Annotated in this window: 97 protein-coding genes and 3 tRNA genes (1 of these 100 running past the window's edge); 68 read left to right on the top strand and 32 right to left on the bottom strand. The window is 68.3% G+C overall.

The features are described from left to right. From C9J49_RS01455 to C9J49_RS01445, 6 genes are all read left to right on the top strand, one after another. Positions 1–598 carry the 3' portion of an NAD(P)H-flavin reductase gene (locus C9J49_RS01455; RefSeq protein ID WP_046078354.1) on the top strand. 188 nt of this gene lie to the left of the window's left edge, so the window shows 598 of its 786 coding nt (coding positions 189–786); its start codon lies off the left edge, out of view; its stop codon occupies positions 596–598. Then, positions 595–1,308: a dihydromonapterin reductase gene (gene folM / locus C9J49_RS01450; protein ID WP_107181091.1), complete on the top strand. Its 714-nt coding sequence runs from the start codon at positions 595–597 to the stop codon at positions 1,306–1,308. The genes C9J49_RS01455 and folM overlap by 4 nt, the downstream gene beginning before the upstream one ends. A gap of 71 nt (positions 1,309–1,379) precedes the next feature. Continuing rightward, the gene (locus C9J49_RS17270; protein ID WP_258393721.1) at positions 1,380–1,508 is read left to right on the top strand and encodes a hypothetical protein; all 129 of its coding nucleotides are present in this window, start codon (positions 1,380–1,382) and stop codon (positions 1,506–1,508) included. 89 nt (positions 1,509–1,597) lie between these two features. Further along, positions 1,598–1,744, top strand: a complete 147-nt coding sequence (locus C9J49_RS17110; RefSeq protein WP_160174895.1) for a hypothetical protein — start codon at positions 1,598–1,600, stop codon at positions 1,742–1,744. A 122-nt stretch (positions 1,745–1,866) separates the two neighbouring features. Then, a complete protein-coding gene (locus tag C9J49_RS17105; RefSeq protein ID WP_173835022.1) occupies positions 1,867–2,031 on the top strand; it encodes a hypothetical protein in 165 nt (54 codons plus the stop codon). A 6-nt stretch (positions 2,032–2,037) separates the two neighbouring features. Next, positions 2,038–3,108 (top strand): 3-deoxy-7-phosphoheptulonate synthase, encoded by a 1,071-nt coding sequence (locus C9J49_RS01445; protein WP_107181090.1) that lies wholly within the window; start codon positions 2,038–2,040, stop codon positions 3,106–3,108. Between the two features lie 73 nt (positions 3,109–3,181). Here C9J49_RS01445 and ppk1 read toward each other — a convergent pair whose 3' ends face one another. Continuing rightward, a complete protein-coding gene (gene ppk1, locus C9J49_RS01440) occupies positions 3,182–5,314 on the bottom strand; it encodes a polyphosphate kinase 1 (protein ID WP_375700482.1) in 2,133 nt (710 codons plus the stop codon). 411 nt (positions 5,315–5,725) lie between these two features. On the opposite strand from ppk1, the gene elbB reads away from it, so the two are divergent. Further along, on the top strand, positions 5,726–6,385 hold the full coding sequence (gene elbB / locus C9J49_RS01435) for an isoprenoid biosynthesis glyoxalase ElbB (RefSeq protein ID WP_035592673.1): 660 nt from the start codon (positions 5,726–5,728) through the stop codon (positions 6,383–6,385). A 111-nt stretch (positions 6,386–6,496) separates the two neighbouring features. On the opposite strand, the gene tatC is transcribed toward elbB, so the two are convergent. The 13 genes from tatC to C9J49_RS01370 form a co-directional block, all read right to left on the bottom strand. Next, positions 6,497–7,273 (bottom strand): twin-arginine translocase subunit TatC, encoded by a 777-nt coding sequence (gene tatC, locus C9J49_RS01430; RefSeq protein WP_107181089.1) that lies wholly within the window; start codon positions 7,271–7,273, stop codon positions 6,497–6,499. After that, positions 7,270–7,683: a Sec-independent protein translocase protein TatB gene (tatB, locus tag C9J49_RS01425; RefSeq protein ID WP_107181088.1), complete on the bottom strand. Its 414-nt coding sequence runs from the start codon at positions 7,681–7,683 to the stop codon at positions 7,270–7,272. Before tatB ends, tatC begins: the two co-directional genes overlap by 4 nt. A gap of 6 nt (positions 7,684–7,689) precedes the next feature. Beyond that, complete coding sequence (tatA, locus tag C9J49_RS01420; RefSeq protein WP_046078348.1) at positions 7,690–7,944, bottom strand: Sec-independent protein translocase subunit TatA; 255 nt, start codon at positions 7,942–7,944, stop codon at positions 7,690–7,692. Between the two features lie 187 nt (positions 7,945–8,131). Beyond that, positions 8,132–8,467: a phosphoribosyl-ATP diphosphatase gene (locus C9J49_RS01415; protein WP_035592664.1), complete on the bottom strand. Its 336-nt coding sequence runs from the start codon at positions 8,465–8,467 to the stop codon at positions 8,132–8,134. 28 nt (positions 8,468–8,495) lie between these two features. Then, positions 8,496–10,118 (bottom strand): ubiquinone biosynthesis regulatory protein kinase UbiB, encoded by a 1,623-nt coding sequence (gene ubiB, locus C9J49_RS01410; protein ID WP_107181087.1) that lies wholly within the window; start codon positions 10,116–10,118, stop codon positions 8,496–8,498. Then, the gene (locus tag C9J49_RS01405) at positions 10,115–10,756 is read right to left on the bottom strand and encodes an SCP2 domain-containing protein (protein ID WP_046078346.1); all 642 of its coding nucleotides are present in this window, start codon (positions 10,754–10,756) and stop codon (positions 10,115–10,117) included. The genes ubiB and C9J49_RS01405 overlap by 4 nt, the downstream gene beginning before the upstream one ends. Positions 10,757–10,763: 7 nt before the next feature. Next, positions 10,764–11,519 carry a bifunctional demethylmenaquinone methyltransferase/2-methoxy-6-polyprenyl-1,4-benzoquinol methylase UbiE gene (ubiE, locus tag C9J49_RS01400; protein WP_111382292.1) on the bottom strand — a complete coding sequence of 252 codons (756 nt, stop codon included), beginning with the start codon at positions 11,517–11,519 and terminating at the stop codon, positions 10,764–10,766. Between the two features lie 113 nt (positions 11,520–11,632). Continuing rightward, positions 11,633–12,016: a gamma-butyrobetaine hydroxylase-like domain-containing protein gene (locus tag C9J49_RS01395; protein WP_111382293.1), complete on the bottom strand. Its 384-nt coding sequence runs from the start codon at positions 12,014–12,016 to the stop codon at positions 11,633–11,635. Between the two features lie 144 nt (positions 12,017–12,160). Continuing rightward, positions 12,161–13,483, bottom strand: a complete 1,323-nt coding sequence (hslU, locus tag C9J49_RS01390; protein WP_035592656.1) for an ATP-dependent protease ATPase subunit HslU — start codon at positions 13,481–13,483, stop codon at positions 12,161–12,163. A 2-nt stretch (positions 13,484–13,485) separates the two neighbouring features. After that, on the bottom strand, positions 13,486–14,004 hold the full coding sequence (gene hslV / locus C9J49_RS01385; protein ID WP_016853485.1) for an ATP-dependent protease subunit HslV: 519 nt from the start codon (positions 14,002–14,004) through the stop codon (positions 13,486–13,488). Between the two features lie 193 nt (positions 14,005–14,197). Continuing rightward, entirely contained in the window at positions 14,198–14,923 is a 726-nt protein-coding gene (locus C9J49_RS01380; RefSeq protein ID WP_107180779.1) for an SPOR domain-containing protein, read from the bottom strand. 3 nt (positions 14,924–14,926) lie between these two features. Further along, entirely contained in the window at positions 14,927–16,612 is a 1,686-nt protein-coding gene (gene argS / locus C9J49_RS01375; protein ID WP_107180780.1) for an arginine--tRNA ligase, read from the bottom strand. A gap of 199 nt (positions 16,613–16,811) precedes the next feature. Then, on the bottom strand, positions 16,812–19,040 hold the full coding sequence (locus tag C9J49_RS01370) for a primosomal protein N' (RefSeq protein WP_258393720.1): 2,229 nt from the start codon (positions 19,038–19,040) through the stop codon (positions 16,812–16,814). A gap of 144 nt (positions 19,041–19,184) precedes the next feature. Between C9J49_RS01370 and rpmE the strand changes: the two genes are divergently transcribed. Next, complete coding sequence (rpmE, locus tag C9J49_RS01365; protein ID WP_035592649.1) at positions 19,185–19,397, top strand: 50S ribosomal protein L31; 213 nt, start codon at positions 19,185–19,187, stop codon at positions 19,395–19,397. A gap of 259 nt (positions 19,398–19,656) precedes the next feature. Then, positions 19,657–20,928, top strand: coding sequence for a malic enzyme-like NAD(P)-binding protein (locus C9J49_RS01360; RefSeq protein WP_046078341.1), 1,272 nt, complete (start codon positions 19,657–19,659; stop codon positions 20,926–20,928). An 89-nt stretch (positions 20,929–21,017) separates the two neighbouring features. Here the strand turns inward: C9J49_RS01360 and C9J49_RS01355 are convergent, their stop codons facing one another. After that, positions 21,018–21,764 (bottom strand): YdiY family protein, encoded by a 747-nt coding sequence (locus C9J49_RS01355; protein WP_052719301.1) that lies wholly within the window; start codon positions 21,762–21,764, stop codon positions 21,018–21,020. A gap of 82 nt (positions 21,765–21,846) precedes the next feature. Continuing rightward, positions 21,847–24,372 carry a penicillin-binding protein 1A gene (locus tag C9J49_RS01350; protein WP_046078340.1) on the bottom strand — a complete coding sequence of 842 codons (2,526 nt, stop codon included), beginning with the start codon at positions 24,370–24,372 and terminating at the stop codon, positions 21,847–21,849. Between the two features lie 263 nt (positions 24,373–24,635). Between C9J49_RS01350 and pilM the strand changes: the two genes are divergently transcribed. From pilM to eno, 12 genes are all read left to right on the top strand, one after another. Next, complete coding sequence (pilM, locus tag C9J49_RS01345) at positions 24,636–25,697, top strand: type IV pilus assembly protein PilM (RefSeq protein WP_046078339.1); 1,062 nt, start codon at positions 24,636–24,638, stop codon at positions 25,695–25,697. Beyond that, on the top strand, positions 25,694–26,266 hold the full coding sequence (locus tag C9J49_RS01340; RefSeq protein ID WP_046078338.1) for a PilN domain-containing protein: 573 nt from the start codon (positions 25,694–25,696) through the stop codon (positions 26,264–26,266). The genes pilM and C9J49_RS01340 overlap by 4 nt, the downstream gene beginning before the upstream one ends. Further along, positions 26,263–26,898: a type 4a pilus biogenesis protein PilO gene (locus tag C9J49_RS01335; protein ID WP_046078337.1), complete on the top strand. Its 636-nt coding sequence runs from the start codon at positions 26,263–26,265 to the stop codon at positions 26,896–26,898. The genes C9J49_RS01340 and C9J49_RS01335 overlap by 4 nt, the downstream gene beginning before the upstream one ends. Next, entirely contained in the window at positions 26,895–27,419 is a 525-nt protein-coding gene (locus tag C9J49_RS01330; protein WP_107180781.1) for a pilus assembly protein PilP, read from the top strand. The genes C9J49_RS01335 and C9J49_RS01330 overlap by 4 nt, the downstream gene beginning before the upstream one ends. Positions 27,420–27,482: 63 nt before the next feature. Next, positions 27,483–29,600 carry a type IV pilus secretin PilQ gene (pilQ, locus tag C9J49_RS01325; RefSeq protein WP_375700481.1) on the top strand — a complete coding sequence of 706 codons (2,118 nt, stop codon included), beginning with the start codon at positions 27,483–27,485 and terminating at the stop codon, positions 29,598–29,600. Beyond that, entirely contained in the window at positions 29,600–30,142 is a 543-nt protein-coding gene (gene aroK, locus C9J49_RS01320; protein ID WP_035592631.1) for a shikimate kinase AroK, read from the top strand. Before pilQ ends, aroK begins: the two co-directional genes overlap by 1 nt. Before the next feature lie 2 nt (positions 30,143–30,144). Continuing rightward, complete coding sequence (gene aroB, locus C9J49_RS01315; RefSeq protein WP_035592804.1) at positions 30,145–31,251, top strand: 3-dehydroquinate synthase; 1,107 nt, start codon at positions 30,145–30,147, stop codon at positions 31,249–31,251. A 443-nt stretch (positions 31,252–31,694) separates the two neighbouring features. Beyond that, on the top strand, positions 31,695–36,143 hold the full coding sequence (gltB, locus tag C9J49_RS01310; RefSeq protein WP_107180783.1) for a glutamate synthase large subunit: 4,449 nt from the start codon (positions 31,695–31,697) through the stop codon (positions 36,141–36,143). Between the two features lie 23 nt (positions 36,144–36,166). Then, the gene (locus tag C9J49_RS01305; RefSeq protein WP_035592624.1) at positions 36,167–37,585 is read left to right on the top strand and encodes an FAD-dependent oxidoreductase; all 1,419 of its coding nucleotides are present in this window, start codon (positions 36,167–36,169) and stop codon (positions 37,583–37,585) included. A 227-nt stretch (positions 37,586–37,812) separates the two neighbouring features. Next, positions 37,813–39,468, top strand: a complete 1,656-nt coding sequence (locus C9J49_RS01300) for a CTP synthase (protein ID WP_111382291.1) — start codon at positions 37,813–37,815, stop codon at positions 39,466–39,468. Between the two features lie 5 nt (positions 39,469–39,473). Next, positions 39,474–40,325 carry a 3-deoxy-8-phosphooctulonate synthase gene (kdsA, locus tag C9J49_RS01295; protein ID WP_046078331.1) on the top strand — a complete coding sequence of 284 codons (852 nt, stop codon included), beginning with the start codon at positions 39,474–39,476 and terminating at the stop codon, positions 40,323–40,325. A gap of 35 nt (positions 40,326–40,360) precedes the next feature. Next, entirely contained in the window at positions 40,361–41,653 is a 1,293-nt protein-coding gene (gene eno / locus C9J49_RS01290; RefSeq protein WP_035592616.1) for a phosphopyruvate hydratase, read from the top strand. A 487-nt stretch (positions 41,654–42,140) separates the two neighbouring features. Here eno and fdxA read toward each other — a convergent pair whose 3' ends face one another. Together fdxA and mutS are read right to left on the bottom strand one after the other, a co-directional pair. Further along, on the bottom strand, positions 42,141–42,464 hold the full coding sequence (fdxA, locus tag C9J49_RS01285; protein ID WP_035592614.1) for a ferredoxin FdxA: 324 nt from the start codon (positions 42,462–42,464) through the stop codon (positions 42,141–42,143). Between the two features lie 216 nt (positions 42,465–42,680). Then, positions 42,681–45,266, bottom strand: a complete 2,586-nt coding sequence (gene mutS, locus C9J49_RS01280) for a DNA mismatch repair protein MutS (RefSeq protein WP_107181187.1) — start codon at positions 45,264–45,266, stop codon at positions 42,681–42,683. Positions 45,267–45,655: 389 nt separating this feature from the next. On the opposite strand from mutS, the gene C9J49_RS01275 reads away from it, so the two are divergent. The 9 genes from C9J49_RS01275 to C9J49_RS01235 all read left to right on the top strand — a co-directional run bounded on the left by C9J49_RS01275 (position 45,656) and on the right by C9J49_RS01235 (position 52,747). After that, the gene (locus tag C9J49_RS01275) at positions 45,656–46,150 is read left to right on the top strand and encodes a CinA family protein (protein WP_107181186.1); all 495 of its coding nucleotides are present in this window, start codon (positions 45,656–45,658) and stop codon (positions 46,148–46,150) included. Positions 46,151–46,309: 159 nt separating this feature from the next. After that, on the top strand, positions 46,310–47,368 hold the full coding sequence (recA, locus tag C9J49_RS01270; RefSeq protein WP_035592609.1) for a recombinase RecA: 1,059 nt from the start codon (positions 46,310–46,312) through the stop codon (positions 47,366–47,368). Positions 47,369–47,371: 3 nt separating this feature from the next. Then, positions 47,372–47,845, top strand: coding sequence for a regulatory protein RecX (locus tag C9J49_RS01265; RefSeq protein ID WP_107181185.1), 474 nt, complete (start codon positions 47,372–47,374; stop codon positions 47,843–47,845). Positions 47,846–47,974: 129 nt separating this feature from the next. Beyond that, on the top strand, positions 47,975–50,581 hold the full coding sequence (gene alaS, locus C9J49_RS01260; protein WP_107181184.1) for an alanine--tRNA ligase: 2,607 nt from the start codon (positions 47,975–47,977) through the stop codon (positions 50,579–50,581). A 103-nt stretch (positions 50,582–50,684) separates the two neighbouring features. After that, a complete protein-coding gene (locus C9J49_RS01255; protein ID WP_035592606.1) occupies positions 50,685–51,935 on the top strand; it encodes an aspartate kinase in 1,251 nt (416 codons plus the stop codon). A gap of 189 nt (positions 51,936–52,124) precedes the next feature. Further along, positions 52,125–52,325 (top strand): carbon storage regulator CsrA, encoded by a 201-nt coding sequence (gene csrA, locus C9J49_RS01250; protein WP_035592604.1) that lies wholly within the window; start codon positions 52,125–52,127, stop codon positions 52,323–52,325. A 100-nt stretch (positions 52,326–52,425) separates the two neighbouring features. Next, positions 52,426–52,518, top strand: a tRNA-Ser gene (locus C9J49_RS01245). A gap of 21 nt (positions 52,519–52,539) precedes the next feature. After that, positions 52,540–52,616, top strand: a tRNA-Arg gene (locus C9J49_RS01240). Positions 52,617–52,670: 54 nt separating this feature from the next. Beyond that, positions 52,671–52,747, top strand: a tRNA-Arg gene (locus C9J49_RS01235). A gap of 212 nt (positions 52,748–52,959) precedes the next feature. Here C9J49_RS01235 and C9J49_RS01230 read toward each other — a convergent pair. Continuing rightward, entirely contained in the window at positions 52,960–53,928 is a 969-nt protein-coding gene (locus C9J49_RS01230) for a tRNA-dihydrouridine synthase (protein ID WP_046078324.1), read from the bottom strand. A 165-nt stretch (positions 53,929–54,093) separates the two neighbouring features. On the opposite strand from C9J49_RS01230, the gene C9J49_RS01225 reads away from it, so the two are divergent. From C9J49_RS01225 to C9J49_RS01210, 4 genes are all read left to right on the top strand, one after another. Further along, positions 54,094–54,345, top strand: coding sequence for an OadG family protein (locus C9J49_RS01225; protein ID WP_107181183.1), 252 nt, complete (start codon positions 54,094–54,096; stop codon positions 54,343–54,345). Positions 54,346–54,392: 47 nt separating this feature from the next. Further along, the gene (gene oadA, locus C9J49_RS01220) at positions 54,393–56,201 is read left to right on the top strand and encodes a sodium-extruding oxaloacetate decarboxylase subunit alpha (RefSeq protein ID WP_046078322.1); all 1,809 of its coding nucleotides are present in this window, start codon (positions 54,393–54,395) and stop codon (positions 56,199–56,201) included. Between the two features lie 14 nt (positions 56,202–56,215). Next, a complete protein-coding gene (locus tag C9J49_RS01215; RefSeq protein ID WP_107181190.1) occupies positions 56,216–57,538 on the top strand; it encodes a sodium ion-translocating decarboxylase subunit beta in 1,323 nt (440 codons plus the stop codon). Between the two features lie 171 nt (positions 57,539–57,709). Next, complete coding sequence (locus C9J49_RS01210) at positions 57,710–59,518, top strand: lysophospholipid acyltransferase family protein (protein WP_107181182.1); 1,809 nt, start codon at positions 57,710–57,712, stop codon at positions 59,516–59,518. Here C9J49_RS01210 and C9J49_RS01205 read toward each other — a convergent pair. Both C9J49_RS01205 and lexA read right to left on the bottom strand, forming a co-directional pair. Further along, positions 59,459–60,085 (bottom strand): YigZ family protein, encoded by a 627-nt coding sequence (locus tag C9J49_RS01205; RefSeq protein WP_046078320.1) that lies wholly within the window; start codon positions 60,083–60,085, stop codon positions 59,459–59,461. The two genes, C9J49_RS01210 and C9J49_RS01205, sit on opposite strands and share 60 nt — an antisense overlap. Continuing rightward, positions 60,085–60,552: a transcriptional repressor LexA gene (gene lexA, locus C9J49_RS01200; protein ID WP_035592588.1), complete on the bottom strand. Its 468-nt coding sequence runs from the start codon at positions 60,550–60,552 to the stop codon at positions 60,085–60,087. The genes C9J49_RS01205 and lexA overlap by 1 nt, the downstream gene beginning before the upstream one ends. Before the next feature lie 205 nt (positions 60,553–60,757). Here lexA and ccmA point away from each other — a divergent pair, with 205 nt between their 5' ends. From ccmA to C9J49_RS01135, 13 genes are all read left to right on the top strand, one after another. Beyond that, positions 60,758–61,402: a cytochrome c biogenesis heme-transporting ATPase CcmA gene (ccmA, locus tag C9J49_RS01195; protein ID WP_107181181.1), complete on the top strand. Its 645-nt coding sequence runs from the start codon at positions 60,758–60,760 to the stop codon at positions 61,400–61,402. Beyond that, positions 61,389–62,120, top strand: a complete 732-nt coding sequence (gene ccmB, locus C9J49_RS01190) for a heme exporter protein CcmB (protein ID WP_046078317.1) — start codon at positions 61,389–61,391, stop codon at positions 62,118–62,120. Before ccmA ends, ccmB begins: the two co-directional genes overlap by 14 nt. Positions 62,121–62,133: 13 nt before the next feature. Further along, complete coding sequence (locus C9J49_RS01185; protein WP_035592577.1) at positions 62,134–62,874, top strand: heme ABC transporter permease; 741 nt, start codon at positions 62,134–62,136, stop codon at positions 62,872–62,874. Continuing rightward, complete coding sequence (ccmD, locus tag C9J49_RS01180) at positions 62,874–63,092, top strand: heme exporter protein CcmD (protein ID WP_107181180.1); 219 nt, start codon at positions 62,874–62,876, stop codon at positions 63,090–63,092. Before C9J49_RS01185 ends, ccmD begins: the two co-directional genes overlap by 1 nt. Then, positions 63,089–63,577 carry a cytochrome c maturation protein CcmE gene (ccmE, locus tag C9J49_RS01175; protein ID WP_107181179.1) on the top strand — a complete coding sequence of 163 codons (489 nt, stop codon included), beginning with the start codon at positions 63,089–63,091 and terminating at the stop codon, positions 63,575–63,577. The genes ccmD and ccmE overlap by 4 nt, the downstream gene beginning before the upstream one ends. A gap of 12 nt (positions 63,578–63,589) precedes the next feature. Next, positions 63,590–65,581, top strand: coding sequence for a heme lyase CcmF/NrfE family subunit (locus tag C9J49_RS01170; protein WP_107181178.1), 1,992 nt, complete (start codon positions 63,590–63,592; stop codon positions 65,579–65,581). Continuing rightward, the gene (locus tag C9J49_RS01165) at positions 65,578–66,108 is read left to right on the top strand and encodes a DsbE family thiol:disulfide interchange protein (RefSeq protein ID WP_107181177.1); all 531 of its coding nucleotides are present in this window, start codon (positions 65,578–65,580) and stop codon (positions 66,106–66,108) included. The genes C9J49_RS01170 and C9J49_RS01165 overlap by 4 nt, the downstream gene beginning before the upstream one ends. Beyond that, positions 66,096–66,563, top strand: coding sequence for a cytochrome c-type biogenesis protein (locus C9J49_RS01160; protein WP_107181176.1), 468 nt, complete (start codon positions 66,096–66,098; stop codon positions 66,561–66,563). Before C9J49_RS01165 ends, C9J49_RS01160 begins: the two co-directional genes overlap by 13 nt. Further along, the gene (ccmI, locus tag C9J49_RS01155) at positions 66,560–67,789 is read left to right on the top strand and encodes a c-type cytochrome biogenesis protein CcmI (protein WP_107181175.1); all 1,230 of its coding nucleotides are present in this window, start codon (positions 66,560–66,562) and stop codon (positions 67,787–67,789) included. Before C9J49_RS01160 ends, ccmI begins: the two co-directional genes overlap by 4 nt. Before the next feature lie 3 nt (positions 67,790–67,792). Further along, positions 67,793–71,287: a chromosome segregation protein SMC gene (gene smc / locus C9J49_RS01150; protein WP_107181174.1), complete on the top strand. Its 3,495-nt coding sequence runs from the start codon at positions 67,793–67,795 to the stop codon at positions 71,285–71,287. A gap of 226 nt (positions 71,288–71,513) precedes the next feature. After that, positions 71,514–72,926 carry a cell division protein ZipA gene (gene zipA / locus C9J49_RS01145; RefSeq protein ID WP_107181173.1) on the top strand — a complete coding sequence of 471 codons (1,413 nt, stop codon included), beginning with the start codon at positions 71,514–71,516 and terminating at the stop codon, positions 72,924–72,926. Between the two features lie 130 nt (positions 72,927–73,056). Further along, positions 73,057–75,123, top strand: a complete 2,067-nt coding sequence (ligA, locus tag C9J49_RS01140; protein WP_107181172.1) for an NAD-dependent DNA ligase LigA — start codon at positions 73,057–73,059, stop codon at positions 75,121–75,123. Then, entirely contained in the window at positions 75,120–75,392 is a 273-nt protein-coding gene (locus C9J49_RS01135; protein ID WP_016853531.1) for a YheU family protein, read from the top strand. The genes ligA and C9J49_RS01135 overlap by 4 nt, the downstream gene beginning before the upstream one ends. A 72-nt stretch (positions 75,393–75,464) precedes the next feature. Here the strand turns inward: C9J49_RS01135 and C9J49_RS01130 are convergent, their stop codons facing one another. After that, positions 75,465–76,778 carry a 2-hydroxycarboxylate transporter family protein gene (locus C9J49_RS01130; protein WP_107181171.1) on the bottom strand — a complete coding sequence of 438 codons (1,314 nt, stop codon included), beginning with the start codon at positions 76,776–76,778 and terminating at the stop codon, positions 75,465–75,467. A gap of 270 nt (positions 76,779–77,048) precedes the next feature. Between C9J49_RS01130 and C9J49_RS01125 the strand changes: the two genes are divergently transcribed. Genes C9J49_RS01125 through C9J49_RS01120 form a run of 3 tightly spaced genes read left to right on the top strand, consistent with a single transcriptional unit; the run spans position 77,049 to position 79,437 of the window. Then, the gene (locus tag C9J49_RS01125) at positions 77,049–78,158 is read left to right on the top strand and encodes a PAS domain-containing protein (protein WP_258393719.1); all 1,110 of its coding nucleotides are present in this window, start codon (positions 77,049–77,051) and stop codon (positions 78,156–78,158) included. Beyond that, positions 78,142–78,687 (top strand): sensor histidine kinase, encoded by a 546-nt coding sequence (locus tag C9J49_RS17265; RefSeq protein WP_258393718.1) that lies wholly within the window; start codon positions 78,142–78,144, stop codon positions 78,685–78,687. The genes C9J49_RS01125 and C9J49_RS17265 overlap by 17 nt, the downstream gene beginning before the upstream one ends. A 30-nt stretch (positions 78,688–78,717) precedes the next feature. Continuing rightward, positions 78,718–79,437, top strand: coding sequence for a response regulator (locus C9J49_RS01120; RefSeq protein WP_046078302.1), 720 nt, complete (start codon positions 78,718–78,720; stop codon positions 79,435–79,437). A gap of 4 nt (positions 79,438–79,441) precedes the next feature. Here the strand turns inward: C9J49_RS01120 and C9J49_RS01115 are convergent, their stop codons facing one another. Next, positions 79,442–80,080, bottom strand: coding sequence for a TetR/AcrR family transcriptional regulator (locus C9J49_RS01115; RefSeq protein WP_107181170.1), 639 nt, complete (start codon positions 80,078–80,080; stop codon positions 79,442–79,444). Positions 80,081–80,205: 125 nt separating this feature from the next. Here C9J49_RS01115 and C9J49_RS01110 point away from each other — a divergent pair, with 125 nt between their 5' ends. After that, on the top strand, positions 80,206–81,396 hold the full coding sequence (locus tag C9J49_RS01110) for an HlyD family secretion protein (RefSeq protein WP_107181169.1): 1,191 nt from the start codon (positions 80,206–80,208) through the stop codon (positions 81,394–81,396). Beyond that, positions 81,393–82,943, top strand: a complete 1,551-nt coding sequence (locus C9J49_RS01105) for a DHA2 family efflux MFS transporter permease subunit (RefSeq protein ID WP_220084840.1) — start codon at positions 81,393–81,395, stop codon at positions 82,941–82,943. The genes C9J49_RS01110 and C9J49_RS01105 overlap by 4 nt, the downstream gene beginning before the upstream one ends. A gap of 27 nt (positions 82,944–82,970) precedes the next feature. Here C9J49_RS01105 and mnmC read toward each other — a convergent pair whose 3' ends face one another. Together mnmC and C9J49_RS01095 are read right to left on the bottom strand one after the other, a co-directional pair. Beyond that, positions 82,971–85,031, bottom strand: a complete 2,061-nt coding sequence (gene mnmC / locus C9J49_RS01100; RefSeq protein WP_107181168.1) for a bifunctional tRNA (5-methylaminomethyl-2-thiouridine)(34)-methyltransferase MnmD/FAD-dependent 5-carboxymethylaminomethyl-2-thiouridine(34) oxidoreductase MnmC — start codon at positions 85,029–85,031, stop codon at positions 82,971–82,973. Between the two features lie 226 nt (positions 85,032–85,257). Next, positions 85,258–85,557, bottom strand: a complete 300-nt coding sequence (locus tag C9J49_RS01095) for a YciI family protein (RefSeq protein ID WP_035598333.1) — start codon at positions 85,555–85,557, stop codon at positions 85,258–85,260. 115 nt (positions 85,558–85,672) lie between these two features. Here C9J49_RS01095 and C9J49_RS01090 point away from each other — a divergent pair, with 115 nt between their 5' ends. From C9J49_RS01090 to C9J49_RS01080, 3 genes are all read left to right on the top strand, one after another. Next, positions 85,673–86,584 (top strand): PHP domain-containing protein, encoded by a 912-nt coding sequence (locus C9J49_RS01090; protein ID WP_046078300.1) that lies wholly within the window; start codon positions 85,673–85,675, stop codon positions 86,582–86,584. Between the two features lie 45 nt (positions 86,585–86,629). Beyond that, positions 86,630–87,253 (top strand): L-threonylcarbamoyladenylate synthase, encoded by a 624-nt coding sequence (locus C9J49_RS01085; protein WP_035598338.1) that lies wholly within the window; start codon positions 86,630–86,632, stop codon positions 87,251–87,253. A gap of 233 nt (positions 87,254–87,486) precedes the next feature. Continuing rightward, positions 87,487–88,263: a 5'-nucleotidase, lipoprotein e(P4) family gene (locus C9J49_RS01080; RefSeq protein ID WP_046078299.1), complete on the top strand. Its 777-nt coding sequence runs from the start codon at positions 87,487–87,489 to the stop codon at positions 88,261–88,263. A gap of 40 nt (positions 88,264–88,303) precedes the next feature. Here the strand turns inward: C9J49_RS01080 and C9J49_RS01075 are convergent, their stop codons facing one another. After that, complete coding sequence (locus tag C9J49_RS01075) at positions 88,304–89,233, bottom strand: ion transporter (protein WP_107181167.1); 930 nt, start codon at positions 89,231–89,233, stop codon at positions 88,304–88,306. A 52-nt stretch (positions 89,234–89,285) separates the two neighbouring features. Continuing rightward, positions 89,286–90,152: a CYTH domain-containing protein gene (locus C9J49_RS01070; RefSeq protein ID WP_046078297.1), complete on the bottom strand. Its 867-nt coding sequence runs from the start codon at positions 90,150–90,152 to the stop codon at positions 89,286–89,288. Between the two features lie 110 nt (positions 90,153–90,262). Between C9J49_RS01070 and C9J49_RS01065 the strand changes: the two genes are divergently transcribed. The 6 genes from C9J49_RS01065 to glrR all read left to right on the top strand — a co-directional run bounded on the left by C9J49_RS01065 (position 90,263) and on the right by glrR (position 98,026). Beyond that, positions 90,263–90,943, top strand: coding sequence for a TIGR00153 family protein (locus tag C9J49_RS01065; protein ID WP_035598343.1), 681 nt, complete (start codon positions 90,263–90,265; stop codon positions 90,941–90,943). Positions 90,944–91,002: 59 nt separating this feature from the next. Then, positions 91,003–92,268, top strand: coding sequence for an inorganic phosphate transporter (locus C9J49_RS01060; RefSeq protein ID WP_046078296.1), 1,266 nt, complete (start codon positions 91,003–91,005; stop codon positions 92,266–92,268). 223 nt (positions 92,269–92,491) lie between these two features. Further along, entirely contained in the window at positions 92,492–93,805 is a 1,314-nt protein-coding gene (argA, locus tag C9J49_RS01055; RefSeq protein ID WP_046078295.1) for an amino-acid N-acetyltransferase, read from the top strand. A gap of 787 nt (positions 93,806–94,592) precedes the next feature. Then, on the top strand, positions 94,593–96,077 hold the full coding sequence (locus C9J49_RS01050; RefSeq protein WP_046078294.1) for an ATP-binding protein: 1,485 nt from the start codon (positions 94,593–94,595) through the stop codon (positions 96,075–96,077). After that, on the top strand, positions 96,074–96,616 hold the full coding sequence (locus tag C9J49_RS01045) for a hypothetical protein (RefSeq protein WP_046078293.1): 543 nt from the start codon (positions 96,074–96,076) through the stop codon (positions 96,614–96,616). Before C9J49_RS01050 ends, C9J49_RS01045 begins: the two co-directional genes overlap by 4 nt. Before the next feature lie 15 nt (positions 96,617–96,631). Further along, entirely contained in the window at positions 96,632–98,026 is a 1,395-nt protein-coding gene (glrR, locus tag C9J49_RS01040; RefSeq protein WP_107181166.1) for a two-component system response regulator GlrR, read from the top strand. A gap of 22 nt (positions 98,027–98,048) precedes the next feature. Here the strand turns inward: glrR and xseA are convergent, their stop codons facing one another. The 5 genes from xseA to C9J49_RS01015 form a co-directional block, all read right to left on the bottom strand. Beyond that, a complete protein-coding gene (gene xseA / locus C9J49_RS01035) occupies positions 98,049–99,398 on the bottom strand; it encodes an exodeoxyribonuclease VII large subunit (protein ID WP_107181165.1) in 1,350 nt (449 codons plus the stop codon). Between the two features lie 74 nt (positions 99,399–99,472). Continuing rightward, positions 99,473–100,540: an AbrB family transcriptional regulator gene (locus C9J49_RS01030; RefSeq protein WP_181454225.1), complete on the bottom strand. Its 1,068-nt coding sequence runs from the start codon at positions 100,538–100,540 to the stop codon at positions 99,473–99,475. Positions 100,541–100,598: 58 nt separating this feature from the next. Continuing rightward, on the bottom strand, positions 100,599–102,107 hold the full coding sequence (locus C9J49_RS01025) for a tripartite tricarboxylate transporter permease (protein WP_107181163.1): 1,509 nt from the start codon (positions 102,105–102,107) through the stop codon (positions 100,599–100,601). 12 nt (positions 102,108–102,119) lie between these two features. Further along, complete coding sequence (locus C9J49_RS01020) at positions 102,120–102,569, bottom strand: tripartite tricarboxylate transporter TctB family protein (RefSeq protein WP_107181162.1); 450 nt, start codon at positions 102,567–102,569, stop codon at positions 102,120–102,122. After that, positions 102,566–103,546 (bottom strand): tripartite tricarboxylate transporter substrate binding protein, encoded by a 981-nt coding sequence (locus tag C9J49_RS01015; RefSeq protein WP_107181161.1) that lies wholly within the window; start codon positions 103,544–103,546, stop codon positions 102,566–102,568. The genes C9J49_RS01020 and C9J49_RS01015 overlap by 4 nt, the downstream gene beginning before the upstream one ends. 137 nt (positions 103,547–103,683) lie before the next feature. On the opposite strand from C9J49_RS01015, the gene C9J49_RS01010 reads away from it, so the two are divergent. From C9J49_RS01010 to C9J49_RS00985, 7 genes are all read left to right on the top strand, one after another. Continuing rightward, a complete protein-coding gene (locus C9J49_RS01010) occupies positions 103,684–104,352 on the top strand; it encodes a response regulator (protein ID WP_107181160.1) in 669 nt (222 codons plus the stop codon). Then, positions 104,349–105,761, top strand: a complete 1,413-nt coding sequence (locus C9J49_RS01005; RefSeq protein WP_107181159.1) for a sensor histidine kinase — start codon at positions 104,349–104,351, stop codon at positions 105,759–105,761. The genes C9J49_RS01010 and C9J49_RS01005 overlap by 4 nt, the downstream gene beginning before the upstream one ends. After that, positions 105,758–106,810: an ABC transporter substrate-binding protein gene (locus tag C9J49_RS01000; RefSeq protein ID WP_107181158.1), complete on the top strand. Its 1,053-nt coding sequence runs from the start codon at positions 105,758–105,760 to the stop codon at positions 106,808–106,810. The genes C9J49_RS01005 and C9J49_RS01000 overlap by 4 nt, the downstream gene beginning before the upstream one ends. Positions 106,811–106,916: 106 nt before the next feature. Further along, positions 106,917–108,386, top strand: coding sequence for an IMP dehydrogenase (gene guaB / locus C9J49_RS00995; RefSeq protein ID WP_107181157.1), 1,470 nt, complete (start codon positions 106,917–106,919; stop codon positions 108,384–108,386). A gap of 120 nt (positions 108,387–108,506) precedes the next feature. Beyond that, the gene (gene guaA, locus C9J49_RS00990; protein ID WP_107181156.1) at positions 108,507–110,084 is read left to right on the top strand and encodes a glutamine-hydrolyzing GMP synthase; all 1,578 of its coding nucleotides are present in this window, start codon (positions 108,507–108,509) and stop codon (positions 110,082–110,084) included. Positions 110,085–110,379: 295 nt separating this feature from the next. Further along, a complete protein-coding gene (locus C9J49_RS16885; protein ID WP_146612961.1) occupies positions 110,380–111,192 on the top strand; it encodes a hypothetical protein in 813 nt (270 codons plus the stop codon). After that, positions 111,158–113,434, top strand: coding sequence for a UvrD-helicase domain-containing protein (locus tag C9J49_RS00985; RefSeq protein ID WP_181454224.1), 2,277 nt, complete (start codon positions 111,158–111,160; stop codon positions 113,432–113,434). The genes C9J49_RS16885 and C9J49_RS00985 overlap by 35 nt, the downstream gene beginning before the upstream one ends. Positions 113,435–113,801 lie beyond the last annotated feature (367 nt).

Genomic DNA, 113,801 nt, shown 5'->3' with positions numbered 1-113,801 from the left:
GCTGGAGCTGCACATCCAGCACTGGCCGGAGCGCTCCAACTCGGCGCGGCTGCGCGAGCTGCTGGTGGAGGCGCAGCACCTGACCCTGCGGCTGCCGAGCGGCGACTGCGTGCTCGATCCGGACAGCACCCGCCCGCTGCTGCTGGTGGCCGCCGGCACCGGCTTCGCGCAGATGAAGGCGATCGTCGAGGCGGCGCTGCACGCCGATCCGGCGCGCGAGATCGCGCTGTGGTGGGCGGCCAAGGAACGTCGCGAGTTCTACCTCGAGAGCCTGGCCCGGGAGTGGGCGTCCCAGCATCCGAACCTGACCTTCCACGGCGTCAGCGAGCAGGGCATGGGCGACGACTTCGCCGACGAGCGCGTCCAGGGCCATGCCGGGCGCATCGACGCGGCGCTGGGCGAGGCGCTCGACGACGTCGACGTCTCCGGCCATGACGTCTATCTCTCCGGCTCGCCGGGCATGGTCTATGCCTGCGTCGACGTGCTGGCCTCGCTGGGGCTCGAGCCGTCGCGGGTGTTCTCCGACGTCTTCGCCTATGCGCCGCGCGACCCGCTGGTGCCTACCGTGGGCAGCCTGGTGAGGGCAGGCCGGGCATGAGCGCCTCGCCGATCCTGATCACCGGCGGCGCCCAGCGCCTGGGGCGCCACTGCGCCGAGCGGCTGATCGACGAGGGCCATCCGGTGATCGTCAGCTACCGTCGCGAGCGCGAGGCGCTCGAGGCGCTGCGGCGCCGTGGCGTCGTCACCCTGCAGGCCGACTTCGACAGCCAGGCCGGCATCGAGGACTTCCTCGAGCGGCTCAAGGCCGAGACGTCCTCGCTGCGTGCCATCGTCCACAACGCCAGCGACTGGGCGCCCGATGTGGCCGGGCCCGAGGCCGGGGACAACTTCGAACGGCTGTTCCGGGTGCACATGCTGGCGCCGTACCTGATCAACCTCGGCGCCCGCGAGCTGCTCGAGGCTTGCAGCGAGCCGATGCGCGACATCGTTCACATGACCGACTTCGTCGCCAGCAAGGGCTCGCGCAAGCACGCCGCCTATGCCGCCTCCAAGGCCGGGCTCGAGAACCTGACGCTGTCGTTCGCTGCCATGTACGCGCCGTCGATCCAGGTCAACGCCATCGCCCCGGCGATGATCATGCTGGGCGAGGACGACGACGAGGCCTACGCCGAGAAGGCTCGGGCCAAGTCGGCGATGGGGCTGATCCCGGGGCCGGGCGTGATCCATCAGAGCCTGCGTTACCTGCTGGATAACCGCTACGTGACGGGCATCACCCTGCCGGTCGACGGCGGACGGCATCTTCGCTAGTGGGTCGGCTCGCCGATCCGGTGCGCAGCGCCTAGACTGGCGATAGCCGCCGACGATGCGAGGAGGGGCCCATGGCGCAGCATGACGATGACGTCAAGGACGACAGCGGGCTGCTGTCCGTCTTCCTGGGGCTGGTGGTGCTGATCGGCATGAGCGGCCTGCCGGGTACCATCGCCTGGATCCGGCTCGCCACCGGCTGAGCCTTGCCATCCGGCCCGGGAGCGGGCAGGATGGAGTCTGATATTCAGGATCACCCTCACGCGAACCGTTGCGAAACATCGAGAGTCCCATGACACCGAGCCTGTCCCTGATCCCGCGCCGCCCGATGACCGCCTTCCCGGCGGCGATGGCCCGTGGTCACGAGACCGTCGTCGGTGACGCCTATTATTGGCAGGGCTATTGGTTTAGCGCCGGCGTGCCGGCGGCCGTGTCCTGATCGTACAGGACGACGCCGCGAGGCACGCCCGCCCAGGGTTGCCTCCGAGACTCAGAACCCCCGGACGGCAGCCCCGCCCGGGGGTTCTGCGTTTCTGGTATTCAACACTCGAGGAGAGTTTCATGACCGCATTCGATCGCCACCACGCCGAGTTCCGCATCCTGGGCCGGGACTATTACGGCTATGGCTGGCGATTTATCGACGAGCGGTCGGCTCAGTGCGCCACCTCCGACCGTGGGCTTGCCGGTGGCATGACCTTGTCCCGACCTTCACGCTCACGGAGTTGATGCCCCATGAATGCCCCCGTTTCCCTCGCCACCACCGCTGAATCCGCCCCGGTCCGCCGCACCGCCAACCCGCTGCCCACGCCGGCGGAGCTCCACCACGCCCTGCCGCTCGAGCCGGCCCTGGCCCGGCGCATCGAGGGTCAGCGCCAGGCCATCCGCGATATCCTGGCCGGGCGTGACGACCGCCTGCTGGTGGTCGTCGGGCCCTGTTCGATCCACGATCCCGAGTCTGCCCTCGAGTACGCCCGCCGCCTGGTCGAGCTGGCGCCGCGGGTCGAGGATCGCCTGCTGCCGGTGATGCGGGTCTACGTCGAAAAGCCGCGCACCACCGTCGGCTGGAAGGGGCTGGCCTACGACCCGGACCTGGACGGCAGCGGCGACTTGGCTCGCGGCCTCGAGCTCTCCCGCTCGCTGATGCGCGAGATCGCCGGGCTCGGCCTGCCGGTGGCCACCGAGCTGCTGCAGCCGATGCTGGCGCCCTACCTTGACGACTTGTTGAGCTGGGTGGCGATCGGCGCCCGCACCACCGAGTCCCAGCTGCATCGTGAGCTGGCCAGCGGCCTGGAGGCGGTGGTCGGCTTCAAGAACGCCACCAGCGGCGACCTGCAGGTGGCGGTCGACGCCATGCGCGCCGCCGCCCATCCCCACCAGCACTTCGCCATGGGGCCCGACGGTCGCCCCGAGGTGTGTGAGACCCCCGGGAACCCGCATACCCATGCGGTACTGCGTGGCGGTCACGGCGAGCCCAACTTCCGCGAGCCCCAGGTGGCGGCGGCGCGACGGACCCTGGAGGACGCCGGCCAGCCCCCGCGGCTGATGGTCGACTGCAGCCATGCCAACGCGCGCAAGGATCATCGCCGGCAGAGCGAGGTGATGCTCGACGTGCTCAACCAGCGGCTGGCGGGCGACGGCTCGCTGATGGGGCTGATGCTGGAGAGCCACCTCCACGAGGGCAAGCAGCCGCTGGTGCCGGGCGCGCTGCGCCACGGGGTCTCGGTCACGGACGCCTGCATCGGCTGGGAGACCACCGAGCATCTGCTGACCACGGCCGCGGAGAAGCTGCGCGAGACCGCCTGACCGGCATGGCCGTCGCGGAAACGAAGACGCCCCGCCATTGGCGGGGCGTCTTGCGTCGGGCGGCCTCCAGCCGTCAGGCGTGGGCGGCGTAGGCGTAGAGCAGCGTCTCCTGGGCGCTGATCGGTGCGGCGTCGCCGGGCGCCTGCTTGACGTAGGTGCCGTCGGGCTGCAGCAGCCAGCTCTGGCAGTTGTCGACCAGGTAGGTCTCCAGGTCCTTGCGCACCTGGGCCGCGAGTTTCTTGTCAAGCAGCGGGAAGCAGGTCTCGACCCGGTGGAACATGTTGCGGGCCATGAAGTCCGCGCTGGAGCCCCAGGTCTCGGGCTTGCCGTCGTTGTGGAAGTGGAACACACGGGTGTGCTCCAGGAAGCGGCCGATGATCGAGCGCACCCGGATGGTCTCGGAGATGCCGGGCAGGCCGGGGCGCAGGCAGCACATGCCGCGGATGATCAGGTCGCACTCCACGCCGGCCTGGGAGGCCCGGTAGAGGGCCTGGATCAGCTTGGGCTCGGTGAGCGAGTTGCACTTGATGATCAGATGGGCGCGCTTTCCCTTGCGGGCAAATTCCGCCTCGCGGTCGATCATTGCCACGATGCGCTCGTGAAGGGTGAAGGGCGCATGCAGCAGCTTCTCGATCTGGCGCGCCCGGCCCATGCCCGAGAGCTGCTGGAAGACCTTGTGCACGTCCGCGCACAGCACCGGGTTGGCGGTCAGCAGGCTGTAGTCGGTGTAGAGCTTGGCGGTCTTGGAGTGGTAGTTGCCGGTGCCCAGGTGGGCATAGTGGCGCAGCTGGCCCTTCTCGCGCCGCACGATGTGCATCATCTTGGCGTGGGTCTTATAGGCCATCACGCCGTAGATGACGATGGCGCCGGCCTCCTGCAGGCGCGAGGCCAGGGCCAGGTTGTCGGCCTCGTCGAAACGCGCCCGCAGCTCGATCACCACCGTGACTTCCTTGCCGTTGCCGGCGGCCTCCACCAGGGCGTTGACAATGGGGGAGTCGGCGCCGGTGCGGTAAAGGGTCTGCTTGATGGCCAGCACCTCGGGGTCTCGGGCGGCCTCGCGCAGCATTTCCTCCACCGGGGAGAAGGAGTGGAAGGGATGGTGCAGCAGGATGTCCTGCTCGGCCATGGCCTGCAGCACGCTGTCGCGCTTGCGCAGCGCCTTGGGCAGGCCGGGCGTGAAGGCGCGATAGCACAGTTCCGGGCGCTCCACCTCGCCCAGCACCGACATCATGCGGGTCAGGTTCACCGGGCCGTTGACCCGGTAGAGATCGGCCTCCTCGAGCTTGAACAGCTTGAGCAGGAACTCGGTCAGCTCGTCGGGACAGTTGTTGGCGACCTCGAGACGCACGCCGCTGCCGTAGCGGCGCGAGAGCAGCTCGCCGCGCAGCGCCGAGGCCAGGTCGGAGACGTCCTCGGGGTCCACCGAGAGGTCGGCGTTGCGGGTCAGACGGAACTGGTAGCAGCCGTTCACCTTCATGCCGGGGAACACTTCCTCGGCGTGGGCGTGAATCATCGACGACAGGAAGACGTATTCGGTGAAGCCTTCCTCGCAGAGCTCGTCGGGCAGGGCGATCACCCGGGGCAGCGAGCGCGGGGCGGGCAGGATGGCCAGGCCGCCCTCGCGGCCGAAGGCGTCCTTGCCCTCGAGCTCGACGATGAAGTTGAGGCTCTTGTTGACCAGGCGCGGGAAGGGGTGCGAGGGATCGAGGCCGATGGGGCTGATCACCGGCATGATCTCGCTTTCGAAGTAGTCCTTGACCCAGGCGCGCTGGGCCTCGTTCCAGTCGCCGCGGCGGCGGAAGCGCAGGCCCTGGCCCTCGAGGGCGGGCAGCAGGGTGTCGTTGAGGATGCGGTACTGGCGATCGACCTGTTCGTGGGCGATCTGCGAGATCTCGCTCAGTATCGAGCGCGGCGAGCGACCGTCGGCGCCGGAGGAGGCGTCGCCGACCATGATCTGGTTCTTCAGGCCGGCTACGCGAATCTCGAAGAATTCGTCCATGTTCGAGGAGAAGATCAGCAGGAACATCAACCGGTTGAGCAGCGGATGCGCCTCGTCCAGGGCCTGCTCCAGCACCCGCACGTTGAACTGCAGGTGGGAGAGCTCGCGGTTGAAGTAGAGGCCGGGATCGGCGAGGTCGGCCTCGGGGTCCGGCAACGCCTTGGGCTTGATCCCTGTGCGGGTCTGGTTGATGCGCGGTGTGGGCATCTCGCTCTGGAGCTCGCCTGTCGCGGCGGGCTCGGAGGTGACCGAGGTGTCGGGGTTACGTGAATCGTCCATGGAAGTACCCTGTCGTCGGCCCGCGGGCGGCCGCGTCGCTCGTCGGGCGTTATCGTTCATGATGCCGTCCTGCCCGTGGCGCCGGGAGGCGTCGCGCATCGTCTGTTGCCGGAGACGATCAGGGGCAGGCGGGGCCGGGCTCGGCCGCCGTGGCAAGTCTGGTGTCAATAAATGACAAAATGATGACAGTCGTCCGGTAGCAGGACTCTCTCGAGTATATCAGCGCGCCCCGGCGCCGAAAGACGCGTCTTGTCGCGCTACCGGCGACTCTCTAAAGTGGTGACTTCATGTTCATCGGCCCCGTCGACGACCGGCGGGGGGCGCACAAGGAGACGCATAATGAGCAAGCAGGTGGCGGTCATTCTGTCGGGATGCGGTGTTCAGGATGGCTCGGAGATCTACGAGACCACCCTGACCCTGTTGCGTCTGGACCAGCTGGGCATCGGCTATCGCTGCTTCGCCCCCGACATCGACCAGAGCGACGTGATCGACCATCGCAGTGGCGAGGCGGTCGAGGAGCGGCGCAGCGTGCTGGTCGAGTCGGCGCGCCTGGCGCGCGGCGAGATCTCTCCGCTGGCCGAGCTGGAGGCCGACGAGTTCGACGCCGTCATCCTGCCAGGCGGCTTCGGCGCGGCCAAGAATCTCTCCAACTTCGCCGAGGCGGGCGCCGACATGGTGATCCATGAGGGGCTGGTGGACGTGCTGGGCGAGTTCCACGAGGACCGCAAGCCGATCGGCCTGATGTGCATCGCGCCGGTGATGGTGCCGCGGCTGCTGGGGCCGGGCATTGCCGTCACCATCGGCCACGATCCGGGCGTGGCGGGCGCCATCAGCAGCATGGGCGGCCTGCATCGCAGCTGTGGCGTGGAGGACATCGTGGTCGACTTCGAACATCGCGTGGTGACCACGCCGGCCTACATGATCGCCACCCGCCTGGGCGAGGCGGCCACCGGTATCTTCAAGCTGGTGGATCGCATCGACGAGCTGATGGACCTGTGACCCGGCTGCGCCGGAAGCGGTAAGCCGTGAGCTTCAAGCGGGAAGAAAAACACCCCCGGGCCGAGGCCTGGGGGTGTTGCGTCTCTGCATGGCTAAACAGCATCCAGCGGCTTATGCGTCATCCTCGCCTTCGGCTTGCCGCTCGCGCTTGCGACGCACCAGCCGGCCGAACAGCAGGCCGACCTCGTAGAGCAGATACATCGGCACCGCCAGCAGGCTCTGGGAGACCACGTCCGGCGGGGTCATCAGCATGCCGATCACGAAGCAACCCAGTACCACGTAGGGGCGCTTCTTCGACAGGCTCTCCACCGTGGTCGCCCCGCTCAGGATCAGCAGGAAGGTGGCGATCGGGATCTCGAAGGCCACGCCGAAGGCGAAGAACAGCTTGAGCACGAAGTTGAGGTACTGGTTGATGTCGGTCATCACCGCCACGTCCTCCGGCCCGGTCTGGGTGAAGAACTGGAACAGCAGCGGGAAGACCACGTAGTAGGCGAAGGCGGCCCCGGCATAGAACAGCGCCACGCTGGAGGCCAGCAGCGGCAGCGCCAGGGCCTTCTCGTTGTCGTACAGCCCCGGGGCGATGAAGGCCCAGGCCTGGTGCAGCACGAAGGGCACGGCGATGAACACCGCCACCACCAGGGTCAGCTTGAAGGGCGCCAGGAACGGCGAGGCCACCTCGGTGGCGATCATCCGCGAGCCTTCCGGCAGCAGCGCCATCAACGGCTGGGCGACGAAGGCGTAGATGTCGTTGGCGAAGGCGTAGAGGCCGAGGAAGATCACGAGTATCGCGATCACCGCGCGCAGCAGCCGCGAGCGCAGCTCGATCAGGTGCTCGATCAGCGGGGCCTGCGCCTGTCCGGGGCCCTGGGAATCGTCGGTTTGGCTCATCGGGAAGAGGCGTCCTCGTGGGCGTCGGAGTCGGCGTCATCGGCCTGCCGGCGAACGCGCCCCAGGGCGTCGTCGAGGCGACGCTCGGGCGAGGCCTCGGCGTGTTCCTCGGGGGTGGCGCCGGCGCGGCGATCGCCCTGATCGGCGGGCGTTTCCACCGAGCGTTCGACGTCGCGCTTGACCCGGTTGATGCCCTCGTCGAGCTTCTTCTGCTGCTCGTTGAGCTTCTGGCGCAGCTCCTCCGCCTCGAGCTGGGCGTTGATCTCGCGCTGCATGCCGGAGACCGTGCGCTTGATGCGGCCGATCCACAGCCCGGTGGTGCGGGCGGCCTTGGGCAGGCGCTCGGGACCCAGCACCAGCAGCCCCACCACGCCGATGAACAGGAGTTCGAGAAAGCCGATGTCGAACATGGCGGCTTACTTGCGCTCTTCCGATTCCTCGGCCTTGCGCTCGGCGTGGACGTCGTAGGTCCGGCCCTCGTCGTCGTGGCGCACCTGGGCCTGGGACTTGTCGCTATCGTCGCTCTTCTCTTCCTCGCCCATGGCCTTCTTGAAGCCCTTGACCGCGCCGCCCAGATCGCCGCCGACGTTGCGCAGCTTCTTGGTGCCGAAGATCAGGATGATGATGCCGAGGACGATCAGGAGTTGCCAGATACTGATGCCGCCTAACATAGGGAATACCTCAGGTTGGGGCGCCGGGAGCCCGGCGTCGGTGTCTAGGTTCTGTACGAAAACTGTCTGCGCTCGTCCATACGGTGTTAAAAATCGGCTCTAAGTACTCATTTACACCGCGTAAACTCCGTCTTCTCGTCGATTTTTGCCTTGTCTGGCCATCGCTCGCCGACTTTTCGTCCAAAACCTAACGTGGCCGCGCGGCCTTCTCGTCGTGGCCGGACAGGCCGAAGCGGCGAGACAGCTCGTCGAGGACCTCGCGATGGCTCAGCCCCATGTGCGACAGCATCACCAGGCTGTGGAACCACAGGTCGGTCGTCTCGGCGACCAGCGCCTGACGGGCCGCCTCGTCGCCTCGCTCGGCGTCCTTGGCCGCGAGCAGCGTCTCGGTGGCTTCCTCGCCGACTTTCTCGAGTATCTTGTTCAGGCCCTTGTGATGCAAGCTGGCCACGTAAGAGTCGTCGGGCGCGGCCTGGCGACGGCTGGTCAGGACCTCGTCGAGGCGGTCGAGAATATCGCTCATATGAGACGTTTCCGTTGCAGTAGGTGGATCAGTTCCAGGCCAGCAGCAGGGCGCCGATGGCCGCCGCGCCGAGCACCGGCCAGGGCTGGCCGTCTGCCCATTGGACCAGCGGCTGCCAGGCGAGTGCCGCGGCCGCGATCAGCAGCCCCAGGCGCAGGCGGCGCTGGCGGCGGGCCTGGCTTTCCAGGCCACGCTGGATGGCGCCAAGGGCCTCGCCCTGTCGCTGGCGCTGCTGGTGGCCATGCTCGGCTCGGGCCAGCGCCTGGTGGGCGAGCACCGGCAGCTCGGGGAGCTGGCGCGAGAGCTCGGGCGCCTGGCGCTTCATGGATTCCCACAGCCCGCGGGCGCCGGCGCGCTCCTTCATCCAGTCTTCCAGGTAGGGCTTGGCGGTGGCCCACAGGTCGAGGTCCGGATACAGCTGGCGGCCCAGGCCCTCGATGTTGAGCAGGGTCTTCTGCAGCAGCACCAGCTGCGGCTGGACCTCCATGTTGAAGCGCCGGGCGGTCTGGAACAGGCCCAGCAGCACCTGGCCGAAGGAGATGTCCTTGAGCGGCTTCTCGAGGATCGGTTCGCACACGGTGCGCACCGCGGCGGCGAACTCGTTGGCCCGGGTGTCCTCGCTGACCCAGCCCGACTCGATATGCAGCGCCGCTACCTCGTAGTAGTCCTGGTGGAAGAAGGCCAGCAGGTTGCGCGCCAGGTAGTCCTGATCCTCGCGGGTCAGGCTGCCGACGATGCCGCAGTCGATGGCGATGTACTGGGGGTTCCACGGTGTCTCGCGGGACACGAAGATGTTGCCCGGGTGCATGTCGGCGTGGAAGAAGTTGTCGCGGAACACCTGGGTGAAGAAGATCTCCACGCCGCGCTCGGCCAGCCGGCGCAGGTCGGTGCCCTGGGCCTCGAGGGCCGCGAGGTCGGCCACCGGGATGCCGTGGATACGTTCCTGGACCATCACCCGGCGGCGGGTCAGCGCCCAGTGGATCGTCGGCACGAACAGCAGCGGCGAGCCCTTGAAGTTGCGCTTGAGCTGGGAGGTGTTGGCCGCTTCCTTGGTCAGGTCCAGCTCGTCGAACAGGGTCGACTCGTAGTCGCGGACCACCTCCACCGGGCGCAGCCGGCGCGCCTCGGGAATGCGTGCCAGGCCGGCGGCCAGCCGGTACATCAGCGCCATGTCCTGGCGCATCACGCGCTCGATGCCGGGGCGGATGATCTTGACCACCACTTCCTCGCCGTCGGGCAGCTGGGCGGCATGCACCTGGGCCACCGAGGCCGAGGCCAGCGGCTCGGACGAGAACTCGGCGAAGGCCTGTTCCAGCGGCATGCCGAGCTCCTCCTCGACCAGCCCGCGAGCGAGGTGGCCGGGGAAGGGCGGCACCTGGTCCTGCAGGCGGCGCAGCTCGTCGCCGATGTCGTCGGGGAACAGGTCGCGGCGGGTCGACAGCACCTGGCCGAACTTGACGTAGATCGGCCCCAGGGTCTCCAGCGCCAGGCGCAGCCGCTCGCCCCGGGGGCGCTGGCCCACGGGGATCAGCCGCAGCGGCGACAGGGTCAGCAGGCCGCGCAGCCACCAGGGCAGCCGTTCCTTGGGAATCAGGGTGTCCAGGCGATAGCGGGTGACCACCCAGGCGATGCGCGCGAGCCGCCGGATCATGCGCCGTCTCCCTCCGCGGTGAGGCGTCGGCGCAGGCGCTCCAGGCGTGCCTCGAGTCGGTCGGTGGCGACCTCCAGCTCGGTGAGGTGGTCGCGCAGTCCCTCGAACTGGTGACGGCCGGGCAGCAGCCGGGCCTCCTCGAAGACGTACTCGGAGACGTCGGCGCACAGCTCCTGGCGGGTGCGCAGGCCCCAGCGGCCGAGGCTGCGCATGCCCTCGGCCAGGCTGTGGGCCGGCACGTCGCCGAGCCAGCGGGCCAGCTCGCCCTCCCAGTCCAGGTCGAGGTCGAGCAGCAGGTCGCGGGTCGCCTCGAGCAGCGGGATATGCCCGCGCACCACGAGCTTGCCCTGGAACATCAGCCGTTCCACCGAGGCGCCACCGAGCAGCTCGCCCAGGGTTTCCGGGTCGAGCTCGACGACGGCGTCGAAGGCGTTCTCGGGCTCGTCATCCGGGCGCAACAGGTCCACGCCCTGGGCGTGGTAGGCCATGGCCACGGCCAGCGAGGAGGCCTCGAGGCGCACCAGCAGGCGCTGTCCGGCGAGGCGTTCCAGGCGGGCGGGGGCGGCGGGGTCGCGGGCGAGCAGGGCGTTGAGGCTGCGCTCGAGGCCGCCCAGCAGCAGGGTCGGTGTCAGCGCCATCTCGTCCTCACAGCTTGATGCCGCGGTGCAGGGCGACGATGCCGCCGGTGAGATTGGTGTACTCGACCCGCTCCAGGCCGGCGTCTTCCATCATGCCCTTCAGGGTCTCCTGGTCGGGGTGCATGCGGATCGACTCGGCGAGGTAGCGGTAGCTCTCGGCATCGCCGGCCACCAGCTCGCCCATGCGCGGCAGCAGGCGGAAGGAGTACTGGTCGTAGGCCTGGCTCAGCAGCGGGTTGTCGGGCTTGGAGAACTCCAGCACCAGCAGCCGGCCGCCGGGCTTGAGCACCCGCGCCATGGAGCGCAGGGCGGCGTCCTTGTCGGTGACGTTGCGCAGGCCGAAGGCGATGGTGATGCAGTCGAAGGTGTTGTCCGGGAAGGGCAGGGTCTCGGCGTTGGCCTGGACGTACTCGACGTTGCCGCCGACGCCCCGATCGAGCAGCTTGTCGCGCCCGACCCGCAGCATCGACTCGTTGATGTCGGCCAGCACCACGCGCCCCCGGGGACCGACCAGCCGCGAGAACTTCAGCGTCAGGTCGCCGGTGCCGCCGGCGATGTCGAGCACGCTGTGTCCCGGGCGGACGCCGGCGCGCTCGATGGTCAGGCGCTTCCACACCCGGTGGATGCCGAACGACATCAGGTCGTTCATCACGTCGTAGCGGGCGGCGACGGAGTGGAAGACGTCGGCCACGCGTGAGGCCTTCTCGTCGACCAGAACTTCCTGGTAACCGAAGTGGGTGGTGCGCTTGTCGCTGGGGGTCATGCGAGGGAGGCTCCCGGGTCAGCTGCACTATGGGGGCGAGGCCGACGGCCCCGCGTGTTGGGCCGCATTGTAGCGCCCCCCGGGGGGGCTTGTCTTGACGACGGGGCTTTCCCCTACAGCTGCTTGATCTCGATGCCGAGCGCTTCCCGCGAGGCCCCGGCGTCTTCGAGGCGCTGCAGGTAGTCGGCCCAGTTGGCCTCCTGGTGCTCGATCAGCTCGTGCAGGTAGTCCCAGCTGTAGAGGCCGCTGTCGTGGCCGTCGTCGAAGTGCAGCTTGAGCGCGTAGCGGCCGGCCTGGGTGATGTTGGCCAGGCCGACGTGCTTCTTGCCGACCTGCAGGGTCTCCTGACCCTGGCCGTGGCCGCGCACCTCGGCGGAGGGGGAGAATACACGCAGGTACTCCACCGACAGCCGGTGGCTCTCGCCGCCTTCATAGGTCAGCTCCAGCTCGCGGGCCTGTTTGTGGTAGTGCACTCGGGTGGGGATCTGGGCCGTCATGATGAGACTCCTGGCTTCGAGCTTCGAGCTTCGAGCTTCGAGCTTCGAGCTTCGAGCTTCGAGCTTCGAGCTTCGAGCTTCGAGCTTCGAGCTTCGAGCTTCGAGCTTCGAGCCGCTCGGGGCCCGAAGCCCGTCGCTCATGGCTTAGAGGATATACCGCGACAGATCCTCGTCCATCGCCAGCTCGCCGAGCTGGGAATCGACGTAGGCGGCGTCGATGGTCAGCGGGCTGCCCAGGTCGCCGCCCTGGTAGGAGGCCTCCTCGAGCAGGCGTTCCATGACCGTGTGCAGGCGGCGGGCGCCGATGTTCTCGGTGCCTTCGTTGACCTTCCAGGCGATCTCGGCGATGCGCGCGATGCCATCGTCGGTGAAGGTCACGTCCAGGCCCTCGGTGGCCATCAGCGCCTGGTACTGGCGCGTCAGCGCCGCGGACGGCTCGGTGAGGATGCGCTTGAAGTCGTCCGGCGTCAGGGCGTCGAGCTCGACGCGGATCGGCAGGCGGCCCTGCAGTTCGGGGATCAGGTCCGACGGGCGCGACAGGTGGAAGGCACCGGAGGCGATGAACAGCACGTGATCGGTCTTCACCATGCCGTACTTGGTGGACACGGTGGAGCCCTCGATCAGTGGCAGCAGGTCGCGCTGCACGCCCTCGCGGGAGACCTCGCCGCCGCTGGAGTTGGCGCTGCCCTTGGCGACCTTGTCGAGCTCGTCGAGGAAGACGATGCCGTGCTGTTCGACGGCCTCGATGGCACGCTGCTTGATGTCGTCCTCGTTGACCAGCTTGGCGGCCTCCTCGTCGCGCAGCAGCGCGAAGGCGTCCTTGACCGCCACCCGACGGGTCTCGGTCTGTTGCTTGCCCATGCTGGAGAACAGGTTCTGCAGCTGGCTGGTCATCTCCTCCATGCCCGGCGGGGTGTTGATGTCCATGCCCTGGGCCTGTGGCGTCACCTGGATGTCGATTTCCTTGTCGTCGAGCTGACCCTCGCGCAGCTTCTTGCGGAACGACTGGCGGGTGGCGTTCTCGGTGCGCGGCTCGTTCTCCTGGCCGCGGGGCGGCGGCAGCAGGGCGTCGAGGATGCGGTCCTCGGCGGCGTCCTCGGCGCGATGGCCGACCTCTTCCTTGGCCTGCTCGCGGACCAGCTTGATGGCGGCCTCGGTGAGATCGCGGATGATCGACTCGACGTCGCGGCCGACGTAGCCCACCTCGGTGAACTTGGTGGCCTCGACCTTGATGAAGGGCGCGCGGGCCAGCTTGGCCAGGCGGCGGGCGATCTCGGTCTTGCCCACGCCGGTGGGGCCGATCATCAGGATGTTCTTGGGCGTGACCTCCTGGCGCAGCTCGTCGTCGAGCTGCATGCGGCGCCAGCGGTTGCGCAGCGCCACGGCCACGGCGCGCTTGGCGTCTTGCTGGCCGATGATGTACTGGTCCAGGGCGTGGACGATCTCGCGCGGGGTCATCTGGGTCATGATCAGAGCTCTTCCAGCGTGACGTTGTGGTTGGTGAACACGCAGATGTCGCCGGCGATCTCCAGCGATTTCTCGGTGATCTCGCGGGGCGACAGCTCGGTATTCTCGAGCAGGGCGCGGGCCGCGGACAGGGCGAAGTTGCCGCCGGAGCCGATGGCGATGATGCCGCGCTCGGGCTCCACCACGTCGCCGTTGCCGGTGATGATCAGCGAGGCGTTCTTGTCGGCCACGGCCAGCAGCGCCTCGAGGCGGCGCAGGGCGCGGTCGGTGCGCCATTCCTTGGCCAGCTCCACGGCGGCCTTGGTCAGGTGGCCCTGGTATTTCTCGAGCTGGGCCTCGAAGCGCTCGAAGAGGGTGAAGGCGTCGGCGGTGCCGCCGGCGAAGCCGGCCAGTACCTGGCCGCGGTACAGGCGACGCACCTTGCTGGCGTTGCCCTTCATCACGGTGTTGCCCAGCGACACCTGGCCGTCGCCGGCCAGCGCCACCTGGTCGCCGCGACGCACGGAAACGATCGTGGTCATGGAGGGGACTCTCCTTGAGGGAGCGTTCGGCTCCCGATGACTTGGGAATGGCGGAACACGGGGCGCGGGCGAGGCATGTCGCGCCGCTCGCCGGTGCGTGCCGGCGATTCCCCTGCGGCGCCGCGAGGGGCGGCGCCGTGCATGAGCTACTGGGGAGGTGTGGGCGCCGGGCCCGGAATTCAAGCGCGGCGCGTCACTGCAGCTGGATGAGCAGCGGCTCGATGCCCTGGGTGGACATCAGGTCGCGGGCCCGGGACAGCTCCCGGCGGTCCCGGTAGGGGCCGACCTGGACCCGATGCCAGGTTGCGCCGTCGCCGGTCTGGACCTCGCTGATGTTGGCCAGCAGGCCGAAGTCCTTGAGGCGGCCGGCCAGCTGCCGGGCGTCGCCGGACTGACGGAACGAGGCCGCCTGCAGCACGTAGCGCTTGCCGTCCTCGGCGCTGCGGGTCGTATCCTCGGCTGGCGCGCTGTTGGCGGCGATCACCTGGGCGATCGGGTCGTCGGCCGAGACGGACCCGGCGCTCGAGCCCTCGTCCTCGTTGCTGGCAGGGCGCGGCGGTGGCGTGGCCGTGGAAGAGGCCGTCTGCTCGCCCGGGGCGATGACCTCGGACTCCGGCAGCAGGGTATAGAACTCGAAGGTCGGCATCGGCGGCTCGTCGTCCGCCGGCGCCGCGTCGCCGGGACGGGCGGACGGGGGTGGGGCCTCGCCGGTGGCGATGGGCGTCGGCGAGGCCGGGCCGTCCTGCCAGGGGGCGGTGCCGTGCTGGTGCTGCGAGATCAGGAAGCCGGCCACCAGACCGGTCAGTCCCCATAGCCAGCCGGGCACGCCGCGCCGCGGGGCGGATGCCTTGGCGGGGGCCTTCCGGGAGCTGGTGGCGCCTCGCTTGCGGCTGTTGGCGGCGGGCTTGCGGCTGGCCATGGCTTACATCTCCTCGGGGGCGCCGACGCCCATCAGGTCCAGGCCGTTGCGCAGCACCTGGCGGGCGGCGAGGAACAGCGCCATGCGGGCGTTGCGCAGGGCGTCGTCCTCGACCATCACCTTCACCGCGTTGTAGCAGGTGTGGAACTCGGCGGCGAGGTCGAGCAGGTACTGGGCGATCTGCTGCGGCTCGCGGCTGGCGGCGGCGTGGGCGACCACTTCCGGGTAGCGGGCCAGGCGGTTCATCAGCGCCTTCTCCTGCTCGGCCTCCAGGCGCGCCAGGTGGTCCATGGCCTGGGCGTGGTCGAACGGCTGCGCGAGCGACTCGGCCTTGCGCAGCATGCTGCACACGCGGGCGTGGGCGTACTGCACGTAGTAGACCGGGTTGTCGTTGGACTGCGAGCGGGCCAGGTCGATGTCGAAGGTCAGCTGGGAGTCGGCGCGGCGCGCGGCGAGGAAGAAGCGCGTGGCATCGCGGCCGACCTCGTCGATCAGGTCGCGCACGGTGACGTAGCTGCCGGCGCGCTTGGAGAGCTTCACCTCCACGCCGGAGCGGGTGACCATCACCATCTGGTGCAGCACGTAGTCGGGCCAGCCCTGGGGAATGCCGGCCTCCAGCGCCTGCAGGCCGGCGCGCACGCGGGTCACGGTGGAGTGGTGGTCGGCGCCCTGCTCGTTGATCACGGTGGTGAAGCCGCGCTGCCACTTGTCGAGGTGGTAGGCGACGTCGGGCAGGAAGTAGGTGTAGTGGCCGTCCTGCTTGCGCATCACCCGGTCCTTGTCGTCACCGAAGTCGGTGGTGCGCAGCCAGGTGGCGCCGTCCTGCTCGTAGGTGTGGCCCTTCTCGGCGAGGCGCTCGGCGGTGGCCGCCACCTTGCCGTCGCGGTACAGCGAGGACTCGAGGAAGTAGACGTCGAACTCGACGCCGAAGGCGCGCAGGTCGAGGTCCTGCTCGCGGCGCAGGTAGGCCACGGCGAACTCGCGGATGGCGTCCAGGTCGTCCGGGTCGGCGGTGCCGGTGACGTGGCGGTCGTCGGCGTGGATGGTGTCGCCGGCCAGGTAGCTGTTGGCCACGTCGATGATGTAGCCGCCGCGATAGCCGTCGGCCGGCCAGCCGTCGTCCTCGGGGTCGATGCCCTTGACGCGGGCCTGCACCGAGAGCGCCAGGTTGGAGATCTGGGCGCCGGCGTCGTTGTAGTAGAACTCGCGGGTGACGTCATAGCCTACCGCCTCGAGCAGGCGGCAGATGCTGTCGCCGATGGCCGCGCCGCGGCCGTGGCCGACGTGCAGCGGACCGGTGGGGTTGGCGGAGACGAACTCCACCTGCACCTTCTGGCCCTGGCCGCTGAGGCTGCGGCCGAAGGTGTCGCCTTCGTCCAGCACCTGACGGATGACCTGGGCCGCGGCGTCGGTGGCGGCGAAGAAGTTGACGAAGCCGGGGCCGGCGATCTCGACCTTCGACACGGCGTCGCTTGCCGGCAGCGCCTCGACCAGCGCCTCGGCCAGCTCACGGGGCTTCCTGCCGGCGGGCTTGGCCAGCATCAGCGCCAGGTTGGTGGCGTAGTCGCCGTGGGCCTTGTCCTTGGTCGGATCGACCTTGATGGTCGGGGCGAGCTCGGAGGGCAGGACGTCCTGGCGCTTGAGTTCGTCCAGGGCGCCCTCCAGCAGGGAGATGATGGTGTCTTTCATGGGGAGTCTGATGTCCTGTGGCGCGGGCGTGTCGGTCGCCCGTCGGCGGGCATTTGGCCGCACATTATCGACAATTGCGCGCGGGCTTTAAACCCTAGCCGTGGCTTCGGGCTTCGGGCTTCGGGCTTCGGGCTTCGGGCTTCGGGCTTCGGGCTTCGGGCTTCGGGCTTCGGGGTAAGCTGGTGTCTCCGCCTCCGCCTCACGCCAGCGTCTGCGGATCGATATCCAGCGACCAGCGCACCCGCCGCGCCGCCGGTTCGGCTTCCAGCCAGGCGGCCAGCCAGGCGCCGGCCTCGTGGAGCCGGCTGCGTTTCCCGGCGCCGAGCATCAGCTGCAGATGGTAGCGGTTCTGGCGGCGCTCCATGGGGGCCGGTACCGGGCCCAGGCAGTCCACGTCCAGCTCGCGTACCCTCAGGTGCTCGCGCAGCGCCTCGGCGGCGCGGCCGCCGAGCTCGGTGACCGCCGCCTCCTGGGCGCCCTCCAGGCGCAGCAGCGCCAGGAAGCGAAACGGCGGCAGGGCGGCGACGCGGCGTTCCTCCAGCAGCTGCTCGGCCAGGGCGTCGTAGCCGCGGGCCGAGAGCAGGCGCAGGTGCGGGTCGTCGGCGTGCATGGTCTGCACCAGCACCCGGCCCGGGTGAGCGGCGCGGCCGGCGCGGCCGGCCACCTGCTCGAGCAGCTGGGCGCTGTGCTCCAGGGCGCGGAAGTCGCTGGCATAGAGGCCGGCGTCGGCGTTGACCACCACCACCAGGGTGACGTGGGGCAGGTGATGGCCCTTGGCCAGCATCTGGGTGCCCACCAGCAGGCAGGGTTCGCCGCGGCGCACCTCGGTGAGGGTCTGCTCCAGGGCGTCGCGGCGTCGGGTGCTGTCGCGGTCGATGCGGTGTACGGGAATGTCGGGGAAGCGCTCGGCCAGCGTTTCCTCGGTGCGCTCGGTGCCGCTGCCCAGCGGGCGCAGGTCGGCGCTGCCGCAGTCGGGGCAGGCGTCGGGCAGGGCGCGGCGCTGGTCGCAGTGGTGGCAGGCCAGCAGCGGCGGCTGGCGATGCAGGGTCAGGCGGGCGTCGCAGTGGTCGCACTCGGCGAGCCAGCCGCAGGCGTGGCAGCTGAGCGTCGGGGCGAAGCCGCGGCGGTTGATGAACACCAGCACCTGATGGCCGGCGGCCAGGGTCTCCTCGACGGCCTCGAGCACCGGCGGAATCAGCCCGCCCCGGCGGGTGCGGCCGCGCAGGTCGACCAGCTCCAGGCGTGCCGGGGCGTGGCGGCTGGCGCGCTGGGTCAGGCGCAGGTGGCGGTAGTCGCCGCTCTGGGCCCGGTGCAGGGTCTCCAGCGACGGCGTGGCGCTGCCCAGCACCAGCGGAATGCCGTGATGATGGGCGCGGGCCACGGCCAGGTCACGGGCGTGGTAGCGCAACCCCTCCTGTTGCTTGAAGGAACCGTCGTGCTCCTCGTCGACGATGATCGCGCCGGGCGCGGCCAGGGGCGTGAAGATCGCCGAGCGGGTGCCGATGACGATCGGCGCCCGGCCGCTGGCCGCCGCTTCCCAGGCGTCGAGCCGCTCGTGATCGGTGAGCCCCGAGTGCAGCGCCACCACCGGCACCCGGAAGCGGCGCTTGAAGCGTGCTAGGGTCTGCGGTGTCAGGCCGATCTCGGGCACCAGCACCAGGGCCTGGCGGCCACGGCCGACCACCGCCTCGATCAGCTGCAGGTAGACTTCGGTCTTGCCGCTGCCGGTGACGCCGTGCAGCAGGCAGGGGTGATAGGCGTCGAGGCCCTCGTGAAGCGCGGCCAGGGCGGTGGCCTGTTCGCGATTGAGCGGCAGCACCGGCTCGGCCAGCAGCGGGCCGCTGGCGTCGGCGGGACCGGTGCGCGGCTCCTCGCGCCGGGCGACCAGTCCCTTTTTCTCCAGCGCCTGAAGCTGGGGGCGGGTGAACGACTGAGCGAGAATGGCCTGGGCAAGCATGCCGTGGGGATGCTGGCGCAGCATGGTCAGCAGCTCGGCCTGGCGCGGCGCCCGCCCGAGGCTCTCCGGCATCTCGCCGGCGCCGGCCTCGGTGACCCGCCAGCGCTCCCGGGTGCGTGCCTCCAGGGCGCGGCCCTGTCGCAGCAGCGCGGGCAGCGCCTGGTGCAGGGTGTCGCCCGGGGCGTGCTGGTAGTAGCGGGCGGTGAAGCGGCACAGCCACAGCCAGTCCGCCGGCAGCGGGGCGTCGTCGAGGCGATCCTCGATCGGCTTGAGCCTGGCCAGCGGCAGGTCGCTGTCGTCGCGGCACTCCACGACCACGCCGACCACCCGGCGAGGGCCGAAAGGCACCCGCACGCGCAGTCCCGGCTGCCAGCCGCCCTCCGGCGGCGCGCCGGCGGGGCGGTAGTCGAACAGGCGGCGAAGCGGTGACGGTACGGCGATGCCCAGCACGGCGGGCGAGGAAACGGACAATTGGCCTCCGGGGGCGGCTCTGCTAGAATGCTCGGCCGCCGCGTCACCCTGTGTGGGGCGGCGCCCGGTTTGAACGTTCAGACAATCCGTATGCGGTGCCTGGCATGGGATCAGGTGGCGGCATACAGCGTAGCGAGGCTCAAGATGAAACAAGGTATCCACCCGAATTACAAGACGGTCAACGCGACCTGCTCCTGCGGCGCCACCTTCGAGGTCGGCACCACCAACGATCAGGACCTGTCCCTTGACGTCTGCTCTCAGTGCCACCCCTTCTACACCGGCAAGCAGAAGCAGGCGACCACCGGTGGCCGCGTCGAGCGCTTCAACAAGCGCTTCGGTGCCGCCGTCAAGCGTTGATGCGTCGCCGGCGCCCTGCGCCGGCGTTGGCAGCAGCCGAAAGAACCCGCCCTGGTGGCGGGTTTTTTTACGTCCAACGATCGGGCGTCGCTTCGATAAGGAATCCTTTATGACAGAGCGGTGAAATATAAGTTACGGCAAATGGTGTCGAACGTCTGCGAAAGCGGTTGCTAGATTGTGTAACTTTACTAAGTTGAGAAGTGGAAGTTTTTTTTATAATCTCGCTGGCCCTCAATACCATTCGAACCGGATCCTGAGCATGACAGACGCGAAGAGACAGGCGGCACTGGACTATCACGCGAAGCCCATTCCCGGGAAGCTGTCGGTGGAGCTGACCAAGCCCACCGCGACCTCCCGGGATCTGGCCCTGGCCTACAGCCCGGGCGTGGCCGAGCCGGTGCGCGAGATCGCTCAGGATCCGGAGAACGCCTATCTCTATACCGGCAAGGGCAACCTGGTGGCGGTGATCTCCGACGGCAGCGCCATCCTGGGGCTCGGCAACCTGGGCGCGCTGGCCAGCAAGCCGGTCATGGAGGGCAAGGGCGTGCTGTTCAAGCGCTTCGCCGGCATCAACTCCACCGACCTGGAGGTCAACGCCGAAAGCCCGCAGGCCTTCATCGACACCGTGGCCCGCATCGCCGATACCTGGGGCGGCATCAACCTCGAGGACATCAAGGCGCCGGAGTGCTTCGAGATCGAGCGCGCGCTGGTCGAGCAGTGCAGCATCCCGGTGTTCCATGACGACCAGCACGGCACCGCCATCGTCACCGCGGCGGGCATGCTCAACGCCCTGGACATCGCCGGCAAGTCCCTCGAGGAGGCGAAAATCGTCTGCCTCGGTGCCGGGGCGGCGGCGATCGCCTGCATGAAGCTGCTGGTGTCCTGTGGCGCCCGCGCCGAGAACCTGGTGATGCTGGACCGCAAGGGCGTGATCCACAGCGGTCGCGAGGACCTCAATCAGTACAAGGCGATGTTCGCGGTCGACACCGACAAGCGCACCCTGGACGACGCCATCGACGGGGCCGACGTCTTCATCGGCCTGTCCGGCCCCGGCCTGATGAGCGCCGACCACATCCGCAAGATGGCCGACCATCCGGTGGTGTTCGCCTGTACCAACCCGGATCCGGAGATCCATCCGGACCTGGCTCGCGAGACGCGCCCCGACGTGATCATGGCCACCGGCCGCTCCGACTACCCGAACCAGGTCAACAACGTGCTGGGCTTCCCGTTCATCTTCCGCGGCGCCCTGGACGTGCGGGCGACGCGCATCAACGAGGAGATGAAGGTCGCCGCGGTGCATGCGCTCAAGGACCTGGCCCGCGAGCCGGTACCCCAGGCGGTGCTGGAGGCCTACGAGGCCGAGAGCATGAGCTTCGGTCGCGACTATATCCTGCCTACCCCGGTGGACGTGCGGCTGCTCGAGCGCGTTTCCTCGGCGGTGGCCCAGGCGGCGGTGGATTCCGGCGTGGCGCGCAAGCCGTATCCCGCGCACTATCCGCTCAAGACCGTGGACGACGTCTACGGCGGTTGATCGCCAAGGTGGTGCGTGAATGACGACGCCGGCCCTCGGGCCGGCGTCGTTGCGTCTGGAGGGCGCGTCAGGACAGTGCCTCGAGGCGCTTACCAGTCGTAGAGCAGCGAGACGTTGGTGATGCGATCGGTGCGTGCCGTGGCGCCGTCGGGTGGCCGGGTGTTGTGCTTGAGCTCGTAGGAGAGCTTGAGCGCCAGGTGCTCGTTGAGGCGTGACGTCAGGCTGGAGAGCGAGCGGGCGGTCAGGTTGCGATCGGTGCCCTCCAGCGACAGTTCCTGAGCGAAGGAAGCGGTGTCTGAGAGGTGCCAGCGGTAGTCCATGGCGCCGTAGGCCACGCCGAGTCGCCGGGTCGGCTCATCGGTCACGCTATCGACCCGGTAGCCGGGCCCGGCCTCCAGCGACAGCACGTGGCGCTCGTTATCCAGCACCTGACGGCCGTAGCCGCCGATCACCGTGGCCTGATAGTCGTAGCCGCTGAAGCGGTCGTCTTCCCAGCGGGCGAAGCCGAACAGGTAGTGCGGGCCCTCGATGTCGTAGCGTTCGCGGGCGGCCAGCAGGTACTGCTCGGCGCTGGTCTCCTCGTCCTGGGTGACGTGGCGGGCCTCGCCGCGCAGGCTGTGGGTGAAAGCGCCATCCAGCCACACCAGGCGGCCCTTGGCGATCAGGGTCTGGCTGTTGGTATTGCCCTGCAGATGCGTGAAGCCGAGCTCGGCCTCGCCGGTCAGGGGCGGGGAGTCCTCCTTCGGCACCGGGGGCGCATAGAAGGGGGAGGCCAGGGTGTCGCCGGCCAGCATCAGCAGGCCAAGCCCGCAGGTGGCTATCACCTTGGAGCGCATGGGATGTCTCGCGGTCGGTTCGGGGAAGAGCGAAGCAGAGGGCCGGTGCGGCGGCGGGCCACCGCACCGGCGAGACGACGATCTAGAAGATGGCTTCGTAGGCGCCGGTGCCCTGGGAGCCGCTTTCCTGTTCCACGGCGCGGTCGACGCGGCGCGGCTGGTAGCTGGGCAGGTGGTCGGCGCGGAAGAGCTCCTCGATGCCGCCGGACTGGTCGTCGTGCAGCAGGCGGCCGGTGTCGGGGTCGACCCGGCGCGTCACCACGCCGTCCGGGCGCTCGGGCCAGTGTTCCGGGGTGCCGGCCAGGGCGCTGCCCATGAAATCGACCCAGATCGGCAGCGCCGCCTGGGAGCCGTATTCCGCGGTCGAACTGTTGTCGTCCTTGCCGACCCAGACGGTGGCGGCGAGCTCGGTGTTGAAGCCGGCGAACCAGGCATCGCGCTGGTCGTTGGTGGTGCCGGTCTTGCCCACGATGTCGCCGCGCTCGAGGGCCAGGGCGCGGCGGGCGGTGCCCCGCTCGACCACGTCGCGCAGCATGTCGCGGAGCAGGAAGGCCGCCGCCGGATCGACCACACGCGGCGCGACCCGGTAGGTCTTGCCATCACGCTCGACGGTCTCCTGGTCGGCAGCGCACTCGCGGCAGGCCACCAGCGGATCGGCTTCCTGCACCACGGTCTGGGCCTCGCCGCGGGTGATCTCCTGGATCAGCCAGGGTTCGATGGCGAAGCCGCCGTTGGACAGCACCGCATAGCCGCGGGTCATCTCCAGCGGGGTCAGGCTGGTGGTGCCGAGCGCCAGCGACAGGCCGTGGGGCAGGCGCTCGGGGTGGAAACCGAAGTTCTCGAGGAAGCCGATGGTGCGCTCGAGCCCCAGGGTCTGCAGCAGACGGATGGTGACCAGGTTGCGCGAGCGGGCGAGGCCGACGCGCAGGCGGGTCGGGCCGAGGAAGTCGCCGCTGGAGTTGTTGGGGCGCCACAGCTCGCTGCTGCCGTCCTCCATCACCACCGGGGCGTCGTTGATGATGGTGGCGGGATTCACCTCGCCGCTGTTCAGGCCGGCCAGGTAGATGAACGGCTTGAAGATCGAGCCCGCCTGGCGGCGCGCCTGGAGCGCGCGATTGAACTTGCTGGCGTCATAGTCGAAGCCGCCCTGCAGGGCCAGGATGGCGCCGGTGTCGGGGTCCAGCACCACCAGTGAGCCCTGGGCATCGGGCTGCTGGGACAGGCGCCAGCTGCCGTCCTCGCGCTGCAGGATGCGCACGAGGTCGCCGGGACTGGCGATATCGGCGGCGGAGTTCGGTGCCGCGCCGCGATAGCGGGCGTTGCGGTAAGGCTGGGCCCAGTCGAGGCCGTCCCAGTCGAGGGTACGGACCTCGCCGCCGCGGGCCAGCACGCGCATCTCGCGACCCTCGGTGGAGACCACGATGGCCGGTTCCAGCGGGCCCAGCACCGGGGTGCGATCCAGCACCTGCAGCCAGTTACTGACGTCGCCGTCGATGCCGTCGACCTCGGTCTGGCTGCGCTCGGCGGCCTGGCGGGCGGTGCTCATCACCTCTGGGGATTCGGCCAGCTCTTCCTCGAGGCCCTCCGGGTCGGTGTTCTCCTGGGCTTCCGCCAGGCTGCGCGGGATATCGGACTGCTCGGCGCCGCGCCAGCCGTGGCGGGTGTCGTAGGCGATCAGGCCGTTGGCCAGCGCCTGGCGAGCCTGGGGCTGCAGTTCGCTGTCCAGGGTCGTGGTGATGCGATACCCCCCGGTGTAGGCGTCGTCGAAGCGGTCGACGGCGTACTGTCGGGCCATCTCGGCCACGTAGTCGGCGGTGACCTCGGCCTTGGTCTGATGGCGGCGGGCGGTGATCGGCGCCTGGACGGCCTCGTCGTAGGCGGCCTGGTCGATATAGCCCAGGTCGCGCATGCGGAACAGGATCCAGTTGCGGCGGATCAGGGCGCGTTCGGCGTTGGCCAGCGGGTTGAAGGCGGACGGTGCCTTGGGCAGGCCGGCGATCATGGCCTGCTGGGCCAGGGTCAGGTCGCCGAGCGGTTTGTCGTAATAGACCTCGGCCGCGGCGGCGATGCCGTAGGCACGGTGGCCGAGGAAGATCTTGTTGACGTAGAGCTCGAAGATCTCTTCCTTGCTGAGGATCTGCTCCATCTGCAGCGCCAGCAGGATCTCGCGGATCTTGCGGGTGAAGGTCTGGTCCAGCGTCAGCAGGTAGTTGCGCGCCACCTGCATGGTGATCGTGGACCCCCCGGACCGGATGTCGCCGCCGCTGGCGGCCAGCTGGACGGCGGCGCGGGCCAGACCCTTGGGGTCGACGCCGTGATGGTCGAAGTAGGACGCGTCCTCGGCGGCCATCAGGGCGTCGACCATGGTCGGCGGAATCTCGTCGTAGTTCACCGGCTGGCGGCGTTCCTCGCCGTACTCGCCGATCAGCTTGCCGTCACGGGTGAAGATGCGCAGCGGGGTCTGCAGCTCGAAATCCTGAAGCTGCCGGACGTCGGGAAGGCCGGGGGCGAAGTAGAGGGCGGCCCCGGCCACGGCCAGCACCGAAGCGGTGGACAGCGAAACCAGCAGCCAGAATGCCGAGAAGGCCAGGGTTCTGAAGAACTTCATGAAAAAACGGTATCCATGCGGTGAACGAGTGCGAAGCGGCGGGGGCGAACGAGGGTGCAGATGCGCCGGCCATTATAGGAAGCCGTCAGCGCGACCACCAGCGTTGACGTCTGGCGACACCCGTTCGTGTGAGATCAGGCGATTTCATGTAGCCTCCGCTGACAGAAGAATTGGCATGACGCTTATCCTGTCTTCAGTATTTGGTCGGTGCCGTATTATAACGAGTGGTTTTACGCAGGCATTCAGTCGGGAGCATGACCTAGATGCGAATCGGTGCAGCTGGCAAGGGGCTCATCGGGGTCGATATCACCTCGGCCACCGTCAAGCTGATCGAGCTCAAGTGGGGCGGCGGGGGCTATCGCGTCGAGAGCTATGCCGTGCGGCCGCTGCGCGAGGGCGCGGTGGTGGAGCGACGCATCCGCGACATGGGCGAGGTCGTCGATGCGCTCAAGCGCGCCGTGGATCATGCCAAGCCGACCAGCCGGCGTGTCTCGGTGGCGGTGCCGGCCAGCGCGGCGATCACCAAGACGCTGACGCTGCCGGCGACCCTGTCGGACGACGAGATCGAGACCCGCATCCAGCTCGAATCGGACAAGCACGTTCCCTTTCCGTTCAGTGAAGTGGCCTTCGATTTTCAGCGGCTCGGGCTCAACGAGCGCTACGGCGATCAGCAGGACGTGCTGCTGGTCGCCTGCCGCCAGCAGGACGTCGGCCAGCTGACCGAGGCGGTACATCAGGCGGGGCTGGCGCCGGCCGTGGTGGACGTCGAGACCTTCGCCATGGAGCGTGCCTACACCGAGCTCGCGACCCAGCTGCCGGCCACCGTCGCCCAGGACGGTGGCGTCGCCCTGGTGGATATCGGGGCTCACATGAACGCCTTCCACGTGCTGCGCGAGGGTCGCATCACCTACAGCCGGGACACCGTGTTCGGCGGCCGGGCGCTCACCGAGGAGATCCGCAACCGCTACGGGCTGAGCCTCGAGGAGGCCGGCCTGGCCAAGAAGCGTGGCGGCCTGCCGGACGACTACCAGCGCAGCGTGCTGGATCCCTTCATCGAGACCCTGGTGCAGCAGGTCGGGCGTTCACTGCAGCTGTATTACACGGCCGGCCGCAAGCAGGAGGTGCGGCGCATGATCCTGGCCGGCGGCACCGGGGTGCTGCCCGGCCTGGCGGACCGCCTGGCGGCGGAAACGGGGATGGAGGTGGTGATCGCCAACCCCTTCCGGCGCATGAAGGTGAGCTCGCGGGTCGATGTCGAGACCCTGGCCGGCGACGCCCCGGCCATGCTGACGGCCTGCGGGCTGGCGATGAGGGTGCGTGGATGACCATCGAGATCAACCTTCTGCCCTGGCGCGAGGCGCAGCGCCAGCGGCGCAGCAAGCGCTTCCATCTGGCCCTGGCGCTGGCCGCCCTGATCGGGCTGGGCGGTGGCTATGCCGTGACCTGGTACCACGAGCAGCAGCTGATGGCCCAGCAGCAGCGCCATGCGCTGATCCGCCAGCGCACCGCGGAGCTGGATCATGACATCCGCACCGTCAGCGAATACGAGTCACGGCTCGAGACGCTCGACCGTCGCATCGAGGTGCTGCAGGAGCTGCAGGCCGAGCGTCCCCAGACCGTGCACGTCTTCAATGCCCTGGCCGCCAGCCTCGAGGAAGGGGTGTACTACGTCGACCTCCAGCGTCAGGGGGATCGCCTGCACCTGACCGGCCTGGCGCCGGACAATCGTCGCGTTTCCGACCAGCTGCGGGCCCTCGAGGCCTCGCCGGTGCTCGACGTGCCGGTGCTGTCCGAGGTGGAGGCCGAGGGAGGCGAGCGCCGCTTCGATCTCAGCGTCGGCCAGCACATGCCGGGGGCCGCGAACGACACCGCCAGGCAGGAGGTGACGCCATGAACCTCGCCGCCGAATGGCGTCGCCTGACGGACGTGGAACTGAGCGAGCTGGACATCAAGGAGGCCGGCGGCTGGCCCGTCCTGCTGCAGCTGATCTGCTGTCTGCTGATGGTCGGGCTGACCTTCGCCGGGGTCTACTGGTACCTGGCGGCGCCCAAGGCCCAGGCGCTGGAAAGCGCTCGGCAGGAAGAGGCGCGCCTGCTGCGGGACTACCGCAGCAAGGCGGCTCAGGCGGCCCATCTGCCGGGGATGCGCGAGCAGGTGGAGGCGCTGGACGGTCGTCTGGAGGTGCTGGTGGGCATGTTGCCGAGCGGCCCCGAGATCCCGTCGCTGATCGACGACATCAGCGAGGCGGCGGTCGACAGCCAGCTGACCATCGACGCCATTCGCCTGCGCAGCCCCGTCGAGCGGGAGTTCTACGTGGAGCGGCCGTTCGATATCCGGGTGAGCGGCGACTACCATCGCATCGGCTCCTTCCTTGCCGCCGTCGCCGATCTGCCACGCATCGTCACCCAGCATGACTTCACCCTCGCGCCGTCCGACGACGGGCGGCTCGAGCTGTCGATGCTGGCGCGGACCTACAGCTATCGGCCGCCGCAAGAAGCGCCCTCCGGCGAGGAGGAGGCGCCATGAGGGTCTGGGGGCGTGGCCTGGCGCTGCTGGGCCTGATGCTGTCGCTCGGCGCCTGCCGCGACGCGGCCAGCGGTGATCTCGATCGGGAACTGGCCGCGCTGCGGGCCGCCCCCGGCGAGCTGACGCTCGAGCCGCTGCCGCCGATGCCGGTCTATCACGCCGTGGACTACCGCTTCGCCGACCGGCGCAGCCCCTTCCAGGCGCGGCTGCCGGAGAGCCGCGCCCTGCCGGAGGGCGATGCGGAGCTGGCGCCTGACCGGTCGCGATCGCGGGAGCCGCTGGAGGCCTATGAGCTCGGCCAGCTGGAGCTGGTGGGCACGCTGACCGTGGGCGGCACGCCCTCGGCGCTGATCCGGGCGCCGGGCGGCAAGGTGCACCGGCTGCGCGTCGGCGATCACATGGGCTCGGACTTCGGGCGCATCGTCGGTATCACGTCCGCCTCGGTGCAGCTGGTGGAGATCGTGCCCACCGGAGGCGGCGGCTGGATCGAGCGCAGCACCCAGCTGTCGCTGGACGGCTAGACCAGAAGCGTGACACGGCCCGTCGGGAGCGGCGGGACCTGCAAAGAGGGGACCATGACATTGATGAAAAGAATGCTCGCGGCGCTGGCCATGCTGGTGGTCTCCACCTCTGTCATGGCGGCCTCGACGCTGACCGGCCTCGACTATCGTCAGGCAGCCGGGGGTGCCCTGGAGGTCGATCTGTCCTTCGACGGTGGCGTGCCCGAGGTGCGCGGCTATCGTCTCGACGATCCGGCGCGGCTGACCATCGACCTGATGGCGACACGCAGCGCCCTGGAGCATCGTCGTCAGGCGCTGGGGGTCGGTGGCGTCGAGCGGGTCACCGCCCTGGAGGCGGGCAGCCGTACGCGGCTGGTGTTCGACCTGGAGGGCCCGCTGCCCTACGACACCGCTCGGCAGGGCGACCGCCTGCGGCTGTCGATCGGCGGCGGTGTCGCGCCCCCGGCGGCCACCCGCTCCGCCGCCTCGCCTGTCGGCAGCGCGCCAGCGGCCGGACCGGGCATCACCGACATCGATTTCCGCCGCGGTGACGACGGCGCCGGCCGCCTGGTGGTGTCCTTCGACCGCAGCGGCGTGGATGCCCGGGTCAGCGAGAGCGGCAGCTCGGACATCGTCGCGCGGCTCCCCGGCGTTCGCCTGCCGGCCTCGCTGGATCAGGTCTATGACGTCACCGATTTCGACACACCGCTGCGCCGCATCACGCCACGGGTCGATCGGGATGGCGTCACGCTCGATATCCAGGGCAGCGGCGATTTCGCCATGCTCTCCACCCAGAGCGGCCGTCAGCTGACCATTACGGCCCAGCCGGCCACGCCCCAGGAGCGGGAGCGCCAGGCGCGCGATCAGTTCTCCTATACCGGCGAGCGGATCACCCTGAATTTCCAGGACATCGAGGTGCGTTCGGTGCTGGCGATCATCGCCGACTTCACCGGGATGAACCTGGTGGCCAGCGACAGCGTCACCGGCCGTGTCACGCTCAACCTGCAGGACGTACCCTGGGATCAGGCGCTGGACCTGGTGCTCAAGAGCCAAGGGTTGGCCAGCCGTCAGGAGGGCAACGTCATCGTGGTGGCGCCGGCGGAGGAGCTGGCGGCCCGGGAGCAGCTGGAGCTGCAGGCCCGCGAGCAGCTGGAGACGCTGGCGCCGCTGGAGACCGAGTACATCCAGGTCAAGTACGCCAAGGCCGAGGATCTGGCGCGACTGCTGCGAGGCGAGAGCACCGGCGGCGGGGCGAGCGGCTTCGGCCTGCTGACCGAGCGCGGCCGGGTCGCCGTGGACCCGCGCACCAACACCCTGCTGGTGCAGGACACCGCCGAGCAGATCGGCAGCATCATGGAGACCCTGGAGCGGCTCGACGTGGCGGTGCGTCAGGTGCAGATCGAGGCGCGGATCGTGATCGCCCGGGACAGCGCCACCCAGGAGCTGGGCGTCAACTGGGGGCTGTCATCGCCTCGAGGCGACGGTCGGCTCGATCTGGGTGGGGCGTCTTCCGGTCAGCCGGTGGCGACCTACGGGGATGACTTCAGTGGCCAGCGCGAGTCCAGGGGGCAATTCACCGGGGCGTACGGTGATCCAGATGGGCAGCTGTTTCAGCGTGGTGGGCTGGCGGTAGACCTGGGGGGAGCCAATCCCATGACCAGCTTCGGTTTTGGTTATCTATCAGGGGATGTGTTGCTCGACCTGGAGCTGCGGGCGCTGGAGAGCGAGGGCAAGAGCCAGACCATCTCCCAGCCGCGGGTGATCACCGCCGACCAGAGCACCGCGGTGATCAAGCAGGGCACCGAGATTCCCTATCAGGAATCGACCTCCAGCGGGGCGACCGATACCGAGTTCAAGGAGGCGGTGCTGTCGCTGGAGGTGACGCCGCAGATCACGCCGGACAACCGCATCATCATGGACCTGGCGGTCAACAACGATACCGTGGGTGAGCTGTTCAACGGGGTGCCGTCCATCGACACCAACGAGATCACCACCCAGGTGCTGGTGGACAACGGCGAGACCGTGGTGCTCGGCGGTATCCTGACCACCGAGCAGGTGCGCAGCCTGTTCAAGACGCCCTTCCTGGGTGACATTCCGGTGCTCGGAAACCTCTTCCGCTATACCGAGGACTCCAGCGATAAGGTAGAGTTGCTGGTATTCATCACGCCCCGAATACTGGATGACAACCTGGCGATTCGCTGATGCCGGCACTACCCAATCTGATATTGATCGGCCCCATGGGGGCCGGAAAGAGCACCATCGGCCGCCTTCTGGCGGCCGAGCTGTCCCGAGACTTCTACGACAGCGATCATGAAATTCAGGATCGCTGTGGCGCCGACATCCCGTGGATCTTCGACGTCGAGGGCGAGGCGGGCTTCCGCGAGCGCGAGACGCAGATGATCGACGAGCTGTCGGCGCTGGAAGGTGTGGTCATCGCCACCGGCGGCGGCGCGGTGCTGCGCGAGGAGAATCGGCGCATGCTGCGTGACAGCGGTACGGTGATCTATCTCTACACCACCGTCGAGCAGCAGCTGCGGCGTACCGCCAAGGACCGCAACCGGCCGCTGCTGCAGCGCGATGACAAGGCCGAGGTGCTGGAGCAGATGTTCCAGCAGCGCGACCCGCTGTACCGGGCCACCGCCGACATCGTGGTGCGCACCGATCGTCGCGGTCCGCGGGCCGTGGTCAACGAGATCGTGCGCCGCGTGGAGCGGCTGATCGATCCCCTGCATTGCAAGGCATGAACATGACGCGATCCATCGATGCCCGGCGCACCCTGACGGTGGCCCTGGGCGAGCGCAGCTACCCCATTCATATCGGCCCCGGGCTGCTGGGCGATCCGCAGTGGCTGCGGCCGCACCTCGCCGGCCGCCAGGTGATGATCGTCACCAACGAGACGGTGGCGCCGCTCTATCTGGAGCGGCTCAAGGCCGGCCTGGGCGATGACCTGACGGTGCGCGAGGTGGTGCTGCCGGACGGCGAGGCGACCAAGACGCTCGCCAGCGTCGAGCGCATCTGGGATGCCCTGCTCGAGGCCGGCTTCAACCGCCGCTGTACCCTGGTGGCCCTGGGCGGCGGTGTGATCGGCGACATGACCGGCTATGCGGCGGCCAGCTATCAGCGCGGCGTGGCCTTCGTGCAGGTGCCGACCACGCTGCTGTCCCAGGTGGACTCCTCGGTGGGTGGCAAGACCGGTGTCAATCACCCGCGCGGCAAGAACATGATCGGCGCCTTCTGGCAGCCTCGGGCGGTGCTGATCGATACCGATACCCTGTCGACCCTGCCGCGGCGCGAGCTGTCGGCCGGCCTGGCCGAGGTCATCAAGTACGGCCTGATCCGCGACGTCGGCTTCCTGACCTGGCTGGAGGACAACATGGCGGCGCTGCGAGGCCTCGATGCCGCGGCCCTGGCCTGGGCCATCGAGCGCAGCTGCAGCCTCAAGGCGGAGATCGTCGCCGAGGACGAGACCGAGCAGGGCGTGAGGGCGCTGCTCAACCTGGGGCACACCTTCGGCCATGCCATCGAGACGCATCAGGGCTACGGTCGCTGGCTGCATGGCGAGGCGGTCGGCACCGGCATGCTGCTGGCCGCCGAGCTGTCGCGGCGGCTCGGCTGGCTGTCGGACGACGAGGTGGCGCGCACGCGTGAGGTGCTGGCGGCGGCCGACCTGCCCCTGGCCGCGCCGGCCGACATGAGCGTGGACGACTTCCTGTCGATCATGCGCCTCGACAAGAAGAACCTCGACGACCGGCTGCGGCTGATCCTGCTGCGCGGCCTCGGCGACGCCTGCATCCATGACCAGACCCCGCCCGAGACCCTGGCGACCCTGCTGGAGGACTTTCCCCGGCAGTGATCGCTCGCTTCTCTATCGTGCGCGCCTCGACGCCCGCTGCTTCGGCAGCGGGCGTCGTCGTTTCGGGCGGTGTCGGGGAACGTGTCCGGCGCGGAAATGCGTGAATCTGTATGCCATATGCAGCATCGGTATGGGGTTAGGGTGTCATTTGCGACTAAAGTCTAATGAGGGTGTCGTGCCGGGAATGTTCCACGTCGTTGGCGTGCAACTCGTTGAGTTAGCGTGATTTTTTTATTGTTCGCTTAGACAAGTTGCGGATTTGTCGAAGGTTTTTGGCGTGGCGGCGGCGTGGCGGCATTGCGCGAGCGAGGGGGCGTGGCTATTCTGTGGAGCCTTTTGCCGCGCAGTTTTGATGCCGCAATAGAGGCGCCAAATAAAAAGAAAAACCTTTAAATATATCATAAGAAACTGCGAAGTACACCTTTTCAACCTGAGGCACGCCCATGAACAGAGGTCTTCATCAACCCGGCGAGTTTCGTGACAACTGCGGGTTCGGTCTGATCGCCCACATGGAGGGCCAGGCCAGCCACGATCTGCTGCAGACCGCCATCGAATCGCTGACCTGCATGACCCACCGCGGCGGCATCGCCGCCGACGGCAAGACCGGCGACGGCTGCGGCCTGCTGCTGAAGATGCCCGAGGCCTTCATGCGCGAGGTGGCCCGAGAGGCCCTGGGCGTGGAGCTGGGTAGCCGCTTCGCGGTGGGCGCGATCTTCCTGCCCGACGACGACGCCCGCGAGGCCGCTGCCCGCGAGACTCTCGAACGTGAACTCGAGGCCCGTGGCCTGATCGTGCAGGGCTGGCGCGACGTGCCGGTCGACCCGAGCGTCTGCGGTCCCATGGCGCTGGACTGCCTGCCGCGCATCCGCCAGCTGTTCGTCGAGCCCGGCGAGACCGCCGCGGACACCTTCGACGTCGAGCTCTTCATGGCCCGTCGTCGTGCCGAGCAGGCGCTGCGCGACGACGAGAACTTCTACGTCAGCTCGCTGTCCTCCGAAGTCGTTTCCTACAAGGGTCTGGTGATGCCGGTCGACCTGCCGGCCTTCTATCGCGACCTGGGTGACGAGCGCCTGGAGACCGCCATCTGCGTCTTCCACCAGCGCTTCTCCACCAACACCGCGCCGCGCTGGCCGCTGGCCCAGCCGTTCCGCCTGATGGCTCACAATGGCGAGATCAACACCATCGAGGCCAACCGCGGCTGGGCGAACTCCCGCAAGGAGAACTTCGTCAGCGAGCGCCTGCCCGACATCGCCGAGCTCGACGAGATCGTCAACACCACCGGCTCCGACTCCTCGAGCATGGACAACATGCTGGAAGTGCTGCTGACCGGCGGCATGGAGCTGCATCGCGCGGTGCGCATGATGGTGCCGCCGGCCTGGCAGAACGTCGAGATCATGGACGGCGACCTGCGTGCCTTCTACGAATACAACTCCATGCACATGGAGCCGTGGGACGGTCCGGCCGGCGTGGTCATGACCGACGGCCGCCAGGCGGTCTGCATGCTCGACCGCAACGGCCTGCGCCCGGCGCGCTGGGTGATCACCAAGAACGGCTACATCACCCTGGCCTCCGAGATCGGCACCTACGACTACAAGCCCGAGGACGTGGTGGCCAAGGGTCGCGTCGGCCCCGGCCAGATCCTGGCCGTGGACACCCAGACCGGCGAGGTCCTGCACACCCAGGACATCGACTCGCGTCTCAAGTCCGCCTATCCCTACAAGCGCTGGCTGAAGCAGGAAGCCAACTACCTCGAGTCCGCGCTCACCGAGCTGGCCCGCTTCCAGAACATGGATGCCGAGACCCTGGCGGTGCGTCAGAAGATGTTCCAGGTCAGCTTCGAGGAGCGTGACCAGGTGCTGCGCCCGCTGGCCGAGAGCGGTCAGGAAGCGGTGGGCTCCATGGGCGACGACACGCCCATGGCGGTGCTGTCCGGCAAGAAGCGGCTGCTGACCGACTACTTCCGCCAGAAGTTCGCCCAGGTCACCAACCCGGCCATCGATCCGCTGCGCGAGTCGATCGTGATGTCGCTGGAGAGCTGCATCGGCGCCGAGCGCAACGTCTTCGCGGCGACGCCCGATCATGCCCATCGCCTGGTGCTGACCACGCCGGTGCTGTCGCCGCGCAAGTTCACCGCCCTGGTGACCCACGAGGATCCGGCCTTCAACAGCCATACCCTGTCGCTGGCCTACGACCCCGAGACCACCGGGCTCAAGGCCGCACTGCAGGCGCTGTGCGACGAGGCCGCCCAGGCCGCCCGCGATGGCAAGGTGCTGCTGGTGCTGTCCGACGCCGAGGTGGCGAAGGGTCAGCTGCCGATTCATGCCGCCCTGGCGGTCGGTGCCGTGCACCATCATCTCGGCCGGCTGGCGCTGCGCCCGCGGGTCAACCTGATCGTCGAGACCGGCTACGCCCGCGACGCCCACCAGATGGCGGTGCTGTTCGGCGTGGGCGCCACCGCGGTCTATCCGTGGCTGGCCTACCAGGTCATGGCCGACATGCATCGCACCGGCGAGCTGGTCGGCAACCCGGCCGACGCCCGCGAGAACTATCGCAAGGGGCTGCAGAAGGGCCTGTTCAAGATCCTGTCCAAGATGGGCATCTCGACCCTGGCCTCCTATCGTGGCTCCCAGCTGTTCGAGGCGGTGGGCCTGGCCTCCGAGGTCATGGGCCTGTGCTTCACCGGCATGGCCTCGCGCATCGAGGGCACCGGCTTCGCCGAGCTGCAGCTGCAGCAGGAGCTGCTGGCCAAGGACGCCTGGTCGCCGCGCAAGAGCATCTCCCACGGCGGCCTGATGAAGTACGTCCACGGCCACGAGTACCACGCCTACAATCCGGACGTGGTCAAGGCCCTGCAGGAAGCGGTGCAGGAGGGCGATTACGCCAAGTGGAAGACGTTCGCGGGCCTGGTCAACGACCGTGAGCCGGCCACCATCCGCGACCTGCTGCGCCTCAAGCCGGCCGAGACGGCGCTGCCGCTGGACGAGATCGAGCCGGTCGAGGACCTGCTGCCGCGCTTCGACAGCGCCGGCATGTCGCTGGGCGCGCTGTCGCCGGAGGCCCACGAGGCCCTGGCCCAGGCCATGAACGAGGCCGGCGGTCGCTCCAACTCCGGCGAGGGCGGCGAGGATCCGGCGCGCTACGGCACCGTCCGCAGCTCCAAGATCAAGCAGATCGCCTCCGGCCGCTTCGGCGTCACCCCGGCCTATCTGGCCAACGCCGAGGTGCTGCAGATCAAGGTGGCCCAGGGCGCCAAGCCCGGCGAGGGCGGCCAGCTGCCCGGCGGCAAGGTCAACGGCCTGATCGCCCGGCTGCGCTACGCGGTGCCCGGCGTGACCCTGATCTCGCCGCCGCCGCACCACGACATCTACTCCATCGAGGACCTGGCGCAGCTGATCTTCGACCTCAAGCAGGTCAATCCCAGCGCCCAGGTGTCGGTGAAGCTGGTCTCCGAGCCCGGCATCGGCACCATCGCCACCGGCGTGGCCAAGGCCTATGCCGACCTGATCACCGTGTCCGGCTATGACGGCGGCACCGCGGCCAGCCCGCTGACCTCGATCAAGCACGCCGGCAGCCCCTGGGAGCTCGGCCTGCCCGAGGTCCACCAGGCGCTGCGCATCAACGGCCTGCGCGACAAGATCCGCCTGCAGACCGACGGCGGCCTGAAGACCGGCCTCGACGTGATCAAGGCGGCGATCCTCGGCGCCGAGAGCTTCGGCTTCGGCACCGCACCGATGGTCGCCCTGGGCTGCAAGTACCTGCGCATCTGCCACCTCAACAACTGCGCGACCGGCGTCGCCACCCAGCATCAGGCCCTGCGCGACGAGCACTTCCGTGGCACCGTCGACATGGTCAAGCACTACTTCCGCTTCATCGCCGAGGAAGTGCGCGAGCTGATGGCCCTGCTGGGCGTGCGTCAGCTCACCGACCTGATCGGCCGCACCGACCTGCTCGAAGCGATCGAGGGCGTGACGGATTCACAGCGCCGCCTGGACCTGTCGCCGCTGATGACCAACGACTTCGTGCCCGCCGAGGCGCCGCAGTTCTGCGAGGTCAGCCGCAACGAGCCCCACGACCCGGGGGCCAAGAACCAGGAGATGCTCGAGGCGCTCAAGGCCGCCATCGAGGCCAGGTCCGGCGGTGAGTTCGACTTCACGATCACCAACTGCGACCGCTCCGTCGGTGCGCTGGTCTCCGGCGCCATCGCCAAGCGTTACGGCGAAGCGGGGCTCGAGGACGCGCCGCTGACCGCGCGCTTCACCGGCGTGGCCGGTCAGAGCTTCGGCGTGTGGAACGCCCGTGGCCTCAACCTCTACCTCGAGGGCGACGCCAACGACTACGTCGGCAAGGGCATGAACGGCGGTCAGGTGACCATCGTGCCGCCCCGCGGCAGCGGCTTCGAGAGCCACAAGACGGCGATCATCGGCAACACCTGCCTCTACGGCGCCACCGGCGGCACGCTGTACGCCGCGGGTACCGCCGGCGAGCGTTTCGGGGTGCGCAACTCCGGCGCCCAGGCGGTGATCGAGGGGGCCGGCGACCACTGCTGCGAGTACATGACCGGTGGCCTGATCACCGTGCTCGGCGAGGTCGGCGTCAACTTCGGTGCCGGCATGACCGGCGGCTTCGCCTACGTGCTGGACGAGGACCGCAGCTTCGTCGACAAGTACAACCATGAACTGGTGGAGATCCACCGCGTCAACACCGAGGCCATGGAGGCCCATCGGCGACACCTGAGGGAAATCATCGAGGAATACGTTGCGCAGACCGGCTCCCAGCGCGGTCGCGACATCCTCGAGGACTTCAGCGACTTCATCCGTCATTTCTGGCTGGTGAAGCCCAAGGCGGCGAGCCTCGCCAGCCTGCTGGATGAATCCCGTCGGCGTCCCGAGTAAGCCTGGAGAGAGGAGCGAGTAACATGGCCAACCGTTTGAACAACGACTTCCAGTTCATCGACGTGGGTCGCCAGGACCCCGAGAAGAAGGCGGCGTCGACGCGGGCGAAGCAGTTCGCCGAGATCTACGAGCCGTTCCAGCCGCAGGATGCCGCGAGCCAGGCACACCGCTGTCTGTCCTGCGGCAACCCTTACTGCGAATGGAAGTGCCCGGTTCACAACTACATTCCCAACTGGCTGAAGCTGGTCAGCGAGGGCAACATCCTGGAGGCCGCCGAGCTCTCCCACCGCACCAACTCGCTGCCCGAGGTGTGCGGCCGGGTATGCCCGCAGGATCGCCTGTGCGAGGGCGACTGCACCCTCAACGACGGCTTCGGTGCGGTGACCATCGGGTCGGTGGAGAAGTACATCACCGACACCGCCTTCGCCATGGGCTGGCGCCCGGACATGTCCCGGGTGACCTGGACCGACAAGAAGGTGGCGATCATCGGCGCCGGCCCGGCGGGCCTCGGCTGTGCCGACATCCTGGTGCGCAACGGCGTCAAGCCGGTGGTGTTCGACAAGAATCCCGAGATCGGCGGCCTGCTGACCTTCGGCATTCCCGAGTTCAAGCTCGAGAAGACCGTGATGGAGCGTCGTCGCGCCGTCTTCGAGGAGATGGGCGTCGAGTTCTGCCTGGGGGTCGAGATCGGCACCGACATGCCGTTCGACAGGCTGCTCGAGGAGTACGACGCGGTGTTCCTCGGCATGGGCACCTACAAGTACATGGAAGGCGGCTTCCCGGGCGAGGACCTGCCGGGCGTGCACAAGGCGCTCGACTACCTGATCGCCAACGTGAACCACTGCCTGGGCTTCGAGAAGGATCCGGCGGACTACGTCTCGCTGGAAGGCCAGAAGGTCGTGGTCCTCGGCGGCGGCGACACCGCCATGGACTGCAACCGCACCGCCATTCGCCAGGGGGCCGAGGCCGTGACCTGCGCCTACCGCCGCGACGAGGACAACATGCCCGGCTCGCGCAAGGAGGTGGCCAACGCCCGCGAGGAGGGCGTGGAGTTCCTGTTCAATCGCCAGCCGGTGGCGGTGGTCGGCGAGGACAGGGTCGAGGGCGTGAAGGTCGTGCGCACTCGCCTCGGTGAGCCCGACGAGAACGGTCGCCAGCGTCCCGAGGTGGTGCCGGGCTCCGAGGAAGTGGTGCCCGCCGACGCCGTGGTCATCGCCTTCGGCTTCCAGCCGAGCCCGGCGCCCTGGTTCGAGACCGTGGGTATCCAGGTCGACGAGAAGGGCCGGGTCAAGGCGCCGGAGCAGGGCGCCTACGCCTTCCAGACCACCAACGAGAAGATCTTCGCCGGTGGTGACATGGTGCGTGGCTCCGACCTGGTGGTCACCGCCGTGTACGAGGGCCGCCAGGCCGGCGAGGGCATCCTCGACTACCTGGACGTCTAGGCGCCGAGCTACAAGCGCCGAGCTACAAGAAACCCCGAAGGTCAGGCCTTCGGGGTTTTCTTTGGCTCTGGGCGATCACACGCTGCTGACTTGCAGCTTGCAGCTTGCAGCTTGCAGCTTGCAGCTTGCAGCCCAAATTGAGCCGGGGACCGCACTCTGCTATTCTGTCGTCCCATCCTGGCGCGGCTTCCTGCCGGGCCTACCGATCACGTTTCGACAGGTTCTCCATGACACGATATATCTTCGTGACCGGCGGCGTTGTGTCCTCTCTCGGCAAGGGCATCGCGTCGGCTTCGCTGGCGGCGATTCTCGAGGCACGGGGCCTCAAGGTCACCATGCTCAAGCTCGATCCCTACATCAATGTGGATCCGGGCACCATGAGTCCCTTCCAGCATGGCGAGGTGTTCGTCACCGAGGATGGGGCGGAAACCGACCTGGACCTCGGTCACTACGAGCGCTTCATCCGCACGAAGATGAGCCAGGCCAACAACTTCACCACCGGGCGCGTCTACGAGCACGTGCTGCGCAAGGAGCGCCGCGGCGACTACCTGGGCGGCACCGTGCAGGTGATTCCGCACATCACCGACGAGATCAAGCATCGCGTCTATGAAGGCGGCAAGGGCGCCGACGTCGCGCTGGTCGAGATCGGCGGCACCGTGGGCGACATCGAGTCGCTGCCCTTCCTCGAATCGATCCGTCAGATTCGCAGCGAGCTGGGCGCGAGCCGGGCGATCTTCATGCACCTGACCCTGGTGCCCTACATCCAGACCGCCGGCGAGACCAAGACCAAGCCGACCCAGCACAGCGTCAAGGAGCTGCGCTCGATCGGTATCCAGCCGGATATCCTGATCTGCCGCAGCGAGGTCGAGCTCGAGGAGACCGAGCGCCGCAAGATCGCGCTGTTCACCAACGTCGAGGAGCGGGCGGTCATTCCGCTGCAGGACGCCGATACCATCTATCGCATTCCGCTGATGCTGCACGAGCATGGCCTCGACGAGTTCGTCTGCGACAAGCTGCGCCTGGAGGCCAGCGAGGCCGACCTGTCCGAGTGGATCCGCGTGCTCGACGCCAAGCTCAATCCGCTCAAGTCGATCAACATCGCCATGGTCGGCAAGTACATGGAGCTGCTCGACGCCTACAAGTCGCTCAACGAGGCGCTGGTCCATGCCGGCATCCAGACCCGGGTCAAGGTCAACATCGACTACATCGATTCCGAGGACATCGAGCGTCACGGTCCGGAACGCCTGGCCGGCAAGGACGCCATCCTGGTGCCCGGTGGCTTCGGCGAGCGCGGCGTGGAAGGCAAGATCGCCACCGCCCGCTTCGCCCGCGAGAACGGCATCCCGTATCTCGGCATCTGCCTCGGCATGCAGGTGGCGGTGATCGAATTCGCCCGTCACGTGGCCGGCTGGGACGACGCCAATTCCACCGAGTTCACCCACGATACCCAGCACCCGGTGGTGGGCCTGATCACCGAGTGGCTGAGCCCGGAAGGCAAGATCGAGCTGCGCGACGAGGCCTCCGACCTGGGCGGCACCATGCGTCTGGGCGGCCAGGTCTGCCACCTGGCGACCGGCTCCAGGGCTCGCGAGGCCTACGGCAACGAGGAGATCGTCGAGCGCCACCGTCACCGCTACGAGGTCAACGACCAGTTCGTCGCCGACCTCGAACAGGCCGGCCTGGTGGTCTCCGGCCGCAGCGTCGACAACTCCCTGGTGGAGATGGTCGAGCTGCCCGATCATCCCTGGTTCGTGGCCTGCCAGTTCCACCCGGAGTTCACCTCCACGCCGCGTGACGGTCACCCGCTGTTCACCGGTTTCGTGAACGCGGCGCTGGAGCACAAGGCGGCGCGCACCCGCGCCCAGAGCACCCCACAGGAGTGAGCGTCATGCCCGTCCCGGAACGCCCGATCGACATTGCCGGCCTCCGGGTCGGCAATGACCAGCCGCTGACGCTGTTCGGCGGCATGAACGTGCTGGAATCCCGCGAGCTGGCCCTCGAGGTGGCCGAGGCCTACGTCGAGGTCACCGGCCGGCTCGGCATGCCGTACGTGTTCAAGGCCAGCTTCGACAAGGCCAACCGCAGCTCCATCCACTCGTTCCGCGGCCCCGGTCTCGACCGGGGTCTGGCGATCCTCGCCGAGGTGAAGGAACGCTTCGGCGTGCCGATCATCACCGACGTGCACGAACCCTGGCAGGCGGCACCCGCCGCCGAAGTGGCGGATGTCATCCAGCTGCCGGCCTTCCTCGCCCGCCAGACCGACCTCGTCGTGGCGATGGCCGAGACCGAGGCGGCCATCAACATCAAGAAGCCCCAGTTCCTGGCGCCTCACGAGATGCGCCATATCCTGCGCAAGTGCGAGGAGGCCGGCAACGACCGGCTGATCCTGTGCGAGCGCGGCACCAGTTTCGGCTACAACAACCTGGTGGTCGATATGCTGGGCTTCGGTGAGATGAAAGAGACCGGCTACCCGCTGCTGTTCGACGTCACCCACGCCTTGCAGCGGCCCGGCGGTCGCTCGGACAGCGCCGACGGGCGCCGTGCCCAGGTCGCCGAGCTGGCTCGCGCCGGCGTGGCCGTCGGGCTCGCCGGGGTGTTCCTGGAGTCCCACCCGGACCCGGACAACGCCAAGTGCGACGGCCCCTGCGCTCTGCCGCTCGATCGTCTCGAGCCCTTCCTGGCCCAGCTCAAGGCGCTCGACGAGTTGGTCAAGGGCTTCGCGCCGCTCGAGATTTCCTGATTTCCCCAACGCTGACTCACTAAGGACGAGACAACATGACCAAGATCGTCGACGTTCGCGCCCTCGAGGTGCTCGATTCCCGCGGCAACCCCACCGTTCAGGCCGAGGTGCGTCTGGAGAGCGGTGCCGTGGGCACGGCCTGTGCCCCCAGCGGAGCCTCCACCGGCTCCCGCGAGGCCCTTGAGCTGCGCGATGGCGACAAGGCCCGTTACCTGGGCAAGGGCGTGTTGAAGGCCGTGGAGGCCGCCAACGGCGTCATCCGTGAGCGTCTGGTCGGCATGGACGCGCGTGACCAGCGTGCCCTGGACGAGGCCATGCTCGAGCTCGACGGCACCGACAACAAGGCCACCCTGGGCGCCAACGCCATCCTCGCCGTGTCGCTGGCCGCCGCCAAGGCTGCCGCCAACGCCAAGGGCGCGCCGCTCTATGCCCACATCGCCGAGCTCTACGGCCAGCCGAGCCGGTTCCGCATGCCGGTGCCGATGATGAACATCCTCAACGGCGGCGAGCATGCCGACAACAACGTCGACATCCAGGAGTTCATGATCCAGCCGGTGGGCGCGCCGAGCTTCCGCGAAGGCCTGCGCATGGGCGCCGAAATCTTCCACGCCCTGAAGAAGGTGCTCGCCGGTCGTGGCTTGTCCACCTCGGTGGGCGACGAGGGCGGCTTCGCGCCGAACCTGGCGTCCAACGCCGAGGCCCTGGCGGTGATCAAGCAGGCGGTGTCCGACGCCGGTTACGAGCTCGGCCGCGACATCACCCTGGCCCTCGATTGCGCCTCCTCCGAGTTCTACAAGGATGGCGTCTACGATCTCGCCGGCGAGGGGAAGCAGTACGACGCCGCCGGCTTCGCCGACTACCTGGCCGAGCTCTGCGACCAGTATCCGATCGTCTCCATCGAGGACGGCATGGACGAGTCCGACTGGGACGGCTGGAAGGCGCTGACCGACAAGGTTGGCGACAAGGTGCAGCTGGTCGGCGACGATCTCTTCGTCACCAACACGCGCATCCTCAAGCGTGGCATCGACGAGCAGATCGGCAACTCCATCCTGATCAAGTTCAACCAGATCGGCTCGCTGTCCGAGACCCTGGACGCGATCAGGATGGCCCAGGACGCCGGCTTCACCGCGGTGATCTCCCACCGCAGCGGCGAGACCGAGGACACCACCATCGCCGACCTGGCCGTGGGCACCGCCGCCGGCCAGATCAAGACCGGCTCGCTGTGCCGCTCCGACCGCGTCGCCAAGTACAACCGCCTGCTGGTGATCGAGCAGGAGCTGGGTGAGCGCGTGGACTACCCGGGCCGCAGTGCCATCAAGGGGCAGTAAGCGGCGCCGATCGGCGGTCCTCGTGTAGGAAATCGCCTACACGGCCCCGGCGACATTCGTGACATCTCGCCCGACAATACCGGCGCCTTCCAGGCGCCGGTATTTTTTATCCCGTTGTTTTTAAATGTTTTTTCTGAATGTGGTGAGGGTGGCGTCGTGTCGGGCGCGAGAAGGCCCGGTTGAGAAGTCGCGCAAGACTGCCAGAATGGTCAGCGGGACAAGGGAGAGCGGAGTCTCTCCCGGCAGGACGCCACGGGATGCAGTCTCAAGCCGAGCCCGGTGTCGCAGGACGCGGCTTCCGGGCAGGGAAGGCTAGGAGTTCGAGCGGAAGGAACCGCTCAAGGATGGCTGGGAGCGGGCGACCTTCGGGTCGCCTTCCTTTTGCCTGGGTGTTCTCCTTCATCGCAGTGCGAAACGACGACGCCGAATGTCGAGAGACATTCGGCGTCGTCGTGTCTGGGCTTCGCTCGAGCGTCTTGCCCGGGGCTCAGCGCTCCAGCTGGTCCGCCTTGCCGGGCTTGCCGTCCCATTCCTCGGCGTCGGGCAGCGGGTCCTTCTTCTCGGTGATGTTCGGCCACGTCTCCGCCAGCTCGGCGTTGATCTCGATGAACTGTTCCTGGCCTTCCGGTAGCTCGTCCTCGGAGAAGATCGCCTCGGCCGGGCACTCGGGCTCGCACAGCGCGCAGTCGATGCACTCGTCGGGGTGGATCACCAGGAAGTTGGGTCCTTCATAGAAGCAGTCCACCGGGCAGACCTCGACACAGTCGGTGTACTTGCACTTGATGCAGTTTTCGGTGACGACGAATGTCATGCCAGTCTCCCTTCCTCGGCCGGGGCGCGCCGCGGCCAGTCGGTCTTGAATGTCGAATTGAGTTATAAAAACTTCTGCTTTTATAATAAGTAGAACTTGATCGAACCATTTTAGTCGGCCCGCCATGCTGCCCGCAAGCCGTGGCGCGTCGAGTCGATGGCATCGCCGCCGCCCGAGGGCGGCGGCGATGACCGGCGCTTGTATCGGTCTTCCGTCCTACAGGCTCTCCTGCCACCGGTACAGCCATTCCAGTGCCTGGCGTGGGCTCAGCTCGTCCAGCGCCAGCCCCGAGAGGCTCTCCACCATCGGATGCGGGGCGCTGGCGAACAGATCCGCCTGCTGCGGTGACGCCTCTTCGCCTTCGCGGGGTTCCACCGGCGCGCGCTGGCCCTGGTCGACCTCCTGCTGCTCCAGCGTCGCGAGCTTCTCCCGGGCCCGGGCGATCACGCCCTGGGGCACGCCGGCCAGCTGGGCGACCTGCAGGCCGTAACTCTGGCTGGCCGGGCCGTCCTCCACTCGGTGCATGAAGACGATGCCGTCGCGGTGCTCCGCCGCCGTCAGATGCACGTTGGCCACGCTCTCGGCCTGTTCGGCCAGCGCGGTCATCTCGAAGTAGTGAGTGGCGAACAGCGTGAAGGCGCGGGTGCGGGTCAGGTGTTCGGCGCTGGCCCAGGCCAGCGACAGGCCGTCGAAGGTGCTGGTACCGCGGCCGATCTCGTCCATCAGCACCAGGCTGTGGTCGGTGGCGTTGTGCAGGATGTTGGCGGTCTCGGTCATCTCCACCATGAAGGTCGAGCGGCCGCCGGCCAGGTCGTCGGAGGAGCCGATGCGGGTGAAGATGCGATCCACCGGGCCGATGCTCGCGCTGTCGGCCGGCACGAAGCTGCCGGTGTGGGCGAGCAGGGTGATCAGCGCCGCCTGGCGCATGTAGGTGGACTTGCCGCCCATGTTGGGGCCGGTGATCACCAGCATGCGCCGCGCGTCGTCCATCACCATGTCGTTGGGCACGAAGGGCGCCTCGCTGACCCGCTCGACCACCGGGTGGCGGCCGCCGCGGATGTCGAGGCCCGGCGCCTCCGGCAGCGCCGGGCGAGCCAGGTCCAGCGAACGCGCGCGCTCGGCCAGCGCGGCCAGCACGTCCAGGGCGGCCAGGGAGCGGCCGGTGGCCTGCAGCGGGGCCAGTTCGGCGTTGAGGTCGTCGAGCAGGCCGTCGTAGAGCAGCTTCTCCCGGGCCAGGGCGCGGGACTTGGCCGACAGCGCCTTGTCCTCGAACTCCTTGAGCTCGGGGATGATGAAGCGCTCGGCGTTCTTCAGTGTCTGGCGGCGGATGTAGTCCACCGGCGCCTCGCGGGCCTGGGCGCGGGGAATCTCGATGTAGTAGCCATGGACCCGGTTGTAGCCGACCTTGAGGCCGGTCAGCCCGGTGCGCTCGCGTTCGCGGGTTTCCAGCTGCACCAGGTAGTCGCCGGCGTGCTCGGCCAGGCCGCGATGCTCGTCGAGCTCGGCGTCGAAGCCCTCGGCGATCACGCCGCCGTCGCGGATCACCACCGGCGGGTTCTCGACCAGCGCGCGGCCCAGGGTGTCGGCGAGCGCGGGATAGGGGCGGATATGGCGCTTGAGCTCGTCCAGCGCGGTGCCGTCCTCGTACTCGGCGAGCTCGGCCTCGAGTTCGGGCAGCGCCGCCAGGGCGTCGCGCAGCCGGGCGAGATCCCGGGGGCGGGCGCTGTACAGCGCCACCCGGGCCAGGATGCGCTCCACGTCGCCGATCGCCTTGAGCGTCTCGCCCAGCGGCAGGTAACCGTCACGGTCGAGCAGGGCGGCCACGGCGGCCTGGCGGGCGCCGACCTGATCGCGGTCGCGCAGCGGGCGGTTGAGCCAGCGCTTGAGCAGCCGCGAGCCCATGGCGGTGGCGGTGGTGTCGAGCACGCTGGCCAGAGTGTTGTCGCTGCCGCCGCCCAGGTTGACGTCGATCTCCAGGTTGCGGCGGCTGGCGGCGTCGATCACCACGGCGTCGTCGCGGCTCTCGACGCCGATGGCGGTGACATGGGGCAGCTGCGAGCGCTGGGTGTCGCGGGCGTAGTCGATCAGCACCCCGGCGGCGGTGAGTGCGGCCTCCAGATGGGCGCAGCCGAAGCCGCGCAGGTCCTGCACGGCGAACTGGTCGCACAGGGTGCGGGTGGCCGATTCCAGGTCGAACAGCCAGTCGCTCTGGCGGCGCAGGCCGCGACGCTCCTCGAGCGACGGCGGCAGGCTCAGGCTGTCGGCCACCAGCAGCTCCGCCGGATCGAGGCGGGTCAGCTCGGCCAGCATCTCGGCCTCGCCCTCCACCTCGAGCACGCTGAAGCGCCCGCTGGAGAGTTCCAGCCAGGCAAGCCCCCAGCGCTCGCCGGTCGGATGGATCGCCACCACCAGGTTGTCGCGGCGGGCGTCGAGCAGCGCCTCGTCGTAGAGGGTGCCGGGGGTGACGATGCGCACCACCTTGCGCTCCACCGGGCCCTTGGCGGCGGCCGGGTCGCCCATCTGCTCGCAGATGGCCACCGACTCGCCGGCGGCGACCAGGCGCGCCAGGTAGCCCTCGGCGCTGTGGTAGGGCACGCCGGCCATGGGAATCGGCTGGCCGGCCGACTGGCCGCGCTGGGTCAGGGTGATGTCCAGCAGCGCCGCGGCGCGCTTGGCGTCGTCGAAGAAGAGTTCGTAGAAGTCGCCCATGCGGTAGAAGAGCAGCACCTGGGGATGCTCGCGCTTGATCTTCAGATACTGGGTCATCATGGGCGTGTGCGGCTTGGCGCTGGCCTGTGACATGGGCTTCCTTGGCTGGCGGTGGAGACGGTGAGAAACGCGAATATCGGGATGGCGTGAGGTGCCATGCATCTCGCGGACAAAGCCAGTATTCTACGCCCAAGGATGGCCTTCGTCAGGGGCGTTTGGGTCATGCTCGAAGCGTTGCCGACAGCGAGGAGCGCCGGGGGACAGGTCGTAGCGGGGGTTTTTGCCATGGGTTAGGCGAATTCGCCTAACGGGCCGGCCAGGGATGGCCGGGACCGGTCCTGCAAGCGGAGCAGGATGCGAGAGCGAAGCAGGGCAAAAGTAGCGCTCAGGGATGGGTTCACAGCGCCCCGCGCAGGCCTGTCGCCGGAACAGCTCCGAGCGTTCGGTGGGGAGCGCCTAAGGGTCAACAGGGAGAGGATTCCATGTCCGTATCGCCCGAGACGCGCCGTCTCGCCGAACGCCTTGGCGCGCTGTGCCGCGAGCGCGGCGCGAGCGTCGCCACCGCCGAGTCCTGCACCGGCGGCGGGGTGGCGAATGCCATCACCGAGATCGCCGGCAGCTCGGACTACTTCGAGACCGGCTACGTGACCTATTCCAACGCCGCCAAGACGCGCCTGCTGGGCGTGCCCGAGGCGCTGCTCGAGCGCGTCGGGGCGGTCAGTCACGAGGTGGTCGAGGCCATGGTGGCCGGCGCCTGCGCCGAGAGCGGCGCCGATCTGGCCGTGGCCATCAGCGGCGTCGCCGGCCCCGGCGGCGGCAGCGCCGAGAAGCCGGTGGGCACGGTGTGGCTGGCCTGGGGCGCTCCGGGCCGGGTGCGCACCGAGCGTCACCACTTCGCCGGCGAGCGTGACGGGGTGCGCGATCAGGCCGTGAACGCCGCCCTCGAGGGGCTGATCGTCGAGCTGGAAAACGGCTAGTTCGGCCTCGGCCGATGCGGTCGGTTCGGGGTGGCCGAGCGGCCGCTTTTTCGTCATACTACTGTGCAGTCATACAGTGCTTTTCGGCGGCCGTCGCGCCGTCATTCCGCCAATGTTTCGTCATCGCCGTGCGTCACGGCGATCGCTTAGGAGACCCTCATGGCTCAGGACGACAATCGTTCCAAGGCGCTCAACGCCGCGCTTTCCCAGATCGAGCGCCAGTTCGGCAAGGGCACCGTGATGCGCCTGGGCGATACCCCGCGCGTGGTGATGCCGTCGGTATCCACCGGTTCCCTGGGGCTGGACATCGCCCTGGGCATCGGCGGCCTGCCCTTCGGCCGCGTGGTCGAGATCTTCGGCCCGGAATCCTCGGGCAAGACCACCCTGACCCTGTCGGTGATCGCCCAGGCCCAGAAGCAGGGCAAGACCTGCGCCTTCATCGACGCCGAGCACGCCCTCGACCCGAGCTACGCCGAGAAGCTCGGCGTCAACCTCGATGACCTGCTGGTCTCTCAGCCGGATACCGGCGAGCAGGCCCTCGAGATCTGCGACATGCTGGTGCGCTCCGGTGGTGTCGACGTGATCATCATCGACTCGGTGGCGGCGCTGACCCCGCGCGCCGAGATCGAAGGCGAGATGGGCGACTCCCACGTCGGCCTGCAGGCGCGGCTGATGTCCCAGGCGCTGCGCAAGATCACCGGCAACATCAAGAACGCCAACTGCATGGTGGTGTTCATCAACCAGATCCGCATGAAGATCGGCGTGATGTTCGGCAGCCCCGAGACCACCACCGGCGGCAATGCGCTCAAGTTCTACTCCAGCGTGCGCCTCGACATCCGCCGCACCGGCTCGGTCAAGCAGGGCGACGAGGTCACCGGCAACGAGACCCGGGTCAAGGTGGTCAAGAACAAGGTCTCGCCGCCGTTCCGCCAGGCCGAGTTCCAGATCCTCTACGGCAAGGGCATCTACCACGCCGGCGAGGTGGTCGACCTGGGCGTGCAGTGCGGCCTGGTCGACAAGGCCGGCGCCTGGTACAGCTACCAGGGCAGCAAGATCGGCCAGGGCAAGGCCAACGCCGCCCAGTTCCTCGAGGACAACCCGGCGATCATGGAAGAGATCGAGAGCCAGATCCGCGCCCAGCTGCTGTCCACGCCGGAGCCCAAGGAAGAGAGCGCCGAGGCCGAGGCGGACACCGACGCGGGCGGCGAGTCGTCCTGATCCATGGCGGGCCCTGTGCGATCGGAGGATACCACGCCCCGCGACGATGCCATCCGCCTGCTGGCCCGGCGCGAGTATGCCCGGGCCGAGCTGCGCGACCGCCTGGCTGCCAAGGGCCACGCGCCCGAGGCGGTCGAGGCATGCCTCGACGCGCTGGTCGAGCAGGGGCTGCAGTCCGACGTGCGCTTCGCCGAGAGTTTCCTGCGCTCCCGGGTCGCTCGCGGCCAGGGGCCGGTGCGCATCCGCGCCGAGCTCTCCCGCCGCGGCGTCGATGACGCCACCGCTCGTGGCGCCTTCGACGAGGCCGGCGGCGAGGTCGACTGGTTCGAGCTCGCCGCCACGACCCTGGCCCGGCGTTTCTCCGGCCCCGGCCAGGAACCCCGCGAGCGTGCCCGTCGCGAACGCTTCCTGGCCGGCCGCGGCTTCGATTTCGACCAGCTCCGGCATGCCATGAACCATGCCTGGGACGACGCCTGAACGCCCCGCCCTTTAGTCGCTTGACGACTGCGCTATAATGGGTCCCTTTGCGAACGCCCCGGGTGGCAGTCCGATGATGGCTGCCGTGCCCGTCCTGCGGGCCACCACGCCTATCGCCACGGATACCCCATGAAAAGCGCAGACATCAGACAGGCCTTTCTGAGTTACTTCGAGGAGCAGGGCCACACCATCGTGCCGTCCAGCTCCCTGGTGCCGAGCAACGACCCGACCCTGCTGTTCACTAACGCCGGGATGGTGCCGTTCAAGGACGTTTTCCTCGGCCGCGACCCGCGTCCCTACGTCCGTGCCACCTCGGCCCAGCGCTGCGTGCGCGCCGGCGGCAAGCACAACGACCTCGACAACGTCGGCTACACCGCCCGCCACCACACCTTCTTCGAGATGCTGGGCAACTTCAGCTTCGGCGACTACTTCAAGCGCGACGCCATCCGCTTCGCCTGGACCTTCCTCACCGAGGTGCTGGGGCTGCCGAAAGAGAAGCTGTGGGTCACCGTGCACGTCAGCGACGACGAGGCCGAGCGCATCTGGAAGGACGAGATCGGCGTCGATCCGGAGCGCTTCTCCAAGCTCGACGAGGACAACTTCTGGCAGATGGGCGACGCCGGCCCCTGCGGCCCCAGCTCCGAGATCTTCTTCGATCACGGCGCCGAGGTCTGGGGCGGCCCTCCCGGCAGCCCCGAGGAGGACGGCGACCGCTACATCGAGATCTGGAACCTGGTGTTCATGCAGTTCGATCGCGACGCGGCCGGCGAGATGCATCCGCTGCCCAAGCCGTCCATCGACACCGGCATGGGCCTGGAGCGCATCGCCGCGGTGATGCAGGGCGTGCACTCGAACTACGAGATCGACCTGTTCCAGAACCTGCTCGAGGCGGCGGCCCGGGCCACCGGTCATGACGACACGTCCACGCCCTCGCTGCGCGTGATCGCCGACCACATCCGCTCCTGCGCCTTCCTGATCACCGACGGCGTGCTGCCCTCCAACGAGGGGCGCGGCTATGTGCTGCGTCGGATCATCCGCCGCGCGGTGCGTCACGGACACAAGCTGGGTGCCCAGGGTCGCTTCTTCCACAAGCTGGTGGGCGCGCTGGACGCCGAGATGGGCGAGGCCTACCCGGAGCTGCGCGAGGCGCGCCACCAGATCGAGCGCGTGCTGCTGAAGGAAGAGGAGCAGTTCGCCCGCACCCTGGATCACGGCATGGGCCTGCTCGAGGAGGCGCTGGCCGGTCTCGAGGGCGACACCCTGCCGGGCGAGACGGTGTTCAAGCTCTATGACACCTATGGCTTCCCCTACGACCTGACCGCCGACGTCTGCCGCGAGCGCGGCGTGACCCTCGACGAGGCCGGCTTCGAGCGCGAACTGGAGGCCCAGCGCGAACGCGCCCGGGCGGCCAGCCAGTTCGGTGCGGCCTACGAGGCCTCGCTCGATCTGGAAGGCGAGACCGACTTCACCGGCTACGAGCGTCTCGAGGACCAGGCCGCGGTCACCGCCATCGTCGACCGCGAGGGCAATCCGCTGGACGGCCTCGAGGTCGAGCAGCGCGGCATGGTGGTGCTGGATCGCACGCCCTTCTACGCCGAATCCGGCGGCCAGGTGGGTGACACCGGTTACCTCGAGTTCGACGGCGGCCGCTTCCTGGTCACCGATACCCAGAAGCAGAGCGGTCACCATCTGCATCACGGCGTGCTGCTCGAGGGCGCGCTGGCGGTGGGCGACGGGGTGACGCCGCGGGTCGATGCCAGCCTGCGCGCGGCCAGCGTGCGTAATCACTCGGCGACTCACCTGATGCACGAGGCGCTGCGCATCGTGCTCGGCGAGCACGTCGAGCAGAAGGGCTCGCTGGTGACGCCCGAGCGCCTGCGCTTCGATTTCAGCCACTTCGAGCCGGTGACCGCCGAGCAGCTGGCCGAGATCGAGCGACTGGTCAACGAGCAGGTGCTGGCCAACGCCGACACCCGCATCGAGCACATGACCCTGGACGAAGCCAAGGCGAAGGGCGCCGCGGCGCTGTTCGAAGCCAAGTACGCCGACAGCGTGCGGGTGCTGACCATCGGCGCCGACGACTTCTCGATCGAGCTGTGCGGTGGCACCCACGTGCGTCGCAGCGGCGACATCGGCTGCTTCCATATCGTCAGCGAGGCCGGCGTGGCCTCCGGCGTGCGCCGCATCGAGGCCATCACCGGCGAGGCCGCGCTGGCCTACTTCCGCGAGCAGGAAGCGCGGGTGTCACGCATCGGCGAGCGTCTCAAGGCCAAGCCCGAGCAGGTCGAGGAGCGCGTCGAATCGCTGGTCGAGCGCAATCGCGGCCTGGAGAAGGAGCTCGAGCGGCTCAAGGCCAAGCTGGCCAGCGCCGCCGGCAACGACCTGCTCGACGAGGCCCGCGAGGTCAAGGGCGTCAAGGTCCTGGCCAAGCGCCTGGAAGGCGTCTCGGGCAAGGAGCTGCGCGGCATGCTCGACCAGCTCAAGAACAAGCTGGGCTCCGGCATCGTGGTGCTCGGCGTGGCCGACGAGGCCGCCGGCAAGGTCAGCCTGATCGCCGGCGTCACCGACGACCTCACCGCCAGGGTCAAGGCCGGTGCGCTGGTCAACCACGTGGCCGGCCAGGTCGGCGGCAAGGGCGGCGGCCGACCCGACATGGCCCAGGCCGGCGGCAGCGATGCCGCGGCCCTGCCGGCGGCGCTGGAGAGCGTCCCGGCCTGGGTCGAGGAGGCGCTCTAGGCGTCACGGGGCCGAAGACGGCAGCGTCTTCGGCCCCTCGTGTATCCGGCCTCGCTTACCTTTCATCCATTCCAACGCTAAATCGACAGAGGGACAACGACGCATGGCACTATACGTACAGAAGTTCGGCGGTACCTCGGTGGGCTCCGTGGAGCGCATCAAGGCCGTGGCCGAGAAGGTCAAGGGCTTCCGTGACGCCGGCCATCAGGTCGTGGTCGTGGTGTCCGCCATGAGTGGCGAGACCAACCGCCTGATCGGCCTGGCCAACGACATCAACGACGAGCCGACCCCGCGCGAGCTCGACATGCTGGTCTCCACCGGCGAGCAGGTGACGATCTCGCTGCTGACCATGGCGCTGCACAAGCTCGGCGTGCCGGCCACCTCCTACACCGGCTCCCAGGTCGGCATCATGACCGACAGCGCCCACACCAAGGCGCGCATCCAGCGCATCGAGACCGAGGACATGCGCCAGGACCTGGATGACGGTCAGGTGGCCGTGGTCGCCGGCTTCCAGGGCGTCGACGAAGAGGGCAACATCACCACCCTTGGTCGCGGCGGCTCCGACACCACCGGCGTGGCCCTGGCCGCGGCGCTGAACGCCGACGAGTGCCAGATCTACACCGACGTCGACGGCGTCTATACCACCGACCCGCGTGTCTGCTCCCAGGCCCAGCGCCTGGACACCATCACCGTGGAGGAGATGCTGGAGCTGGCCAGCCTCGGCTCCAAGGTACTGCAGATTCGCGCCGTCGAATTCGCCGGCAAGTACAACGTGCCGCTGCGCGTGCTGTCCAGTTTCCAGGACGGCCCCGGCACCCTGATCGTTGCAGACTCCGACAAAGACGAGGACTCCATGGAAGAACCGCTGATTTCCGGTATCGCCTTCACCGCCAACGAGGCCAAGCTGACCCTGCTCAACACCCCGGACGTGCCGGGCGTGGCCTCGAAGATTCTCGGCCCGATCGCCGATGCCAACATCGAGATCGACATGATCGTGCAGAACGTGGCGCCGGCCGGCGACTACACCGACTTCACCTTCACCGTCGCCAAGGGCGACTACAAGCAGACCCTGAAGATCCTCGAGGAACAGGTGCTGCCGGCGCTGGGCGAAGGCGAAGTGAAGGGCGACGACAAGATCGCCAAGGTCTCGCTGGTCGGTGTCGGCATGCGTTCCCACGCCGGCGTGGCCTCCAAGATGTTCCGCGTGCTGTCCGAGGAGAACATCAACATCCGCATGGTTTCCACGTCCGAGATCAAGATCTCGGTGGTGGTCGACGAGAAGCAGATGGAGCTGGCGGTGCGTGCCCTGCATCAGGCCTTCGGCCTGGACAAGAACGACATCGAGAGCGAATAAGGCGTCGCAGCCTGCCGTCAGCTTCTACGCTTGTAGGGAAGTCCATGGCAGCGCCTGCGACAGAGCTTTCATTCAACGAAGCTTCTGGGGTGTCATGGGCGATGTCTGCGATCGGAGGGGCGGGCACGAGCCGGCCCCTCTGCCGTGACAGCGCATCCCGCAGTCAGAAGTCTGAGAAGGAGATCAGTCATGCTCATTCTGACCCGCCGTGTCGGAGAAACCCTGATGATCGGTGATGACATCACCGTGACCGTGCTGGGCGTCAAGGGAAACCAGGTCCGTATCGGCGTCAACGCCCCCAAGGACGTCGCCGTGCATCGTGAGGAGATCTACCAGCGCATCCAGCGCGAGAGAACCGACGACGATGACGACGGCGAGGGGAGGGGGTAACGCGCCTGCGATCCGTCGGTGAGTCCGGGAGGCGAGAAAAATTGCCACCCCCTATGGACAAACCCCAATCGGATCGGTAGGATACGCACCTGTCGATGAGGGAGAGGTGGCCGAGTGGCTGAAGGCGCTCCCCTGCTAAGGGAGTAAGGGGTTTATAGCCTCTTCGAGGGTTCGAATCCCTCCCTCTCCGCCATCATCGATAGATGGAAGACAAGCGCCCGTAGCTCAGCTGGATAGAGTACCTGACTACGAATCAGGTGGTCGGAGGTTCGAATCCTCCCGGGCGCGCCATCTTCCTCCGGATGATGTTTCATCATCCCGCGATGAGCCTGCTCATTGCCGAAAGCGCCCGTAGCTCAGCTGGATAGAGTACCTGACTACGAATCAGGTGGTCGGAGGTTCGAATCCTCCCGGGCGCGCCAGATTCCGGACCCGCTCTCCTCGCGAGGGCGGGTCTTCTGTCTTTTGTACCCCGCTTTTTGCTAGCCGGACACCGTGCCCAATGAGGGGTCGGTGCCCGTGATCGTTCAGGCGCCGTCGCATCGCGACGTGCGCCTTTTTTTTATTCGCCTGGCGGCGACTGTCTCTTCCCGGTCTCTCTTCCTGTTCCTTCTCTTCTCTCTTCCTGGCGCCCTCAGGCGCTGGTGACGTCGAGCCTGCCGGTCGGCACGGCGCTCCCCGCCGCGAGGCCGGCGAGGAAATCGTCCAGGTCGGTGACTCGGCGCAGTGCCTGAAAGCGTCGTGCGGCTTCGGCGTCGCGACTTCGCATGTGGTTCAACCATTGTTTGAGTAGCGAGACCACGATCTTGCTGGGTAACATGATTCGCTGCGACGCAGCATAGTCGCGCAGGACGCGGGCGCGCTCGGTCCAGGTCGTCGCCGGCAGGCGCTCGCCGGTGGTCTGCCAGTGGCGGATGCGCGGTGCCAGCCCGGGATCGGCCAGGGCGCCGCGGCCGAGCATCACGTCTCGGCAGCCGGACAGGGTGCGCGCCTTCCAGTAGTCCTCCAGCGTCCAGATGTCGCCGTTGGCGATCACCGGGATCGTCAGCCGGGCGCGGATGCGGCCGATCCATTCCCAGTGGGCCGGCGGCTTGTAGCCTTCACGGCGGGTGCGGGCGTGCACCGCCAGCTGGCGAGCGCCGGCGTCCTCGGCGGCCAGGCCGCAGGCCAGCGCCAGGCGGCGGTCGTCGAAGCCGAGCCGGATCTTGGCGGTCACCGGGATGGCATCGCCCACCGCGTCGTGTACGGCGGCCACGGCGGCGTGTACCCGGCGCGGGTCGCGCAGCAGCGAGGCGCCGCCGTCGTGGCGGTTCACCAGCTTGGCCGGGCAGCCGAAGTTCAGGTCCAGGCTGCTGACGCCGAGCTTCAGCGCCTGACGGGCGTTGGCGGCCAGCGCCGTCGGGTCCGAGCCCAGCAGCTGCAGGTGCACCGGCACACCGGTCGGCGTGGCCGGGCGGCCATCGGCCAGCTCCGGGCAGTGGCGATGGAAGACCCGCGGCGGCAGCCGCGTGTCCACCACGCGCACGAATTCGGTGACCGTCCAGTCGAATCCCGGCGCTCGCGTCAGCATCTCGCGAGTGACGGCATCGATCACGCCCTCCATGGGGGCTAGGCCGATGCGGCCGGGATGTAGTAATTTAACAACGTCAGCTTCCACCATGGTGCCATCGCGATCCTTTGGGAGTGTGGCAGCTTATACGCTCAGCGTTCATGCGCAACTCGCGCGCCCCCTCGCCGGGGTGCGGCGGGGCGCTCGAGGAGGTCATCCATGCAGGATCCGCAGCTATTGAACGAGGGCCTGGCCCTGATGGGCCTCGGCATGGGGTTCGTGTTCGTCTTCCTGACCGTGCTGGTCATCGTCACCACCCTGATGTCGAGGGTGATCGGGCGCTTCTTCCCCGAACCCGCGGCCGAGGCCGCCCCGGCGCCCGCCAGTCGTGGGTCGGCCGTGCCGGACGAGGACCTGACGGCGGCGATCAGCGCCGCGATCCACCGCTATCGCCGTGAGCATCGCCGTTAGATCACGACACCCTCTCACTCCATCAACGACAACGACAAGGAACTCCCATGACGGAGAACGCTCGCCCGCTGGGCATCACCGACGTGGTCCTGCGTGACGCCCACCAGTCCCTGTTCGCCACCCGGCTGCGTCTCGACGACATGCTGCCGATCGCCGAGAAGCTCGACCGGATCGGTTTCTGGTCACTGGAATCCTGGGGCGGGGCGACCTTCGACGCCTGCATCCGCTACCTGGGCGAAGACCCCTGGGAGCGGATTCGCGCGCTGAAGGCCGCCATGCCCAACACCCGCCAGCAGATGCTGCTGCGGGCCCAGAACCTGCTCGGCTATCGGCACTATGCCGACGACGTGGTCGACCGCTTCGTCGAGCGCGCCCGCACCAACGGCGTTGACGTGTTCCGCGTCTTCGACGCCATGAACGACCCGCGCAACCTGGAGCGCGCCATCCAGGCGGTGCGGGCCAACGAGGGCCATGCCCAGGGCACCCTGTCCTACACCCTGAGCCCGGTGCACACCCTCGATGGCTGGGTCGAGCTCGGCGAGCGCATCGCCGCCATGGGAGCGGACTCCCTGGCGATCAAGGACATGGCCGGCCTGCTCAAGCCCTACGACGCCTATGAGCTGGTCTCGCGCCTGAAAAAGGCCGTGGACATCCCGATCCACATGCAGTGCCACGCCACCACCGGGCTCTCCACCGCCACCGCGCTGAAGGCCGTGGAGGCCGGCATCGACAACGTCGACACCGCCATCTCCTCGATGTCGATGACCTACGGCCACAGCCCCACCGAATCGCTGGTGGCGATGCTGCAGGGCACCGAGCGCGATACCGGCCTCGATCTCGAGGCGCTGGAGGACATCGCCGCCTACTTCCGCGAGGTGCGCAAGAAATACGCCGCCTTCGAGGGCTCGCTCAAGGGCATCGACTCGCGCATCCTGGTGGCTCAGGTGCCGGGCGGCATGCTCACCAACATGGAGAACCAGCTCAAGGAGCAGGGCGCCGGCGACCGCCTCGACGACGTGCTGCAGGAGATCCCGCGGGTGCGCGAGGACCTCGGCTACATTCCGCTGGTCACGCCGACCTCGCAGATCGTCGGCACCCAGGCGGTGATGAACGTGATGATGGGCGAACGCTACAAGTCGATCTCCAAGGAGGTCCAGGCGCTGCTCAAGGGCGAGTACGGCGCCGCCCCCGCCGCCTACAACGCCGAGCTTCAGGCCCGCGTGCTGGAAGGCGGCGAGCCGATCACCTGCCGCCCGGCCGATCGTCTCTCCCCGGAAATGGACCGGCTCGCCGCCGAGCTCAAGGAGAAGGCCAGGGCCGAGGGCATCCGGCTGGCCGAGGGCGAGCGCGAGATCGACGACGTGCTGACCTATGCGCTGTTCCCGCAGATCGGTCTCAAGTTCCTCAAGCATCGCGACGACCCCGACGCCTTCGAGCCGGTGCCCTCTGCTCCCGCGCCCCAGGCCGCCGGACAGGCGCCTGCCCCGGCCGGCGGGCCGGAGACCTACACCGTCACCGTCAACGGCAAGTCCTACGTGGTCGAGGTCGCCGAGGGCGGCGAGATCGAGCGCATCCAGGAGCAGGGCGGCGGTGCGGTTTCGACCGCCTCCGCGGCGCCGGCGGCCTCCTCGGGCGAAGCGTCGCCCGGCGAGACCATCAGTGCGCCGCTCGCCGGCAACATCTTCAAGGTCAACGTCAAGCCGGGTGATGTGGTCGCCGAGGGCGACGTGGTGATCATCCTCGAGGCCATGAAGATGGAAACCGAAGTGCGCGCCGCCAGCGCCGGCACCGTCTCGGCGGTGAAGGTCGGCGAAGGCGACAGCGTCACCGTGGGCGACGCCCTGGTCGTGCTCTAAAGGACGAACCCATGATCGACAAGTTACTGACCCTGTGGACCGGCTCCGGCCTCTACAACCTGAGCTTCGGCCAGGCGGCGATGATCGCCGTGTGCCTGCTGCTGCTGTGGCTGGCCATGGCCAAGAAGTTCGAACCGCTGCTGCTGGTGCCGATCGGCTTCGGCGGCATCCTGGCCAACATTCCCGAGGCGGGGCTGGCGCTGTCGGCCGCCGAGCAGGCCGCGCACATGGCGGGCCCCGACCTGCTTCAGCAGCTGGCGGCCTCCCTGCAGCTGAACCTGGTCCCGGGCGGAGACGTCGAGGCCTGGCGGCATGCCGTCGGTGAGTTGCTGCATGGCGACACCGCCCCGGAACTGATCCGTGCCGCCAACGACGTGGCCCTGGGCGCCGGCTTCGCCCACGGCATGCTCTACCAGTTCTACAGCGTGGCCATCGCCTCCGGCATCGCGCCGCTGGTGATCTTCATGGGCGTCGGCGCCATGACCGACTTCGGGCCGTTGCTGGCCAACCCGCGTACGCTGTTCCTGGGCGCTGCGGCGCAGTTCGGCATCTTCGCGACCCTGATCGGCGCGGTGGGGCTGACCGCCATGGGCGTGATGGACTTCTCGCTCAACCAGGCCGCCGCCATCGGCATCATCGGCGGCGCCGATGGCCCCACCTCGATCTACGTCTCGAGCATCCTGGCGCCGGAGCTGCTGGGGGCCATCGCCGTGGCGTCCTACTCCTACATGGCGCTGGTGCCGCTGATCCAGCCGCCGATCATGCGCGCCCTGACGTCCAAGGGCGAGCGCGAGATCGCCATGACACAGCTGCGGCCGGTGTCAAAGCGCGAGAAGATCGTCTTCCCGCTCAGCCTGCTGATCCTGGTGGTGCTGTTCCTGCCGGATGCCGCGCCGCTGCTGGGGATGTTCTGCTTCGGCAACCTGATGCGCGAGTGCGGCGTGGTGGAGCGGCTCTCCGACACCGCTCAGCACGCCCTGATCAATACCGTGACCATCTTCCTCGGCCTCTCGGTGGGCTCCAAGCTGATGGCCGACCGCTTCCTGGCCGTGGAGACCCTCGGTATCCTCGGGCTCGGCATGGTGGCCTTCGCCATCGGCACCGCCTGCGGCATCCTGATGGCCAAGCTGCTCAACGCGGTCAGCAAGACGCCGATCAACCCGCTGATCGGCTCCGCCGGCGTCTCCGCGGTGCCCATGGCGGCCCGGGTGTCGAACAAGGTGGGGCTGGAGTCCAACCCCCACAACTTCCTGCTGATGCACGCCATGGGGCCCAACGTGGCCGGCGTCATCGGCTCGGCGGTGGCCGCGGGCGTGATGATCAAGTACCTCGGCTGATGCGCCCCGGGCTTGCCCCGGCCGCATCGCTCGCCGCCGTCTTGGGCGGGACTCGGCACGGCGCCCCTCGGGGCGCCGTGCGTCGTTCCGGACCGCCATCGTCCTGTCACCTGCCGCGCCTAGCCTGACGACATCGGCGTCGAACGGCGCGTCAGGCGATGAGGAAGCGGCATGATCGATATCGAAGGGGCCCTGCGCGACAAGGCGCCGGGGCTGGCGGCGCGGCCGCCCTGGCTGTTCGGGCCGCTGGTGGCGGGGCTGCGTCGGCTGGTGCACGAACGCGAGATCAACGATTTCCTGGCCCGCCACGGCGAGCTTGGCTGGTGCGAGTTCATCGACCGGGTGTTCGAGCATCTCGACGTCGGCTACACGCTGTCGACCAGGGATCGCGAGCAGATTCCCGAGACCGGCCGGGTGGTGGTGGTCGCCAATCACCCGCTCGGTGCCCTGGACGGCTTGGCGTTGCTGCGCATGGTGGCCGAGGTACGCCCCGACGTCAGCATCCTGGCCAACGACCTGCTGCTGCAGCTGGCGCCGCTGTCGGACGTGATCGTGCCGGTGGACAACCTCTCGCGGCGCGGGCTGCGCCGTAGCCTCACGCGCCTGACCGAGACCCTGGAGGCGGAGCGGGCGGTGATCGTCTTTCCCGCCGGGGAGGTCTCCCGGGCCGGGCCCCGCGGCGTGCGCGACGGCAAGTGGCATTCGGGCTTCCTGCACGCCGCGCGTCGCACCAACGCGCCGCTGCTGCCGGTCCATGTGCGCGGGCGCAACTCCTCGCGCTTCTATGCCCTGACGTCGCTGCGCAGCGATCTGGGCACGCTGCTGCTGCCCGACGAGATGTTCCGCCAGCGCGGTCGCCATATCGCCCTGCGGGTGGGCGGGCCGATTCCGCTGGCGCAGTTCGATCGCGATGACCTGACCACGCCGGTCAAGCTCAAGTTGCTGCGCAAGCATGTCTATCGTCTGGGGCGCGGCAAGCGCGGCGTGTTCGTCGGCGAGACTGGTATCGCCCGCCCCGAGCCGCGCCAGCGCCTGCGCGAAGAGCTGCGCGACGCCGAGACGCTCGGCGAGACCGCCGACGGCAAGCGCATCCTGCTGGTCGACAGCCGGCCGGATTCGTCGGTCATGCGCGAGATCGGTCGCCTGCGCGAGGTGGCCTTTCGTCGGGTAGGGGAGGGCACCGGCCGCAAGCGCGACCTGGACGCGTTCGACGACTACTACCGTCATCTGGTGCTGTGGGACGATCGCGACCTGGAGATCGCCGGCGCCTATCGACTCGGCGAGGTAGGGCGGATCCTCGATCGTCATGGCATCGAGGGGCTCTACGGCGCGACCATCTTTCATCTGGAGCAGGCGCCCTGGGCGCAGTGGCGCCACGGCCTGGAACTGGGGCGCAGCTTCGTTCAGCCGCGCTACTGGGGGCGGCGCAGCCTGGACTACCTGTGGGTCGGCCTTGGGGCCTACCTGCGTCGCCATCCCGAGGTGCGCTGGCTGTTCGGACCGGTGACCCTGCCCAATCACCTGCCGACCCTGGCCAAGGAGCTGCTGGTCAGCTACTACCGCCACTACTACGGCGATGGCGATAGCCAGGTGCGGCCGCGCGCCCCCTGGCGCCTCTCCCGGGCCGGGGAGCAGGAGGCGGAGCGGCTGTTTCGCGGCGACGATGCGAAGGCGGACTTCCAGCGCCTGCGTCACGGGCTGCAGGCGCTGGGGGCCAGCGTGCCGGCCCTCTACAAGCAGTACGCGGAGGTCACCGAACCCGGCGGCACGCGTTTCCTGGCCTTCGGCGTGGATACGGCCTTCGGTTACTGCACCGACGGCCTGGTGGCGGTGGACCTGGCGCGCCTCAAGCCGGAGAAGCGGGCGCGCTATATCGGCGCGGCGGACGAGAGCGCGCGGGCCGTCTCCGGCGAGGCGGCCTCAGGCCGCGTCGGGGTCCAGGGTTTCGAGTCGTCCCTTGAGGCGGGACGTGAGGGCTGAGAGGTCGCGTTCGGTGTCCCGGGGCCAGCCCAGCGTCAGCACCACGCCGTCGGCAGCGTAGTCGGCGGCGTCCACGGGGATGTCGCGCTCGGCGCACCAGGCCCGGGCCTGGGCCTCGCCGGCAAAGTCGATCTTCAGGCGCAGCGGGTCGCGCTCGGTGACCTCGCGGGTCGGCAGGGTCTCCAGCGCCTCGCTCACGGCCTGGCCGTAGGCGCGTGCCAGGCCGCCGGTGCCGAGCTTGGTGCCGCCGAAGTAGCGGGTCACCACGCAGCCGGCCTGGCCGATGCCGGCGCCTTCCAGCACCTGATACATCGGCCGCCCGGCGGTGCCGCCGGGCTCGCCGTCGTCGGAGAAGCCGATGGCGTTCTGCTCGCCGGGCGGGCCGGCGATGAAGGCGCTGCAGTGGTGGCTGGCATTGGGATGCGTGCGCCGAGCCTCGGCCAGCAGTGCCTCGAAGGCGGCGGCCTCCGGGGCATGGCAGACCCAGGCGATGAAGCGGCTCTTCTCGACCTCGAGTTCGGTCTCGCGCCACTCGCCGGCAGGCAGGTCGGGAACGGGATAGCGCATCAGGCGGCCAGGTCCGTCTGGCGCACCACGCCCATCACCAGTCCCAGCACCTGGATGTCGCTGTTCTTGAGGTAGATGGGCGGCATGGCCTCGTTGGCCGGCTGAAGACGCACGCCGGACTTCTCGATGTAGAGCTTCTTCAGGGTGACCTCCTGATCGTTGATCATCACCACCGCGGTCTCGCCGTTCTCGGCGCTCTCGCGACGTTCGATGATGATCACATCCCCGTCGAAGATGTTGCAATCGATCATCGAGTCGCCGCGCACGCGCAGCGCATAGGTGTTGCGCTTGACCATGCGCTTCGGCACCTCGACGCTGCCGGCATCGATGCAGGCGTCGATGGGCACGCCGGCGGCGACGCTGCCCAGCAGGGGCACTTCGACCAGGTCGCGGTCATCGAGCGGCATCCAGGCCTCGGCGATGGGCAGGTTGGGCTGGCGGAGCAGGTACTGTGGGGCGAGTGACATGCGCGGCATCTCCCGTCGGCAGTGACTGTTGATACATACAGTACTTGGCCAGCATAGCAGGCGATCGGCATCTGGCAAGGGCGGCGTTTCCAGCCGGGGGCTGATGCAGGTCAGCCCCCGGCGCTTCCGGGCCGGGGCCCGGCTGGCGATGAAAACCCTTTCCGTGTAGAGTGCCGAGCCATGTTATCCGCGCCTGGAGAGTGCCTTGAGCCTGCGTCTGCAAGCCCGGCGGCTGGCCTGTGAGCGAGACGACCGCTGGCTGTTCCACGATCTCGATCTGGAGGTCCGGGCCGGCGAGATCCTGCGCGTCGAAGGCCCCAACGGCAGCGGCAAGACCACCCTGCTCAAGATCCTCTCCGGCCAGCTGATGGACCACGAAGGCGAGGTGCTGTGGAACGACGCCCCGCTGCGCCGGGTGCGGCGCGACTTCCTCGCCAGCCTGCTGTACCTGGGGCACGCCCCGGGGGTGAAGGCGACGCTGACGCCGCTGGAGAATCTGGCCTGGTATCAGGCGCTGGCCGGCGAGCGGGGCGACGAGCCGACGCGCCTGGCGGCGCTCGAGCGGGTCGGGCTGGTCGGCTTCGAGGATCTGCCCGCCGCCCAGCTCTCCGCCGGGCAGCAGCGCCGCGTGGCCCTGGCACGGCTGGAGCTGACGCCGCGACCGCTGTGGGTGCTCGACGAGCCCTTCACGGCCATCGACCGGGACGGCGTGGCCGCCCTCGAGGCGCGCCTCGAGGCCCATACCGCCCGCGGCGGTGCCGTGCTGGTCACCACCCATCACGAACTGCGTGCCTCGGCCGGCCTGCGCCGCCTGTCGCTGGGCGAGGGAAGCGACGATGTCGAACGCTGAGTCGCGGCCGGCCCCGCTGCCCGAGGCCGGTGAGCCGGCGGGCGGGCTCGCGGTCGCATGGCGGGCGACCCTGCACCGCGATCTGGTGCTGCGGCTGCGCCGCCCCGGCGAGGTGCTGAATCCGCTGGCGTTCTTCGCCCTGGTGATCACCCTGTTTCCGATCGGCATCTCGCCGGAGCCGGTGCTGCTGGCGACCATCGCCCCGGGCCTGCTGTGGGTGGCGGCGCTGCTGGCGGCGCTGCTGTCCCTGGAGGGCGTGTTTCGCGACGACGCCGAGGATGGCAGCCTGGAGCAGCTGCTGCTGTCGCCCCAGCCGTTGCCGGTGCTGGCGCTGGCCAAGGTGGCGGCGCACTGGCTGCTGACCGGCCTGCCGCTGGCGCTGATGGCACCGCTGCTGGGCGTGATGCTGTCACTGCCGGCGGGCAGCTACGGCGTGCTGGCGCTGTCGCTGGCGCTGGGCAGCGCCAGCCTGAGCCTGATCGGCGCCATCGGCGCCGCGCTCACCGTGGGCGTGGCTCGCGGCGGAGTGCTGCTCTCGCTGCTGGTGCTGCCGCTCTACATACCGGTGCTGATCTTCGGCGCCGGCGCCGTTCAGGCGGCGATCCAGGGCGGGGTCGTGGCGGCTCATCTGGCCATTCTCGGTGCGCTGCTGGCGGCGGCGCTGATCTTCGCGCCCTTCGCCATCGCGGCGGCGCTGCGCATCGCGCTCAACGGTTGAGGAATCGACGGTAATGTGGGCCTTCCTTCACAAGCTCGGCTCCCCCAAGGGGTTCTACGCCATCACCGCGCGATGGCTCACGCCGCTGTGGCTGGCGGCGGTGGCGCTGATCCTGATCGGCGGGCTCTGGGGGCTGGCCTTCGCGCCGGCCGACTACCAGCAGGGCAACAGCTTCCGCATCATCTATGTCCACGTGCCGGCGGCCTTCCTCGCGCAGTCGATCTTCGTCGCCATGGCCGCGGCCGGGCTGATCTTCATGGTCTGGAAGATCAAGCTGGCCGACATGGCGGCGGCGATGATGGCCCCGCTGGGCGCCGGCATGACCTTCGTGGCGCTGTTCTCCGGCGCCGTCTGGGGCGTGCCCACCTGGGGCACCTGGTGGCAGTGGGACGCCCGGCTGACCTCGATGCTGATCCTGCTGTTCCTCTATATCGGGGTGATCGCCCTGCGCGGCGCCTTCGTCAGCCGCGACGGCGGCGCCCGGGCGGCCTCGGTGCTGGCCATGGTGGGCGTGATCAACATCCCGATCATCAAGTTCTCGGTGGACTGGTGGTACACCCTGCACCAGCCGGCCAGCTTCTCGATCATCGAGAAGCCGGCCATGCCCGTCGAGATGTGGCTGCCGCTGCTGCTGATGGTGCTCGGCTTCTACGGCTTCTTCATCGCCGTGACCCTGACGCGCACCCGCAGCGAGATCCTGCGCCGCGAGTCGTCCAAGCGCTGGGTGCGCGCGCTGGTCGAGGAGGGGCGCTGATGGCCTTCGATTCGCTGTCCGAGTTCCTCGCCATGGGCGGCCACGCGCCCTATGTCTGGAGCGCCTATGGCGCCACCGCCGCGCTGCTGCTGGCCGTGGGCTGGCACGCCCGGGCCGAGCGCCGCCGGGTGCGGCGCGACCTCGAGCGCCGGGTCCGCCGCGAGCGACGCCAGGCCGAGGCCACCGACGCTTCCACCGACGAGAGGCCTGCCCGATGAGAGCCAAGCGCAAGCAGAAACTCTATGCGGTCCTGGGGCTGGTGACGCTGGCCGCCATCGCCGTGGGTCTGACGCTCTACGCCCTGCGCAGCAACATCAACCTGTTCTTCAGCCCGGTGCAGATCGCCGAGGGCCAGGCCCCGCTGGAGCGCTCGATCCGCGCCGGCGGCATGGTCAAGGCCGGCAGCGTGGCCCGGAACCCGGAGAGCCTGGCCGTCTCCTTCACGGTCACCGACTACGTCGAGGACCTCGAGGTGCGCTATCGCGGCATCCTGCCGGACCTGTTCCGCGAGGGGCAGGGCGTGGTGGTGCTCGGCCAGCTGCAGCCCGAGGGCTGGCTGCGGGCCGACAAGGTGCTGGCCAAGCACGACGAGAACTACATGCCGCCCGAGGTGGCCCAGGCCCTGGAAGAGGCCGGCTATGCGCCGGAGGACTACCAGGATAAGGCCGCCGAGGTGACCAAGCGGCTCGAGGCCGAGGACTGACCCGGAGACGCCATGCTGACCCCGCTGATTCCCGAGATCGGTCACTTCGCGCTGATCATCGCGCTGGCGATGGCCGCCCTGCAGGCCATCGTGCCGCTGGCCGGGGCGGCGACCCGCCGCCCGCTGTGGATGGCCTATGCCCGGCCCATGGCCACCGGGCAGTTCCTGTTCCTGATCGTCGCCTACGCCTGCCTGACCGCGAGCTTCCTGCTCGACGACTTCAGCGTGTCCACCGTGGCCGACAACTCCAACTCGATGCTGCCCTGGTACTACAAGGCCAGCGCGGTGTGGGGCAATCACGAGGGCTCGGTGCTGCTGTGGAGCCTGATCCTCGGCGCCTGGACCTTCGCCGTCAGCCGCTTTTCCCGCGAGCTGCCCCGCGACATGCTGGCCCGGGTGCTGGGCGTGATGGGGCTGGTCTCCACCGGGTTCCTGACCTTCGTGCTGGTCACCTCCAATCCCTTCGCCCGGCTGCTGCCCAACCCGCCCGCCGACGGCGCCGATCTGAATCCGCTGCTGCAGGACATCGGGCTGATCATCCATCCACCGATGCTCTACATGGGCTACGTGGGGTTCTCGGTGGTGTTCGCCTTCGCCATCGCGGCGCTGCTCGGCGGCCGCCTGGACGCGGCCTGGACCCGCTGGGCGCGGCCCTGGACCAACGTGGCCTGGGCCTTTCTCTCGGTGGGCATCGCCCTGGGCAGCTGGTGGGCCTACTACGAGCTGGGCTGGGGCGGCTGGTGGTTCTGGGATCCGGTGGAGAACGCCTCGCTGCTGCCGTGGCTGGCCGGCACCGCGCTGATCCACTCGCTGGCGGTCACCGAGAAGCGCGGCGCCTTCAAGAGCTGGACGGTGCTGCTGGCGATCTCCACCTTCTCGCTGTCGCTGCTGGGCACCTTCCTGGTGCGCTCCGGGGTGCTGACCTCGGTGCATGCCTTCGCCAACGATCCATCCCGGGGGCTGTTCATCCTGGTGCTGCTGGGCCTCACCGTGGGTGCCTCGCTGCTGCTGTTCGCACTGCGCGCCCCGCGGGTCAGCCAGCGCGCCGGCTTCACCTGGCTGTCCCGGGATGCCCTGCTGCTGGTCAACAACATCCTGCTGGTGGTGATGACGGTCACCGTGCTGCTCGGCACCGTCTATCCGCTGCTGCTCGATGCCCTGAACCTGGGCAAGATCAGCGTCGGCCCGCCCTACTTCAACGCCCTGTTCGTGCCGCTGACGGTGATCCTGTGCCTGTTCATGGGGCTCGGCCCGCTGGCCAACTGGAAGCGCACCCGGCCCCGTGAACTGTTCCGTCGGGTGTGGCTCTCCGGTGCCGTGGCGCTGGTCATCGGCCTGCTGGCGCCGCTGGCCTACGGCGGCGAGTGGAACCTCGCGGTCACGCTGGGGCTGGTGGCGGCGCTGTGGGTGGTGCTGCCGCTGGTGCGGGACCTGTGGACGAAGAGCCGCCACAGCGACGGGCGTCTGGCCGGGCTCAAGCGGCTGTCGCTGGCCCACTGGGGCATGGTGCTGGGCCACCTGGGCCTGGCGGTGACCATCGTCGGCGTGACCGTGGTCTCGAACTACGCCGTGGAGCGCAACGTGCGCATGGCGGTGGGCGACAGCGTCGAGGTGGCCGGCTACACCTTCGCCATGACCGACCTCGGCCATCGCCGCGGCCCCAACTTCGTCGCCGACGTCGCGCGCCTCGAGGTGAGCCGCGGCGACAGCCGCCGTCACTTCACGATGGCGCCGGAGAAGCGCATCTATCTGGCCCGTGGCATGCCGATGACCGACGTGGCACTGCGCCCGGGGCTGCTGCGCGACCTCTACGTGGCCATGGGCGAGGACCTGGGCGACGGCAGCTGGGCGCTGCGCATCCAGTACAAGCCCTTCGTGCGCTGGCTGTGGCTGGGCGCGCTGCTGATGGCGCTGGGTGGCGTGCTGGCGGTGGTCGACCGCCGCTACCGGCGCGCCGCCACCGCGCCCGACCCCGAACGCCACGCCCGGGAGGTGAGCGCATGACGCGTCGTCTGTTGCTGCTGCTGCCGCTGGCCGGTTTCCTGGTGCTGGCGGTGTTTCTCTACCGCGGGCTGTCGATCGATCCCGCCTCGCGCGACTCGGCGCTGATGGCCAGGCCCTTCCCGGCCTTCAGCCTCACGACCCTGGAGGACCCCGGGCGGACCCTCGACGAATCGCTCTTGAAGGGCGAGGTCACCCTGGTCAACGTCTGGGGCGAGTGGTGCCCGACCTGCAAGCAGGAGATGCCACAGCTGCTCGAGCTCGCCGAGCGCGGCGTGCGCCTGGTCGGCGTCGACTACAAGGACACCCGGGAGAAGGGCCGCGAGTTCCTGGCCGAGTTCGGCAACCCCTTCGAGGTCAACCTGTTCGACCCCGAGGGCAGCCTGGGCTTCGACCTCGGCGTCTACGGCGCCCCCGAGACCTTCCTGGTCGATGCCGAAGGCGTGATCCGCTACCACCACACCGGGTACATCACGCCCCAGGACGTCGAGCGGGTGATCCTGCCGGAGGTGGCGAAATGGCAAGACTGATCCGTGCGCTGCTGATGCTGGCGCTGCTGACACCGGCCCTGGCGCAGGCCGCCATCGAGGTGCGCGAGTTCGACGACCCGGTGATGCGCGACCGTTTCGAGTCGCTGACCGCGACCCTGCGCTGCCCCAAGTGCCAGAACCAGGCGATCGACGACTCCGACTCGCCGATCGCCGGCGACATGCGCCAGCGCGTCTTTGAGCAGCTGCAGGCGGGGCGCTCCGACAAGGAGATCCTCGACTTCATGGTGAGCCGCTTCGGCGACTACGTGCTCTACAACCCGCGCCTGGAGGGCCGCACCCTGCTGCTGTGGGGGCTGCCCGCGGCCCTGGTGCTGGGCGGCGGCCTGCTGGTGGCGCTGCTGGTGCGGGCGCGCCGGCGCGCCTCGGCCAGTCGGCTCTCAGTCGAGGAACGCGCCCGGCTGGATGCCCTGCTCGAGCGGGAGGATGACCGATGATCGCGCTGTGGATCGCCTTCGCCCTGTTGCTGGTGCCGGCGCTGTGGCTGCTGGTGCTGCCGCTGCGCCGCGCCGGCGCGGTGGCCCGGGCGCTGGCCGACGACGAGGCCAGCGAGCGTACCGAGCGGCAGAACGTCGCCGTCTACCGCCGGCGCCTGGCCTCCCTGGAGGCCGCCCGCGACCGCGGCGAGATCGACGCGGCGCGCTTCGACGAGGATCGCCTCGAGCTCGAGCGCAGCCTGCTCGACGACACCGCGGCCTCGACCCGCTCGCTGCTCAAGGCCCCCCGGGCCGGCCGCTGGCTGGTCCCCGTGACGATGGTCGCCCTGGTGGTGGCCAGCGCCAGCTGGTACCGCTGGGAGGGCGCCGAGGGCGACCTGGCGCTGTATCGCCTCCAGCAGCAGGTGATGGCCGACCCCGAGGCCTCTTTGCCCCGGCTGCTCGAGCGACTGGAGGCCGAGGCCGCACGTCAGCCCGACAACCCCAACGTCTGGCGCTCGCTGTTTCCGCTGTATCGCGACAGCGGCCGCCTGGAGCGCGCCGACCACGCCCTGACCCGGCTGCTCGCGCTCGAGGAGCGAAGCCCCTGGCTGCTGGCCGAGCTGGCCCAGTTGCGGTATTTTGCCGCCGGCCGCGAGCTGACCCCGAACGTGCAGGCGCTGGTCGACGAGGCCCTGGCCGCCGATCCGGCCCAGCCCACGGTGCTCGGGATGCTCGGCATCGAGGCCTTCGAGAGCGCCGACTACGAGACCGCCATCGACCGCTGGCGCCGGGCCATCGCCGGCATGAACGACGCCGAGTCCGCCGAGGCGCTGCGCCAGGGCATCCGCACCGCCCAGCGCCGCCTGGGCCAGACGCCCGAGGCCGTCGAGGGCCCGGGCCTGCGCGTGCGCGTGAGCCTGGCGCCCGAACTGGCCGGCCGCCTGGGCGCCGACACCGCGGTGTTCGTGGTGGCCCGGGACGCCGCCGGCGAGCTGCCGCCGCTGGCGGTGGCGCGCACCACGCTGGGCGCGCTGCCGGCGACCCTGACCCTCGACGACGGCGATGCCATGGCGCCCATGGCGCGGCTGTCCCAGGTCGACGAGGCGAGGCTGGTGGCGCGGGTCTCGGCCAGCGGCCAGGCCGATCCGCAACCCGGCGACCTCTTCGGCCGCCACGCGGCGGTGGCGGTCGGCGAGCACGACGGCGACCCGGTAGAACTGATCATCGACAGGATCGTGGAATAACGCATGCGACTGAAGTCGATACGCCTGGTGGGCTTCAAGTCGTTCGTCGACCCCATCACCGTGCCCTTCGACGGCAACATGACCGCCGTCGTCGGGCCCAACGGCTGTGGCAAGTCCAACATCATCGACGCCGTGCGCTGGGTCATGGGGGAATCCTCCGCCAAGACCCTGCGCGGCGAGTCGATGACCGACGTCATCTTCAACGGCTCCACCGGGCGCAAGCCGGTGGGCCAGGCCTCCATCGAGCTGCTGTTCGACAACCGCGACGGCACCATGGGCGGCCCCTACGCCCAGTACGCGGAGATCTCGGTCAAGCGCCAGGTCACCCGCGAGGGGCAGTCCACCTACTTCTTCAACGGCCAGAAATGCCGCCGCCGGGACATCTCCGACCTGTTCCTCGGCACCGGCCTGGGGCCGCGCTCCTACGCCATCATCGGCCAGGGCATGATCTCGCGGCTGATCGAGTCGCGCCCCGAGGAACTGCGCGCCACCCTCGAGGAAGCCGCCGGCATCTCCAAGTACAAGGAGCGCCGCCGCGAGACCGAGAACCGCATGCGCCGCACCCAGGAGAACCTGGAGCGCCTGGAGGACATCCGCGAGGAGCTCGACAAGCAGCTCGAGCGCCTCAAGCGCCAGGCCGATGCGGCGCGCCGCTATCAGACCCTCAAGCAGGAGGAGTACCGGCTCAAGGGCGAGCTGGCGCTGCTGCGCGGCCGCGCCCTGCGCGCCAGCCAGGGCGAGGAGGAGAGCCGCGTGCGCGAGCTCGAGACCTCGGTGGAGCGCGAGGTGCTGGGTCTGCGCCAGTGCGAGACGCGCCTCGAGGAGGCCCGCGCCGAGCACGACCGCCTGGCCTCCGAGCTCGAGGGCTACCAGAACCGCTTCCACGAGACGACCACCGCCATCGCGCGGCTCGAGCAGGACCTGGAACACACCCGCTCCCGGGACCAGCAGCTGGCCCAGGACCTCGAGGCCGCCCGCCGCGAGCTCGCCGACCTCGACCGCCTCGGCGAGGACGATGGCGAGCGCCTGCTGCGCCTCGACGAGCGCCTGGAGACCCTGGGCCCCGAGCAGGAGGAGGTCGCCGAACGCCTGGCCGAGCTGGAGGCCGCCCTCGAGGAGGCCGAGCCCCTGGCCGAACAGGCCGACGCCGACTGGGAGGCCTTCGGCGAGACCTGGCAGGCCGACAGCCGCGAGGCCGAGCGCGCCCAGGACCGCCTGCGCGAACAGGAGGCGACGCTGGAGCGCCTCGAGGGGGACGCCCGCAAGCGCCGCCAGCAGCGCGAGGAACTGCCCGATATCGCCGGCCTCGAAGCCCAGCGCGCCGAGGTCGCCGAGCGGCTGGCCGAGCTCGAGGAACGCCTGGCCGGGCGCGAGGAGCAGCGCGAGCGCTGGCAGGCCGAGCGCGACACGGCCCGGGAGGCGGTGCGCGAGGCCGAGGTCGACCGCGAGACCGACCGCCAGCGGCGCAGCACCCTGCAAGGCGAGCTGGCCTCGCTCGAGGCGCTGATCCAGGCCGCCCTGGCCGATCACGACGAGACCCTCGACGCGCACTTGCGCGGCCACGGGCTCGGCGAGGCCCCGCGCCTCGGCGAACGCCTCGAGGTCGAGAGCGGCTGGGAGGACGTCGTGTCCTGGGTGCTGGCGCCCTGGCTACGCGCCCGGCTCGCCCCGCTGTCCGAGGGTGGCAGCGTGCTGTCCCCCGAGCTGGCCCCGGAGCTGGGGCTGCTCGAGGACGCCGAACGAGAGGCCCCGGCCGGCAGCCTGGCCGCGCGGGTCAGCGGTGCCGGGGCCGCGGCCCGCTGGCTCGCCGGGGTGCGCTGCGTGGACAGCCGCGAGCAGGCCTGGGCCGAGCGCGATGGCCTGGCCCCCGGCGAGAGCCTGATCACCGCCTGCGGGCTGTGGGTCGGTGACGGCTGGGCGCGCCACCGCGGCCGTGACGAGGGCCCGGATGCGCTGCTGGTCAGCCGCCGCCGCGAGGCCGAGGTGCGCGAGGCGCTCGCCGCCGTGGAAGAACGCCTCGAGGCCCAGGAAACACGCCTGGCCGAGGCCGGCGAGCGCGTGGAAAAGGCCGAGGAGAGCCTCGAGGCGGTGCGCCTCGAGGAGCGCGATCTCGAGCAGCAGCGTCAGCAGCTGGCGGTGCAGGACAGCGGCCTCGCCAGTCGGCTCGAGCATCTCCAGGGGCGGGCCGGCGAACTCGCCGAGGAGCTGGAGGGGCTCGCCGAGTCCGCCGAGGAGACGCGGCTGGCCATCGAGGAGACTCGCGAGCACTGGCAGGCGGCCATGGAGCGCCTGGAGCGCGGCGCCGAGACCCGCGAGCGCCTGGAGCGGGCGCGTCAGGAGGCCCGCGAGCGGCTGACCCAGCTGCGCAGCCAGCGCCAGCCGCTGGCCGAACAGTCCCAGCGGCTGGCGCTGGAGCACCAGCGACTGACCACCGAGCGCGCCGGCCTGGCCGAGCAGCAGGGGCGTGCCGGCGAGGCCCGACAGCGCCTGGAGCTGCGCTGTGCCGAACTCGAGGAGGCCCGCGAGGGGCTCCACGAGCCCGACGAGGAGCGTCGCGAGCGCCTCGAGGAGCTGCTGCATCGCCGCGAGCGCGAGGAGCGCGAGCTCAACGCGGCGCGCTCACGGGCTGCCGAGCTGGTGGAGCGGCTGCGCGAGGACGAGCAGGCCCGCCAGGGCCACGAGCGCCAGCTCGAAGGCATCCGCGAGCGGCTGCAGGAAGCGCGCATGCAGGTCCAGGCGCTGGCGCTCAAGGCCGACACCCAGGACGAGCAGCTCAAGGAGCTGGGCCACGACGCCGACGGCCTGGCCGAGGGGCTCGACCCCAACGCCACCGAATCGGCCTGGCAGACCCGCCTCGAGGAGGTCGGCGAGCGCATCCGCCGGCTGGGCGCCATCAACCTGGCGGCCATCGAGGAGTACGACCAGCAGGCCGAGCGGCGCGACTACCTGGAGGCGCAGCATCGCGAACTCAGCGAGGCGCTGGAGACCCTCGACCGGGCGATCCGTCGCATCGACCAGGAAACCCGCACCCGCTTCCGCGACACCTTCGAGCGGGTCAACGCCGGCCTGCAGACGCTTTTCCCCAAGGTCTTCGGTGGCGGGACCGCATGGTTGACGCTGACCGGCGACGATTTGCTGGAGACCGGGGTGGCCATCATGGCGCGCCCCCCCGGCAAGAAGAACAGCACCATTCATCTGCTCTCCGGGGGAGAAAAGGCGCTGACCGCGTTGTCCATGGTATTCGCGATCTTCCAGCTCAACCCGGCACCTTTCTGCATGCTCGACGAGGTCGATGCCCCGCTCGATGATGCCAATGTCGGTCGCTATGCCAAGCTGGTGAAGGAGATGTCGGACTCGGTGCAGTTCATCTACATCACCCACAACAAGATCGCGATGGAAGCCTCCGAACGATTGATGGGGGTGACCATGCAGGAACCCGGGGTATCACGTCTGGTGGCGGTGGGGGTCGATGAGGCAGCGGCCCTGGCCGAGGCGTGATGGACTTGAACGCCATGGGCAAACGGGTTAACAAGGAACAAAAGCGAGATAGCACCACATGGTGACGAAGGGATTCTTGAAGGGCGATTGCACAGGACCGAGGCAAGTGCGGCCACAAAAAGGCCAGCTTGACAATCAAAATTATTGGTCCTTTTTTGGGCAATCGCGCTATGCTGTTCACGGAAACCATCAGGCATGGCGCCTTAGCAAAAAGGCATGACGACCCATGGAACTTAGAGAGTGGCTGATCATACTGGGACTGGCACTGGTGACGCTGATCGTCATCGATGGCGTGCGTCGCCTGCAGCGCCAGCGCAGCGTGCCGCGCCTTGACCAGGCCGGACACGACGCCCCGAGCCCCGCGGGGGGCGAAGAACAAGACCCCGATGAGGCGGCTCGCGAGGCGGAACTCAACTGGGAATTGCCCAACGGAGGGGCGCGCGTCGTCAGGCCTGCGGAAGAGCAGGGCGTGAAGGCCAAGCCCAAGCTCGAGCGACAGGACCACCCCGGCCCGTCCCGGGTGTTGTCGGAATTCCGCCGTCAGCAGGGCGAGGCGCCTCAGACCGGGTCGACGGAGGCGGTGTCCGCTTCGCGCCGGCCCGAGCCGGCCGAACGGGCCGCGCCGGCGGCGAGTGCCGAGGCCGAGCGTCGCGAGCCCGCCCAGGAGGACGCCGGTCGGCAGCCGCCGGCCGCCGAGCCGCTGGTCGCCGATCCGGCCGATCACGACGGCTACGACGAGGAGCACTACCGTCTGGTCGACCTGGAAGGCGTGGGCGATTCGCTGAAGAACGGCTCCAGGCGTGTCGGTTCCTCGGTCCAGCGCTTCGGTGCCTCCCTGCAGAAGGGCATCGCCGAGCGTCGCGACCAGAAGAAGGCGCGTCGCGAGCAGGAGAAGGCGGAAAAGGCCGAGAAAGCCGAAAAGGCCGAGCAGGCGCGTCGTGAACAGGCCGCTCGCCAGCAGCAGGAAGCCGATGAGGCGGCCCGCCGCCAGCGCGAGGCGGAGGCCCTGGAGGCCGAGCGTCGCCAGGCCGCGGCCGACGACAACGACCCGCTGTTCGCCCCCCGCCACGAGGCGGCCCCCGAGGCCTTTGCCGAAGCAGAGGCGCCGCGAGATGACGTGGTGCGCTCGCATCCGGTGCTCGAGAAGGCGCTGCGTCACGGCGTTCAGGACGAGCATGCCCGCGACGCCCTCGGCGGGGCCGAGGAGCTGATCGTGATCAGCGTGATGGCCCGTGAAGAGGGCGGCTTCGCCGGCAGCGCCCTGCTCGAGCTGATGATGGCCTGCGGCCTGCGCTACGGCCGCGACATGAACATCTTCCACCGCTTCGAGACCGAGGACCCGGGCAGCGCGCTGCAGTTCTCGATGGTCAACGTGGTCAAGCCGGGCACCTTCCCCCTCGAGGCCATGGACGAGTTCTCCACGCCGGGCGTCACCCTGCTGATGCCGTTGCCGAGCGCCACCGATACCTCGGCGGCCTTCGAGGCCATGGTCGAGACCGCCATGGTCATCGTCCGCCACCTCGGCGGCGAGCTGAAGGACGAGAACCTGAGCGTGATGACCGCCCAGACCGTCGAGTTCGCCCGTCAGCGGGTGCAGGAGTTCGAGCGGCGCCATCGCCTGCATCGTCAGGTCAACTGACGCTCGCCTGCCATACGGCGTCCAGACGCCCCCCGACGGTATCCCGTCGGGGGGCGTTGCTTTGGTAAGCTAGCGCCACCCGGCCTCGCGCGACGAGGCCCTCGCTATCGATCGAGAACCAGACATTCCCATGACCCAGCCCGACCCCGCGATTCAGGACGAGGCGGCGCGTCTGCGCGCCGAGCTCGAGGACGCCAACTACCGCTACTACGTGCTCGATGAGCCGCGCATGACCGACGCCGACTACGATCGTCGGCTGCGTCGCCTGCAGGAGATCGAGGCCGAGCATCCCGCGCTGGTGACGCCCGACTCGCCGACCCAACGGGTCGGTGCCGCGCCCGCGGCAGGCTTTCCCGAGATCCCGCACGCGGTGCCGATGCTGTCGCTGGACAACGCCTTCGACGAGGACGAGCTTTCGGCCTTCGCCAAGCGGGTCGCCGATCGCCTGGAGACCGACCCCGACAGTGTGGCCTTCTGCTGCGAGCCCAAGCTCGACGGCGCCGCCGTGTCCCTGGTCTACGAGAACGGCGAGCTTTCCGCCGGCGTGACCCGGGGCGACGGCCGCACCGGCGAGGGCATCACCTCCAACCTGCGGACCCTGAAGTCGATCCCGCTGAAGCTGCGCGGCGAGGGCGGGCCCGAGCTGCTCGAGGTGCGCGGCGAGGTCACCATGCGCCACGCCGAGTTCGAGGCCATGAACGAGAAGGCGCGCGCCGAGGACACCAAGGTCTTCGCCAACCCGCGCAACGCCGCCGCCGGCAGCCTGCGCCAGCTCGATCCGCGCGTCACCGCCACCCGCCCGCTGGAGTTCAGCGCCTACCAGGTGGCGCGCATCGAGCCGGACGCCGGCGATGCCAGCCATAGCCAGCTGATGGCACGCCTCACCGGGCTCGGTTTCCGCACCAGCGCCGAGCTCGAGGTGGTGGAAGGCGCGGCGGGCATCGTCGACTACTGCCGCCGCCTCGGCGAGAAGCGCGACGGCCTCGGTTACGACATCGACGGTGCGGTGATCAAGGTCGACGACCTGCGCCTGCAGCGCGAGCTGGGCTTCGTGGCCCGGGCGCCGCGCTGGGCGATCGCCTTCAAGTTTCCCGCCCAGGAGCAGATCACGCGGCTCAACGACGTCGAGTTCCAGGTCGGCCGCACCGGCGCCATCACCCCGGTGGCGCGTCTGGAGCCGGTCTCGGTGGCCGGCGTCACGGTGTCCAACGCGACCCTGCACAACGCCGACGAGATCGCGCGCCTCGGGGTGATGATCGGCGACACCGTGGCCGTGCGCCGGGCCGGCGACGTCATTCCCCAGGTGGTGCGCGTTCAGCTCGACGAGCGCCCCGAGGACGCCCGCGAGATCGTCTTCCCCGAGCGCTGCCCGGTGTGCCACTCGCAGATCGAGCGCCTCGAGGACGAGGCCGTGGCACGCTGCTCGGGCGGGCTCTACTGCGCCGCCCAGCGCAAGGAGGCGTTCAAGCACTTCGCCAGCCGCCGGGCGCTGGACATCGAAGGCCTCGGCGAGAAGCTGATCGACGGGTTGGTGGAGCGCGACTGGGTGAAGACGCCGGCGGACCTGTTCGCCCTCGAGGCCGAGCGCCTCGCCACGCTGCCGCGCATGGGCGATAAATCCGCGAACAATCTGGTCGCGGCACTGGAGAAGGCCAAGGCGACCACGCTTTCGCGCTTCATCTACGCGCTCGGCATCCGCGAGGTGGGCGAGGCCACCGCCGTCAACCTGGCGCGCCACTTCGGCACCCTCGAGGCGCTGATGGCGGCCGGGCGCGAGGCGCTGGAAGCGGTCGACGACGTCGGCCCCATCGTCGCCGCCCACGTGCACACCTTCTTCCAGCAGCCGCACAACCGCGAGACGATCCAGGCGCTGCTGGATGCCGGGCTGCGCTGGGAAGAGGCCGAGGTCGAGGCCGGCCCCACGCCGCTGGAGGGCCAGACCTGGGTGCTCACCGGCACCATGGAGGCCATGACCCGCGACCAGGGCAAGGCGCGCCTGCAGGCGCTGGGGGCCAAGGTCTCCGGCAGCGTGTCGAAGAAGACCGCCTGCCTGGTGGCCGGCGAGGCCGCCGGCAGCAAGCTGACCAAGGCCGAGCAGCTCGGCGTCGAGGTGATCGACGAGGCGACCTTCATCGAGCGCCTGTCGAGCTGGGAAAGCGGCCAGACACCACAGGACATGCAGGAGAACGACGCATGAGCGGAGACCGTTTCGTCGAAGTGCCCTATCGCATGCTGCCGGGGGAGACCCTGGACGGCCTGCTGGAAGCCTTCGTCACGCGCCAGGGCTACGACACCACCGACACCGGCGAGGGCATGAGCGGCTGGGTCGGCGAGCTGCGCCGCCAGCTGGAGCGCGGCGAGCTGATCATCGCCCACGACCTGCGCACCGAGACCACCGAGGTGATGACCCTGGCCCAGTGGCGGGCCTTCGGGCGGGATCTGGCCGACGACGAAGAGGAAGGTTGATCCCGCGAGTCGAGTGCTCGAAACACAAACGGCGCCCCGAAGGGCGCCGTTTGCGTCGCTGGCAGGCTCGCCTCAGGCGAACAGCAGCGGCACGACCACGCTGGAGATCAGCAGGATCAGGGCGCCGCCCAGCCGCGAGGAGATCTGCGCGAAGGGCATCAGCGACATGCGGCGCGCCGCGGACAGCACCGCCACGTCGCCGGTGCCGCCCATGTTGGCCATGCACAGGCCGGCGGTGATCGCCGACTCGATGGGGTAGAAGCCCACCAGCTTGCCGACCAGGCCAGCGCCGAAGGCCGCCCCGGCGACCACGGCGAACACGATCAGCACGTAGGTCAGCGAAATGGCGTCGATCACCTGGCCGAGGTCGGTGTAGGCGATGCCGATGCCGAACAGCAGGGCGAAGGTCCAGTTGCGGGCGACGAACTGGAACCACTGGGCGGCGGATTCGGTGACCGATGCCGGCAGCACGTCGAGCACCTTGAGGGCCGCGACCAGCACGATCATCAGCGCGTAGGGGTGCAGCGGGACGAGGGTGCCGAGGATCTGGCCGGCGGTGAACAGCATCAGGGCGGCGACGACGCCCACGCCCAGCTTGCCCAGGTCCAGGGTATGTTCGGGTTCCTCGACGTCGACGCCGGGCATCATCTGGCCGTCGCCGGTCAGCCCCGGGAAGCGCTTGCCGAGGCCGTTGAGCAGGCCGGCGATGATGATCGCGAAGACGTTGCCCAGCGCCAGGGCCGGCACCAGGATAGAGATGTAGTAGCTGGCCGGCTGGCCCAGCAGCTGCTCGTAGATCTGGCTCATCGGCACCGCGCCGGCGCCCATGCCGCCGCCGAGGATCGGCATGGCGATGACGACCACCGCGTCCTGGGCGGAGAAGCCGAGCAGCGCGCCCATGGCCACGGCGAACAGCGAGGCGCCGAGCACCGCGCAGCACAGCGGCAGCGCGTAGCGCGAGCCGACCTTGATCAGCACCTTGGCGTCCATGCCGAGGATGCTGCCGGTGATCAGCGCGGCGATGTAGAAGTTGAGGAAGCCGCCGCCCTTCATGAAGTCGGTGACGTTGTCGACCACCGGGGCGGGCAGCCACTCCAGATAGACCATGGCGGCGGCGCCGAAGATCGCCAGGATGGCGCCGCCGCCGAGGTAGGTCTTGACCACCGGCAGGCGGTCGCCGATGAAGCCCATCAGCTCGCCGAGCAGCATCATCACCAGCAGGGCGCCGATCATGCCGGTGGGCAGGCTGTCGGTGGCGATCGCTACCACCATCACCGCCAGGGCGAGGGCGAAGAACGGCAGCGGCATGCCGAAGATACGCTGGGCGAGCCAGGCACGGGGGGCCACGGACGGCGTCGCGACGGTATCCGTCAGAGATCGACTCATGGGAGCGCTCCTTGGGGATCGGCCTCGCGCGAGTCGCGCGGGACATCGTTGTTCGAAACTCGCCCTGGCGGCTTGGCCGCCAGGGCGCAGGGCTGGCGACGAGCATAGGCCCGCCATCTCTGGCGCCAAGATTGCGCAAGTTGTTAAAGCGTTCTGAAACTATTGAAAATATCGGCGTTCTTGACGGCACACCGTCACCATGTGGGGAATGCCACCAAGGTCGAATTCCGGCCGACAATCCCCTACGATCGCACCCACCGGAGTCTCCCCATGTCCCGTCCTCGCCTGCGTCTGAACACCTGGATCTCGCTGCTGGTCGCGGTGATGGTGGTGCTCTCGCTGGGTCTGGCGCTGTGGCTGTTCACCGCCCAGCTGCGCGCGACCCTGGAGGAGGATCAGGCCACGCGGGTCACCGATCTGGCGCAGACGCTCGCCGCCGATCCGGAGGTGCAGGCGGCGCTCCAGGGACGCATCGAGGCGCCCGTCGACGATGGCGCCCTCCAGGCACGCATCGACGGCCTGAGGCGCGCGCTCGGCGTCGACTTCATCGTGGTGATGGATGCCGGTGCGATCCGCCTGACCCACCCGGACCCCGAGCGCATCGGCCGGCACTTCCAGGGCGGGGACGAGGGTCGTGCGCTGGCCGGCGAGACCTATCACTCCCGGGCCGAGGGCACCCTGGGGACCAGCATCCGCGGCTTTGCCCCGGTGACGGCCGGCGACGGCGAGGTGGTCGGCGCGGTCTCGGTGGGCGTCACCCTGTCATCGCTGGCCCCGCTGCTGGCCGACAACCGGCGTGACGTGATGCTCGGCGTGCTGGCGCTGATGATCGTCGGCGGGCTGGGCGCCCGGGGGCTGGCCCAGGCCATCAAGCGCGTGCTGCTGGGCCTCGAGCCGCACCAGATCGCGCGGCTGGTCGAGGAGCGCCAGGCGATGCTGGCCTCGGTCCACGAGGGCATCCTGGCGGTGGATCGCCAGGCGCGTGTCACCCTGGTCAATCCGGCTGCCCGCCGGATGCTGGCCGAGGCCGGGCTGGGGGAGCCGGCGGTGGGAACGGCGGTGGCCGACTGTCTGCCGCACAGCGGCCTCCCCGAGCTGCTGAGCGGCGGCGAAGGCGGTGAGGGGGGGGCGCGAGCTCGATCGCGAGATCGATCTCAACCTCGACGGCCGGGTGGTGCTCGCCAACCGGCGGCCGATCCGCCATCGCGGGCGGACGATCGGTGCCATAGCCACCTTCCGCGACAAGAGCGAGGTCAACGCCCTGGCCGAGCAGCTCACCGGGGTCAGCCGCTACGCCGAGGCGCTGCGCGCCGCCACTCACGAGTTCAAGAACCAGCGCCACGTTATGTCGGGCTTGGCGCAGATGGGCGATCTCGATAGCCTGCGCGGCTACCTGGACGAGCTGGCCGACCATCGCCTGGCGCCGGGCATGGCCGTGGTGGAAGGCGTGGCCGATCCGGTGCTGGCCGGCTTCCTGCTCGGCAAGCGCAGCGAGGCCCGGGAGCGCGGGGTGGAATTCGAGGTACGTCTCGAGACGCCGATGCCCGAGCTCGGCGAGGCGACGCTGGTCCACGTCCTGGTCACGGTGCTCGGCAACCTGCTGGAGAACGCCTTCGATGCGGTCGAGGGACGCGACGAGCGGCGGGTGATGTTGACCGTGGAGGCGGACGCGGCGCTGCTGCTGCTGCAGGTGCAGGACACCGGCGGCGGCATCGACCCGAGCATCCGCGAGCGGCTGTTCGAGGCCGGCGTGTCCACCAAGGGCGAGCGGCGCGGCCTGGGGCTCGCCGCGGTGCGCGAGCGGATCGACGCCTGCGGCGGCCGCGTGGCGGTCTACAGCGAGGCGGGCAGGGGCACCCTGTTCGAGGTCGAGCTGCCCCGCGCGCCGGATACCGACGATGACGTTTGAGAACCCTGCCCGAGGGCGACGAGGAGAAACATGATGCGCGTACTGATCGTCGAGGATGACCCCATGGTCATGCGCCTCAACGTCGAGTATCTCAATCGGCTGGACGACATGCGGCTGGTCGCCCAGTGCGAAAGCGTGCCGGCGGCGCTGGAGGTGCTCGAGCGCGAAGACGTCGACCTGGTGCTGCTCGACGTCTATCTGCGCAACCGCAGCGGGCTGGAGGTGGCGCGCTACCTCCAGCGCAGCGGCCGCGACGTGGGCGTGGTGCTGATCACCGCCGCCTCGGAGCTCGACACGGTGCGCGAGGCGTGGCGGCTGGGCGTCAGCGACTACCTGGTCAAGCCGTTCGCCTTCGAGCGCTTCCGCGACGCCGTGCTGGCCTGCCGCCGGGCCCGCGACGCCCTGGACGAGCTGCCGGGCGAAGTGGCCCAGCGCGACATCGACCGGCTGTTCCAGCCCACCGCGCCGGCCAGCCCGCGCCGCCCGGGCGATCTGCCCAAGGGCCTGACCCTGCCGACCCTGGCCCGGGTGGCCGCGGCGATCCTGGCCCTGGACGACGAGGCCTTCGGCACCGAGGCGCTGCTGCCCGCCACCGCCATGTCGCGGGTCTCGGTGCGCAAGTACCTGAAGTATCTGGCCGAGGTCGAGCTGCTCGACGAGTCCTTCCACTACGGCCAGGTGGGCCGCCCCTCCTTCACCTATCGCTGCCTCGACCGGGGCGCGCTGCAGGCGCTGGCCACCTCGGCCTGACGGCTCAGGCCGAGGTCCCGCTCAGGAAGACCTCCGTGCAGCGGCGCGCGCGGGCCTCGCACTGCGCCGCGTCCCATTCCATCGGCCGGCCGAGCAGGGCGTCGAAGTGCCACTCGCCGAGCAGCATGCCCATGAACAGGCCGGCCGCCTCGCGCGGGTCATCGAGGGTCAGGCGGCCGCGCGCGGCCTGGTCGGCGAGATAGTCGGCCAGCGCCGCCCGGGTGCGGTCGGGGCCGCGGGTCAGGAACAGCTCGCCGAGCTCGGGCACCCGTTCGGCCTCGAAGGCCAGCCCCCGCACCAGGCGGATCACGCCCGGCTGCAGCACCAGCGCCAGCATGCGTCGTCCGAGCTCGAACAGCACCTCTTCCGGGGCCTGACGGTCGCGCTGACCTGCCTCCAGCACCTCCCAGGCGGTGGCGATGTGGCGCTCCATGGCCGCGGTGAACAGCCCCTCCTTGTTGCCGAACTGCTTGTACAGCGTGGCCAGCGAGCCGCCGGCCCGCGCCACCACCTCGTTGACGCTGGCCGCCGCATAGCCCTGCTCGAGGAAGACGTCGCGGGCGGCGTCGAGCAGCCGTTCGCGGCGGGCCACGCCGCGTGGCGTGAGGGGGGTGTCGGCGCTGTCGGGAGCGTGGCGGGACATCGTGACTCCTGGGACGAGTGGCGGAGAGACGGGCGCATTGTATCGCAGCCGTGATGCGCGGCGCTGGTGGTCATGTAGTGTAGCATTCATTACACTTGTGATTTGCCCACCGATCAGGAGACGTCATGGCAGCCGAGGACAAGCAGGTCGCGAACGCCGGCGAGACAGTCGGCGAGGGCGGCAGCGAGGGCGGTGGCGCACGCCGCTCGCGGGGGCGGGTCGTGGCCGGGCTGGTGACGCTCGTCGCGCTGGCGGCGCTGATCTGGTGGGCGATCGGCTGGTGGCAGGTCGGGCGCTTCGTCGAGGAGACCGATAACGCCTACGTGCGCACCGACAGCGTGGCGGTGCGCGCCGAGCTCTCGGCGCGGGTCGCCGAGGTGCTGGTGGACGACAACCAGCACGTCGAGCGGGGCGATCTGCTGGTGCGCCTGGACGACGAGAGCCATCGGGATCGGGTGCAGCAGGCCGAGGCCCAGCAGGCCGTGGCGGTGGCGTCGCTGACCCAGGCGCGTCGTCGGGTGGCACTGCAGCAGGCCGCCATCGATCAGGCCCGGGCGCAGCGCGACGCGGCCCAGGCCGACGTCGACCAGGCGCGCCAGCACCTCGAGCGCTCCTCGTCGCTGGCGGCCAGCCAGTACGGCTCCCGCCAGCAGCGCGAGGACGACCAGGCCGCGCTGCGCGTCGCCCGGGCCAATCTCGCCGAGAGCGAAGCGGCGCTGGTGTCGGCGCGTCGCCAGCTGGCGGTGGCGGAATCCGAGGTCGGCCAGGCCGAGGCCAACCGCGACGCCGCGGCCGCGGATCTCGCCTATGCCCGCCATCAGCTCGACAAGACCCGCCTGCGCGCGCCCCGTGCCGGCGTGGTCGGCAACCTCACCGTGGAGGCCGGCACCCTGGCGCAGCCATCGCTGACGCTGATGCAGCTGGTGCCGATCGAGTCGGCCTACGTGATCGCCAACTTCAAGGAGACCCAGCTCGAGCGAATGCGCGTCGGCCAGCCGGTCGAGGTGAGCCTCGACGCCTATCCCGACGTGACCTTCGAGGGCGTGGTCGACAGCCTGGCGCCGGCCACCGGCACCGAGTTCAGCCTGCTGCCCCAGGACAACGCCACCGGCAACTTCAACAAGATCGTCCAGCGGGTGCCGGTGAAGATTCGCGTCGTCGGCCCCGAGGACGCGCTGCCGCGGCTGCGCGCCGGCCTCTCGGCGGTGCCCGGCGTCGATACCCGCGATCTCGATCCCGAGCCTGCCCGGGGGACTGAACGCGAACCGCGCGTCGCCGATGCCAGCGAGGTGGCCGAGGCCGGGAGCGGCTCGTGAGCGAGGTGGCGGCCGGCGCCGAAGCGCGCCCCGATGACATGCCGCCCTGGCCGCAGCGGATCGGCTTCATCGCTGCGGTGTTCGGCATGTTCATGGCAATCCTCGACATCCAGATCGTCGCCAGCTCGCTCAACGAGATCCAGTCGGGGCTCTCGGCCAGCGAGGACCAGATCTCCTGGGTGCAGACGTCCTACCTGATCGCCGAGATCGTGATGATCCCGCTGTCGGGCCTGCTGATGCGCATTCTCTCGACCCGGGTCGCCTTCACGCTCTCCTGCGCCGGCTTCACCCTGGCGAGCCTCGGCTGCGCGCTGGCCGGCTCCATCGAGCAGCTGATCGTGCTGCGCGCCATCCAGGGCTTCGCCGGCGGGGCGATGATCCCGATCACCCAGGCGGTGAGCTTCTCGATCTTCCCGCGCCGGGTGATGGGCAGCGTGCAGGCGGTGATCGGCATGGTGGTGACCATGGCGCCCTCGGTCGGACCCACGGTGGGCGGCTTCGTCACCGAGTCGCTGAGCTGGCACTGGCTGTTTTTGGCCAACGTGGTGCCCGGCGTGCTGGTGTGCTGGGCGGCCTGGACCTTCCTCGACATCGACCGCGCCAACCACGCCCTGGCCAAGCGCCTGGACCTGATCGGCCTGGTGCTGATCGCGGTGTTTCTGGGCTCGCTGGAGTTCGTGCTCGAGGAGGGGCCGGGTGACGACTGGTGGGCCAGCGACCTGATCCTGGCCATGTCGCTGATCTGCGCCGCGGCCGGGGTGTGGTTCTTCGCCCGCACGCTGCGCCACGACCGTCCGATCGTCGACCTGCGTGCCTTCGCCAACCGCAACTTCGCCATCGGCGCCGGCATGGGCTTCATCCTCGGCATCGCGCTCTACGGGCTGGTCTACCTGATGCCGCTGTTCTTCGGCTACGTGCGCCACTTCTCGAGCCTGCAGATCGGCCAGGTGATGTTCGTCACCGGGCTGACGATGTTCCTGTGCGCGCCGGTGGCCGGTCAGCTCTCCAACCACCTCGACCTGCGCGGGCTGCTGTTCCTCGGCCTGCTGCTGGTCGGCATCGGCACCATGATGAACGCCAACCTGACCGTGGAGTCCGGCTTCTGGCAGTTCTTCCTGCCCCAGGTGGTGCGCGGCATGGGGCTGATCCTGTGCATCATCCCGGCCTCGCGCATCGCGCTCGGCACCCTGCCGCCCGCCGAAGTGGGCAACGCCAGCGGGCTGTTCAACGTGATGCGCAACCTCGGCGGCGCCATCGGGCTGGCGCTGATCGACACCGTACGCGACGTGCGCGAGGACTTTCACTGGAACCAGCTGATCCCGGCCATCGACACCGGTCGCGAGGTGGTGGTCGCCGAGATCGCCCGCTACGAGGCGATGCTCGCGGGCTCGGTGCCCGACGCCCACCAGGCGGCCCTCGGCATGCTGTCGCGGCGGGTGATGGAGCAGGCCCAGGTGCTGGCCTTCAACGACATCTTCCTGTGGATGGGTGCGATCTACCTGCTTAGCGTGCCGCTGGTGTTCCTGCTGCGGCGGATCGAGGCGTGAGGCCGTCCCCGCAACGGAGGTGAGTGCTCACCGACCACGAATCAGATCGCGGATCACGCGCCGCCCGGGATGCAGATGGTCGGCCAGCGGCGCCTCCAGCGGCAGCGGCTCGTCGCAGATCCGCGAGGCGATCAGCTCGGCGCACAGCGGCGCGCTTGCGAGCCCGCGGGAGCCGTGGGCGGCGCTGATCCACAGCCCCGGGTGATGGCGGCCGGGCGTCGCCGGGATCAGGGTGGCGTCCTTGGCCATGGCGGCATAGTCGCGGCGCCAGGCCTCGGCGTCGGGCACCGGGCCGGCGTAGGGCGACTTGTCGGGGCTGGCGGCGCGCACCGCGGCGCGCCCGTCCAGCGCTTCCGGCGAGAGATCGGCGCCGGCCTCGGCCAGTGCGGCGGCGTAGCCGGGCAGGGTGCGCTCGAGCTCCGCGAGGTTGAAGGCGTGATCGGCCTCGCGGGGCGTCGCATCGGCGTCGTTGGGGGCGAAGCTGGCGCCGAAGGTCAGGGTGCCGTCGATCGGCGGCATGACGTAGCCGCCGGCGCACACCACCCGCGCCGGCGCGGGGGCGCCTTGCGGCAGCGTCAGCCGCGAGATCTGCCCGCGCACCGGCTGCAGGGGCAGGGCGGCGGTCTGGGCGAAGCCGCTGGAGGCGCTGGCCGCGGCGATCACCACCTGATCGACCTCAATAGTGTCGGTGCCACCGTCGCCGGCCAGCGTCAGCCGCCAGCCGCCGTTCTCGTCGTCTTCCGCGATGGGCGAGAGCTCGCGCACCTCGCCCCGGTAAGCGCTCACTCCGTCGCTCGCCGCCAGCCGGCGGCACAGCGCATCCGGACGCACCCAGCCGGCCAGTGGGTAGTCGAGCCCGCCGTGGGACAAGCCGAGCCCGCCGTGGAGCAGGTCGAGTCCGACGAGCCGGGTGGCTTCCTCGGCGTCGACGCCGCGCACCACGCTCGCCGGCAGCGGATGGTTGGCGAGGAAGCGGGCCTGGCGGCGCGTCTCGCGCTCGCCGGTGGCCAGCTGCAGCACGCCGCCGGGCGACCACAGTGCGTGATCGGGGTCGAGAGCCTCGAGCCAGCGCCGACTGTGCAGCAGCCCGCTCAGGTAGGTGCGGCTCTGCAGGTTGGTGTCGGCGGCGAGCTTCACGTAGAGCGCGCCCTGGGCGTTGCCGGAGGCCCCAGCGCCGGGGGCTTCGCGGTCGATCAGCGTCACCGCCACGCCGCGACGGGCCAGGGCGGCGGCCACGGTGGTGCCGGCGAGCCCGGCGCCGATCACCGCCACGCGGCGGGCTGTTTGTACCGCGGGAGGTGTGAGCCAGGGCGTGGAGCCTCGGCGTTCGTCCGCCGGGGGCGTCTCGATCTCGCCGGCCAGCATCTCGCGCTTGCGGCCGAAGCCCGGCACCTTGCGCCAGGCGAAGCCGGCGGCCCTGAGGCCGCGCTTGACCACGCCGGCGCAGGTGAAGGTGGCGAAGGTGGCGCCCGGGCGCGAGCGTGAGGCCATGGCGGCGAACAGCGCGTCGTGCCACATCTCGGGATTCTTGGAGGGCGCGAAGCCGTCGAGGAACCAGGCGTCCACGGCGCCGTCGAGCAGCGCCAGGCGCTCGGTGGTGTCGCCGAAGTGCAGGTCCAGGGTCACGCGCTCGTCGAGCCACAGGCGATGCACGCCGGCCACCGGCTCCGGCCATTGGGCCACCAGCGCGGCGGCACGCTCGGCCAGGTCCGGCCAGGCCGCCAGCGCCCGGGCCAGGTCGTCGCGGGCGAGCGGAAACTTCTCGGTGGAGACCAGGTGCAGTCGGGCGCCGGCCGGGGCGTGAGCGTCGAAGCAGGCCCAGGCGCAGAGCATGTTGAGCCCGGTGCCGAAGCCGGTCTCGCCGATGACGAAGGGGCGCGGCGCCTGCCAGTCGCGGAAGCGCTCGGGCAGGCGGTTGGCGGCCAGGAACACGTGTTCGGTCTCGGCACGGCCGTCGTGGCGCGAGAAATAGACGTCGTCGAAGGCGCTGGAGTGGGGGGCGCTTTCGCCGCTGTCGTCCTGGCGCCAGTCGAGGCGGGCGCTCTCCAGGCCGGCCAGCGGCGGCAGATGATCGGGGGCGGCGGTCAAGATCGGCTCCGGACGTGAATCGGCTGGTCAAAAAATGATCGATTTCGCCGCGGCGCCTTTGCGACCGGGCTGGCGGCAGGACTCCGCGGCGTTTCAACAATGTTATCCACAGGAACTGTGGGGAAAACCCTTGTTGACAAGTGGCTTCGCGGCCGTTTTCGAGGGACGCAAAAAGCGAGCCGGCGACAGCTGCCGCCGGCTCGCTTCGTGGAGAAGGCGGTTCGGCCTAGGGCAGGGCTTTCTTGAAGGGCTTCACCGTCACCTGGGCGTAGACGCCGGCGATGATGTAGGGATCGGCGTCGGCCCAGGCCTGGGCGCTTTCCAGGTCGTCGAACTCGGCGACCACCAGGCTGCCGCTGAAGCCGGCCTCGCCCGGGTCTTCGCTGTCCACGGCGGGATGGGGGCCGGCCAGCACCAGGCGGCCCTCGTCGCGCAGCTGCTCGAGGCGAGCCAGATGATCGGGGCGGGCGGCCAGGCGCCGTTCCAGGCTGTCGTTCACATCTTCACTGATGATGGCGTAGAGCATCTCGGAATATCCTCGGCTGAGCGGCTCGCGCCGCGGGAGCGAGTGGCTCGGTTGACCAGGGTGGGTCGGGCGAGCACCATGGGTGTCTATTCTGTCAAAGACACCTGCCCGCGTCATGCCGAACCCCGCACTTCCCGCGCGCTTCGAGGGAAGCGATGCCCTCACCATCGATCTGCACATGCATTCCACTGCCTCGGACGGCGCCCTGTCGCCCACCGATCTGGTGGCGCTGTGCGTCGAGCGTGGGCTCACCCATATCGCCCTGAGCGACCACGATACCGTGGCCGGCGTGGAGGAGGCGGTGAGTGCCGGCGCGGACGCGGGGCTGGCCGTGCTGCCGGCCACCGAGCTCTCGACCCAGTGGCGCGGCATCAACCTGCACGTGGTGGGGCTGCTGCCCGAGGGCGCCAGCGGCGCGCTGGCCGACGGGCTCGTCGCCCAGGCCGAGGCCCGGGAGCGGCGGGCGGTGACCATCGCCGAGCGCATGGAGAAGATCGGCCTCGACGACGCCCTGGCCCGGGCCCGCGAGCAGGCCGGCTCTGACCGCCCACTGGGCCGGCCGGACTTCGCCAAGGCCCTGGTCGCGGCGGGCCTGGTGCCGGACATGTCCACCGCGTTTTCCAAGCACCTGGGCAACGGCAAGGCCGGCGACATCAAGGCGCTGTGGCCGCATCTGGCCGAGGGCGTGCGCTGGATCCTCGAGTCCGGCGGGGTGGCGGTGCTGGCGCATCCGCTGCGCCACAAGCTGACCCGACGCAAGCGCGGCCTGCTGCTGGACGATTTCCGCGAGGCCGGCGGCCGCGCCGCCGAGTTGATCAGCGGCTTCCAGAACGCCGACGTCACCCGCGACCTGGCCCGCCAGCTTCACGAGCGCGACCTGATGGCCTCGCTGGGCAGCGACTTCCACTTTCCCGGCGGCCACCTGGCCCCGGGCAGCATGAGCCCGACGCCGCGCACCTCGGTGGCGCCGGTCTGGACCCATCCGCGGCTGGCGGCCTGGATCGACCGAGCGGCGACCGCCGCCTGATTCGCCGTTTCACTCGTCCGACGTTCACAAGAACAGGGAGCGCCCATGAGCCAGTTCTTCCAGGTCCATCCGGACAACCCGCAGAAGCGCCTCATCGACCAGGCGGTCGAGATCATCCGCAAGGGCGGCGTGATCGCCTACCCGACCGATTCCGGCTACGCCCTGGGCTGCCACCTGGGCGACAAGAAGGCCGTCGAGCGCATCAAGTGGTTGCGTTCGCTGGACGACAAGCACAACTTCACCCTGGTGTGCTCCGACCTTTCGGAGATCGGCACCTACGCCAAGGTCGACAACGCCGTGTTCCGGCTGCTCAAGGCCCACACGCCGGGACCCTATACCTTCATCCTGAATGCCACCACCGAGGTGCCGCGACTGCTGCTGCATCCCAAGCGGCGTTCGATCGGCGTGCGGGTGCCCGACCATGACATCACCCGGGCGCTGCTCGACACTCTCGGCGAGCCGCTGATGAGCGTGACCCTGATCCCCGAGGGCGAGGAGCTGCCGATGACGGATGCCGAGGAGATTCGCGATCGCTTCGGATCGCATCTGTCGCTGGTGATCGACGGCGGCGCCTGCCACCTGGAGCCGACCAGCGTGATCGACCTGCGCGAGCTGCCGCCCACCGTGGTACGCGAGGGCCGCGGTGACGTCGCTCCCTTCCAGGACTGACCTTCCAGGACAGAGCAAGCCTCTCTTCCGCTTTCGTACCGGCTCGGCCTTCTGGTCGAGCCGGTTTTTTTATGGCTGCCGGCGCTCGGGCCGGGGCGGCAGTGGCGCCTTCCAGTGTTATTTGAACAGTCGATTAAAATAAAATATGATCGAATCGATTTTCTTCAATAACAAGGCGTAATCGGGTGCGAGTCGATGTCGTATCCGAGCGCGCCGATCACAAGGAGAACACCATGCCGATGTCCGCTTACCGCCGTGCCGGCGGTGTCGCCGCCCTGGCCGGCCTCATGGCCCTGCCGCTGGCCGCGCCGGCCGTCGCCGACGATTCCATGGTCTGTGCCCAGGCCGCCTATGCGATGGGCCTGCGTTACCAGCAGCAGTCGGCCGAGGTCGCCGCGCTGCAGCGCCAGGGCTTCGCGCTCGCCCGCTATCGGCTGGAGGATCGGCTCGAGGCGCTGGGTGAGGGTGTCGCACCGGCCATCATCACCGACCTCGACGAGACGGTGCTGGACAACAGCGCCCTGCTGGCTCGTGACATGGCCGAATGCCACGACTACACCACCTGGGACACCTGGAAGCACTGGGAGCGGGAGGGCGAGCCGCGCCTGATCCCCGGCGCCAAGGCCTTCCTGGACTACGCCGACGAGCACGGCGTGGCCATCTACTACGTCTCCGACCGCTACCAGGAGAACGAGGCCGACACCATCGCCACCCTGGAGACCCTGGACCTGCCGCAGGTCTCCGAGGACAGCGTCATGCTGCTGGGCCCGCCCAAGGCCGAGCGCCGCGCCAAGGTGGAAGAGGGGCACACCCTGGTGATGCAGCTCGGGGACTCGCTGCACGACTTCTCCGGCGCGTTCGCCGATGCCGATCTCGCCGGTCAGCACGCTCTCGTCGAGCAGAACGCCGAGCGTTTCGGCCAGGACTGGATCGTGTTCCCCAACGCCGGTTATGGCGACTGGAGCGAGGCCGAGCTGGACGCCTGGGACGCGCCGCTAGAGACCGAGTGAGTCGACCGCTTCGAGAACGCGCCCGCGAGACGCCTCGGGATCACTCCCGGGGCGTTTTTTCGTCCGTGGGCGTGTCGTCTGAAGGTTCGTTGCTCGAGGATCGGTCGTTCGAGGCTTCGCGCGGGTCGGGCGTCTCCTCGTCCAGCCAGGTGCCGCACTTGAGACAGTAGCGGGCGTTCTTCTCGTGGCGGTCATGGCCGCAGCCGGGGCAGGCTTCTTCCGAGTAGCGGTCGGCGCGGATCGAGCGGATCACCTCGGCGGAGAACACCCCGGTAGGCACGGCGATGATCGAGTAGCCGATCAGCATCACCATCACCGAGATCGCCTGGCCCAGCGGCGTCACCGGGGTGATGTCGCCGTAGCCCACCGTGGTCAGGGTCACCACGGCCCAGTAGATGGCGGTCGGAATGCTGGTGAAGCCGGCCTCGGCGGGCTCGATCAGATACATCAGCGAGGCGAAGATGGTCACCAGCATGAACACGGTGAACAGGAACAGGAAGATCTGGTGGCTGCTGCGCACCAGGGCGCCGATCAGCAGCCGCCCTTCGCCGACGAACTCCATCAGCCTCAGCACCCGGAAGATGCGCAGGGTGCGCAGCAGGCGGACCACCACCAGCGACTGGGCGCCGGGCACCACCAGTGCCAGCCAGGTGGGCAGGATGGCGATCAGGTCGATGACGCCGTAGAAGCTCTTGAGGTAGTGCCAGGGGCGTTCCAGGCAGTAGAGCCGGATCGCCAGCTCGGCGGTGAACAGCAGCGTGAAGCCCCATTCGAACAGCCGGAATCCCTCGCCATGGGCGTCTTCCAGTTGGGGCACGCTCTCCAGCATCACCACCAGCACGCTGGCCAGGATGGCACCGATCAGCGCGATGTCGAAGCCCTTGGCCAGCGGCGTGTCGGACTCGAAGATGATCTGGAAGACCCGGGTGCGCAGGTCGCCCGCGGCGGGTTTGAAGCGATCGTGATTCACGGCGTTCCCTCGTGCTGTTCACCCGTGACGGGCGGCGTCCCTGCCCGGGCGTTCAGCCCAGCGCGACCGCGTCGGGCAGGTGGCGTGACAGGGCGAGCAGCGTCCGGCCGGTGTCGGCGTTCAGCCAGTCGTCGTGCCTCAGGGCCTCGGCCAGCCGGCGGGCCATCGGCTCGACGTCGGCGTGCCGTTCGGCCAGCTGCAGGAAGGCCTCGCGGGCAGCCTCACGGAAGGCGGCGTCGCCGGTGTCGGCGTGGGCGTCGAGGGCCACCACGGCGCGATGCAGCCAGGCGGGGGCCGAGCCGCCGTCGGGCAGCGTCCAGCGTCCGGCGAGCAGGGCGGCGCCTCGGGCGGCCTTGCTGGTGTCCGAGGGGCGCAGCGGCACGCGCTCGGCCAGGGCTTCGGCCAGTTCGATCAGGGTGGCGGGATCGCCGTCCTTGAGTTCGAGCTCCAGCTCGCGGATCGGGACGCTGTGCGCGTCGCTTTCGATCTCGCCGAGGTCCAGGGCGATCTCGATGGCGGTGCCGTCCTGTTCCCACCACCAGATCTCGCGGGCGAAGTCGGTGGCGAAGCGCGGCCTGAGCTCGCCCAGCACGCCTTCACCGAGGGCTTCGATCGGCGGGAGGTCGGCCAGCCGGCCGAGGTCGAGGCCCGGGCCCATCACCTCCCACTCCCACTCGCCGCGGGTGGAAAGGCCGCCGCTGCCCTGGCCGCTGGTCTTCAGCGTCTGCAGCAGCCGGCCATCGGCGTGACGCAGGCGCAGCGCCATGCGTTCGCTCTCCAGCCGACCGTCAGGAGTGTCGAAGTAGGTGTTGCCCAGCTGGGTGGTGCGCGGTTCGAGGCCGGCGAGCCGGGGATGCCGGCGCAGCGCTTCCGGGCCCGCGGGGGCCAGGGCGAGCTTGAATTCGATCTCTTTTGCCATGGGAAAGGCCGCCTTGTTTCATGTTCGTGAAGATTAGATGATTTTCTCATGACGACAGCCCGGGCAGTCACTATACTGACGCCGCCATTTCCAAGTGCCCAGATGCCCCCATGGTGACATCCAATCCCTTCTCCGCGATGTTCGGTCGCTCGCCATTCCAGCCGCTGCTGGCTCATATCGTCAAGGTCAGCGACTGCGCGGAAGCCCTGCCGCCGTTCTTCGAGGCAACACTCACGGGAGACTGGCAGGAAGCCGCCCGACAGCGTGAGTCGATCACTCGACTCGAGCACGAGGCCGACGAGCTCAAGACCGAGCTGCGCCTCAATCTGCCCAACACCATGTTCCTGCCGGTGTCGCGCTCCGATCTGCTGGACCTGATCAGCGTCCAGGACCAGATCGCCAACAAGGCGCGCGACATCACCGGGATCATGCTCGGTCGCAGCATGCAGGTGCCCGACGAGCTCGCCCAACCGATGCGCGACTACATCCGTACCTCGGTGTCCTGTGTCGCTCAGGCCCGCGTCGCCCTGGAAGAGCTCAAGGACCTGCTCGAATCCGGGTTCGGTCGCAACGTGTCCGACGTGATGCAGACGCTGATCCGCGAGCTGCACACCCTGGAACAGAAGACCGACGAACAGCAGGTCGCCATCCGTCGCCAGCTGTTCGCCCTCGAGAGCGAGATGCCCCCGGTGGACGTGATGTTCCTCTACAAGATCATCGACTGGGTCGGTGAGCTGTCCGATCGCGCCGAACGCGTCGGCAGCCGCCTTCAGATCATGACGGCCAACTGAGCGGGACTCTCCCGCAGCGATAACCGCCACCTTCTGACCCGATACAAGGTTTCCGTCCTATGTCGATCATCGCGCAATACGGCGACATCTTCATCCTCCTCGCCTGTGCCTTCGGTTTCTTCATGGCCTGGGGTGTCGGTGCCAACGACGTGGCCAATGCCATGGGCACCTCCGTCGGCTCCAAGGCCGTCACCATCAAGCAGGCGATCATCATCGCCGTGATCTTCGAGTTCCTCGGCGCCTGGCTGGCCGGGGGCGAGGTCACCAACACCATCCGCAAGGGCATCATCGACCCGACCCTGCTCGCGGATGAGCCGCAGCTGCTGGTCTACGGCATGCTGGCCTCGCTGCTGGCCGCCGCGACCTGGCTGCTGATCGCCTCGATGCGGGGCTGGCCGGTCTCCACCACCCACTCCATCGTCGGCGCCATCGTGGGCTTCGGCGCCGCCGGCCTGGGCGTCTCCACCGTGGACTGGGGTGGCGTCGGCAAGATCGCCGCCAGCTGGGTGGTCTCGCCGCTGATGTCCGGCACCATCGCCTTCATGCTGTTCAAGTCGGTCCAGCACCTGATCTTCGAGAACCGCGATCCCTTCGCGGCGGCCAAGCGCTACGTGCCGATGTACGTCTTCCTGGTCGGCTTCATCGTCGCCATGGTCACCTTCACCAAGGGGCTGAAGCACGTCGGCCTCGAGGTCGGCTTCGGTGAGAGCCTGCTCTATTCGATCGTGATCGGCATCGGCGTGATGCTGCTCGGTGGCCTGCTCGAGCGCCGCGTGGGCGCCGAGAAGCGCCAGGGCGACGCCTTCGGCTACGACGGCGTGGAGCGCGTGTTCGGCGTGCTGATGCTGTTCACCGCCTGTGCCATGGCCTTCGCCCACGGCTCCAACGACGTGGCCAATGCCGTCGGTCCGCTGGCCGCGGTGATGACCGTCGTGCAGAGCGGCGGTCAGGTTGGCGGGGAAGCGCTGGTGCCGTGGTGGGTGCTGGTGCTCGGCGGCGGCGGCATCGTCGTCGGCCTGGTGACCTACGGCCACAAGGTGATCGTCACCGTCGGCACCGGCATCACCGAGCTGACTCCGAGCCGCGGTTTCGCCGCCACGCTCGCGGCCGCCACCACCGTGGTGCTGGCCTCCGGTACCGGCCTGCCGATCTCCACCACCCAGACCCTGGTGGGCGCGGTGCTGGGCGTGGGCCTGGCCCGCGGCATGGCGGCGCTCAACCTGCGCGTGATCGGCACCATCGTGATGTCCTGGCTGATCACCCTGCCGGCCGGCGCCATCCTGGCGATCATGTTTTTCTTCATGTTCAAGGGCATGTTCGGCTAAGCGACAAGCGCCGAGCGACAAGAAACCCCGAAGGTCAGGCCTTCGGGGTTTTCTTTTGCTCCTGGCGATCTCACGCTGCAGCTTGCAGCTTGCAGCTTGCAGCTTGCAGCTTGCAGCTTGCAGCTTGCAGCTTGCAGCTTGCAGCTTGCCGGTGCCGCCGTTTTTTTGCGTCTGGTATAGTCAAGGCTCTCATTTCCCTTCATCTGCTGCCGGAGCGCGGCCCTTGGACACTCGTTTTCCCTTCGTCGACTGGTTCCGCAATTCCTCGCCGTATATCAACGCGCACCGAGGATGTACCTTCGTCATCCTGATCGAGGGCGAGGCCGTGGCGCAGGGTCGAGGCGAGCAGCTGATCCAGGACCTGGCGCTGCTGCATACCCTGGGCGTGCGTCTGGTGGTAGTGCTGGGCATCCGCCCCCAGGTGGAGCGGGCCCTGAACGAGGACGGCATCACGCCCCGCCGCCACGGCGGACGCTGGGTGGCCGACGAGGCGATCATGGCCCGGGTCGAGCGGGTGGCGGCCGAGCAGCGACTGTGGCTGGAGTCGCGGCTGTCGCTGGGGCTGCCCAACACGCCGCTGCACGGCGTCGAGATGACGGTGGTCTCGGGCAACCTGGTGATGGCCAAGCCGCTGGGTGTGCGCGACGGTATCGATTTCGACCGCAGCGGCGAGGTGCGTGGCGTCCGCGACGAGGCGATCCGCGGCCTGCTGGATCGGCGTTCGCTGGTGCTGCTGCCGCCGCTGGGCTACTCCAGCACCGGCGAGGTCTTCGACCTGGACGCCGCCGAGGTCGCGCGCCATACCGCCACGGCCTTGTCCGCCGACAAGCTGATCCTGCTCGGCGAGGCCTGCGGCCTGTGCGACGACAGCGGCCAGCTGCGTCGGCAGCTGGCGCCGCTGGAGGCCGAGCCGCAGTTGGCCGCCGCCGACCCCGGCAGCGAGATGGCCCGCCACCTGGGCGCCGCCGTCGGTGCCGCTCGCCACGGGGTGGCCCGCACCCACCTGCTATCGTGGCAGGACCACGACGCCCTGCTCGGCGAGCTGTTCACCCGCGATGGCGTGGGCACCATGATCACCCAGCATCGCTACGAGCAGTTGCGTCGCGCCGGGATCGACGACATCGGCGGCCTGCTGGAGCTGCTCGAGCCGCTGGAGCGTCGTGGGATGCTGGTGCCGCGTTCCCGGGAGCGCCTGGAGTATGAAATCGACGACTATGTCGTCATCGAACGCGACGGCATGGTCATCGGCTGCGCCGCGCTGCATGCCTTTCCCGACGCCCGGATGGGCGAGCTGGCCTGCGTCGCCGTGCACGGCGACTATCGCGGCGGCGCCCGTGGCGACCTGCTGCTCGGCGAGGTGGAGCGTCAGGCCCGGTCGCGCGGGCTCGATGCGCTGTTCGCGCTGACCACCCATACCGCCCACTGGTTCTTCGAGCACGGTTTCGGCCTGGCCGACGTCGACGATCTTCCTCCCCTCAAGCGGGAGGCCTACAACCAGGCCCGGCGCTCCAAGATCCTGATAAAGCCCCTCGAGTGAGCGCTTATCTCGCCTTGGTGTCGCTTCTCGCCATCACGCCGATGACACGATGTCGCCGATTGGAGACTCTGTAAAGCCCTGTTTAAACAGGGCTTTTTATTTTTTCGGAGAAAGATGTCTCCAATTGGCAACGAAAATGGCGAGCTGAAGCCCGTTTATCAGGAGGCGTTGGCGCGTGCCAACGTTTTGGTTTTTTTAAGTTATTGATTTTATAGTGTTGTTTTTGGTTCTGGCACGAGGATCGCAATACTCATGGGGAGCAAGCGGGAAGCGGTTCAAACGGCTCGAACCGCTTCCCGGTCGCCAAGAGGCAGCTGACGACACTGCCCTGTGCCCCTGGCCTCTCGGCGACCAACGTCTGCTCCAGCGATGTGTGACTTTAGGTTGCGATGAGACGGTACCGACGACCTCGTCATGGACGGGTACCGAGAGGGCAAGGATGCCCTGGCAAGGATGCCTCTCCCCCGCGAGGGGGACCAATTGCACGGCCACGCCCCGGCGGGGCCGTCAGAGGAAGCGAGACGGTGAGCCGTCTCAGGAATCCCACCCTGACTGAAAGGGGATTCCGCCGCTTCATGGGCCCTCGGGCCCCGGGTAAACGATCGAGCGGCGCCAGTGGCGTCATCGAACGCTTTCCCACCCCTTCAGTTCCCTGCGTATTGGGCCGGCTATGCCGGCCTTTTTTTTGCCTGCTCGGCCGCGATGCGGCGCGGGTGACAGGCCGAACTCTGGTATCCTCGGGTAGACGATAGTGGTTGCCGACTCACTCCTTTTCCGAACGCTGGCCATGACATCTGCCGTTTCCCGCCGCTGGCGGCCGCGCTCGCTGTTGCAGCTGGTGCTGCTGGCCTTCCTGATGGTGATGCTGCCCCTTGCCGTGCTGATGTTCCAGGCCGGGCAGGCGCTGTCAGAACTTTCGCGCCTCGCCGACCAGAGCGCACGTCAGGCGGTCGAGGAGACCCGGCGTGCCCGCACGCTCGGCGCCCTGGCGCTGGAGATGGAACGTGGCGCGCGTCAGTACGCGGTGGTCGAGCAGGAGAGCCTGCTCGAGATCTATGACGAGCGCCTGGCGGAGTACCGCCGCCTGCTGGCCAAGCAGCGCGAGCTGCTGCCCGACGACCCGGACGTCGAGGCGCTGTCCGGGCAGCTCGACCGGCTCGCCGAGCTGCCGGAGCTACCGCTGGAGGCGTTCAAGCAGCGACTGACCGACTTCCTGCCCTTCGCCGAGCACACCGAGGCCATGCGTCACGCCACCAACCGGCGCATCGACGATCGCCTGGACCTGATTCGCCAGCGTGCCGAGACCGTGCAGCATCGTCTGTGGTGGCAGACCGCGGCGCTGGTGTCGGCCAGCCTGATCCTGATGCTGCTGTTCACCCGGCTGATCGTACGGCCGGTGCGCCAGCTCGAGCGGCGGATCCTGGGTATCGGCAGCACCGGCAGGAGCGCCCAGCCGTCGCCGGTGCAGGGGCCCGCCGAACTGGTCAGCCTCGACGAGCGGCTCGACTGGCTGTCGTCGCGGCTCGACGAGCTGGAGGAACAGAAGCAACAGTTCCTGCGCCACATGTCCCACGAGCTCAAGACGCCGCTGGCCAGCGTCCGCGAGGGCTCCGCGCTGCTGGCCGACGGCGTGGCCGGCGATATCACCGATCATCAGCGCGAGATCCTCGAGCTGATCGACGCCAGCGGCGGCGAGCTGCAGCAGCTGATCGAGCAGCTGCTCGACTACAACCTGCTGCAGCACAACCAGCGCCTCGAGATCGAGCGTCTGGACGTGGCCACCGTGGTCAAGGAGGTGCTGGCCAAGCATCACCTGGGCCTGCAGCAGAAGGGCATGTCGGTGCACTGCTTCGACGGCCCGCTGATCTGGCGGCTCGACCGCACGGCCACGGCTCGCCTGCTCGACAATCTGGTGTCCAACGCCGTCGCCTACGGCGAGGACGGCGGCGAGCTGGAGATTCGCGCCCGTGCCACCCACGGCTGTCTGGTCGTCGAGGTGGCCAACAGCGGCGAACCGATCCCCGAAGAAGATCGGGCGCGGCTGTTCGAGGCGTTCTATCAAGGGCGCATTCGCCGCAAGGGCGCGCTCAAGGGGTCCGGCATCGGACTATCGGTGGCCGCCGACTGCGCTCGCCTGCAGCACGGCAGCCTGGTGCTGGCGGAGGACGACCGCCTGGCGGTGTGTTTCCGCCTGACGCTGCCCGCGCCGGACGCCGACCATCAAGAATCGCTGACCGCTCCGGCGGTAGCCGACGCAAGGAACGACCCATGAAGATCCCACGCCCCCTGCTGCTGTGCCTGCTGTCGGCTGGCCTGACCGGCTGCCAGTGGCTGCCGGCGCAGCTGGCCGGAGAGCCCCGCGAGCCCGTGGTGGAGGAAAGTGCCGGCTGCTACGCCGAGATTCCGGATTTCGGCGAGACGACATGCCTGCTGCCGGAGTGGGTGGCCTTCGGCCTCGCCTCCCAGCGGGGTGACCGTGAGTGGCGCGACGTCACGCTCACGCGGGTCTCCGGCGACTCGCACGATCAGCGCCTGGCCCGGGCGGTCGTGCTGGCCTGGGGCAACGAGCGCGAATGGGATCAAGCCTCCGAACTGTACAAGGCCGACCTCCATGCGGCCCCGCCGCGGCTGCAGCCGCTGCTGCGCTACTGGCTCAACGAGCTGGAGGGGCGGCGCGCCCTGGGGCGGCGCCTGGAAGAGAGCCGCCGGGCCCAGCGGTCGCTGGAGGACGAGAAGGCCGAGCTGGGCGAGAAGCTGGACGCGCTCACCGACATCGAGCGCAACATCAACTCGCGACAGCAGACCGAGTAAGCGGGAGACACGAACATGATGCCAAGCGGAAGCCCTCAAGCCCCGAATCAGGGGGCCAACATCCTCCTGGTGGATGACGACCCCAGCCTGCTCAAGCTGCTGGGCATGCGCCTGGAAAGCCGCGGCTATCGGGTGACCACCGCCGAGAGCGGACGCGCGGCCCTCAAACACCTGGACGCCGGCAACCCGGACCTGGTGCTGTCCGACATGCGCATGGACGAGATGGACGGTCTGGCGCTGTTCCAGGAGATCCAGCGCCGCCTGCCGGGCCTGCCGGTGATCATCCTCACCGCCCACGGCTCGATTCCCGATGCCGTGAGCGCCACCCGTCAGGGCGTGTTCGGCTTCCTGACCAAGCCGGTAGACCGCGAGGAGCTGTTCACCACCATCGACGAGGCCCTGAGCCAGTCCAGCGCCGCCGGCGGCAACGACGGCGACGACCGCTGGCGCGAGGCGATCATCACCCGTAGCCCGGAGATGGAACGTCTCCTCGAGCAGGCGCGGATGGTGGCCACCTCCGACGTCAGCGTGCTGGTCACCGGCCCCTCCGGCTCGGGCAAGGAGCTGATGGCCGAGGCGATCCACAAGGCGAGCCCGCGCGCCGACAAGCCGTTCGTCGCCATCAACTGTGGCGCGCTGCCCGAGCAGCTGCTGGAGAGCGAGCTGTTCGGCCACGCCAAGGGCGCCTTCACCGGCGCGATCAGCGAGCACAAGGGCCTGTTCCAGGCCGCCGACGGCGGCACCCTGTTCCTCGACGAGATCGGCGACATGCCGCTGCCGCTGCAGGTCAAGCTGCTGCGCGCCCTGCAGGAGCGCCAGATCCGCCCGCTGGGCTCCACCACCTCGGTGCCGATCGACGTGCGGTTGATCTCGGCCACCCACCGCGACCTGGGCCAGGCGATGCACGACGGCGAGTTCCGCGAGGACCTCTTCTATCGCCTCAACGTGGTCAACCTCAAGCTGCCGCCGCTCAAGGAGCGCGCCGAGGACGTGCCGCTGCTGGCCAAGCACCTGGTGGCCCAGGCCGCGGAGCGCCACAAGCCGTTCGTGAAGGGCTTCTCGCGCGAGGCGCTCAACCTGCTGGCGGGCTGCGCCTGGCCGGGCAACGTGCGCCAGCTGGTCAACGTGGTCGAGCAGTGCGTGGCCCTGACCAGCGCGCCGATGATCCCCGAGGCGCTGGTCGCCCAGGCGCTGGCCGCCGAGGAAAACGCGCTGCCGACCTTCAGCGACGCCCGCGCCGGCTTCGAGCGCAGCTACCTGATCAAGGTGCTGAAGATCACCGAGGGCAACGTGACGCAGGCCGCGCGTATCGCCGGGCGCAACCGCACCGACTTCTACAAGCTGCTGGCGCGCCACGAGCTGGAGCCCTCGACCTTCAAGCCGGGCACGCCCCACAGCGAGGCCTCCTAGCGCAGGCCAGGACGCGACGCCGTCAGTCGGCGGCGTCTTCGTCCGGCAGTACCTCCAGGGCCAGCCGCCCCTCGCCGAGCCGCGCCGTCAGGCGCTCCCCGGGCCGGGTATCCGTCGCATGGCGGATCACCCGGCCTTCGTCGTTCTCGAGGATGGCATAGCCGCGGCCCAGCACCGCCAGCGGGCTGACCGCCTGCAGCTCGCGGGCGACGGCGGCCAGTCGCTCGCGCTGATGGGTCAGCGTGCGGGGCATGGCCTGGTGCAGGCGCTGACGGGCCAGCGTCAGGCGACGGGTCTCCTGCTCGAGGCGCCGCTCGGGCGAGCGCAGCGCCAGGCGACGCTCGAGGTCCGCCTCGTGGCGACGGGCGGTCTCCAGCCGCGCCTGCATGGCCCGCCGCAATCGCCCCTCCAGCTGCTCCAGCTGGCGGCGCCGGAAGGCCAGCACCTCGCCGGGATGGCGTAGCCTGGCGCGCAGGTGATCGAGGCGTTGGCCCTCGACGTCGAGCCTGGCGCGCTGGGCGCGCAGCAGCCGGCTTTCCAGGGCCTGCAGGCGCTGCAGCAGCTCGCGGCGGTCGGGCACCAGCTGCTCCGCCGCGGCCGAGGGCGTGGGCGCGCGGCGGTCGGCGGCGAAGTCGGACAGCGTCACATCCACCTCATGGCCCACCGCCGACATCACCGGCAACCGAGAGTGGAAGATCGCCCGGGCCAGGTGCTCGTCGTTGAAGGCCCACAGGTCCTCCAGGCTGCCGCCGCCGCGGGTGAGCAGGATGGCATCGCGTCCCGGGTCCAGCGCCGCCTGGCGGTTGAGCAGGCCCAGCGCGGCGATCATCGCCGGCGCCGCCTCGCGGCCCTGCACCGGCACCGGGATCAGCGTCACCTGGGCCAGCGGCCAGCGCGCCGCCAGCACCGCCAGCACGTCGCGGATCGCCGCCCCGGTGGGCGAGGAGAGCACCAGCAGGTGGCGCGGCGGAAAGGGCAGGGCGCGGCCATTGGCGAACACCCCCTCGGCGTCGAGCTTGGCCTTGAGCCGCTCATAGGCCGCCAGCAGCTCGCCTTCGCCCGCCGCCTGCACCGCCTCGGCGATCAGCTGGTAGTCGCCCCGCGGCTCGAACAGCGACACCCGGCCGCGCACCTTGACGCGATCGCCGTCGCGCATCGGCGCGGCGACGAAGCGCGCGCGGGTGCGGAACAGCGCGCAGCGCAGCTGGGCGCGCTCGTCCTTGAGGGTGAAATAGACGTGGCCCGACGACGGCCGTGACACGCCGGACAGCTCGCCCTCCACCCAGACGTCGCCGACGTCCTGCTCCAGCGCCTGGCGGGCGCGTCGGTTGAGTTCGGTGACCGAGAGGGCGGTGTCGTCGCTGGGGGGCATGGGCATCCTGGGTTGGGAGAGTCGGTGGCAGAGTGCCGGCGCCCCGTACTGTAGCGGATGCCCGAGACTCGCCGCTAGGCGCTAGGCGGCGCCAGCCGCTTGAGGAGCGTCGGCAGGATCAGCACCAGCACGCTGATGCGCAGCAGGTGGTGGGTGGTGACGAAGGCCGGATCGATGCCGAGCGTCAGCGCCACCAGGCTCAGCTCCGGAGCGCCGCCGGGCATGTAGGCGAGCAGTGCGGCGGCGGGGGAAACGCCGGTCAGCAGGTGGCCGGCCCAGGCGGCCAGCACGGCGATCGCCAGCAGCACCAGCGCCTGGGCGACGGCCATCACCAGGGCGTGGCCGACCCGGGCCAGCGAGGTGCCGGCGAAGCGCACGCCCACCGAGACGCCGATCAGCACCTGGGCCAGGGCCAGCAGCGTCGGCGGCACCGCGGCGTGGGTGACGCCGGAGAGATGCAGCGCCGCCGACACCAGCGCCGGGCCGAACAGCAGCGCGTTGGGCAGGCGCAGCAGCCGCCCGAGGGCGAGCCCGCCGAGGCCCGCCGCCGTCAGCCAGGCCGCATCCGCGAGGCCGGGCAGCCACAGCCACTGCGACAGGTCCGGCGTGGCGCCGGCCAGGTCGACGTGGCCGATCGCCTGCAGTACCGGCGGGATCGCCACCAGCAGCACCAGGATGCGCACCGCGTGGGTCATGCCCACCACCCGCAGGTCGGCGTCGGAGGCCATGGCCATCACCGTGACCGTGGAGACCCCGCCCGGCACGCCGGCGTACAGCGAGGTCTCCCGCGTGTGGCCGGCCACGCGCTGCGAGAGCCACACCGAGAAGGCCATCATCGCCGCCGTGGCCACCAGCATCACCGCCAGGCTCAGGCTCCACAGGCCCAGGTCGCCGGACAGCTGCGGCGTGAAGGCCGAGCCCAGCATCACCCCGATCACCACCAGCACGCCCTTGCGCCCGCGGCCCGGCGAGCGCAGCCGCACGCCTGAGAGGCTCGCCACGGTGGTGGCGATCATGGCGCCCAGCAGCCACGGCAGCGGCAGGTTCACGGCGAAGGCCAGCGCGCCGCCGGCAATGCCCAGCGCCAGGGTGGGCAGGAAACGCAGCAGCGGCAGTAGAGGAAAGGACGCGAGGGTAGGCAAGGCGAGGTGTCTCCATTCACAACGCATCGGGCCCGCTTGAGCGGGCCCGATGCGTGGGTCAGCTGGCGTGGCGGCGAGAGCGACCGGCGAGCAGCTTCGGCACCAGCCAGGGCAGTACCAGCAGCGCGGCGGCGGCGATCCATAGCCCCAACGAGATGCCGGACTGCCACAGGATACCCGCGTCGCCACCGCTGATCGACAGCGCCCGGCGCAGGTTCTGCTCCATCAACCCGCCCAGCACGTAGCCGAGGATCACCGGCGCCAGCGAGAAGCCGAGCTTGCGCAGCAGGTAGCCGAACACGCCGATGATCAGCATCAGGTAGATGGCGGTCAGGTCGGAGTGCAGCTGGTAGACGCCGACGAAGGCCAGGATGGCGATGGCCGGCACCAGCACCCAGCGCGGGATGGTCAGCACCCGGGCGAACACGCCGGCCAGCGGCAGGTTCAGCGCCAGCAGCACGATGTTGCCGATGTACAGCGAGGCGATCAGGCCGCCGGCCACCCCGGGGCGCTCGGTGAACATCATCGGGCCCGGGGTGATGTTGTAGAGCATCAGCGCGCCGAGCAGCACCGCGGTGGTGCCGGAGCCGGGGATGCCCAGCGTCAGCATCGGCACGAAGGAGCCCGCCGCCGAGGCGTTGTTGGCCGCCTCCGGGGCCGCCAGGCCGCGCATGTCGCCCTTGCCGAAGGTGCCGTCCTTGTCGGAAAGGCGCTTCTCGGTGGTGTAGGACACCGCGCCCGCCACCGAGGCGCCGGTGCCCGGCAGCACGCCGATGATGAAGCCGAGCAGGCCCGAGCGGCCCATGGCGCCCTTGCAGTGCAGCACTTCCTTGAGGCTGACGAAGACCCGGCCCAGCGGCGGCATCTCGTCGTCGGCGTCGCGGCGGTGGGCGTGTTCGAGCATCAGCAGGATCTCGCTGATGGCGAACAGGCCGATGATCATCACCACGAAGTCGACGCCGTCATAGAGCTCCGGCATGCCGAAGGTGAAGCGCATCACGCCGGTGCCGCCGTCGACGCCCACGGTGGCGATCAGCACGCCCAGCACCGCGCCGATGGCGGTCTTGACCGGGTCCTTGCCCATCATCACCGCCATCGACGAGAAGGCGAAGATCATCAGCGCGAAGAATTCGGCCGGGCCGAACATCACCGCCACTTCGGCCAGCAGCGGCGCGAACAGCGTCAGGCCGATGATGGCGATGGTGGCGCCGACGAAGGAGCTCACCGCCGACAGGCCCAGCGCCGGGCCGGCCAGGCCCTGCTTGGCCAGCGGATGGCCGTCCAGGGTGGTCATCACCGCGCCGGCGTCGCCGGGCACGTTGAGCAGGATGCTGGACATGCGGCCGCCGTACTCGGCGCCGGTGTAGATGCCGGCCAGCAGGATCAGTGCCGACTCGGCGGGCAGGCCGAGGGTGTAGGCCAGCGGCATCAGGATGGCGATGCCGTTGATCGGGCCGATGCCCGGCAGCGCGCCGAACAGGGTGCCCAGCAGGGCGCCGAGGAAGGCCAGCCCAAGGTTCAGGGGGCTCAGCGCGACGCCGAACCCCTCGATCAGGAAATCGAACATCTCGCAGCTCCGTTAGAGGATGTCGGCCAGCCAGGTGCCGTCGGGCAGGCCGATGCCGAGCCCCTCGGTGAACAGGAAGTCGCTGCCCGTGGCCATCAGCGCGGCGGTCACGAGGGCCTTGGTCCAGCTGGCGTCGAACAGCCGGGCCAGGGTCGCCACCACCAGGAAGGAGGCGGGAATGAAGCCCAGGCGGGTGAACAGCAGGGCGTAGACCAGCAGCAGGCCGAGCACGCCCAGCAGCCGTAGCGCCAGGGCAGGAGCCGGCCACTCGCCGTCTTCGCCGGGCTTGAACACCAGCACCAGTGCCAGGGCGGCGAGCAGGGCCGCCAGCCCCAGCGGGAAGGCTTTCGGCCCCACGGGCTCGTAGCTGAAGGGCACCTGCAGCTGAAGGGACTGGACGGCGATGAACGCCGCCAGACCGATCAGGGCCAGGCCCAGCAGTCGGTCGGCGGCGATTCTCATTTCAGACCCACTTCTTCGGCCAGTGACTGGAAGTCGGCGACCTGGTCCTTCACGTAGGCGTCGAAGTCGTCACCGAAGCGCGCCATCGGGAACAGGCCGCGCTCCTCGCGCATCTCGGCGAAGCCGGGGTTGTCGGCCAGCTCCTCGAAGCGCTCGATCCAGGCCTGGTAGGCCTCGTCGCTGACGTCCGGGCCCATGTAGTAGCCGCGCCAGATCGGCCACTCGACGTCGTAGCCCTGCTCGGCGGCGGTGGGGATGTCGGCGTAGGGGCCGCCCATGCGCTCCTCGGAGAGCGAGGCCAGCACGCGCACCTTGCCGCTCTCGAGCTGGGACTGCAGCTCGGACAGGTCGCCGGTGAACACCTGGATGTGGTCGCCCAGCAGTGCGGCCAGCGCCTCGCCGCCGCCCTCGAACGCCACGTAGCGCAGCTCGCGCGGGTCGACGTCGCCGGCCTTGGCGGTCAGCGCGGCTTTCATCCAGTCCTGGCTGCCCACGGTGCCGCCGGCGCCGAAGGCCACCGAGCTCGGGTTCTCCTTCAGGTCGGCCATCAGCTCGTCGAGGGTCTGCCAGGGGGCATCGGCATTGACCACGATGGCGCCATAGTCGACGCCCAGGGCGCCGAGCCAGCGCACTTCGCCGGCGTCGTACTGGCCGAACTTGCCCAGCGCCAGGTTGACGGCGGCGCCGGTGCTGGCCGCGACGATCAGGTTGTCGTCGTCGCTGCGCACGCCGTTGACGTGGTTGTAGGCTACCGCGCCGATGCCGCCGGGCATGTAGGTGACCAGCATCGGCTCGTCGATGAGCTCGGCGGCCAGCAGGCCGTTGGCCGCCAGGCGGCAGGTCAGGTCGTAGCCGCCGCCAGGCTTGGCGGGCGCGATGCATTCGGCTTCGTCGGCGGCCTGGGCCTGGCCGGCGAGCAGGGCGCCGCCCAGCAGGGCGATGCCGGAGGCGTGGCGGATGGCCGTGTTGATCTTCATGGCGAACTCCTGTTCTCTTGTTATGCGGCGCGAGGCGCTGCCTCGAGAGCCATCTCTGTGATGGCCCGAGCGATGCTAGGCCCGCCACCTTTCATCAACCTGTCATCCCGCCCGTTACCGTCTGAGACATTGGTCGAATGCGCCTGCTGGTCATCGAGGACGATCCGCTGATCGCCCGCTCCCTGGAACACGCCCTGGCCCCGCTGGGCAACACCATCGACGTCTTCGCCACCCGCGCCGAGGCACGCGCCGCGCTCAGTCACGATCGCTTCGATCTGATCCTGCTCGACCTCGGCCTGCCCGACGGCGACGGCCTCGAGCTGCTGGGCGAGCTGCGTGGCCGCGGCGACACCACGCCGGTGCTGATCCTCACCGCCCGCGACGCCGTCGACGACCGCGTCTCCGGCCTCGACCTGGGTGCCGACGATTACCTGGCCAAGCCGTTCTCGCTGGCCGAGCTGGAGGCCCGGGTGCGGGCGCTGCTGCGGCGCAGCCAGCAGCGCAGCGACAACCGCCTGCGCCTCGGCCGGCTGGCCTTCGATCCCGAGACCGGCAGCGCCAGCCTCGACGAAGCGCCGCTGGAGCTGCCGCGCCGCGAGCTGCTGCTGCTCGAGGGCCTGCTGCTGCACGCCGGCAGCATCGCCCCGCGGGAGATCCTGGAACGTCGGCTGTTCGGCTTCGACGAGGTGGGCACCAATGCGCTTGAGGTCTACGTCAGCCGGCTGCGCAAGCGGCTCAAGGACAGCGGCCTGCGCATCCGCACCTTCCGCGGGCTGGGCTACCGGCTGGAGGACGACGCCGGGTGATCGAGGTCGCGGGCTCGCTCAAGCGCCGCCTGGCGGTATGGCTGCTGGTCACCGTGACCGGGCTCGGCGCGCTGCTGATGGTCGAGGCCTGGTGGAGCAGCCGGCGCGCCGCCGAACGCGCCTTCGACAGCCAGCTCGAGGCCGCAGCCCTGACCATCGCCGAGGCCGTGCAGTGGCAGCACGGCGAGCCGGTGGTGACGATTCCCGCCGCGGCGCTGCAGATACTCGCTACCCGCCACCAGGAGCGGGTCTTCTACGCCGTACTCGACGCCGACGGCGAGGCGGTCTCGACCAACATGGCGCTTTCCATCGCCCCCGGCTGGCGCGAGCGTGCGGCCCGCGAGCCCCGGGCGCTGACCACCGGCTTCGACGGCGCCTCCTGGCGGCTCTACGGGCGCGAATATGACTCGGCCGGCTGGGTCTCCCAGGAGCCGGTGCAGATCTGGGTCGGCCACACCCGCGAGGGGCGGGTGGCGCTGGCCGACGAACTGTTCGAGCGCGCCGTCAGCCGCTTCGTGGCCATGGTGCTGCTGGCCGGCGTCTTGATGGCCATGGCGCTGCGCGTCGCCCTTGGCCCCATGCGCCGGCTGCGCCGCCAGCTGCGCCTGCGCGAAGCCGACGACACCCGGCCGCTCGACGCCCGCGTGCCCGAGGAGATGCGCGAGCTGGCCCAGACCCTCGACCACCTGTTCGCCCGCCAGCGCGAGAGCCGCGAGGCGTTGCTGCGCTTCACCGCCGACGCCAGCCACCAGCTCAAGACGCCGCTGGCGGGGCTGCAGAGCACCAGCGAGCTGGCGCTGAAGAGCCCCGAGCCCGCCGACTGGCACGCCGCCCTCGGCGCGGTGCACGACGGCGCGGCGCGCACCAGCCGCCTGGCCGGCCAGCTGTTGAGCCTGGCGCGGCTGCGCCACGTGGCCGAGGCGGGGGAGGTCGCCCCGCTGGACCTGGCCGCGCTGCTGCGCGAGACGCTGCTCGACTGGGCAGGGCGCGAGGCGGCGCGCGATCACGACCTGGGGCTCGACGAGTTGCCGGCCGGCCCCTGCCGGGTGCGCGCCGAGGCCTGGGCGCTGCGCGAGCTGCTCGGCAACCTGATCGACAACGCCCTGCGCTACACGCCGCCCGGCAGCACCATCACCCTGGGGCTCGTGCGCGAGGCCGAGGCGGTCGAACTCTACGTGGAGGACGACGGCCCCGGCGTGCCGGCCGAGGCCCGCGAGCGGCTGCTGCGGCCCTTCGAGCGCGGCGGGCGCCAGGACACCGACGGCTCCGGACTGGGGCTCGCCATCGTCGACTCCATCGCCCGGCGCCTCGGCGGCCGGCTGAGCCTCGCCGAGCGCGATCCCCACGGTCTGGTCGTGCGCCTGCGGCTGCCGCGCTGCGGCGACGACGAGACAGGGAGGAACGCATGAGCTCAGGGCGGCGTGTCGTGAAGTGGTTCGTGGGTGGCCTGCTGGCGCTGTCGCTGGGCCTGGGAGGCGTGGCCTCGGCCCAGACCGCCACGCCGCTGGTGGTGGAGGCGGCCCTGGACCGCGCGGTGGTCGAGCCGCTGCTCGACGCCTTCCGCGACGCCCATCCCGAGATCGCACTGGACTTCCGCGACCGCTCGACGCTGGAGGTCGACGCCCGGGCCGAAGACGCCGATGCGCCGCCGGACGTGGTGATCAGCTCGGCGATGCCGTGGCAGATGGCGCAGGTCAACGAGGGCCGGGCGCGGCGGCTGGACTCCGCCGAGGTACGCAACTGGCCGGCCTGGGCCAAATGGCGCGACGAGGTGTTCGGCTTCACCTTCGAGCCGATCGTCATGGCCTACCGACTCGACCTCTCGCGGCGCATGCTGCCGCCGCTGACCCACGCCGACCTGCACACCCTGCTGACCACCGAGCGCGAGGCGCTCTCCGGGCGGGTGACCAGCTACTCGCCGCTGGGCAGCGGCGTCGGCTATACGCTGTTCCAGCAGGACGCCCGCTACACGCCGCGCTTCTGGGACCTGGTGGCCGGCATGGGCGGCGTCGAGGCGCAGCTCGAGAACAGCACCCGCGCCATGCTCGAGGGCCTGAGCGACGGGCGCTACTGGCTCGGCTACAACCTGCTCGGCTCCTACGCCATGGTCTGGGCCCAGGATCACCCCGAGGTGATCGTCCAGGTGCCCCAGGACTACGCCCTGGTGCTGATGCGCATGGCCTTCGTGCATCGCGACGCCCCGCATCCCGCCGCCGCCGAGACCTTCGTCGACTTCCTGCTCAGCCACGCCGGACAGCGGGTGCTGGCCGGCGAGACGCCGCTGTTCAGCGTGCGGCCCGACGTGATCGGCCCCTACACCGCCCAGCGCCTGCGTGACCAGGTCGGCGAGCGGCTCTATCCGATCCCGCTCAACGCCTCGCTGCTGGCCTTCGTCGATCCCCAGCGCCGCGACGCCTTCCTGGCCCGCTGGCGGCGCGAGTTCACCCCCGATGACTGAAGCGTTTGCGACGTCGACTGGATTGCTGTAGGGCGGCCCCGGGCGTTATAATGGTTGATTAACTTCACCTCCCTCCTTCCCACCAGCGCACTGGGTGTTGCCGACTATGCTACGTATGGCCCAAGAAGCTCTTACGTTCGATGACGTATTACTCGTTCCCGGCTATTCGGAGGTCCTGCCCAAGGACGTCAGCCTCCGGACACGCCTGACCCGCGACCTATACCTCAACATCCCGCTCCTCTCCGCCGCCATGGACACCGTGACCGAGGCCCGCCTGGCCATCGCGATGGCGCAGGAAGGAGGCATCGGCATCATCCACAAGAGCATGACCATCGCCCAGCAGGCCGCCGAGGTGCGCAAGGTCAAGAAGCACGAGAGCGTGATCGTGAAGGACCCGGTCACCGTCGGCGCCAAGGCCAAGCTGGCCGACCTGCTGGCCATGGCCCGCGAGCACGGCTTCTCCGGCTTCCCGGTGGTCGAAGGCGAGACCCTGGTGGGCATCGTCACCGAGCGTGACATGCGCTTCCAGCCGAACCACGGCGACAGCGTGGCCGACATCATGACCCCGCGCGAGAAGCTGGTCACCGTGGCCGAGGGCACCGGCCTCGACGTGATCAAGGGCAAGATGCAGGAGCACCGCGTCGAGAAGATGCTGGTGGTGGACGACGAGTTCCGCCTGCGCGGCCTGGTCACCTTCCAGGACATCGAGAAGGCCCGCACCTTCCCGAACGCCGCCAAGGACAGCGACGGCCGCCTGCTGGTCGGCGCCGCCGTCGGCACCGGCCCCGAGACCCCTGATCGCATCGCCGCCCTGGCCGAAGCCGGCGTCGACGCCATCATCGTCGACACCGCCCACGGCCACTCCCGCGGCGTGATCGAGCGCGTGGCCTGGGTCAAGGAGCACTTCCCGCAGATCCAGGTGATCGGCGGCAACATCGCCACCGCCGAGGCCGCCAAGGCGCTGGCCGAAGCCGGCGCCGACGGCGTCAAGGTCGGCATCGGCCCCGGCTCCATCTGCACCACCCGCGTCGTCGCCGGCGTCGGCGTGCCGCAGATCACCGCCGTCTCCAACGTCGCCGCGGCGCTCAAGCCCTACGACATCCCGCTGATCGCCGACGGCGGCGTGCGCTTCTCCGGCGACCTGGCCAAGGCCATCGCGGCCGGCGCCAGCGCGGTGATGGTCGGCGGCCTGCTGGCCGGCACCGAGGAAGCCCCGGGCGAGGTCGAGCTCTACCAGGGCCGGACCTACAAGGCCTACCGCGGCATGGGCTCCATGGGCGCCATGTCCCAGACCCAGGGCTCCAGCGACCGCTACTTCCAGGACAAGGAAGCCGGCGTCGAGAAGCTGGTGCCGGAAGGCATCGAAGGCCGCGTGCCCTACAAGGGCGTGATGGGCGCCATCGTCCACCAGATGATGGGCGGCCTGCGCGCCTCCATGGGCTACACCGGCTGCGCCAGCATCGACGAGATGCGCACCAAGCCGGAGTTCGTGAAGATCACCGGCGCCGGCTTCAACGAGTCCCACGTCCACGACGTGCAGATCACCAAGGAAGCCCCGAACTATCGTGCCGGCTGATGCCAGCCTGACGCCGTAGAACGATGAGCTGGAAGCGCGCCGCCGGGCGGCTTCCAGCTTTTCGCTTCCGGCCCGCGAAATTTGCTCCCCGTTTTGCCCGCCTCGTATAGGAATGGCCAGATGACCGACATTCACGCCCACAAGATCCTGATCCTCGACTTCGGCTCCCAGTACACCCAGCTGATCGCCCGCCGAGTCCGCGAGATCGGTGTCTACTCCGAGATCCGCGCCTTCGACATCACCGAGGAAGAGATCCGCGAGTACGCCCCCAACGGCATCATCCTCGCCGGCGGCCCGGAATCCGTCACCGAGCTGGGCTCGCCCCGCGCCCCGCAGTGCGTGTTCGAGATGGGCCTGCCGGTGCTCGGCATCTGCTACGGCATGCAGACCATGGCCGAGCAGCTCGGCGGCGCCGTGGAAGGCTCCCACAAGCGCGAGTTCGGCTACGCCCAGGTGCGCCTCGACGTGGAGACCGCGCTGTTCAAGGACATCTCCGACCACATCGACTCCGAGACCGGCAAGAGCCTGCTCGACGTGTGGATGAGCCACGGTGACAAGGTCGCCCAGGTGCCGGCCGAATTCAGCGTGACCGCCTCCACCCCGAGCTGCCCGATCGCCGCCATGGCCTGGGAAGAGAAGCGCTTCTTCGGCGTGCAGTTCCACCCCGAGGTGACCCACACCCTGCAGGGCCAGCGCATCCTCGAGCACTTCGTGCTGGATATCTGCCAGAGCGAGCGCAATTGGACCCCGGCCCAGATCATCGAGGACCAGATCGCCCGCGTGCGCGAGCAGGTCGGCGACCGCCACGTGCTGCTCGGCCTGTCCGGCGGCGTGGATTCTTCCGTGGTCGCGGCGCTGCTGCACAAGGCCATCGGCGACCAGCTGACCTGCGTGTTCGTCGACAACGGCCTGCTGCGCAAGGACGAAGGCAACCAGGTGATGGAGACCTTCTCCCAGCACATGGGCGTGCGCGTCATCCGCTCCGACGCCGAAGACCTGTTCCTCGGCAAGCTCGAGGGCGTGGCCGACCCGGAAGAGAAGCGCAAGATCATCGGCAACACCTTCATCGACGTGTTCGACGAGCAGGCCGCCCAGATCGAAGGCGTGGACTTCCTCGCCCAGGGCACCATCTACCCGGACGTGATCGAGTCCGCCGCCAGCAAGACCGGCAAGGCCCACGTCATCAAGTCGCACCACAACGTCGGCGGCCTGCCCGAGACCATGAAGCTCAAGCTGGTCGAGCCGCTGCGCGAGCTGTTCAAGGACGAGGTGCGCAAGCTCGGCGTCGAGCTCGGCCTGCCCTACGACATGGTCTACCGCCACCCCTTCCCGGGGCCGGGCCTGGGCGTGCGCATCCTCGGCGAGGTGAAGAAGGAATATGCCGACATCCTGCGCGAGGCCGACGCCATCTTCATCGAGGAGCTGCACAACGCCGGCTGGTACCACAAGACCAGCCAGGCCTTCGCCGTCTTCCTGCCGGTGAAGTCGGTCGGCGTGGTCGGCGACGGCCGCCGCTACGAGTGGGTCATCGCCCTGCGCGCCGTGGAGACCATCGACTTCATGACCGCCCGCTGGGCGCACCTGCCCTACGAGCTGCTGGAGAAGGTCTCCAACCGCATCATCAACGAGCTCTCCGGCGTCTCCCGCGTCACCTACGACGTGAGCAGCAAGCCGCCCGCCACCATCGAGTGGGAGTGATCGCCAGGGCAGGGCGGACGAGCGCCGCCTAGCCCCACCGCATCACCCGCGTCATACGAAAGCCTGCCGTTATCGGCAGGCTTTTTTGTTGCCAAACGTAACCCGGCTAAGATTAACTAGGCTTCAGCCGTCGAGGCTGCGGCCGATACCATGGAGGAAGAAAGCACAATGCGAAGGGAGAGGGAAAAAGATGAGATTTAAACAAGAGTATGTTTTTTTCGGAACAATTTATAGAGTTTTTCTCTATTTTTAGTTTGGAGTGTGGTGCGCGTCAAGGGAGTAATAAGGGATATATATGAGGGATATGCTTGAGCCTGCAGGGCTGAAAAAGTTAGATCAAGGGACCATTTTTAATGGTGGGGTTTCGAGCATTTGCTCTGGCCACCCTGTGATGGGAATTATTCTTTCTGCCAGATGTGATATATCGCAGCGCAAGGTCGATGCTGTTGCCTATTCGCCAGTCATAAAAATTGAAACATTTGTTGAAAATGTTGTGTTTGATAAGGAAAGAGAATTTTATATATTAGATAAAATGGATGCGGTGAATAATTTGCTTCTCCAGCATAATCCTGAGCTTGAAACATGGGTTAATACATATGGAGTTGAAAAGGTTTTTGAAAATGAATCTTCTGATATTAATAAAAAAATAAAGGATAAGATAGAGAGTCATTTCAAAGATGTTGGCGTGGTAAGAGAGTTGCAGTATGAAGGATTGACTGCGGATAATCCTGTTTCACGTTCAGTTGCAAAAAAAATAAGATCTCATGTGGAGAGTTTGGCTCGTGGAAAGGTTGAAGGAGTGTTTCTTATAGATCATATTTCTGACGAAATCTCCGGAGAGTCTTCACCATATATTGTTAATCTGAGAGAAATAAGATTTGTTGATATGAGATTTCTCGAGAAAGTTTCAGAAGGGCTTTATTCCGATGAGGATACAGTTTACTGGGGTAGCGATGTGTATGATAAAGGAGAGATTTTCTTCTATACAGTCAGCAGGGTTAAATCTCCTTATATAGAGCTTTTGATGCAGCGGTTTGCCAATCAGTTTGTTAGGGTTGGTGTTGATGATGTCGATGTTCGATACATTACAGAAAAGCTTGGGGTTTAAAATGCGTTACGTGGCATTTGATAAGTCAGCGATTGAGATTGTTGTTCAAGAGAAGAAGTACCAGAGCGTTGAGTATTCTGAAGGGGGAAGGCTGATATCCCAACTCTTTTTCAATGAGGGTGGAGAAGAAGAATTGCCGGGGTTGAGCTTTCAGGATAAAGAAAGTGGTCGTCTTGTCTTATCGAAGTCTAGTTGTGAAAGATGTTATCTAGTTGTTGATTTGGAGCAGTTTGATGCTTTTTCAAGGTTGTCCCCTTCTCAATCTTTAATTGTGTTGCAAAAAGTTTTTCGTGCTTGTCTGAAAAACTGGAATAGCCAGCCGTTTGCTAAAACCGAGCGAGTTGCGAAAGGAGACTTGCTTGTGGTTTTTCCATGGTCTATAAGCAATGCTGATGGTAGTCGAGCTATTATTGATAGGAGGCCGGATAGCAAAAGGCAGGAAAAGCGCGATACTAGGAATTTGTTGTTATTCTCTTTTTGCGATAAAGAGGTTGAGAAGCCAGACACCTACACAGTATTCAAGAAGTTCTCTGAAGAATGCTCTCACGTTGACACAGTAACGTTTGGGGATGATAAAAAAGAAATATCTCCATTAAGAGTCCAGACGGTTGAAGGTGGGTTTACACCTATTGATTCGCGTCAGTCTTTAGAAACTTGGAAAGAAAAGCTTACGGAGACGCAAAAAAAAGTTGCTTTCTCCCCTTCTTTAGGTCCTGAGAGAATAGAGGGGCCTGCTGGAACTGGAAAGACTTTGAGTCTGGTTCTTCGTGGTGTTAGTTTGATTGAAAGCGCAATTCAAGAAGGTGTTTCGCGTAATATAATATTCATCACTCATAGTAACGCGACAAAAGATAATATTGCCACTATCTTTGAGGCTAATGGGATAACTGATGCTAAATTGAGTGGCTCTTTGGTTAATCTTCAGGTTATAACTCTCCAGGAGTGGTGTATTTATGAGCTTGGCAACAAAATAGAGGAGACTGAGGTTATTGATAAAGATGCTTCTGACTCTAAAGAGTACCAGAGGATGATTATAGAGGATGTTTTTGAAAGCGCTTACGAAGACATGGATGCAGGAAGGAAATACCTTTCGCACGATTTTTTTTCTTTTTTAAAAAACTATGATGAAAGTCCTGAATATATCATCCATGTTCTTCATCATGAAATTGCCGAGGTTGTAAAAGGTCGCTCTCAGCAAGATATTGATAATTATAAAAAAATACCGTTGAGCGAGCATGCTTTGCCTGTTGTTTCTGAAGGCGATAAAGAATTTGTTTTTAACATTTACAATTCATATCAAAGCTCTCTTGAAAATGCAGGAATGTTCGATACAGATGATATAGTCTTGTCTGCTCTTAATCAGTTGGATACTCCTATTTGGCGTCGTCGTGTTGACCGTGATGGTTTCGATGTTGCTTTGGTTGATGAAACTCATTTGTTTAATTTGAATGAACTCTCTGTTCTTCATCACCTTTTGAAAAGTAAGGCCAAAACTTCTATTGTTTATACGATAGATAGATCTCAGAGTGTAGCCAACTCGTCACTTTCATATTCAGATCTAAAAGCTTTGTTGATTTCAGGTGATCAGATCGAGACTTCTCTCTCAAGTGTGTTTAGATCTTCTCCGGAAGTTTTGTCGTTGGCTTGTGAGATTTTAGCTTCAGGAGCAGGGATATTTACGGCATTAGAAAATCCTCTAGATAAAGCTCAGCCGACGCTTACATTCGCGGAAGAAAGTAAGTGTGTTCCTCCTAGGCTTTTAAGCTATGACTCTGATGAAGAGATGATTTCTGGATCGTTCGAGGAGGCTTCTAAGTTGGCCGAGGAGATTGGTTGTTCAAAATCTAGAGTCGCTATTATTGCAGCAAGTGATGTTGTTTTGTCGGAGATAAAGCGCATTGCTTCAAATGAAAATAAATCTCATGAGGTTATTGAAAAGAGAGCAGATCTACATGCTGTTAGAAAGGCTGACAAATCAGGTGGTTACTTGATCGCTGGTATTGATTATGTTGGGGGGTTGGAATTTGAGGGGGTTGTGGTTTGTGGAGTTGATAAAGGTCGGCTTCCTCCGGCTGATTCTCTAGAGACCGATAGTAGGCATTTTCTTAAGCATGCTTCTTACAATAGGCTGTATGTGGCGATTTCTAGAGCTAGGTTTGGGGTTTCATTGCTCCAAAACAATAATAGAGGTAGGTCTTCTTTAATTTCTAGCGCGGTCGAGAAAGGGCTTTTTGAGGTTTAGTATTGTAATATTAAAAGCTTTTTGTGTAAATATATTGCAGTTGGTGTTTAATGTGATTGGCAACAAAGCCTAATAGAGAGAGGCCTTCGATAGATAGTTAGCACAAGAAGATGAATTCCCCCAAACCCGCCCAACGGCGGGTTCTTTTTGGCTATGTCCACGTTGAGTAGTGTTGTAGAGCTACCTTGAAAGGAAACCAATCGGACAGACGTAACCGGCCGCTGAACACACCTTCCGCTGAGGCCTGGAGCCGGTGACATTAGGTGCCCATCTATTAATAAATGGGCACCTATCATGACCACCTCAAGCACCGATCGTGAGATCCGCCGACGTCGCCGCTATACACCTGAGTTCAGAGCCAAGAACG

Origin of the sequence: Halomonas sp. SL1, assembly GCF_003030865.2 — a bacterium.
In the GTDB taxonomy this organism is placed as follows: Bacteria; Pseudomonadota; Gammaproteobacteria; order Pseudomonadales; family Halomonadaceae; genus Halomonas; species Halomonas halophila.
Note: the sequence above shows the minus strand (reverse complement) of the source record. Positions and strands in the feature narration are given on the sequence as shown.

Excerpts from the sequence above, each read along its gene's own strand:
- folM (WP_107181091.1), top strand. The coding sequence starts at position 595 with ATGAGCGCCTCGCCGATCCTGATCACCGGCGGCGCCCAGCGCCTGGGG.
- C9J49_RS17270 (WP_258393721.1), top strand. The coding sequence starts at position 1,380 with ATGGCGCAGCATGACGATGACGTCAAGGACGACAGCGGGCTGCTGTCC.
- C9J49_RS17110 (WP_160174895.1), top strand. The coding sequence starts at position 1,598 with ATGACACCGAGCCTGTCCCTGATCCCGCGCCGCCCGATGACCGCCTTC.
- C9J49_RS17105 (WP_173835022.1), top strand. The coding sequence starts at position 1,867 with ATGACCGCATTCGATCGCCACCACGCCGAGTTCCGCATCCTGGGCCGG.
- C9J49_RS01445 (WP_107181090.1), top strand. The coding sequence starts at position 2,038 with ATGAATGCCCCCGTTTCCCTCGCCACCACCGCTGAATCCGCCCCGGTC.
- ppk1 (WP_375700482.1), bottom strand. The coding sequence starts at position 5,314 with ATGCCCACACCGCGCATCAACCAGACCCGCACAGGGATCAAGCCCAAG.
- elbB (WP_035592673.1), top strand. The coding sequence starts at position 5,726 with ATGAGCAAGCAGGTGGCGGTCATTCTGTCGGGATGCGGTGTTCAGGAT.
- tatC (WP_107181089.1), bottom strand. The coding sequence starts at position 7,273 with ATGAGCCAAACCGACGATTCCCAGGGCCCCGGACAGGCGCAGGCCCCG.
- tatB (WP_107181088.1), bottom strand. The coding sequence starts at position 7,683 with ATGTTCGACATCGGCTTTCTCGAACTCCTGTTCATCGGCGTGGTGGGG.
- tatA (WP_046078348.1), bottom strand. The coding sequence starts at position 7,944 with ATGTTAGGCGGCATCAGTATCTGGCAACTCCTGATCGTCCTCGGCATC.
- C9J49_RS01415 (WP_035592664.1), bottom strand. The coding sequence starts at position 8,467 with ATGAGCGATATTCTCGACCGCCTCGACGAGGTCCTGACCAGCCGTCGC.
- ubiB (WP_107181087.1), bottom strand. The coding sequence starts at position 10,118 with ATGATCCGGCGGCTCGCGCGCATCGCCTGGGTGGTCACCCGCTATCGC.
- C9J49_RS01405 (WP_046078346.1), bottom strand. The coding sequence starts at position 10,756 with ATGGCGCTGACACCGACCCTGCTGCTGGGCGGCCTCGAGCGCAGCCTC.
- ubiE (WP_111382292.1), bottom strand. The coding sequence starts at position 11,519 with ATGACCCCCAGCGACAAGCGCACCACCCACTTCGGTTACCAGGAAGTT.
- C9J49_RS01395 (WP_111382293.1), bottom strand. The coding sequence starts at position 12,016 with ATGACGGCCCAGATCCCCACCCGAGTGCACTACCACAAACAGGCCCGC.
- hslU (WP_035592656.1), bottom strand. The coding sequence starts at position 13,483 with ATGACCCAGATGACCCCGCGCGAGATCGTCCACGCCCTGGACCAGTAC.
- hslV (WP_016853485.1), bottom strand. The coding sequence starts at position 14,004 with ATGACCACGATCGTTTCCGTGCGTCGCGGCGACCAGGTGGCGCTGGCC.
- C9J49_RS01380 (WP_107180779.1), bottom strand. The coding sequence starts at position 14,923 with ATGGCCAGCCGCAAGCCCGCCGCCAACAGCCGCAAGCGAGGCGCCACC.
- argS (WP_107180780.1), bottom strand. The coding sequence starts at position 16,612 with ATGAAAGACACCATCATCTCCCTGCTGGAGGGCGCCCTGGACGAACTC.
- rpmE (WP_035592649.1), top strand. The coding sequence starts at position 19,185 with ATGAAACAAGGTATCCACCCGAATTACAAGACGGTCAACGCGACCTGC.
- C9J49_RS01360 (WP_046078341.1), top strand. The coding sequence starts at position 19,657 with ATGACAGACGCGAAGAGACAGGCGGCACTGGACTATCACGCGAAGCCC.
- C9J49_RS01355 (WP_052719301.1), bottom strand. The coding sequence starts at position 21,764 with ATGCGCTCCAAGGTGATAGCCACCTGCGGGCTTGGCCTGCTGATGCTG.
- C9J49_RS01350 (WP_046078340.1), bottom strand. The coding sequence starts at position 24,372 with ATGAAGTTCTTCAGAACCCTGGCCTTCTCGGCATTCTGGCTGCTGGTT.
- pilM (WP_046078339.1), top strand. The coding sequence starts at position 24,636 with ATGCGAATCGGTGCAGCTGGCAAGGGGCTCATCGGGGTCGATATCACC.
- C9J49_RS01340 (WP_046078338.1), top strand. The coding sequence starts at position 25,694 with ATGACCATCGAGATCAACCTTCTGCCCTGGCGCGAGGCGCAGCGCCAG.
- C9J49_RS01335 (WP_046078337.1), top strand. The coding sequence starts at position 26,263 with ATGAACCTCGCCGCCGAATGGCGTCGCCTGACGGACGTGGAACTGAGC.
- C9J49_RS01330 (WP_107180781.1), top strand. The coding sequence starts at position 26,895 with ATGAGGGTCTGGGGGCGTGGCCTGGCGCTGCTGGGCCTGATGCTGTCG.
- pilQ (WP_375700481.1), top strand. The coding sequence starts at position 27,483 with ATGAAAAGAATGCTCGCGGCGCTGGCCATGCTGGTGGTCTCCACCTCT.
- aroK (WP_035592631.1), top strand. The coding sequence starts at position 29,600 with ATGCCGGCACTACCCAATCTGATATTGATCGGCCCCATGGGGGCCGGA.
- aroB (WP_035592804.1), top strand. The coding sequence starts at position 30,145 with ATGACGCGATCCATCGATGCCCGGCGCACCCTGACGGTGGCCCTGGGC.
- gltB (WP_107180783.1), top strand. The coding sequence starts at position 31,695 with ATGAACAGAGGTCTTCATCAACCCGGCGAGTTTCGTGACAACTGCGGG.
- C9J49_RS01305 (WP_035592624.1), top strand. The coding sequence starts at position 36,167 with ATGGCCAACCGTTTGAACAACGACTTCCAGTTCATCGACGTGGGTCGC.
- C9J49_RS01300 (WP_111382291.1), top strand. The coding sequence starts at position 37,813 with ATGACACGATATATCTTCGTGACCGGCGGCGTTGTGTCCTCTCTCGGC.
- kdsA (WP_046078331.1), top strand. The coding sequence starts at position 39,474 with ATGCCCGTCCCGGAACGCCCGATCGACATTGCCGGCCTCCGGGTCGGC.
- eno (WP_035592616.1), top strand. The coding sequence starts at position 40,361 with ATGACCAAGATCGTCGACGTTCGCGCCCTCGAGGTGCTCGATTCCCGC.
- fdxA (WP_035592614.1), bottom strand. The coding sequence starts at position 42,464 with ATGACATTCGTCGTCACCGAAAACTGCATCAAGTGCAAGTACACCGAC.
- mutS (WP_107181187.1), bottom strand. The coding sequence starts at position 45,266 with ATGTCACAGGCCAGCGCCAAGCCGCACACGCCCATGATGACCCAGTAT.
- C9J49_RS01275 (WP_107181186.1), top strand. The coding sequence starts at position 45,656 with ATGTCCGTATCGCCCGAGACGCGCCGTCTCGCCGAACGCCTTGGCGCG.
- recA (WP_035592609.1), top strand. The coding sequence starts at position 46,310 with ATGGCTCAGGACGACAATCGTTCCAAGGCGCTCAACGCCGCGCTTTCC.
- C9J49_RS01265 (WP_107181185.1), top strand. The coding sequence starts at position 47,372 with ATGGCGGGCCCTGTGCGATCGGAGGATACCACGCCCCGCGACGATGCC.
- alaS (WP_107181184.1), top strand. The coding sequence starts at position 47,975 with ATGAAAAGCGCAGACATCAGACAGGCCTTTCTGAGTTACTTCGAGGAG.
- C9J49_RS01255 (WP_035592606.1), top strand. The coding sequence starts at position 50,685 with ATGGCACTATACGTACAGAAGTTCGGCGGTACCTCGGTGGGCTCCGTG.
- csrA (WP_035592604.1), top strand. The coding sequence starts at position 52,125 with ATGCTCATTCTGACCCGCCGTGTCGGAGAAACCCTGATGATCGGTGAT.
- C9J49_RS01230 (WP_046078324.1), bottom strand. The coding sequence starts at position 53,928 with ATGGAGGGCGTGATCGATGCCGTCACTCGCGAGATGCTGACGCGAGCG.
- C9J49_RS01225 (WP_107181183.1), top strand. The coding sequence starts at position 54,094 with ATGCAGGATCCGCAGCTATTGAACGAGGGCCTGGCCCTGATGGGCCTC.
- oadA (WP_046078322.1), top strand. The coding sequence starts at position 54,393 with ATGACGGAGAACGCTCGCCCGCTGGGCATCACCGACGTGGTCCTGCGT.
- C9J49_RS01210 (WP_107181182.1), top strand. The coding sequence starts at position 57,710 with ATGATCGATATCGAAGGGGCCCTGCGCGACAAGGCGCCGGGGCTGGCG.
- C9J49_RS01205 (WP_046078320.1), bottom strand. The coding sequence starts at position 60,085 with ATGCGCTATCCCGTTCCCGACCTGCCTGCCGGCGAGTGGCGCGAGACC.
- lexA (WP_035592588.1), bottom strand. The coding sequence starts at position 60,552 with ATGTCACTCGCCCCACAGTACCTGCTCCGCCAGCCCAACCTGCCCATC.
- ccmB (WP_046078317.1), top strand. The coding sequence starts at position 61,389 with ATGTCGAACGCTGAGTCGCGGCCGGCCCCGCTGCCCGAGGCCGGTGAG.
- C9J49_RS01185 (WP_035592577.1), top strand. The coding sequence starts at position 62,134 with ATGTGGGCCTTCCTTCACAAGCTCGGCTCCCCCAAGGGGTTCTACGCC.
- ccmD (WP_107181180.1), top strand. The coding sequence starts at position 62,874 with ATGGCCTTCGATTCGCTGTCCGAGTTCCTCGCCATGGGCGGCCACGCG.
- ccmE (WP_107181179.1), top strand. The coding sequence starts at position 63,089 with ATGAGAGCCAAGCGCAAGCAGAAACTCTATGCGGTCCTGGGGCTGGTG.
- C9J49_RS01170 (WP_107181178.1), top strand. The coding sequence starts at position 63,590 with ATGCTGACCCCGCTGATTCCCGAGATCGGTCACTTCGCGCTGATCATC.
- C9J49_RS01165 (WP_107181177.1), top strand. The coding sequence starts at position 65,578 with ATGACGCGTCGTCTGTTGCTGCTGCTGCCGCTGGCCGGTTTCCTGGTG.
- C9J49_RS01160 (WP_107181176.1), top strand. The coding sequence starts at position 66,096 with ATGGCAAGACTGATCCGTGCGCTGCTGATGCTGGCGCTGCTGACACCG.
- ccmI (WP_107181175.1), top strand. The coding sequence starts at position 66,560 with ATGATCGCGCTGTGGATCGCCTTCGCCCTGTTGCTGGTGCCGGCGCTG.
- smc (WP_107181174.1), top strand. The coding sequence starts at position 67,793 with ATGCGACTGAAGTCGATACGCCTGGTGGGCTTCAAGTCGTTCGTCGAC.
- zipA (WP_107181173.1), top strand. The coding sequence starts at position 71,514 with ATGGAACTTAGAGAGTGGCTGATCATACTGGGACTGGCACTGGTGACG.
- ligA (WP_107181172.1), top strand. The coding sequence starts at position 73,057 with ATGACCCAGCCCGACCCCGCGATTCAGGACGAGGCGGCGCGTCTGCGC.
- C9J49_RS01135 (WP_016853531.1), top strand. The coding sequence starts at position 75,120 with ATGAGCGGAGACCGTTTCGTCGAAGTGCCCTATCGCATGCTGCCGGGG.
- C9J49_RS01130 (WP_107181171.1), bottom strand. The coding sequence starts at position 76,778 with ATGAGTCGATCTCTGACGGATACCGTCGCGACGCCGTCCGTGGCCCCC.
- C9J49_RS01125 (WP_258393719.1), top strand. The coding sequence starts at position 77,049 with ATGTCCCGTCCTCGCCTGCGTCTGAACACCTGGATCTCGCTGCTGGTC.
- C9J49_RS17265 (WP_258393718.1), top strand. The coding sequence starts at position 78,142 with ATGGGCGATCTCGATAGCCTGCGCGGCTACCTGGACGAGCTGGCCGAC.
- C9J49_RS01120 (WP_046078302.1), top strand. The coding sequence starts at position 78,718 with ATGATGCGCGTACTGATCGTCGAGGATGACCCCATGGTCATGCGCCTC.
- C9J49_RS01115 (WP_107181170.1), bottom strand. The coding sequence starts at position 80,080 with ATGTCCCGCCACGCTCCCGACAGCGCCGACACCCCCCTCACGCCACGC.
- C9J49_RS01110 (WP_107181169.1), top strand. The coding sequence starts at position 80,206 with ATGGCAGCCGAGGACAAGCAGGTCGCGAACGCCGGCGAGACAGTCGGC.
- C9J49_RS01095 (WP_035598333.1), bottom strand. The coding sequence starts at position 85,557 with ATGCTCTACGCCATCATCAGTGAAGATGTGAACGACAGCCTGGAACGG.
- C9J49_RS01090 (WP_046078300.1), top strand. The coding sequence starts at position 85,673 with ATGCCGAACCCCGCACTTCCCGCGCGCTTCGAGGGAAGCGATGCCCTC.
- C9J49_RS01085 (WP_035598338.1), top strand. The coding sequence starts at position 86,630 with ATGAGCCAGTTCTTCCAGGTCCATCCGGACAACCCGCAGAAGCGCCTC.
- C9J49_RS01080 (WP_046078299.1), top strand. The coding sequence starts at position 87,487 with ATGCCGATGTCCGCTTACCGCCGTGCCGGCGGTGTCGCCGCCCTGGCC.
- C9J49_RS01070 (WP_046078297.1), bottom strand. The coding sequence starts at position 90,152 with ATGGCAAAAGAGATCGAATTCAAGCTCGCCCTGGCCCCCGCGGGCCCG.
- C9J49_RS01065 (WP_035598343.1), top strand. The coding sequence starts at position 90,263 with ATGGTGACATCCAATCCCTTCTCCGCGATGTTCGGTCGCTCGCCATTC.
- C9J49_RS01060 (WP_046078296.1), top strand. The coding sequence starts at position 91,003 with ATGTCGATCATCGCGCAATACGGCGACATCTTCATCCTCCTCGCCTGT.
- C9J49_RS01050 (WP_046078294.1), top strand. The coding sequence starts at position 94,593 with ATGACATCTGCCGTTTCCCGCCGCTGGCGGCCGCGCTCGCTGTTGCAG.
- C9J49_RS01045 (WP_046078293.1), top strand. The coding sequence starts at position 96,074 with ATGAAGATCCCACGCCCCCTGCTGCTGTGCCTGCTGTCGGCTGGCCTG.
- glrR (WP_107181166.1), top strand. The coding sequence starts at position 96,632 with ATGATGCCAAGCGGAAGCCCTCAAGCCCCGAATCAGGGGGCCAACATC.
- xseA (WP_107181165.1), bottom strand. The coding sequence starts at position 99,398 with ATGCCCCCCAGCGACGACACCGCCCTCTCGGTCACCGAACTCAACCGA.
- C9J49_RS01025 (WP_107181163.1), bottom strand. The coding sequence starts at position 102,107 with ATGTTCGATTTCCTGATCGAGGGGTTCGGCGTCGCGCTGAGCCCCCTG.
- C9J49_RS01020 (WP_107181162.1), bottom strand. The coding sequence starts at position 102,569 with ATGAGAATCGCCGCCGACCGACTGCTGGGCCTGGCCCTGATCGGTCTG.
- C9J49_RS01015 (WP_107181161.1), bottom strand. The coding sequence starts at position 103,546 with ATGAAGATCAACACGGCCATCCGCCACGCCTCCGGCATCGCCCTGCTG.
- C9J49_RS01010 (WP_107181160.1), top strand. The coding sequence starts at position 103,684 with ATGCGCCTGCTGGTCATCGAGGACGATCCGCTGATCGCCCGCTCCCTG.
- C9J49_RS01000 (WP_107181158.1), top strand. The coding sequence starts at position 105,758 with ATGAGCTCAGGGCGGCGTGTCGTGAAGTGGTTCGTGGGTGGCCTGCTG.
- guaB (WP_107181157.1), top strand. The coding sequence starts at position 106,917 with ATGCTACGTATGGCCCAAGAAGCTCTTACGTTCGATGACGTATTACTC.
- guaA (WP_107181156.1), top strand. The coding sequence starts at position 108,507 with ATGACCGACATTCACGCCCACAAGATCCTGATCCTCGACTTCGGCTCC.
- C9J49_RS16885 (WP_146612961.1), top strand. The coding sequence starts at position 110,380 with ATGAGGGATATGCTTGAGCCTGCAGGGCTGAAAAAGTTAGATCAAGGG.
- C9J49_RS00985 (WP_181454224.1), top strand. The coding sequence starts at position 111,158 with ATGTTCGATACATTACAGAAAAGCTTGGGGTTTAAAATGCGTTACGTG.